Origin of the sequence: Saccharomonospora sp. NB11, assembly GCF_015910535.1 — a bacterium.
Classification (GTDB): Bacteria; Actinomycetota; Actinomycetes; order Mycobacteriales; family Pseudonocardiaceae; genus Saccharomonospora.
Genome location: NZ_JACBJG010000007.1, coordinates 1 through 114773 on the forward strand (window position 1 = coordinate 1; position 114773 = coordinate 114773).

The 114773-nt window shown below is 69.6% G+C and carries 105 protein-coding genes, 2 tRNA genes, 1 rRNA gene and 1 other RNA gene (1 of these 109 running past the window's edge); 62 read left to right on the forward strand and 47 right to left on the reverse strand.

Annotated elements, in window-relative coordinates; translation table 11 throughout:
• Positions 1-9: 9 nt before the first annotated feature.
• From rrf to JAV51_RS12000, 4 genes are all read left to right on the forward strand, one after another.
• Positions 10-126, forward strand: a 5S ribosomal RNA gene (gene rrf, locus JAV51_RS11985).
• Positions 127-394: 268 nt separating this feature from the next.
• On the forward strand, positions 395-1156 hold the full coding sequence (locus JAV51_RS11990; RefSeq protein WP_197320781.1) for a type 1 glutamine amidotransferase: 762 nt from the start codon (positions 395-397) through the stop codon (positions 1154-1156).
• Positions 1149-4118 carry a bifunctional [glutamine synthetase] adenylyltransferase/[glutamine synthetase]-adenylyl-L-tyrosine phosphorylase gene (locus JAV51_RS11995; RefSeq protein ID WP_197320782.1) on the forward strand — a complete coding sequence of 990 codons (2970 nt, stop codon included), beginning with the start codon at positions 1149-1151 and terminating at the stop codon, positions 4116-4118. Before JAV51_RS11990 ends, JAV51_RS11995 begins: the two co-directional genes overlap by 8 nt.
• 49 nt (positions 4119-4167) lie before the next feature.
• Positions 4168-4602, forward strand: coding sequence for a thioesterase family protein (locus tag JAV51_RS12000; protein WP_197320783.1), 435 nt, complete (start codon positions 4168-4170; stop codon positions 4600-4602).
• 10 nt (positions 4603-4612) lie between these two features.
• On the opposite strand, the gene JAV51_RS12005 is transcribed toward JAV51_RS12000, so the two are convergent.
• Positions 4613-5053 carry a DoxX family membrane protein gene (locus tag JAV51_RS12005; protein ID WP_197320784.1) on the reverse strand — a complete coding sequence of 147 codons (441 nt, stop codon included), beginning with the start codon at positions 5051-5053 and terminating at the stop codon, positions 4613-4615.
• An 88-nt stretch (positions 5054-5141) separates the two neighbouring features.
• On the opposite strand from JAV51_RS12005, the gene JAV51_RS12010 reads away from it, so the two are divergent.
• Entirely contained in the window at positions 5142-5723 is a 582-nt protein-coding gene (locus JAV51_RS12010) for a TetR/AcrR family transcriptional regulator (RefSeq protein WP_197320785.1), read from the forward strand.
• A 105-nt stretch (positions 5724-5828) separates the two neighbouring features.
• On the opposite strand, the gene glnA is transcribed toward JAV51_RS12010, so the two are convergent.
• A complete protein-coding gene (gene glnA, locus JAV51_RS12015) occupies positions 5829-7253 on the reverse strand; it encodes a type I glutamate--ammonia ligase (protein WP_197320786.1) in 1425 nt (474 codons plus the stop codon).
• Positions 7254-7461: 208 nt separating this feature from the next.
• Between glnA and JAV51_RS12020 the strand changes: the two genes are divergently transcribed.
• A complete protein-coding gene (locus JAV51_RS12020) occupies positions 7462-7947 on the forward strand; it encodes an RDD family protein (RefSeq protein ID WP_197320787.1) in 486 nt (161 codons plus the stop codon).
• A gap of 39 nt (positions 7948-7986) precedes the next feature.
• On the opposite strand, the gene JAV51_RS12025 is transcribed toward JAV51_RS12020, so the two are convergent.
• A complete protein-coding gene (locus tag JAV51_RS12025) occupies positions 7987-8715 on the reverse strand; it encodes a DUF4191 domain-containing protein (protein WP_197320788.1) in 729 nt (242 codons plus the stop codon).
• Between the two features lie 66 nt (positions 8716-8781).
• Between JAV51_RS12025 and JAV51_RS12030 the strand changes: the two genes are divergently transcribed.
• The 4 genes from JAV51_RS12030 (at position 8782) to JAV51_RS12045 (ending at position 13044) form a co-directional block, all read left to right on the forward strand.
• Positions 8782-10908 carry an ATP-dependent DNA helicase UvrD2 gene (locus JAV51_RS12030; RefSeq protein WP_197320789.1) on the forward strand — a complete coding sequence of 709 codons (2127 nt, stop codon included), beginning with the start codon at positions 8782-8784 and terminating at the stop codon, positions 10906-10908.
• A 177-nt stretch (positions 10909-11085) separates the two neighbouring features.
• Positions 11086-11343: a hypothetical protein gene (locus tag JAV51_RS12035; RefSeq protein ID WP_197320790.1), complete on the forward strand. Its 258-nt coding sequence runs from the start codon at positions 11086-11088 to the stop codon at positions 11341-11343.
• Positions 11344-11470: 127 nt separating this feature from the next.
• Entirely contained in the window at positions 11471-11863 is a 393-nt protein-coding gene (locus JAV51_RS12040; RefSeq protein ID WP_197320791.1) for a WhiB family transcriptional regulator, read from the forward strand.
• Positions 11864-12168: 305 nt separating this feature from the next.
• The gene (locus JAV51_RS12045; protein ID WP_197320792.1) at positions 12169-13044 is read left to right on the forward strand and encodes a class I SAM-dependent methyltransferase; all 876 of its coding nucleotides are present in this window, start codon (positions 12169-12171) and stop codon (positions 13042-13044) included.
• Between the two features lie 8 nt (positions 13045-13052).
• Here JAV51_RS12045 and JAV51_RS12050 read toward each other — a convergent pair whose 3' ends face one another.
• From JAV51_RS12050 to JAV51_RS12060, 3 genes are all read right to left on the reverse strand, one after another.
• Entirely contained in the window at positions 13053-14015 is a 963-nt protein-coding gene (locus JAV51_RS12050) for a hypothetical protein (RefSeq protein WP_197321030.1), read from the reverse strand.
• Between the two features lie 197 nt (positions 14016-14212).
• Positions 14213-15559 carry an AarF/ABC1/UbiB kinase family protein gene (locus JAV51_RS12055; RefSeq protein ID WP_197320793.1) on the reverse strand — a complete coding sequence of 449 codons (1347 nt, stop codon included), beginning with the start codon at positions 15557-15559 and terminating at the stop codon, positions 14213-14215.
• Positions 15560-15620: 61 nt separating this feature from the next.
• A complete protein-coding gene (locus JAV51_RS12060; RefSeq protein WP_197320794.1) occupies positions 15621-16661 on the reverse strand; it encodes a TOMM precursor leader peptide-binding protein in 1041 nt (346 codons plus the stop codon).
• 203 nt (positions 16662-16864) lie between these two features.
• Between JAV51_RS12060 and JAV51_RS12065 the strand changes: the two genes are divergently transcribed.
• Positions 16865-17383: a M48 family metallopeptidase gene (locus JAV51_RS12065; RefSeq protein WP_231642043.1), complete on the forward strand. Its 519-nt coding sequence runs from the start codon at positions 16865-16867 to the stop codon at positions 17381-17383.
• Positions 17384-18243: 860 nt separating this feature from the next.
• On the opposite strand, the gene JAV51_RS12070 is transcribed toward JAV51_RS12065, so the two are convergent.
• Positions 18244-19725, reverse strand: a complete 1482-nt coding sequence (locus JAV51_RS12070) for a zinc-dependent metalloprotease (protein WP_231642044.1) — start codon at positions 19723-19725, stop codon at positions 18244-18246.
• A gap of 92 nt (positions 19726-19817) precedes the next feature.
• Here JAV51_RS12070 and JAV51_RS12075 point away from each other — a divergent pair, with 92 nt between their 5' ends.
• Positions 19818-20978: a PDZ domain-containing protein gene (locus JAV51_RS12075; protein WP_307845868.1), complete on the forward strand. Its 1161-nt coding sequence runs from the start codon at positions 19818-19820 to the stop codon at positions 20976-20978.
• 71 nt (positions 20979-21049) lie between these two features.
• Here JAV51_RS12075 and JAV51_RS12080 read toward each other — a convergent pair whose 3' ends face one another.
• Entirely contained in the window at positions 21050-21628 is a 579-nt protein-coding gene (locus JAV51_RS12080) for a PPA1309 family protein (RefSeq protein WP_197320795.1), read from the reverse strand.
• Positions 21629-21782: 154 nt separating this feature from the next.
• Between JAV51_RS12080 and JAV51_RS12085 the strand changes: the two genes are divergently transcribed.
• The 8 genes from JAV51_RS12085 (at position 21783) to JAV51_RS12120 (ending at position 30000) form a co-directional block, all read left to right on the forward strand.
• The gene (locus tag JAV51_RS12085) at positions 21783-24740 is read left to right on the forward strand and encodes a UPF0182 family protein (protein ID WP_197320796.1); all 2958 of its coding nucleotides are present in this window, start codon (positions 21783-21785) and stop codon (positions 24738-24740) included.
• A gap of 152 nt (positions 24741-24892) precedes the next feature.
• Positions 24893-24969: transfer RNA gene (locus JAV51_RS12090), tRNA-Met, on the forward strand.
• Positions 24970-25108: 139 nt separating this feature from the next.
• Entirely contained in the window at positions 25109-25609 is a 501-nt protein-coding gene (locus JAV51_RS12095; RefSeq protein ID WP_197320797.1) for a PadR family transcriptional regulator, read from the forward strand.
• 106 nt (positions 25610-25715) lie between these two features.
• The gene (gene prfB / locus JAV51_RS12100; protein ID WP_197320798.1) at positions 25716-26822 is read left to right on the forward strand and encodes a peptide chain release factor 2; all 1107 of its coding nucleotides are present in this window, start codon (positions 25716-25718) and stop codon (positions 26820-26822) included.
• A gap of 75 nt (positions 26823-26897) precedes the next feature.
• Positions 26898-27587 (forward strand): cell division ATP-binding protein FtsE, encoded by a 690-nt coding sequence (ftsE, locus tag JAV51_RS12105; protein ID WP_197320799.1) that lies wholly within the window; start codon positions 26898-26900, stop codon positions 27585-27587.
• 69 nt (positions 27588-27656) lie between these two features.
• Positions 27657-28556 carry a permease-like cell division protein FtsX gene (gene ftsX, locus JAV51_RS12110; protein ID WP_197320800.1) on the forward strand — a complete coding sequence of 300 codons (900 nt, stop codon included), beginning with the start codon at positions 27657-27659 and terminating at the stop codon, positions 28554-28556.
• Positions 28557-28597: 41 nt separating this feature from the next.
• Positions 28598-29080, forward strand: coding sequence for an SsrA-binding protein SmpB (smpB, locus tag JAV51_RS12115; RefSeq protein WP_197320801.1), 483 nt, complete (start codon positions 28598-28600; stop codon positions 29078-29080).
• Positions 29077-30000, forward strand: coding sequence for an amidohydrolase family protein (locus JAV51_RS12120; RefSeq protein WP_197320802.1), 924 nt, complete (start codon positions 29077-29079; stop codon positions 29998-30000). Before smpB ends, JAV51_RS12120 begins: the two co-directional genes overlap by 4 nt.
• On the opposite strand, the gene JAV51_RS12125 is transcribed toward JAV51_RS12120, so the two are convergent.
• The 4 genes from JAV51_RS12125 to JAV51_RS12140 form a co-directional block, all read right to left on the reverse strand.
• On the reverse strand, positions 29987-31261 hold the full coding sequence (locus JAV51_RS12125) for an acyltransferase (protein WP_197320803.1): 1275 nt from the start codon (positions 31259-31261) through the stop codon (positions 29987-29989). The two genes, JAV51_RS12120 and JAV51_RS12125, sit on opposite strands and share 14 nt — an antisense overlap.
• 163 nt (positions 31262-31424) lie before the next feature.
• Positions 31425-32066 (reverse strand): response regulator transcription factor, encoded by a 642-nt coding sequence (locus JAV51_RS12130; protein ID WP_197320804.1) that lies wholly within the window; start codon positions 32064-32066, stop codon positions 31425-31427.
• A gap of 28 nt (positions 32067-32094) precedes the next feature.
• Positions 32095-33240 carry a sensor histidine kinase gene (locus tag JAV51_RS12135; RefSeq protein WP_374059032.1) on the reverse strand — a complete coding sequence of 382 codons (1146 nt, stop codon included), beginning with the start codon at positions 33238-33240 and terminating at the stop codon, positions 32095-32097.
• A 17-nt stretch (positions 33241-33257) separates the two neighbouring features.
• Positions 33258-33956, reverse strand: a complete 699-nt coding sequence (locus JAV51_RS12140; protein WP_197320806.1) for a sensor domain-containing protein — start codon at positions 33954-33956, stop codon at positions 33258-33260.
• A gap of 184 nt (positions 33957-34140) precedes the next feature.
• Between JAV51_RS12140 and ssrA the strand changes: the two genes are divergently transcribed.
• The 3 genes from ssrA to JAV51_RS12155 all read left to right on the forward strand — a co-directional run bounded on the left by ssrA (position 34141) and on the right by JAV51_RS12155 (position 35696).
• Positions 34141-34513: a transfer-messenger RNA gene (ssrA, locus tag JAV51_RS12145) on the forward strand.
• 155 nt (positions 34514-34668) lie between these two features.
• Positions 34669-34893 (forward strand): hypothetical protein, encoded by a 225-nt coding sequence (locus tag JAV51_RS12150; protein WP_197320807.1) that lies wholly within the window; start codon positions 34669-34671, stop codon positions 34891-34893.
• Positions 34894-34949: 56 nt separating this feature from the next.
• Complete coding sequence (locus JAV51_RS12155; RefSeq protein WP_231642047.1) at positions 34950-35696, forward strand: ion transporter; 747 nt, start codon at positions 34950-34952, stop codon at positions 35694-35696.
• An 88-nt stretch (positions 35697-35784) separates the two neighbouring features.
• Here JAV51_RS12155 and hrpB read toward each other — a convergent pair whose 3' ends face one another.
• The gene (hrpB, locus tag JAV51_RS12160; protein WP_197320808.1) at positions 35785-38256 is read right to left on the reverse strand and encodes an ATP-dependent helicase HrpB; all 2472 of its coding nucleotides are present in this window, start codon (positions 38254-38256) and stop codon (positions 35785-35787) included.
• The gene (locus JAV51_RS12165; protein WP_197320809.1) at positions 38253-39083 is read right to left on the reverse strand and encodes a glutamate ABC transporter substrate-binding protein; all 831 of its coding nucleotides are present in this window, start codon (positions 39081-39083) and stop codon (positions 38253-38255) included. The genes hrpB and JAV51_RS12165 overlap by 4 nt, the downstream gene beginning before the upstream one ends.
• A gap of 50 nt (positions 39084-39133) precedes the next feature.
• Between JAV51_RS12165 and JAV51_RS12170 the strand changes: the two genes are divergently transcribed.
• The 7 genes from JAV51_RS12170 to JAV51_RS12200 all read left to right on the forward strand — a co-directional run bounded on the left by JAV51_RS12170 (position 39134) and on the right by JAV51_RS12200 (position 43209).
• Complete coding sequence (locus JAV51_RS12170) at positions 39134-39739, forward strand: MauE/DoxX family redox-associated membrane protein (protein ID WP_197320810.1); 606 nt, start codon at positions 39134-39136, stop codon at positions 39737-39739.
• A complete protein-coding gene (locus JAV51_RS12175) occupies positions 39675-40487 on the forward strand; it encodes a thioredoxin domain-containing protein (protein WP_197320811.1) in 813 nt (270 codons plus the stop codon). The genes JAV51_RS12170 and JAV51_RS12175 overlap by 65 nt, the downstream gene beginning before the upstream one ends.
• A 107-nt stretch (positions 40488-40594) precedes the next feature.
• Positions 40595-40936, forward strand: coding sequence for a hypothetical protein (locus JAV51_RS12180; RefSeq protein WP_197320812.1), 342 nt, complete (start codon positions 40595-40597; stop codon positions 40934-40936).
• The gene (locus tag JAV51_RS12185; protein WP_197320813.1) at positions 40933-42063 is read left to right on the forward strand and encodes a C40 family peptidase; all 1131 of its coding nucleotides are present in this window, start codon (positions 40933-40935) and stop codon (positions 42061-42063) included. The genes JAV51_RS12180 and JAV51_RS12185 overlap by 4 nt, the downstream gene beginning before the upstream one ends.
• 59 nt (positions 42064-42122) lie before the next feature.
• Complete coding sequence (locus JAV51_RS12190) at positions 42123-42527, forward strand: YbaB/EbfC family nucleoid-associated protein (RefSeq protein WP_197320814.1); 405 nt, start codon at positions 42123-42125, stop codon at positions 42525-42527.
• A 4-nt stretch (positions 42528-42531) separates the two neighbouring features.
• Positions 42532-43077, forward strand: a complete 546-nt coding sequence (locus tag JAV51_RS12195) for a YbaB/EbfC family nucleoid-associated protein (protein WP_197320815.1) — start codon at positions 42532-42534, stop codon at positions 43075-43077.
• Between the two features lie 59 nt (positions 43078-43136).
• Positions 43137-43209, forward strand: a tRNA-Ala gene (locus JAV51_RS12200).
• Positions 43210-43414: 205 nt separating this feature from the next.
• Here JAV51_RS12200 and JAV51_RS12205 read toward each other — a convergent pair.
• From JAV51_RS12205 to JAV51_RS12245, 9 genes are all read right to left on the reverse strand, one after another.
• Entirely contained in the window at positions 43415-44251 is an 837-nt protein-coding gene (locus tag JAV51_RS12205; RefSeq protein ID WP_197320816.1) for an ABC transporter permease, read from the reverse strand.
• On the reverse strand, positions 44248-45249 hold the full coding sequence (locus JAV51_RS12210) for an ATP-binding cassette domain-containing protein (RefSeq protein ID WP_197320817.1): 1002 nt from the start codon (positions 45247-45249) through the stop codon (positions 44248-44250). The genes JAV51_RS12205 and JAV51_RS12210 overlap by 4 nt, the downstream gene beginning before the upstream one ends.
• A gap of 39 nt (positions 45250-45288) precedes the next feature.
• Complete coding sequence (locus JAV51_RS12215; RefSeq protein WP_307845876.1) at positions 45289-45954, reverse strand: GAP family protein; 666 nt, start codon at positions 45952-45954, stop codon at positions 45289-45291.
• A gap of 164 nt (positions 45955-46118) precedes the next feature.
• Positions 46119-46367, reverse strand: a complete 249-nt coding sequence (locus JAV51_RS12220; protein ID WP_197320819.1) for an acyl carrier protein — start codon at positions 46365-46367, stop codon at positions 46119-46121.
• 16 nt (positions 46368-46383) lie between these two features.
• Positions 46384-48090 (reverse strand): fatty acyl-AMP ligase, encoded by a 1707-nt coding sequence (locus JAV51_RS12225; RefSeq protein WP_197320820.1) that lies wholly within the window; start codon positions 48088-48090, stop codon positions 46384-46386.
• A complete protein-coding gene (locus tag JAV51_RS12230; protein WP_197320821.1) occupies positions 48087-49766 on the reverse strand; it encodes a thiamine pyrophosphate-binding protein in 1680 nt (559 codons plus the stop codon). Before JAV51_RS12230 ends, JAV51_RS12225 begins: the two co-directional genes overlap by 4 nt.
• Positions 49766-51004 carry an aldehyde dehydrogenase family protein gene (locus JAV51_RS12235; protein WP_197320822.1) on the reverse strand — a complete coding sequence of 413 codons (1239 nt, stop codon included), beginning with the start codon at positions 51002-51004 and terminating at the stop codon, positions 49766-49768. Before JAV51_RS12235 ends, JAV51_RS12230 begins: the two co-directional genes overlap by 1 nt.
• Positions 51005-51081: 77 nt before the next feature.
• On the reverse strand, positions 51082-52347 hold the full coding sequence (gene fabF, locus JAV51_RS12240; RefSeq protein WP_197320823.1) for a beta-ketoacyl-ACP synthase II: 1266 nt from the start codon (positions 52345-52347) through the stop codon (positions 51082-51084).
• Positions 52348-52349: 2 nt separating this feature from the next.
• Complete coding sequence (locus JAV51_RS12245; protein WP_307845877.1) at positions 52350-53819, reverse strand: class I adenylate-forming enzyme family protein; 1470 nt, start codon at positions 53817-53819, stop codon at positions 52350-52352.
• A gap of 698 nt (positions 53820-54517) precedes the next feature.
• Here JAV51_RS12245 and JAV51_RS12250 point away from each other — a divergent pair.
• From JAV51_RS12250 to JAV51_RS12285, 9 genes are all read left to right on the forward strand, one after another.
• The gene (locus JAV51_RS12250; protein ID WP_197320825.1) at positions 54518-55096 is read left to right on the forward strand and encodes a GNAT family N-acetyltransferase; all 579 of its coding nucleotides are present in this window, start codon (positions 54518-54520) and stop codon (positions 55094-55096) included.
• 37 nt (positions 55097-55133) lie between these two features.
• Positions 55134-60590: a type I polyketide synthase gene (locus JAV51_RS12255; RefSeq protein WP_231642074.1), complete on the forward strand. Its 5457-nt coding sequence runs from the start codon at positions 55134-55136 to the stop codon at positions 60588-60590.
• A complete protein-coding gene (locus JAV51_RS12260) occupies positions 60587-61165 on the forward strand; it encodes a MaoC family dehydratase (RefSeq protein ID WP_197320827.1) in 579 nt (192 codons plus the stop codon). Before JAV51_RS12255 ends, JAV51_RS12260 begins: the two co-directional genes overlap by 4 nt.
• A gap of 1 nt (position 61166) precedes the next feature.
• Positions 61167-63770: a class III lanthionine synthetase LanKC gene (lanKC, locus tag JAV51_RS12265; RefSeq protein ID WP_197320828.1), complete on the forward strand. Its 2604-nt coding sequence runs from the start codon at positions 61167-61169 to the stop codon at positions 63768-63770.
• Positions 63771-64127: 357 nt separating this feature from the next.
• Positions 64128-64211, forward strand: coding sequence for a class III lanthipeptide (locus tag JAV51_RS20540; RefSeq protein WP_374059039.1), 84 nt, complete (start codon positions 64128-64130; stop codon positions 64209-64211).
• A gap of 55 nt (positions 64212-64266) precedes the next feature.
• On the forward strand, positions 64267-64350 hold the full coding sequence (locus tag JAV51_RS20545; RefSeq protein WP_197321034.1) for a SapB/AmfS family lanthipeptide: 84 nt from the start codon (positions 64267-64269) through the stop codon (positions 64348-64350).
• Between the two features lie 104 nt (positions 64351-64454).
• Positions 64455-65783 (forward strand): glycosyltransferase, encoded by a 1329-nt coding sequence (locus JAV51_RS12275; RefSeq protein ID WP_197320829.1) that lies wholly within the window; start codon positions 64455-64457, stop codon positions 65781-65783.
• An 84-nt stretch (positions 65784-65867) separates the two neighbouring features.
• Positions 65868-66761, forward strand: a complete 894-nt coding sequence (locus tag JAV51_RS12280; RefSeq protein WP_197320830.1) for an alpha/beta fold hydrolase — start codon at positions 65868-65870, stop codon at positions 66759-66761.
• Between the two features lie 62 nt (positions 66762-66823).
• Entirely contained in the window at positions 66824-67429 is a 606-nt protein-coding gene (locus tag JAV51_RS12285; protein ID WP_197320831.1) for a GNAT family N-acetyltransferase, read from the forward strand.
• Between the two features lie 9 nt (positions 67430-67438).
• Here the strand turns inward: JAV51_RS12285 and JAV51_RS12290 are convergent, their stop codons facing one another.
• On the reverse strand, positions 67439-68026 hold the full coding sequence (locus tag JAV51_RS12290; RefSeq protein WP_197320832.1) for a TetR/AcrR family transcriptional regulator: 588 nt from the start codon (positions 68024-68026) through the stop codon (positions 67439-67441).
• A gap of 105 nt (positions 68027-68131) precedes the next feature.
• On the opposite strand from JAV51_RS12290, the gene JAV51_RS12295 reads away from it, so the two are divergent.
• Both JAV51_RS12295 and hypF read left to right on the forward strand, forming a co-directional pair.
• Entirely contained in the window at positions 68132-68509 is a 378-nt protein-coding gene (locus JAV51_RS12295) for a DUF4267 domain-containing protein (RefSeq protein WP_197320833.1), read from the forward strand.
• An 84-nt stretch (positions 68510-68593) separates the two neighbouring features.
• On the forward strand, positions 68594-70897 hold the full coding sequence (gene hypF, locus JAV51_RS12300) for a carbamoyltransferase HypF (protein WP_197320834.1): 2304 nt from the start codon (positions 68594-68596) through the stop codon (positions 70895-70897).
• A gap of 156 nt (positions 70898-71053) precedes the next feature.
• Here the strand turns inward: hypF and hypB are convergent, their stop codons facing one another.
• The 10 genes from hypB to JAV51_RS12350 are packed head-to-tail and all read right to left on the reverse strand — an operon-like array spanning position 71054 to position 77897.
• Positions 71054-71848 carry a hydrogenase nickel incorporation protein HypB gene (gene hypB / locus JAV51_RS12305; protein ID WP_197320835.1) on the reverse strand — a complete coding sequence of 265 codons (795 nt, stop codon included), beginning with the start codon at positions 71846-71848 and terminating at the stop codon, positions 71054-71056.
• Positions 71826-72179: a hydrogenase maturation nickel metallochaperone HypA gene (locus tag JAV51_RS12310; RefSeq protein ID WP_197320836.1), complete on the reverse strand. Its 354-nt coding sequence runs from the start codon at positions 72177-72179 to the stop codon at positions 71826-71828. The genes hypB and JAV51_RS12310 overlap by 23 nt, the downstream gene beginning before the upstream one ends.
• 2 nt (positions 72180-72181) lie before the next feature.
• Positions 72182-73258: a hydrogenase expression/formation protein HypE gene (gene hypE / locus JAV51_RS12315; RefSeq protein ID WP_197320837.1), complete on the reverse strand. Its 1077-nt coding sequence runs from the start codon at positions 73256-73258 to the stop codon at positions 72182-72184.
• A complete protein-coding gene (hypD, locus tag JAV51_RS12320; RefSeq protein ID WP_197320838.1) occupies positions 73255-74382 on the reverse strand; it encodes a hydrogenase formation protein HypD in 1128 nt (375 codons plus the stop codon). The genes hypE and hypD overlap by 4 nt, the downstream gene beginning before the upstream one ends.
• Positions 74383-74393: 11 nt before the next feature.
• The gene (locus tag JAV51_RS12325; RefSeq protein ID WP_197320839.1) at positions 74394-74666 is read right to left on the reverse strand and encodes a HypC/HybG/HupF family hydrogenase formation chaperone; all 273 of its coding nucleotides are present in this window, start codon (positions 74664-74666) and stop codon (positions 74394-74396) included.
• Positions 74644-75156, reverse strand: a complete 513-nt coding sequence (locus JAV51_RS12330; protein ID WP_197320840.1) for a hydrogenase maturation protease — start codon at positions 75154-75156, stop codon at positions 74644-74646. Before JAV51_RS12330 ends, JAV51_RS12325 begins: the two co-directional genes overlap by 23 nt.
• Positions 75153-76418: a hypothetical protein gene (locus JAV51_RS12335; RefSeq protein ID WP_197320841.1), complete on the reverse strand. Its 1266-nt coding sequence runs from the start codon at positions 76416-76418 to the stop codon at positions 75153-75155. Before JAV51_RS12335 ends, JAV51_RS12330 begins: the two co-directional genes overlap by 4 nt.
• Positions 76415-77065 carry an SIS domain-containing protein gene (locus JAV51_RS12340; protein ID WP_197320842.1) on the reverse strand — a complete coding sequence of 217 codons (651 nt, stop codon included), beginning with the start codon at positions 77063-77065 and terminating at the stop codon, positions 76415-76417. Before JAV51_RS12340 ends, JAV51_RS12335 begins: the two co-directional genes overlap by 4 nt.
• Positions 77062-77280: a hydrogenase assembly protein HupF gene (locus JAV51_RS12345; RefSeq protein WP_197320843.1), complete on the reverse strand. Its 219-nt coding sequence runs from the start codon at positions 77278-77280 to the stop codon at positions 77062-77064. Before JAV51_RS12345 ends, JAV51_RS12340 begins: the two co-directional genes overlap by 4 nt.
• Complete coding sequence (locus tag JAV51_RS12350) at positions 77277-77897, reverse strand: SIS domain-containing protein (protein WP_197320844.1); 621 nt, start codon at positions 77895-77897, stop codon at positions 77277-77279. Before JAV51_RS12350 ends, JAV51_RS12345 begins: the two co-directional genes overlap by 4 nt.
• Before the next feature lie 238 nt (positions 77898-78135).
• Between JAV51_RS12350 and JAV51_RS12355 the strand changes: the two genes are divergently transcribed.
• The 7 genes from JAV51_RS12355 to JAV51_RS12385 are packed head-to-tail and all read left to right on the forward strand — an operon-like array spanning position 78136 to position 83174.
• Positions 78136-79188, forward strand: a complete 1053-nt coding sequence (locus tag JAV51_RS12355; RefSeq protein ID WP_197320845.1) for a hydrogenase expression protein HypE — start codon at positions 78136-78138, stop codon at positions 79186-79188.
• A gap of 21 nt (positions 79189-79209) precedes the next feature.
• Positions 79210-81012 carry a nickel-dependent hydrogenase large subunit gene (locus JAV51_RS12360; RefSeq protein WP_197320846.1) on the forward strand — a complete coding sequence of 601 codons (1803 nt, stop codon included), beginning with the start codon at positions 79210-79212 and terminating at the stop codon, positions 81010-81012.
• A 6-nt stretch (positions 81013-81018) separates the two neighbouring features.
• The gene (locus JAV51_RS12365; protein ID WP_197320847.1) at positions 81019-81516 is read left to right on the forward strand and encodes a hypothetical protein; all 498 of its coding nucleotides are present in this window, start codon (positions 81019-81021) and stop codon (positions 81514-81516) included.
• Positions 81513-82175: a DUF5947 family protein gene (locus JAV51_RS12370; RefSeq protein WP_197320848.1), complete on the forward strand. Its 663-nt coding sequence runs from the start codon at positions 81513-81515 to the stop codon at positions 82173-82175. The genes JAV51_RS12365 and JAV51_RS12370 overlap by 4 nt, the downstream gene beginning before the upstream one ends.
• A 17-nt stretch (positions 82176-82192) precedes the next feature.
• Positions 82193-82372 (forward strand): hypothetical protein, encoded by a 180-nt coding sequence (locus tag JAV51_RS12375; RefSeq protein WP_231642183.1) that lies wholly within the window; start codon positions 82193-82195, stop codon positions 82370-82372.
• Positions 82369-83019, forward strand: coding sequence for a DUF6084 family protein (locus JAV51_RS12380; protein WP_197320850.1), 651 nt, complete (start codon positions 82369-82371; stop codon positions 83017-83019). The genes JAV51_RS12375 and JAV51_RS12380 overlap by 4 nt, the downstream gene beginning before the upstream one ends.
• Entirely contained in the window at positions 83019-83174 is a 156-nt protein-coding gene (locus tag JAV51_RS12385; protein WP_197320851.1) for a hypothetical protein, read from the forward strand. Before JAV51_RS12380 ends, JAV51_RS12385 begins: the two co-directional genes overlap by 1 nt.
• A gap of 388 nt (positions 83175-83562) precedes the next feature.
• Here the strand turns inward: JAV51_RS12385 and JAV51_RS12390 are convergent, their stop codons facing one another.
• The 3 genes from JAV51_RS12390 to JAV51_RS12400 form a co-directional block, all read right to left on the reverse strand.
• Complete coding sequence (locus JAV51_RS12390; protein ID WP_197321035.1) at positions 83563-84282, reverse strand: bifunctional 2-polyprenyl-6-hydroxyphenol methylase/3-demethylubiquinol 3-O-methyltransferase UbiG; 720 nt, start codon at positions 84280-84282, stop codon at positions 83563-83565.
• A gap of 442 nt (positions 84283-84724) precedes the next feature.
• Complete coding sequence (locus JAV51_RS12395; protein WP_197321036.1) at positions 84725-84994, reverse strand: WhiB family transcriptional regulator; 270 nt, start codon at positions 84992-84994, stop codon at positions 84725-84727.
• Between the two features lie 73 nt (positions 84995-85067).
• Positions 85068-85988 (reverse strand): ribonuclease Z, encoded by a 921-nt coding sequence (locus JAV51_RS12400; RefSeq protein WP_197320852.1) that lies wholly within the window; start codon positions 85986-85988, stop codon positions 85068-85070.
• 461 nt (positions 85989-86449) lie between these two features.
• Between JAV51_RS12400 and JAV51_RS12405 the strand changes: the two genes are divergently transcribed.
• The 4 genes from JAV51_RS12405 to JAV51_RS12420 all read left to right on the forward strand — a co-directional run bounded on the left by JAV51_RS12405 (position 86450) and on the right by JAV51_RS12420 (position 93859).
• Positions 86450-87502, forward strand: a complete 1053-nt coding sequence (locus tag JAV51_RS12405) for a DNA polymerase IV (protein WP_197320853.1) — start codon at positions 86450-86452, stop codon at positions 87500-87502.
• Positions 87503-87647: 145 nt separating this feature from the next.
• Complete coding sequence (locus JAV51_RS12410) at positions 87648-89705, forward strand: type IIA DNA topoisomerase subunit B (protein ID WP_197320854.1); 2058 nt, start codon at positions 87648-87650, stop codon at positions 89703-89705.
• Positions 89706-89730: 25 nt separating this feature from the next.
• The gene (locus tag JAV51_RS12415; protein ID WP_197320855.1) at positions 89731-92214 is read left to right on the forward strand and encodes a DNA topoisomerase (ATP-hydrolyzing) subunit A; all 2484 of its coding nucleotides are present in this window, start codon (positions 89731-89733) and stop codon (positions 92212-92214) included.
• 703 nt (positions 92215-92917) lie between these two features.
• Positions 92918-93859 (forward strand): pseudouridine synthase, encoded by a 942-nt coding sequence (locus tag JAV51_RS12420; RefSeq protein WP_197320856.1) that lies wholly within the window; start codon positions 92918-92920, stop codon positions 93857-93859.
• A gap of 869 nt (positions 93860-94728) precedes the next feature.
• Here the strand turns inward: JAV51_RS12420 and JAV51_RS12425 are convergent.
• A complete protein-coding gene (locus tag JAV51_RS12425) occupies positions 94729-95712 on the reverse strand; it encodes a sugar-binding transcriptional regulator (protein ID WP_197320857.1) in 984 nt (327 codons plus the stop codon).
• A 129-nt stretch (positions 95713-95841) separates the two neighbouring features.
• On the opposite strand from JAV51_RS12425, the gene JAV51_RS12430 reads away from it, so the two are divergent.
• From JAV51_RS12430 to JAV51_RS12455, 6 genes are all read left to right on the forward strand, one after another.
• Complete coding sequence (locus JAV51_RS12430) at positions 95842-96840, forward strand: zinc-dependent alcohol dehydrogenase family protein (protein WP_197320858.1); 999 nt, start codon at positions 95842-95844, stop codon at positions 96838-96840.
• A 4-nt stretch (positions 96841-96844) separates the two neighbouring features.
• Complete coding sequence (locus JAV51_RS12435; RefSeq protein ID WP_197320859.1) at positions 96845-98206, forward strand: sugar ABC transporter substrate-binding protein; 1362 nt, start codon at positions 96845-96847, stop codon at positions 98204-98206.
• A complete protein-coding gene (locus JAV51_RS12440; RefSeq protein WP_197320860.1) occupies positions 98203-99129 on the forward strand; it encodes a carbohydrate ABC transporter permease in 927 nt (308 codons plus the stop codon). Before JAV51_RS12435 ends, JAV51_RS12440 begins: the two co-directional genes overlap by 4 nt.
• The gene (locus tag JAV51_RS12445; RefSeq protein ID WP_197320861.1) at positions 99126-99935 is read left to right on the forward strand and encodes a carbohydrate ABC transporter permease; all 810 of its coding nucleotides are present in this window, start codon (positions 99126-99128) and stop codon (positions 99933-99935) included. The genes JAV51_RS12440 and JAV51_RS12445 overlap by 4 nt, the downstream gene beginning before the upstream one ends.
• Positions 99936-100036: 101 nt before the next feature.
• Positions 100037-100414, forward strand: a complete 378-nt coding sequence (locus tag JAV51_RS12450) for a hypothetical protein (RefSeq protein ID WP_197320862.1) — start codon at positions 100037-100039, stop codon at positions 100412-100414.
• A gap of 28 nt (positions 100415-100442) precedes the next feature.
• Complete coding sequence (locus JAV51_RS12455; RefSeq protein ID WP_197320863.1) at positions 100443-101360, forward strand: universal stress protein; 918 nt, start codon at positions 100443-100445, stop codon at positions 101358-101360.
• Positions 101361-101435: 75 nt separating this feature from the next.
• On the opposite strand, the gene JAV51_RS12460 is transcribed toward JAV51_RS12455, so the two are convergent.
• Positions 101436-102572, reverse strand: a complete 1137-nt coding sequence (locus JAV51_RS12460) for an AI-2E family transporter (RefSeq protein ID WP_197320864.1) — start codon at positions 102570-102572, stop codon at positions 101436-101438.
• A gap of 274 nt (positions 102573-102846) precedes the next feature.
• Between JAV51_RS12460 and JAV51_RS20235 the strand changes: the two genes are divergently transcribed.
• Positions 102847-103005: a DUF1360 domain-containing protein gene (locus JAV51_RS20235; RefSeq protein WP_307845878.1), complete on the forward strand. Its 159-nt coding sequence runs from the start codon at positions 102847-102849 to the stop codon at positions 103003-103005.
• Positions 103006-103025: 20 nt separating this feature from the next.
• Positions 103026-103316: a DUF3040 domain-containing protein gene (locus tag JAV51_RS12470; protein WP_197320866.1), complete on the forward strand. Its 291-nt coding sequence runs from the start codon at positions 103026-103028 to the stop codon at positions 103314-103316.
• 4 nt (positions 103317-103320) lie between these two features.
• Here the strand turns inward: JAV51_RS12470 and JAV51_RS12475 are convergent, their stop codons facing one another.
• Positions 103321-104163 (reverse strand): phosphoribosylaminoimidazolesuccinocarboxamide synthase, encoded by an 843-nt coding sequence (locus JAV51_RS12475; protein ID WP_197320867.1) that lies wholly within the window; start codon positions 104161-104163, stop codon positions 103321-103323.
• A gap of 301 nt (positions 104164-104464) precedes the next feature.
• Here JAV51_RS12475 and JAV51_RS12480 point away from each other — a divergent pair, with 301 nt between their 5' ends.
• Positions 104465-105286, forward strand: coding sequence for an SAM-dependent methyltransferase (locus tag JAV51_RS12480; RefSeq protein ID WP_374059033.1), 822 nt, complete (start codon positions 104465-104467; stop codon positions 105284-105286).
• A gap of 3 nt (positions 105287-105289) precedes the next feature.
• On the opposite strand, the gene JAV51_RS12485 is transcribed toward JAV51_RS12480, so the two are convergent.
• The 7 genes from JAV51_RS12485 to JAV51_RS12515 form a co-directional block, all read right to left on the reverse strand.
• On the reverse strand, positions 105290-106195 hold the full coding sequence (locus JAV51_RS12485; RefSeq protein WP_197320868.1) for a UbiA family prenyltransferase: 906 nt from the start codon (positions 106193-106195) through the stop codon (positions 105290-105292).
• Positions 106183-107439 carry a cytochrome P450 gene (locus JAV51_RS12490; protein ID WP_197320869.1) on the reverse strand — a complete coding sequence of 419 codons (1257 nt, stop codon included), beginning with the start codon at positions 107437-107439 and terminating at the stop codon, positions 106183-106185. The genes JAV51_RS12485 and JAV51_RS12490 overlap by 13 nt, the downstream gene beginning before the upstream one ends.
• Positions 107436-109046 (reverse strand): prenyltransferase/squalene oxidase repeat-containing protein, encoded by a 1611-nt coding sequence (locus JAV51_RS12495; RefSeq protein WP_197320870.1) that lies wholly within the window; start codon positions 109044-109046, stop codon positions 107436-107438. The genes JAV51_RS12490 and JAV51_RS12495 overlap by 4 nt, the downstream gene beginning before the upstream one ends.
• 149 nt (positions 109047-109195) lie before the next feature.
• On the reverse strand, positions 109196-111232 hold the full coding sequence (locus tag JAV51_RS12500) for a neutral/alkaline ceramidase (RefSeq protein WP_197320871.1): 2037 nt from the start codon (positions 111230-111232) through the stop codon (positions 109196-109198).
• Between the two features lie 91 nt (positions 111233-111323).
• Positions 111324-112661 (reverse strand): cyclopropane-fatty-acyl-phospholipid synthase family protein, encoded by a 1338-nt coding sequence (locus JAV51_RS12505; protein ID WP_197320872.1) that lies wholly within the window; start codon positions 112659-112661, stop codon positions 111324-111326.
• Between the two features lie 37 nt (positions 112662-112698).
• Entirely contained in the window at positions 112699-114111 is a 1413-nt protein-coding gene (locus tag JAV51_RS12510; RefSeq protein WP_197320873.1) for an FAD-binding oxidoreductase, read from the reverse strand.
• Positions 114112-114163: 52 nt separating this feature from the next.
• On the reverse strand, positions 114164-114514 hold the full coding sequence (locus JAV51_RS12515) for a MerR family transcriptional regulator (protein ID WP_197320874.1): 351 nt from the start codon (positions 114512-114514) through the stop codon (positions 114164-114166).
• 151 nt (positions 114515-114665) lie between these two features.
• On the opposite strand from JAV51_RS12515, the gene JAV51_RS12520 reads away from it, so the two are divergent.
• Positions 114666-114773, forward strand: partial view of a hypothetical protein gene (locus JAV51_RS12520; protein WP_307845869.1) — the start only. The gene runs 312 nt beyond the window's last position; 108 of the gene's 420 nt are visible here — the first part of the coding sequence; the start codon lies at positions 114666-114668; its stop codon lies off the right edge, out of view.

Genomic DNA, 114773 nt, shown 5'->3' on the forward strand with positions numbered 1-114773 from the left:
TCGTAGTGTTTCGGTGGTTATAGCGGTGGGGAAACGCCCGGTCCCATTCCGAACCCGGAAGCTAAGCCTGCCAGCGCCGATGGTACTGCACTCGAAGGGGTGTGGGAGAGTAGGACACCGCCGAACTTAACTTCATACAGTGATGGAGGGGAAGGCCCCGCCGGATCGAGACAGGTTGAGACACCTTGTGTTTCCCGTCGATTCGCGGGCCTTCCCCTCCAACACGTTTCGGGCCTCCAACACGTTTTAGGACGGTGTTGTTGGGGCTGGACGTTGCACACTGCAGCACCCACTTTGCGCGGAGGCCAATGAGCCTCCGCTTTTTGTGTTTCAGAGGCGTGACCGACGGTGACAATGCCGCTTCAGGTGAGTGCGGGGTCGTAAGCTGGGCCGCGTGAGCTCCCCTCGAATCCTTGCCATCCAGCCCGACCGGTTCGACCCGTTGGGGCCGCTCGGAGAGTGGCTCACCGAAGCCGGTGCGTCAATCGATCTACGCCTGATGCCCGACGACGGCCTTCCGGATTCCCTGGCGGGATATGACGGGCTCGTCGTGCTCGGGGGAGGCATGAACGCCGAACAGGACGACGAGCACCCGTGGCTGGCGTCCGTTCGAGCGTTGTTGGCGTCCGCGGTGTCGGAGGACCTCACGACTCTGTGCGTGTGCCTCGGCGCGCAGCTGCTTGCGGTGGCTGCCGGAGGTCGTGTGACGGAGGGGCCCGACGGGCCTGAACTCGGACCCTCGATCGTCTTCAAGAAGGACGCGGCGTGGGTGGACCCGCTGTTCGCGGACCTCCCACTCATGCAGGACGTGTTGCAGTTCCACTCCGACGCCATCACACACCTTCCGCCGAACGCAGTGCTGTTGGCATCGTCCGCGCGCTACGCCAACCAGGCCTTCCGGCTGAACCGTCGCGTCTACGGCGTCCAGTTCCACATCGAGACGACTCCGGACGTCGTGCTGCAGTGGGCGGAGAATTCGCGTTCGAAGGCCGAAGCCCTGCGGACCGTGCGGCTGGACCGCGAAACCCTCGGCCAGGCCCACGACGACATCGCCGAGGCGTGGCGTCCCTTCGCTCACCGCTTCGTCGAGCTCGCCGCGGGCACGAGGGAGCCCGCCCAGCTCACTCCGCCGTCGCTGCCGATCCTCGATGGCTGAGCGGAGTCGCCCAGCGGCGTCGGCGGCCCGATACGGGTTCACCGACCGTGCCGCGCAGGAGACGTTGACCGCGGTCGGCTGGTGGACCGACGAGGGACCCGACCCGGCCGTTCGCGAGGTGCTCCACGCGATCGCCCGGACGCCCGACCCCGACCTCGCTCTGCTCGCCCTCGACCGCATGCGTACAGCCGACGAGGCGGCGTGGCCCGACGTCGACAGGTTGTTGCGCAACGACAGGCGATTCCGAGGACGGCTCTTGGCTGTGCTCGGCTGCTCGACGGTGCTCGGCGACCTCCTCGTGAGCGAGCCGGATCAGTGGCACCGCCTCACCAGGTCCCGCACGCCGGTGCCGGACTACGACGCTCGCCTTCTCGACGCCGTCACCGACGGGCAGGAGGTCATGACCGGGCCGTCGGCCGTTCAGGCCTTGAGAAGCGGGTATCGCGGGCTGCTGCTCGAGATCGCGGCAGCCGACCTCGCGGCCGTGGTCGAACCCGAGGCCGAGCCGATGAGCCTCAACGACGTCACCTGGTCGCTCACCGCACTCGCCGAGGCGGCGTTGCGCACCGGGCTCTTCGTCGCGGAGCGCGAAGTCGGACACGAGGCCGCCGGAACGCTGGCGGTCATCGCCATGGGCAAGTGTGGGGCGCGCGAGCTGAACTACGTCAGCGACGTCGACGTCGTCTTCGTCGGGGCGGGTGACATCGCGGTGGCGACCCGGTTGGCGGCTTCACTCATGCGCATCGTGGGTCAGGCGTGCTTCGAGGTCGACGCGGCACTGCGGCCCGAGGGCAAGGCGGGGGCACTCGTGCGCTCGCTCGACAGCCACGAGAACTACTACACGAGGTGGGCGCGAACCTGGGAGTTCCAGGCGCTGTTGAAGGCCCGGCCGGTGGCCGGCGATCGTGCGCTGGGACGGGACTACGCGGAACTCGTCGCCCCCATGGTGTGGGCGGCGGCGGAGCGGGAGGACTTCGTCTCCGACGTGCAGCGGATGCGTCGACGGGTGGAACGACACGTGCCCGCCGAACTTGCGGACCGGGAGCTCAAGCTCGGCCGCGGCGGCCTGAGGGACGTCGAGTTCGCCGTGCAGCTCTTGCAGCTCGTGCACGGGCGGTCCGACACCACACTGCGCTCACCGTCCACGGTGGACGCACTCGAAGCGCTCGGCGCCGGGGGATACGTGGGCCGCGCCGACGCGGCGGAGCTGCGCGAGTCGTACGAGTTCCTGCGGACGGTGGAACATCGCCTGCAGCTACGGGGACTGCGCCGCACCCACTTGTTCCCGAAACTCGACGACGTCGACGAACTGCGGTGGCTGGCCCGCGCGAGCGGGGTGCGACCGTCGCGAGGGCGGCCGGAGACCGAGGTGCTCACCGCCGAGTTCCGCCGGCACGCGCGTCGGGTGCGGCGACTGCACGAGAAGCTGTTCTACCGGCCGTTGCTGGAGGCGGTGTCGAAGGTGCCCACGGCCGCCCTGCGGTTGACGACGCAGCAGGCGGCGAACAGGTTGGCGGCCCTCGGCTACCTCGCCCCGGACGGCGCGCTGCGGCACATCGACGCGTTGACCGCAGGCGTGTCGCGGCGGGCGGCGATCCAGGAGACCCTGTTGCCGGTGTTGCTCGACCTGCTGGCGGACACTCCGGACCCGGACGGCGGTCTGCTGGCGTACCGGCGAGTGTCGGAGGCGTTGGCCGACACGCCGTGGTATCTCCGGGTGCTGCGCGACGAGGCTGCGGTGGTCGAGCGCCTCGCCTTCCTGCTCGGGACGTCGAAGTTGGTGCCCGATCTGTTGGTGCGTGCTCCCGAAGTGCTGCAACGGCTCGGGGACACCGAGGCGTTGACGGGTCGGTCGCCGGACGAGGTGGCCCGGTCGCTACGCGCGGCGGCGGGCAGGCAACCCGGCATGGAGGCCACCGTCGTGGCGGCGCGCTCGTTGCGTCGGCACGAGTTGCTGCGGGTCGCCTGCGCGGACCTGCTCGGTCTGCTCGACGTCAGCTCGGTGTGCGTTGCGTTGTCCTCGGTGTGGACGGCCGTGCTGCAGGCCGCGCTGGAGGCGGCGATACGCACCCGGGCGAAGGAGATCGGCGGCGAGCGGGCGCGCATCGTGGTGATCGGCATGGGCCGGCTGGGCGGGGAGGAACTCGGCTACGGTTCGGACGCCGACGTGCTGTTCGTGTGCGAGCCGGTGGAGGGGGCGAGCGACGGCGAGGCCGTCCGGTTCGCCACGGCGGTGGCGGAGTCGGTGCGGTCGGCGCTCGCCGCGCCGAGCCAGGACCCGGCGTTGTCGGTGGACGCCGATCTCCGGCCGGAGGGGCGCAGCGGGCCGTTGGTGCGCACCTTGGAGTCCTATCGCGCGTACTACGCCCGGTGGGGCGAGGTGTGGGAGTCGCAGGCTCTGCTGCGGGCTCGGGTCGCGGCCGGGGACGCGGACCTCGGTGAGCGGTTCCTGGACATGGTGAACCCGCTGCGCTACCCGGAGGGTGGGCTGGACGCGGCCAAGGTGCGGGAGATCCGACGTATCAAGGCGCGCGTCGAGACGGAACGGCTGCCGCGGGGTGCGGACCCGACCACGCACACCAAACTGGGCCGAGGCGGACTCGCCGACGTGGAGTGGACCGCTCAACTCATGCAACTGCGTTACGCCGCTGAGCTACCCGGTCTGCGCACCACCTCGACACCCGCGGCGTTGCGTGCTCTGGTCGAGGCCGGCCTCGCGGACGCGGAGGACGTCGACTCGCTCGTCCAGGCGTGGGAGCTGGCGACGCGGGCGCGCAACGTGACCATGCTGGTGAAGGGCAAGCCGTCGGACCAATTGCCTGCCTCGGGGCGGGAGCTGGCGGCCGTCGCACGGGTCTTCGGCCAGTCCGACGACGACGATCCGGGCGAGTTCCTCGACACCTACCGTCGCGTGACCCGCCGCGCCCACTCGGTGATGCAACGACTCTTCTACGAGTCGTGATGGTCACCGACGCGGGACGGCCGGAGGGGGCGCGGCCTATGGTGAGCGCGTGAGTGAGCAGGAGCCGTTCCGAGTCCGCGTCAAGGTGCGTCACTACGAGCTCGACAGCCTTGGGCACGTCAACCACGCCGTCTATCACCAGTACGGCGAGATCGCGCGACTCGAACTGTTCGAGAAGGCCGGGGGCATCGAGGGGGAACTCCGTGCGCTGGGCATGGCGCCTGTGCTGTTGGAGTCCCACATCGTCTACCGCCGGGAGCTGCGCTCGGGGGACGAGGTCGACGTGAGCTGCCGTGCGGAGTTCGGCGACGGCAAGGTGTTCTGGATGACCAACGACATCGTCAAGGTCGACGGCACTCTCTCGGCCCAGATCCGCTGCACGCTGGGCCTCATGGACCTGACCAAGCGCAAGCTGGTCGCCGAGCCCCGGCAGCGGTTCGTCGACGCGGGGCTCGACCTCGACCTGCTCAGCGGCGGCGCGTAGTACCCGCCTCTCACACGGCGGCGGCCACGGCGGCGCCGACGAAGACGATCTGCATCACCGTCCGCTGTGGCAGCGGAGTGACGGGCTTGCCGCCGAGGCTGAGACCGCGTCGAGCCGCCGACACGTTGGCGGGGAACATCGCGAGCATGAGCAGCGCCAGGCCCGCCGCAGCCCAGCGCGCCACCGGTGGGACGAGCAGTGCGACGGCGCCACCGAGTTCGAGGACACCGGTGACGGCCACCAGCATGCGCGGACGCGGAAGCCTCGGCGGAATCATGGCCGCCATGTCGTCGCGCCACCCCGGCAGGAAATGCGGAATGCCGGTGAACACGAGCATCAGGGCGAGCGCGGCTCGGAGAGCGGACTGCCATCCGTCGAGGACGTCCACGCCCACCAGCCCGATGAGCCGGAACACGACGAACCCGCCTGCGAGAGCGAAGAACGGTACCAACGTGGACTCCCTCCACCATGATCTTGACGCTGACAAGATGGCACCGATGCGGTAACTTGTCAACGCAAAGATCGCGGCGGAGCGGGGAGTGAGGACAATCGGCGGTTCGGGCTACCACCACGGGAACCTGCGACGCGTGCTCTTGGACGCGGCGCTCGACGCCATCGCTGAAGCCGGTCCGGCCGGCTGGAGTCTCCGCGAACTCGCGCGGCGGGCGGAGGTGTCGCATGCCGCGCCCACGCACCACTTCGGGGACAAGACGGGAGTGCTCACCGCGTTGGCAGCGGAGGGCTACGAGGCGTTCGCCGATGCCCTCGAACGCGAGGTCGGCGACTTCCGTCGAGTCGGCGTGGCCTACGTGCGGTTCGCGATCGACCACCCTGCCTACTTCACCGTGATGTTCCGGCCCGATCTCTATCGCGTCGACGACCCGGCCGTGGCCGCCGGGCGGGAGCGGGCGCGCACGATCCTCGTCGACGGCGCCCGCAGTCTTTCCCCGGCCACCGAACTCGACCGTGCCGTCACGCTGGCAGCGTGGTCCTGCGCTCACGGGTTCGCTCATTTGTGGTCGAGCGGTGCGCTGTCGGAGAGCGTGAGCGGAGACCCGGAGCAGACGGCGCGCGCGGTCTTCGACGCCATGTTCGGCGAGGTGAACGCCGACGGTCGGTGAGTTGCCGACCGCAGAACAGAAAAGTCGCGGCTGCCGACGCGCCGGTGAGGCGTGGGTCGACAGCCGCGACTTTCTCGACGTTTTTACCGGTTCAGCTCACATGGCTCACACGTCGTAGTAGAGCGCGAACTCATACGGGTGCGGGCGGAGTCGCATCGGCTCGATCTCCTCCTGCCGCTTGTACGAGATCCACGTCTCGATGACGTCCGGAGTGAACACGCCGCCCTCGAGGAGGAAGTCGTGGTCGGCCTCCAGGGTGTCGAGCACCGTGCCCAGGTCGCTGGGGACGAGCTTGACGTCCTTGGCCTCCTCCGGCGGCAGCTCGTAGAGGTCCTTGTCGATGGGCTCCGGCGGCTCGATCTTGTTCTTGATGCCGTCGAGACCGGCCATCACCATGGCGGAGAACGCCAGGTACGGGTTACCGGACGAGTCGGGGCAGCGGAACTCGATGCGCTTGGCCTTCGCGTTGCTCCCCGTGATCGGGATACGCACGCAGGCCGACCGGTTGCGCTGCGAGTAGACCAGGCTCACCGGAGCCTCGTAGCCCGGCACGAGCCGGTGGTACGAGTTGATGGTCGGGTTCGTGAACGCCAGCAGGCTGGGCGCGTGCGCGAGGATGCCGCCGATGTAGTGGCGGGCCATGTCGGACAGCCCGGCGTAACCGGACTCGTCGTAGAAGAGCGGCTCGCCGTCCTTCCAGAGCGACTGGTGGCAGTGCATGCCCGAGCCGTTGTCGTTGAACAGCGGCTTCGGCATGAACGTCACCGTCTTGCCCGCGGCGAACGCCGTGTTCTTGACGATGTACTTGAACAACTGCAGGTCGTCGGCCGCGTGCAGCAGCGTGTTGAACTTGTAGTTGATCTCGGTCTGGCCCGCGGTGCCCACCTCGTGGTGCGCGCGCTCCAGTTCGAACCCGGAGGCGGTCAGCCGCTGCGCCATCTCGTCACGCAGGTCGGCGTAGTGGTCGACCGGCGGGACGGGGAAGTAGCCGCCCTTGAACTTCGTCTTGTAGCCGAGGTTGCCGCCTTCTTCCTCGCGGCCGGTGTTCCACCAACCCTCGATCGAGTCGATCTCGTGGAAGGTCGAGTGCTCCGACGAGGAGTAGCGCACGGAGTCGAAGATGTAGAACTCCGCCTCGGGGCCGAAGAACGCCGTGTCGGCGACACCGGACTCACGGATGTACTGCTCGGCCTTGCGCGCGATGTTACGAGGGTCGCGGCTGTAGGCCTCGCGCGTGAACGGGTCGTGCACGAAGAAGTTCAGCGACAGGGTCTTGTGCTTACGGAACGGGTCGATACGCGCCGTCGCGGGGTCCGGCAGCAGCAGCATGTCGGACTCGTGGATGGACTGGAAGCCGCGAACCGACGAACCGTCGAACGCGAGGCCTTCTTCGAAGGTCTTCGTGTCGAACGCGGAGGCGGGGATGGTGAAGTGCTGCATCACGCCCGGCAGGTCACAGAACCGCACGTCGACGAACTGCACGTCTTCGTCCGCGATCAGACGCAGGACCTCGTCTGGATTGGTGGACACCCTCGGTGGCTCCTTCGTGGTCGGTGCCGGCGGCAGTGCGCCTGTTGCCCTCACGCTAAGGCCTGGGTGTTGCCCAACCGTCACCTCGGTGTTTCGCGCACGTTAACCAGGCCCCGTAACTCGGGGCGTCGCGGCAGGGCCGCGTTGCCCGACACACCTGAGTTGACCAGGTCGGACATTTGTTACGCACGACGAATACCCTGAACGGGTGGCACGATGGACCGGCGAATGGCTGCAGACGGTGTCTTCCGGCGGAACGACCACGCCGGAGGAAGCTCCCCGATGGCCGGGTGAGCGGTTGGGGCTGCCTGAGAGCGGACCGCTCTCGGTGGCGGGGTCCGGGCGGCGTTTCGCCGCGCTGTTGGTGGACCTGGTCGCCGCGTCTTTGCTGACGGCGATCTTCACGCGACCGGACTACTCGGATCTGGCCGCGATGCAGAACCACAACCTGTGGGCGCTCGTGACCTGGGCAGTCATCACCGTGCTGCCCGTGACTCTCTTCGGGTTCACCCCCGGGATGGCGGCGACGGGGATTCGCGTGGCCAGGCTCGACGGCAAGGCGGTCGTCGGCCTCTGGAGAGCGGCCGTCCGGTGCCTGCTGACGTTCTTCATCATCCCCGCTGCCGTGCGCAACGCCGACAACCGTGGCTGGCACGACCGCCTCACCAACACCGTCGTCGTGACGTTGCGGTAGGTCGGCGGCGCGCCGCCACGGTTGGGAGCGCGGGCGGTGTCAGCGACGACGGATGGTGCGCTGCAGGTTGCGCATCTTGGCGCCCTGCGGCATCGGGCCCTTGGGCAGGGCGGCGCCTCGATTGCCGAGCGCGGTCAGCTTGGTCTCGAGGGCGTCGATCTCACGGGGCCGCAGGTTGCGGGGCAGCTTCATGAGGTGGCTCTGCAGCTTGCGCAGCGGCACCTGGCCCTCGTCGGTCCCGACGATGACGTCGTAGATCGGCGTCTCGCCGACGATCCGCGCGATGCGCTTCTTCTCCTGGCGCATCAGCGTCTTGACCCGGTGCGGAGCACCCTCCGCGACGAGGATGATGCCCGGCCCGCCCAGCACCCGGTGGACGGCGTCGAGCTGAGTGGTCGCGGCGACCGTCTGCGTCACCCGCCAGCGACCCCGCAGGTTGTCCAGCGCCCAGGCGGCGGCTCCCGGCTGGCCCTCGGCCTTCGTGTAAACGGTCTTCTGCACCCGGCGACCGAACACGATCATGGCGGCGAGCAGGCCCAGCATGATGCCGATGGGCAGTAGCCACCACTGGATGCCCATGAGCCAGCCAAGACCGAAGACAAGCCCGGCCACGACCAGGAAAGATCCCAGCATCCAGGGGATGAGGGCCTTGTCCTCCTTGCGCTGCATCGAAAACGCTTGGAAGATCTGCGCTCGCCTGGCCTTGCTCGCCGCGCGCTTCTCCCGCTTGGCCTGCTTGGCAGCTTCCTTGTCCTGCTTTCCCGCCATAATTCCCCAGGATACGGGTGCCCGGGTGGGCGTCGGTCCGTCGGTTCCCTCTGCGAGGATGCGGGGGTGGGCAGCGCACAACGCTCGACCGGATTGCGGGACCCGCTCGACGGGCTCGACCCGGAGCAGCGCACGGCCGCGAGCGCGCCTCGCGGTCCGGTGTGTGTGCTCGCCGGGGCCGGCACGGGGAAGACCCGCACGATCACCCGCCGAATCGCCTACCTGGTACGACACGGACACGTCGCCCCCACGCAGGTACTCGCGGTCACCTTCACCGCCCGAGCCGCGGGAGAACTTCGGGCGAGGTTGCGGCAGCTCGGAGTCGACGGCGCTCAGGCGCGCACCTTCCACGCCGCCGCGTTGCGGCAACTGCGGTACTTCTGGCCCCGGGTCGTGGGTGACGCGCAATGGGACCTTCTCGACGGCCACAAGTTGAGGCTCGTGGGTCATGCCGCCAACAAGCTCAAGCTGCCGACCGAGACCGAGGTACTGCGTGACCTCGCGGGCGAGATCGAGTGGGCCAAGGCGTCTCTCGTCGGGCCCGACGAGTACCCCGACGTCGCGCGTGCCCGTCGCCGGGACATCGGGCAGCCGGTGGAGCGGGTGGCCGACGTGTACCGGACCTACGAGACCCTCAAGAACGATCGGCGACTGCTCGACTTCGACGACCTGCTGCTGCACACCACGGCGGCCCTCGAAGAACACCGAGGCGTGGCGGAGGAGTTCCGCGACCGCTACCGGTGCTTCGTGGTGGACGAGTACCAGGACATCACCCCCGCACAGCAACGCTTGTTGGACGCCTGGCTCGGCGGTCGGGACGACGTGACGGTCGTAGGGGACGTCAACCAGACGATCTACTCCTTCGGCGGTGCCTCGCCGCGGCCGCTGTTGAACTTCACCCGGCGGTATCCCGGTGCCACGGTGGTGCGGCTCGAACGTGACTACCGCTCCACCCCGCAGGTGGTGGAGTTTGCCAACCGCGTCATCAGCGGAGCACGCGGACGTCCGGCGGGCACCCGACTGCGCCTCGTGGGGCAGCGTCCCGACGGGCCGCGTCCGACTTTCGCCGAGTACGACGATGAACCGGCCGAGGCCGCCGCGGTGGCGCGACAGGTGCGTGCGCTCGTGGACAGCGGTGTGCCGGCCCGTGAGATCGCGGTGCTGTTCCGCGTCAACGCGCAGTCGGAGACCTACGAGCGGGCGCTCGCCGACGCGGGTGTGCCCTACCAGGTACGAGGCGGTGAGCGCTTCTTCCAACGGCCCGAGGTCCGGCAGGCGGTGAGTGCGTTGCGCACGGCCGCTGTGGAACACAGGGGCACTGAGGGAGCGGAAGCTCCCGAGCTGCCCGCGATGGTGGGCAAGGTGCTCGCGACCGTCGGATGGACCCCGCGGCAGCCGTCGGGCGGTGCCGCCCGTGAACGGTGGAGCGGGTTGCAGGGCCTGTACGAGCTGGCCGAGGATCTGACGGCCGAGGTCACGGCGGTCACTCCAGGCGAGCAGCCGACGCTGTCGCGTTACGTCGCGGAGTTGGAGCAGCGGGCGGCGGCACAGCACCCACCCACCGTGGACGGCGTGACGTTGGCGTCCCTGCACGCGGCCAAGGGACTGGAGTGGGACGCGGTCTTCCTCGTCGGCCTCGCCGACGGCACGGTGCCCATCCAGCACGCCACCACCGACGAGGCCATCGAGGAGGAACGTCGGCTGTTCTACGTCGGCGTCACCCGTGCGCGGGAGCATCTCGCTCTCAGTTGGTCGCTCGCGCGCTCGCCGGGCGGACGCCCGCACCGCAGGCGGAGCCGCTTCCTCCACGGCCTCGTTCCCGAGACCGAGATCCCGGGACGTGCGCGTCGGCCATCGCGACGGCGGCCCGGCACCACCCCGGTCTGCCGGGTGTGTGGGCGCGAACTGCAATCGACGTTGGAGATCAAGGTCGGCCGCTGTGTCGACTGCCCGTCCGATCTCGACGAGAACCTGCTCGAACGTCTGCGCGACTGGCGGAAGGCGAAGGCGAAGGAACTGGGAGTTCCTACGTTCGTCGTGTTCACCGACGCGACGCTCGTCGCCATCGCGGAGCAGCGTCCCCGAGACGTGCGTGGCCTCGTCTCGATCTCCGGAATCGGGGCGACCAAGGCCCACCGTTTCGGTGAGGACGTCCTCGCGGTCGTCGACGAGGTGGCCCACGGGGGCCAGTGATCCCGAGCTGGCGAAGTCGCTGGTCAGAAGCATATTTCGCCGTCTCGGCGGGAAGTTGGAAAAATAAGTTGCTGCGCTGCTCGGAGCGCAATAACCTGCATGCACTGGGTGGATACTGTGTGATTCCGGCCGCCGCGACCGCGGTGGGCCGCCGGACGGAGAGAGGAGGTGCCAGCGATGCGGATCTACTGGGAGAACGGCATTGCCGGCACGCCGCTGTCCGGGTTCGGCCACGCCATTCGTCGGCGTGGTGACCTCATGGTGTCGCGGGATGCGCAGCAGTACGAGGAGACGCGTGCACGCGTCGATGTTGTTCCCGTTTCTTCTGCTGTCGCCGGCGTTGTCGAGGGCGGTAAAGCGGCTGTTCGTCGCCTGACCGTCGATCTTCCACAGCAGTACTGGGTTCCGTTGTGCCCACAGGAGAGTGTGCCCTGACCTAGGTGTCAGTGGACCAGGCTCACGAAGGCCGCGGAACCGTAATCCGGATCCGCGGCCTTTGTCGTGCGCGGATTCGGGTTCCGGGTGAATCGAGTAGCGCACAACAACACGAGGGAGAACATCAATGCCATCGGCGACCGCCTTCGCGTCAGAGAAGGCGTCGGAGAAGGTACTGACTGACAACGCAGGCGCAGCGGGTGTGGCCGGAATGCTGGACACCGTTGCTGCGCCGGGGATCGACCTGCCGTGCCGTGCCGGTGACGCGGACCTGTGGTTCGCCGAGGCCCCGGCGGACCTGGAACGCGCGAAGCACCTGTGCGGTGACTGCCCCGTCAGGAATTCCTGCCTGGCCGGTGCCTTGGCCCGACGGGAACCGTGGGGCGTCTGGGGCGGGGAGATCTTCGAACGAGGAGTGATCGTGGCGCGCAAGAGGCCGCGCGGTCGTCCTCGTAAGCACCCGGTCGTGACGTCGGCCGACGCGGTGACCACGCGCGACGCGCAGCGGAGCGCGGCATGAACACGCTGCTCGTCCCCGCGCTTGCAACGCCGTGCCCGACCACTGTCCACCGTGAACGCAGTGACGTTCACCGAAAGCTGAAGGGATTCGCCGTCATGTTGCTTCATGAAGAACTCGCCAGAGAACGAATACGGGACATGCTCCAAGCCGCGTCCGACCGGCGTGAGGCCCGTTCTGCGAAGCAGTCCAGGAAAAGGGCACGTGCGGCAGGCACGAGGTACGGCCGGGCGTAGTGCCAACCACTATGTGCGGGGGCAGCGAGGTGCGTCGCTGCCCCCGCACCATGCGTATCGAAGGGGAAGACAATGTCGCAGGTGACGCACGACGACATCGACTGGGCGTCGAAGCTCGCGGACATGCGGAGGTTCGACGCGATCGAGAGCTCCGCCGTGCGCGAGGTCGCCACGAAGCTCGTCGAGCAGGCGCCGCCCGGCGCGGTCGTCGTGGACGCGGGGTGCGGCGCCGGTGGAATGAGTGCGGCTCTGGCCTCCGCGTTGCGGGGAAAGGGCGGTGGCACGCTCGTGCTCGTGGACGCCGTGGACGAGCTGCTTCGGGCAGCCCAGGACGCCGCGATCGCCGCTGGCCGTGACTCCGTCTCGGTCACCACCGTGACCGCGGACGTCGCCACCGAGCCGCTCGCGTCCCGCGTGCCGGAGGCCGATCTCGTCTGGGCATCGGCCATGGTGCATCACCTCCCGAACCAACAAGCAGGCGTCGTGACGCTGGCCTCGATGCTCGGGCCGGGAGGAATGTTGGCGCTCGCCGAGGGCGGCAGCCCGCAACAGTTCCTTCCGTGGGACACCGGAGTCGGCCGTCCTGGCCTGGAAGCGCGGCTCAACGCGGCTCGTGACGAGTGGTTCGGGGAGATGCGCGCGGGCATCCACGGTGCGGTCCCGATGCCGTACGGCTGGACCACGGCCCTGACTCGGGCGGGGCTCGCGGACGCGACGTCCTTCAGCTATCTCGTCGATCACCCGGCGCCTGCGAGCGAGGCCGTACGACAGCACGCCGTCGCACGATTCACCTGGCTCGCTGACACTGTCGGTGATCGGTTGAGCCCCGGTGATCGGGAGGCTGTGGCCGCGTTGATCGACCCGGACGACCCGCGGTTCCTCGGCAGCCGCGACGACGTCTTCCTGCTCTACGCCCGGACGGTGCACACCGGGCGCCGACCTCGCTGACGCCGTTCTCATCGCCAGCTCGCGGGGCGGGCTTCGGACAGTACCGGGGGACGAGGACGTCGGGCGGCGTGGCGGAACGCACGGACCAACTCGGCGACGACGAGGTCACCGTGGTGACGCAGCATCGACGACGGCGTGCGCACCAATACGACACCCGCGGCGCTCAGGGCGAGCCCGGCACGGTCGTTTCGAGGTCGCAGTCGGTCTGGGCTGGTCGGGGAGAGAACCGACCAGCCCAGACCGACGTCGTCCCACCAGGCGTCCACCGTGCCCAGGAGGCGGCGACCGCGAGTGAGCACGTCGGTGTCCCAGCGTGGGGGCGGAAGCGGACAGCGTCGGGCCAGCTCACGTGCGGTTCGGCGCAGAGCGCATGTGTCGGTGTAGGTCAGCGCGCGTAATTGCATGCGGACGACGGCCGAACCGCGTTGGGAACCCTGGTCGAGTTCCGTGCGCAGGTCGTCGAGGCTGCACAGACCTTCCTCGATGGCGACTGTGAGCAGCCGACGAATCCGGTCGGGGTCAGTCTCACGGCGGGCGGCGTCGATCACCGCGCGTGCCGGCGGAGCGTAGGGGAGCCCGTCGACGATCAGGGGGTGCGGTAGACGCGCAGTGCGCTCGACGGCCAGGAACGCGGGCGGGGTCAGTCGACGACCCGCGGCGACCAGGGTCTGCACCTGTGGCGGCGGGGAGAGGCGTACTCCGTTCGCTCGGAGCGCGTCGACACCGGTGATGACCCCTTCGGGGCCGAGGTAGGCGACAGCGGCACGGAGGAGCTGACGCCGGGTCGGCTCACCGGAGTCCAACAGGACGACCCCTGTGGCGAGCCGTCGCCACGGGCCGCCGGGTCTGCATCGTTTCGTGATGGTGCTCGGGTGCACGCCGAGTGAGCGCAACTGTGCCACCGACAGTACGAGCGCCTCCGGGTCGGCCGGGCGAGCGGGAGTGCTCGCCGTCGAGAACACCGACGTCAGAGTGGGGTCGAGGACGCGAGGAGAGGACTGCGGGCTGAGGGTCGCTACCGATGTCGTCGAGGTCATGCCACGAGCCTGCTCCGGAACGCGCCCTCATGGCGCCGCCTTCGCCACGCTGTGGACAACTCACCGGCACCAACGGTGCCGTTCGGTCATCGCGGACCCCGCCTGTGGACAACTACTCCCGGTCTGTCGACTCAGGCGGCGAAGCCCGGCTGCCACTGCTCGACGATCGAGCGCACGGGCAGCTCGGCGTCGAGTTGGCACAGGATGCCGATCGCCCCGGCGGTCACGCGGTGGATCAAGAGCCACTGAGGCGGCAGGTTGAGCGAGCGGCCGATGTGGAAGTCCTTGTTCCGCGCGTCGCCCATGCGCATCGCCTGCTTCTGAGCCCATTCGCGCGTGAAATGGAAGGTCTCATCGGTGAGGGGAGCGACGAGGGGCAGCAGCCAGGCGTAGACGTCGTCGGCGTCCAGCCCGATCTCAGGACGCACGAAGCCCTCCGCCCTGAGCACTTCGAAGAGGTCCTGTGACCGTCCTTCCAGAGCCAGGCGCATCATCACGCCGAGGGCCCGTGGCGCCCCGTCGGGGAGGTTCGCCACGGCCCCGAAGTCGATGACGCACAACCGGCCGTCGTCGAGCAGCATGAAGTTGCCCGGGTGGGGGTCCGAGTGGAGCAGGCGGGCCCTGGCGGGCGATGAGTAGTGGAACTCGGCGAGAAGTCGGCCGGCCTCGTTGCGTTCGTCCGAGGAACCACCAGCGATGATCTTCGAGTAAGGAGTGCCGGTGACCCACTCGGAGACGATGACCTTCGGAGCACTCGCCACGACGCGGGGCACGAAGACGTTCTCGTCACCCTGGAACGCCTTCGCGAACCGGCGTTGATTGTCCGCCTCGCTCCGGTAGTCGAGCTCCTCGTTCATGCGCTCGGCGAGCTCGTTGAGCAGCGGTTTCACCTCCGCGCCGGGCAGCAGCGCCTGGAACAGCCTGCTGAAGCGCTGGAGTTGGCGGAGATCGCTACGGAGAGCTTCGTCCGCGCCCGGGTACTGCACCTTCACGGCGACCTCGCGGCCGTCGTGCCAGACGGCGCGGTGTACCTGCCCGATGCTCGCCGCCGCGGCGGGCTCGTCGTCGAACTCGGCGAATCGGCGTTCCCACGACCGGCCCAGTTGCTCGGCGAGCACACGGCGGGTCTGCCGGGTGGGCATGGGAGGCGCCGCCGCCTGCAGTCGAGTGAGTGCGTCGCGGTACGGGGCGGCGAACTCCTCGGGCACCGCTGCCTCGAACACACTGAGTGCCTGCCCGAACTTCATCGCGCCGCCCTTGAGCGTGCCGAGCACCTCGAAGAGCTGCTCCGCCGCCTTGGCCGACAGCGTGGCGTTGACCTCCTCGGCGCTCTGACCGGTGAGCCGTCGTCCCCACCCACCCACGGCGCGACCGGCGATGCCGAGCGGCAGGCTCGCGAGCTTCGCCGTGCGTGCCACTGTTCGCCGGGGCAGGGGCGCGTCAGCCTGGTCGCCGAGGGAGTCGTGGGAGTCCGTCACGACAGCGATTCTGCCTTCCGGATCACCACTTCCGCACTGATTTCTGGGTGTGAAGAGCAAGTCAATGGGCAGATCGCCGACGCGGAGCGCCGCACGGGCAGCGGGGATGAGGTGGCCATTCGCGTCGGGTCACGACTCCCGTGACGCAGTCCAGTTCGAGTGTTGCGTTCCAGGTCGGCGGCGGTGTCGCGCGCAATGCGACGGGTGCTGCGGCGAGCGCCCGGAAGGCCTGGGCGACGGCCAGAGCGGCCGTGCCGTGAGTGCTGGTGACGTCTGCTTCCTGGTAACGGCCCGCCAGTTGTCCGGCGATCCGGGGCCAACACGGATCACGGCCCGTGCGGTGCAGATCCGCGCATCGAAGGCAGCTCGTCCGGCCGGGCACGACGAGCGGCCCGACGATGCCGATGCCGTCGCGTACTCGTGCGACGAGATGCGGCACACCCCCGGCGACCAGGTCCATCACCACTTCCGGAGCAGGGACCACGGCGTCGGTGAGGATCACGAGCTGCGTCGCCGTGGCGTCGGGTCGCAGGCGCGCGAGGCGTACCTGGGGGTCGAGGCGTCTGGCGAGGTCGGCGAGGGCGTCCGCGCGCCTCCGTCCGACGTCCTCGGGACGAAGGCCCGACCCCACGTCGCTCCGCGAGACCACGCCGTCGGCGGCGAGCCGCAGTCGCACGACGCCCGTCCCGACGAGGAGCGAGGTGACGGCGGCAGCCAATCGACCCCCACCGTGGACGCCGATCGTGTGCCTGGCCGAGGCGATCACCCCGAGCGGACTCCGGACACGCCCGGCCTTCGTGGCCGTGGCGTCGACGTCTTCGACCAGGCCGCGTGCGGTGAGATCCTGCAGGACCGCGCGCAGGCGTCCGGCGTGCTCGGGGTGAACGAGCGAGAGCAGGGTCTCCGTGCTGCGTCGACCGTCGAGCCCGCGCAGGACGTCCATGAGAATCGGCGGTAGGTCGGTCGCGACGACGGCGTGGCGTGGGTCGAGGCCGATCTGGATCTCGTTGGCGCGACGTTCGAGCACGGGTAGTCCCGCGCGGAGCCGCGGTCGCCTCGGCACCGGTACGCCGGAGACGACCTCCGTGAGCGGTCGGGTCATGCGCTCACTGTGACCAGAGAGGTCACCGTCCGCACAACCCTCGCCCGAGTTGTCCACAGGTCGGAACGCTTGTGGACAACTCCGGGTGATCCGCGTCCGTGATCACCACGATGTCGGTGGTTGGCCTTACCTTTGTTCCCGTGGCCGATGTACGGGTTCCCTCGCTGAGGAATCGGAACAACACCCAGCGCGATGTCGCAGGGATGACGGAGAACGTGGAGGTACGGCGTAGTGCCCGACGTCGTCGGACGGTCACCGCGTACCGGGACGGCGACACGCTCGTGGTCCTGATCCCCGCCACGATGACGAAGGCGGAGGAGAAGCATTGGGTCGCGGAGATGCAGCGCAAGCTTCAGCGCTCGGAGAGTCGCCGCGCCAATCCCGCCCGGGCGTCGGACGAGGCCCTGCTGCTGCGCTGCACCCAGCTTTCGCAGCGCTACCTCGACGGCACGGCGCAGCCCGCGAGCGTGCGGTGGGTCCCGCCGATGCGGACACGCTGGGCGTCGTGCACACCTGCCGACCGCACGATCCGAGTCAGTGAACGGCTCCGTGACGTGCCGTCCTGGGTGCTCGATTACGTGCTCGTGCACGAGCTGGCGCATCTGCGGGTGGCCGAGCACAACCGTTCGTTCTGGAACTTGGTGAAGCGGTATCCCAAGACCGAGCGGGCGATCGGCTACCTGGAAGGGCTTTCGGCGGCGGAGCGGATGGCCCACGCGTGAGGCGTGAGCAGCAGTGCGGCGAGCGGGTACGCGCTCGGTGAAATCGCGCGGGTGGATCGTCGCGTTCGCAAGGGGGAGTGAGGTTCAGGTGATCGACGGGAGTGCCAAGCCCGCAGGTGGGGAGGTGAGTGGGTTCCACGCTGGCTGACCGTGGGCGGGGTGCAGTGCCGGCGAGTGAGTGGTGCGGTTTCTGGTGATCGATGGGCGGGTCGCCGTGTCTGTCGGCGGGCCCTGAAGTTCGTGGGCGGGCTACGGAGCTGACGCGGCAGGTGGGCCACGTTCAAGGCTGGCCGGTCGACGCGGTCGGGCCGGTCGGCTGTTGCCGGTCGGCTGTTGGAGGGCACGGTCCCGGTGCGTGGCCTACCCACGACGTGGCCTGACCACGATGGGAGTCCGGTTTCGAAACACGTCGGCTGTGCGCCTGGAAACGGGCGACTAGGTGCCCGGGCACGCGGCTACACACCGACACGGGTGGCCACATGCGTTGACGCGTGCCTGCGCATGGGCGGCCACACACAATCGGTGCTCGGCTGCGTGGCCGGACAGGCTTTCGGCCTGAGACTGGGCGCCGGTCTGGTGCTGCCTTAAGGCAGCGCTGACCCTGTCCGGGGGCTCTGACCTGTCCGGCTGCGCTCTTGCCTGGCTGCGCTCTTGCCTGGCTGCGCTCCTGCCTGGGTGCGCTCCTGCCTGGGTGCGCTCCTGCCTGGGCGCGCCGCGGACCGCGTGGTGTTGTCCGGGGCCGGGCCCGGACGCTGCTGCCGCCGGACCGCTCTGCCGCTGCTCGGTGGTGAGGTGACGGATCGCGCCCGTGCTGGAGACCGCGCCCGTGCCTGGGGCGACGCAGCCCCAGGCCGGTTGCCTCAGTTGTCGCCGCGCGGGCGCTCGTCCCGGTCGTCCTCGCCGTTCGCGGTGCCGTCTTCGGGGCGGCCGTGCTGGGACGAGTCGGATTCCGTGCTCCCCGACTCGGTGTCCTTGGCGCCGGTGGTGTTCTCGGCGTGGTCGGTGTCCTGGGTGTCCTGGGTGTCCTGGGTGTCCTTGGCGCGCTCGGCCTTGGCGGCGCGTTCGAGTTCCTCGATGGGGTCGACCCCTCCACTGAGGGCGCCGGTGTCGCCGAGACGTTCGGCGAACTCCATCGGGTCGTCGAGATCGTCGGCCGTCGGCATGAGGTCCGGGTGGCTCCAGAGGTTGTCCCTGGCCTGCATCCCGTGCCGATCGCCCACCAGCTTCCACAGCGCCGATGCCGCTCGCATCCGCCGCGGCCGCAGTTCGAGACCCACCAGCGTGGCGAACGTCTGTTCGGCGGGACCGCCGGTGGCGCGACGGCGGCGCATCGTCTCCCGCAGGGCGTCCGCGCCGGGGAGTCGATCACCGACCGCATCGGCCACGACGACGTCGACCCACCCCTCCACGAGCGCGAGCAACGTCTCCAACCTGCCGAGCGCGGCTTGCTGCTCCGGCGTGGTCCGAGGCTCCAGGAGACCGGAGGACATCATCTCTTCGATGCTGGCGGGGTTCGTCGGGTCGACGCGCCCGGCGAGCTGTTCGAGCGACTCGGTGTCCACCGTGATGCCCGACGCGAACTCCTCGACCGTCGCCAACAGCCGCTGCCGCAGCCACGGGACGTGGGCGAAGAGCCGCTGGTGTGCCGCTTCCCGCGCCGCGATGAAGACGAGGACCTCGCTCTTGGGGCGTTCCAGCCCCTCGGTGAACGTCTCGATGTTCTTCGGCAGGAGCGCGGACGTGTTCTCCGGGCCGAGGGGAAGGCCCACGTCCGTGGACGTCAACACCTCGGACGCGAGTCCCGCCAGCGCGTTGCCGAGCTGCGAGCCGAACGCCATCCCGCCCATCTGGCTGACCATGGAGAGCAGCGGCCCGGCCGCCTGCTTCGCCTCCTCGGGCAGTGCCTGCATCCACGCGCCCGAGACCTGCTTGGCGACCGGATCGCACAGTCGCTGCCACGTGGGCAGTGTCTTGTCGATCCAGTCCCGCGCCGTCCACGCCTTCGTCGTGGTGGCCCCTGCGGGCAGGATCGTGGCCTCGTCGAGCCACAGTTCCGCGAGGTGAGCGGAGTCGCGCACAGCCGTCTCGTTCGAGCTGTCGCCCGCGGAGAAGCCCATCTGGCCCTCGGACCCGAGGCGCTGGAGGGCGATCTGCTTGGCCAGGTCGTAATTCACCGGCCCCGAGGAGCTGCCGGCCTGGCTGAGCATCTGACCGAGCTGGCTGAGCATCTGCCCCAGCTGCTGGAAGGCGTCGGCGCCTGAGCCGGACTGCCCTCCCGACGAGTCGTTGTCGCGACCTTTGTCGGGATCGGGCAGGCCGAAGCCGAACGGTGGGTTGCTCATATACACCACCGTACGCGGATCGGGGCACGCGCGGAGAAACGGACCGTGACGCCCGTGACGTGCACATGTGGGCCGGTCCGTAGGCTGGTCGCGTGAGTGACTCCCCGGACAAGGCAGCGCGCACCGAGCCCACCGAGGACTCCGCCCGACCGGCCGTCGGCACGCTCGGGCACAGCGGGGGAACAGAAGCCACGTCGGAGCGGGCACGGCGGAATCGGCGCCGGCTCAGCAGACGCGGCTGGACCATGCTGGCCAGCGGTGTCCTCGTGATCACGTTCGCGCTGGTGGGGGCCTTCGTGCGGGTTCCCTACGTCGCTCTGGGGCCGGGGCCGACGTACGACACGCTCGGGGCGGTCGACGGCACCGAGGTCATCCGGATCGACGGCGAGCGGACGTATCCCACCGGCGGTGAGCTGCGGATGACCACGGTCGCGCTCAACGACAACATGACGTTGTTCGGTGCGTTGGGCATGTGGTTGAGCGGACGGTACGCGCTCGCGCCTCGGGAGGAGTACTTCCGGCCCGGCCAGTCCGAGGAGGAAGTGCGTCAGGAGAACCTCCGTCAGTTCCAGGACTCGCAGAGCAACGCCGAGGTGGCGGCCCTGCGCAAGCTCGGTCACCCCGTGGAGGTCGTGGTCGACCAGGTGGTGGAGGACAGCCCCGCCGCCGACGTCCTCGAACCCGGCGACCGGATCGTCGAGGTCGACGGCACCGAGGTGGCCGACTCGGACGCGGTGCGGGAGGTGCTGGGCAAGACCCGCCCCGGACAGACGGTGTCGGTGACCTTCCAACGCGGTGATGACGTCGAGCGCACGGAGAAGGTGACGCTGGCTCAGCACCCCGAGGCGTCGTTCGGGTTTCTGGGAATCCAGCCCACCGACAACGTCGACGTCCCGTTCGACGTGGAGATCGCGCTGGAGGACGTCGGTGGGCCCTCCGCAGGCCTGATGTTCACGCTCGCGATCGTGGACGAGCTCACGCCGGGCCAGTTGACCGGAGGCAAGCACATCGCGGGGACGGGAACGATCGACGCGAAGGGCAACGTCGGCCCGATCGGAGGCATCCCGTTCAAGCTCGTGGCCGCGCACGAGGCCGGGGCGACCGTCTTCCTCGTGCCCGAGGACAACTGCGGTGAGGCTGTGGCCGCCGCCCCGGAGGGCCTCACTCTCGTGCGGGTCGCCACGTTGGACGACGCGATCGAGGCGTTGGAGGCGCTGGCCGACGACCGGCCGGTCACCACGTGCGGGCAGTGAGCGGCCACCAGGCGCGCGGTCCGGCCGCCGACCGTTCGTCGACCTGCCGACGGACCGCGCGCCCGTGATCGTCAGGGCTGCAGTGTCGCTCGCAGTGCCTCGATGAGGTTGGGTGCGAGGTCGGGGCTTTCGACGAGCTCGTCGGGAGCGTCGGGATCGTCGCTGCCGGGCGCTCCGCCGCGCAGTCGCATCACGCAGGAGGCCGTGCCCTCGCGGAGGACGGCGGCCACGATTCGGGCCTCCGTGCGACGCGGGTGATCGGCCGCTGCCTGACGGAGGCGGTCGAGGTCCTCGGTGCTGACGTCGCCCTCGGCGCCCGCGAGGTCGGGCAGCTCCGACTCCGCGTCGGGCGGGAGCACGATGATCTCCTGGGCGAGTGCGCAGCCGTGCACGGCCTCGGGCCAGGCGATCCGGCCGAGCGCCTCCGCGAGGTCGCCGTCGGGCAACGCGTCCTGTGCGACCGGGGTGAACTCGCTGTCCTGGTCGAGCTGGTCGGCGAGTTCGGGCTGTTCGCGCAGGATGTCCGCCGTCGGCACCAGGGCGAACAGCTGCGGCTGTTGGTCCCAGCCTCCGCTCGCGACGAACTCCTCGACCTCACGGGCCAACGCGGCTACTCTTCCGGGACCTGCCGGGTTCTCGCTCTCCGTCATGGAGCCATCCTGGCAGGTCGCGGGCGGGCTCCTGCGCGGCGCCCGATTTGGGGGGCTTCGGGAACTCAGGTCGCGGTCCGTACAGTTACATAAAAGGGACGCTCGCAGGTCCGCGCCCTGACAACGACAGTCTTGACCACGGGGAGTGTGCGTAGTGGCCACCCGGCCCCCAGCCAGCCTGCCGAAACTCTCTCGGCGAGCCCGCGTGCTGCTGATCATCGCGGCCGTCATCGTTCTTCTGCTCCTGCTCGGTGCCCGCTTGCTGGACACGTACGTGGACTGGCTGTGGTACGGCGAGGTGGAGGCGCGCAACGTCTTCACCACGGTGCTGCTCACGCGCGTGGCGTTGTTCTTCGGCACGGGCATCCTGGTGGGCGGTCTGCTCGGGCTGAGCCTGTGGTTGGCGTACCGCACGCGTCCGGTGTTCGTGCCGGTGTCGAGCACCGACGACCCGCTGGCGCGGTACCGGACCGTCATCGCGGCGCGCACGAAGCTCTTCGGCATCGGCATCCCGGTCGCCACCGGCCTCATCGCGGGCGTGAGCGGCCAGAGCAACTGGGAAGTCGTGCAGATGTGGCTGAACGGCACCGAGTTCAACAGGACGGACCCGGTGTTCGGCAAGGACGCGAGCTTCTACACGTTCGACCTGCCGTTCTACGGCTGGTTGCTCGGCTGGGTCTTCGTGGCCCTGGTCGTGTCGTTCTTCGGTGCCGCCATCACGCACTACCTGTTCGGTGGCATCCGGCTCGCCGGTCGTGGTGGTCAGGTGTCGAGCGCGGCGCGCGTGCACCTGCTCGTGCTCGTCGGTGTGTTCGTGCTGTTCAAGGCCCTGGAGTACTTCCTCGACCGGTACCAGCTCCTGCAGTCCGGGCGTAACGACCTCTTCACCGGTGCCGCCTACACCGACCTGCACGCGGCCATGCCGGCGAAGCTGATCCTGCTGTGCATTTCGGTGCTGTGTGCCATCGCGTTCTTCGCGGGTGCGTTCCTGCGCAACATCCAGCTCCCGGCCATCGCGCTCGTGCTGCTGTTGCTGTCCGGGTTGATCCTGGGTGTCGCGTGGCCCGCGGTGCTGGAGCAGTTCTCCGTGCGGCCGAACGCGAACGAGAAGGAAGCCCAGTCGATCGAGTACAACATGGAGGCGACGAAGTTCGCCTACCAGCTCGACCCGGACCACGTGGACCTGCGGGAGGACTACACCGGCAACACGTCCGCGTCGCCTGAGGAGATCCGGTCGGACTCGGGCACGATCCCGAACATCCGCCTGCTCGACCCCAACGTGTTGAGCTCGACCTTCACCCAGCGCGTCGGTCGGGAGAACTTCTACGGGTTCCCCAAGAAGCTCGACATCGACCGCTACACGGTGAACGGCGAGGAACAGGCCTACATCGTGGCGGCGAAGGAGATCAACACCAACGGTCTGGCGGAGAACCAGCAGACCTGGATCAACCGCCACCTGGTGTACACCCACGGCAACGGCTTCGTCGCCGCTCCGGGCAACACGATCGACCGCGCTCTCGAGGACGCCAACAGCGACGGCGGTTACCCGCTCGCCCGCACGAGCGACACCCAGAACCCCGAGGGCGCCGGTATCCGCGTCGACGAGCCGCGCATCTACTACGGCGAACTGGCCCTGGACTACGCGATCGTGGGCGGCACGCCGGGGCAGGCGCCGGGTGAGTACGACACGGCCACCGACCGGAGCTACCTGTACAAGGGCAAGGGCGGCGTGCCGATCGACAACCTGTTCAACAGGTTGGTCTTCGCCGCGCAGTACGGCGAGCGCAACATCCTGTTCTCCGACCAGATCAGCGACGGCGCGAAGATCATGTACCACCGCGACCCCAGGGAGCGGGTGGAGAAGGTCGCGCCGTGGTTGACCGTCGACGGCGACCCGTATCCGGCCGTGATCGACGGGCGCATCCAGTGGATCGTCGACGGCTACACGACGCTGAACAACTTCCCGTACTCCCAGCAGACGTCGCTGGGTGGCGCCACGGAGGACTCGCTGACCGGCGTGGCTCGGCAGCAGGACAACCGGATCAACTACATCCGCAACTCCGTCAAGGCCACCGTCGACGCGTTCGACGGCACGGTGACCCTGTACGAGATGGACGAGAACGACCCGGTTCTCAAGACGTGGATGAAGACGTTCCCGGGGCTGGTCGAGCCGAACGAGAAGATCAGCGACGAGCTGCGGGCGCACCTGCGATACCCGGAGGACATGTTCAAGGTCCAGCGCGAGCTGTTGACGAAGTACCACGTCAAGAACGCGCAGGAGTTCTACTCGACCCAGACCTTCTGGAACGTCCCGCAGGACCCGACCAAGGAAGGCGGGCTCGACCCGAACTCCGACACGGCCAACCAGCCGCCGTACTACATCTACGCGCAGTCGCCGGGACAAGACAAGCCGACGTTCCAGATCACCAGCGCGTTGACGCCGCTGGCACGTCAGTACCTGGCGGCGTGGGTGACGGTGTCCTCCGATCCGCAGGACTACGGCAAGATGACGGTGCTCAAGCTGCCCACGGGCGGTGGGCAGCAGTTGGAAGGCCCGGTGCAGGTCCAGAACGCCTTCCAGAGCAACCCGAAGTTCACCCAGGACCGGACACTGCTGGGCAACCAGAGCGTCGACATCATCTACGGCAACCTGCTGACGTTGCCGGTCGCGGGTGGCTTCCTCTACGTCGAGCCGGTCTACATCCAACAGCGGAACGCGCAGAGCTATCCGCAGCTCGCGCGAGTGCTGGTGTCGTACGGGGGCCGCATCGGTGTCGCTTCGACGCTGAACGAGGCGTTGGACGAGGTGTTCGGTGAGGGCACCGGCGAGGCTGCCACCGGGCCGGCCGAGGACAGTGAGGGCGACGGCGCGCCCGATGACACCGAGCAACAGCAACCGCCGAACCAGGACGGCAACGAGCAGTCGACGCCGCCGCCGAGCGGTGGCACCGGCGACGCCGATGTCGATCAGGCCGTGGCGGACATCCAGGCCGCGCTGGAGAAGTTGAGGAAGGCGCAGCGCTCGGGCGACTTCGCCGCCCAGGGTGAGGCGTTGAAGGAACTCGACGACGCCGCTGCCCGCTACGAGAAGCTCACGGGGTCGGGGAACTGATCCTTGTGATCTAGGGGACACCCACTTTGCGTCGGGCCTCGCGTCTGGCGTAGAGTCGGTGTCACCGACAAGGTGAGAGCCACGGCAAACACCTTCCCGGGACCCCCCGAAAACGGGGGAAACGGGATGTGATAGAGTGGTAATCACAACGACGCGGGGTGGAGCAGCTCGGTAGCTCGCTGGGCTCATAACCCAGAGGTCGCAGGTTCGAATCCTGTCCCCGCTACCACCACACGAAGGCCCGGATCAATGATCCGGGCCTTCGTCGTGTGTTCACCCTGGTGCGCAGGGTGAACCACGTGTTCCATTGTGGACGGGTTCCTTGACCACTGTGGACAGATCCTGATTTTCGTGGCACGGTAGAGAGCGTGTCCGATTTGAACGCAACTGCCGCAGCACTGCTTGGTTTGCTCCACGACGGTCCGGCTACCGGTGGCGAACTCGTCGCGGCGGCTGAGGAACGATTCGGCACGTTCTTCAGCGTCACGAGGAGCCAGGTCTACCGGGAGCTCCCCGCCCTGCACAAGGAGGGCTACGTCCGGCTCGGCAAGCAAGGACCACGCTCGAGCCAGCAGTACGTCCTCACGGCCGCGGGCAAGAAGGCCTTCAAGGCCTGGCTGACGACGACGTCCGCACCCGATCACCTACGGAGTCCGTTGATCCTCCGCCTGGTGAACTCCGGTGTGCTGACGCCGAAGCAGCGCGCCAACCTCTTCGAGTCGGCTCGCGAGACCTACAAGGCCGAACTCGACGAGGCGAGGGCCGCGGTCAAGGCCGCCGCCGACCCGGTCGAGAAGGCGGTCGCCGAGTTCGGGCAGGCGCACGCGCGGGCGGCTCTGAAGCTGCTCGACGCCGTGTCCTCCGCTTGATACCTCGGCGCGCTCGGCGCAGCAGCACGCCGAGCGAACACGGGTACGGCGAGTCGAAGCGACCGCCCGGGAAGCGGTCGCTCGATTTGCCGTAACCTTGTGTTTTGTGAGTGTCGACTTCGAAGCTGCGCTGAACGACCTCGGCGGCAAGCTGGCCCAGATCGAGGCCGTGATGGATCTGGACTCGCTCCGCAAGGAGGTCGCCGAGCTGGAGGAGGAAGCCGCCCGACCCGATCTCTGGAACGATCCGGAGGTCGCGCAGAAGGTGACGAGCCAGCTCTCCCACAAGCAGGCGTCCTTGCGCAAGGTCAGTGAACTGCGTCAGCGCGTCGACGACCTCGCCGTGCTGTTCGAGCTGGCGGAGGCGGAGGGCGACACGGCCAGTCGCTCCGAGGCGGAGTCCGACCTCGCGACGCTGTCCCGGGAGATCGACGCACTCGAGGTGCGCACTCTGCTGTCGGGCGAGTACGACGAGCGCAACGCCGTCGTGACCATCCGGTCGGAGGCCGGCGGGGTGGACGCGGCCGACTGGGCGGAGATGCTGCTCCGGATGTACCTGCGGTGGGCCGAGCGTCACGACTACCCGACGCAGGTCTACGACATCTCCTACGCCGAGGAAGCCGGCATCCGGTCCGCGACGTTCAAGGTCAGCGGGCCGTACCTCTACGGAACGCTCTCCGTCGAACAGGGCACCCATCGGCTCGTCCGGATCTCGCCGTTCGACAACCAGAGCCGACGGCAGACGTCGTTCGCCCACGTCGAGGTGCTGCCCGAGGTGGAGGAGGTCGACCACGTCGAGATTCCCGAGAAGGACATCCGCGTGGACGTCTACCGCTCGTCCGGCCCCGGCGGACAGAGCGTGAACACCACCGACTCGGCCGTGCGCATCACGCACCTGCCGACCGGCATCGTCGTGTCCTGTCAGAACGAGAAGTCGCAGCTCCAGAACAAGGCGTCGGCCATGAAGGTGCTGCAGGCGAAGCTGCTCCAGCGCAAGAAGGAAGAGGAGCGCAAGGAACTCGACGCGCTCCGCGACAGTGGTTCGAGCTGGGGCAACCAGATGCGTTCGTACGTGCTGCACCCGTACCAGCTCGTGAAGGATCTGCGGACCGAGCACGAGGTGGGCAACCCGGCGGCCGTCCTGGACGGCGATCTGGACGGCTTCCTGGAGGCCGGAATCCGGTGGCGTAAGCAGCAGGCCGAGGCCGCGTAGTCAGGCCGCCCGATGTCGTGGACGGGCCGGTGGTCAACCGAGGCTTAACCGGCCCCGACGGTAGGATTGCCGACCGTGATCCGGCTTGAGAGTGTCTCCAAGGTCTACAAGACCTCGTCGCGTCCCGCGCTCGCGGACGTCTCGGTCGACGTGGACAAAGGTGAATTCGTCTTCCTTATCGGGCCCTCCGGTTCCGGGAAGTCGACGTTCCTGCGGCTGCTGCTGCGGGAGGAGGTGCCCACCCGAGGCCGGGTGATGGTGTCGAACTTCGACGTGGCCAAGCTGCCCCGGCGCCGGGTGCCCCGACTGCGGCAGACGATCGGCTGCGTCTTCCAGGACTTCCGGCTGCTCACCAACAAGACCGTCGCGGGCAACGTCGCGTTCGCGCTCGAGGTGATCGGCAAGCCGAAGAAGACCATCGACAGGGTCGTCCCCGAGGTCCTGGAGCTGGTCGGCCTGGACGGCAAGTCGGACCGGATGCCGTACGAGCTGTCCGGCGGTGAGCAGCAGCGGGTCGCGATCGCGCGGGCGTTCGTGAACCGTCCCCTCGTACTGCTCGCCGACGAGCCCACCGGGAACCTGGACCCCGACACGAGCCAGGACATCATGCTCCTGTTGGAGCGCATCAACCGCACCGGAACGACGGTGCTGATGGCCACGCACGACCACTCGATCGTCGACTCCATGCGTCGTCGGGTCGTCGAACTGGACCACGGCCAGGTGGTTCGCGACGACCGTCGCGGCGTGTACGGCGTCGGTCGCTGACGCGTCCGGCCATTCTGGCTCCTAAGCACCCCCGCCCCGCTTCCCCCGACCCAAGGACAACCCCTACCGATGCGTGCCAGCTTCGTCTTCAGCGAAGTCATCACCGGCCTCCGCCGGAACGTCACGATGACGATCGCGATGATCCTCACCACCGCCATCTCGCTCGGGATGTTCGGTGGTGGTCTGCTGTTCGTCCGCACCATCGACAAGATGAAGGCGAACTACCTCGACGACGTCCAGGTGACGATCTACCTGAACGAGGAGGTCAGCGCGAGCGACGACACGTGCTCCGGGCAGACCTGCACCACGCTGAGGCAGTCGCTGGAGACGAACCCCGGCGTCGAGTCGGTGGTGTTCGAGAACCGCGACCAGGCGTACGAGCGGTTCCAGAAGATCTTCGAGGGACAGCCGGAGCTCGTCGAGCTCGCGAGGCCGGAGTCGCTGCCGTCGTCGCTGCACGTGAAGCTCGTCAACCCCGAGCGGAGTGACGTGCTCGTGCAGGAGTACTCGGCGATGGAGGGCGTCGACCACGTCGACGACCAGAACAAGTTCCTCGAACGGTTCTTCGACATCCTCAACGCCGGTCGCAACGGGACGTTCATCATCGCGTTGATCGCGGCCCTCGCGGCCGTGCTGCTGATCGCCAACACCATCCAGGTGTCGGCGTTCACCCGCCGCACCGAGGTGGGCATCATGCGGCTCGTGGGTGCCACGCGCTGGTACACGCAGCTCCCGTTCCTCCTGGAAGCGGTGGTCGCCGGTGTGCTCGGTGCCATCATCGGGACGTCCGGCCTCATCGCGCTGAAGTACCTGGTGCTCGACTCGATCATCGAGTCGACCGGGGGCGTGATTCCGCAGTTGATGCTGGCCGACATCCTCGTGTACGCCGCGCCGATCCTGCTCGGCACGTCGGTGCTGATCTCGGCGGTGACGGGCTACACGACGTTGCGCCTGTACGTGCGGCACTAATTCGGTCGGGAACATTGTCGGCGGGAAGATACAGTCGAGGTATGGCGAAGGAAGTCGGTCAGAAGGTGATCGCGTCGAACCGGCGTGCCCGGCACGACTACACGATCATCGACACCTACGAGGCCGGAGTGGCGCTCGTGGGTACGGAGGTGAAGAGCCTGCGTGCGGGCAAGGCGTCCCTGGCCGACTCGTTCGCGACCGTGGACGACGGCGAGGTGTTCCTGCGGGGCCTGCACATTCCCGAGTACTCGCACGGCACGTGGACCAACCACGAGCCGCGGCGGACGCGCAAGCTGCTGCTGCACCGCAAGGAGATCGAGAAGCTCATCGGCAAGACCAAGGAGTCGGGCCTGAGCCTGGTGCCGCTGTCGCTGTACTTCAAGAACGGCAAGGTCAAGGTCGAGCTGGCGCTGGCGAAGGGCCGCAAGGCCCACGACAAGCGGCAGGCCATCGCCAAGCGCGACGCGCAGCGTGAGATGGCACGCGCGATGGGGCGGGCGGCGAAGGGCAAGTATCGCCGTTGAGTGCCGACGTCGATCACCACGGACCCGGTCCGCGGTCCGACGCGGACGTGGCGGACTGGGTCCGCGGACTCGGCCTCGACGGCATCGTCGACCTTCACGTGCACTTCCTGCCCGAGCGGGTGCTGCACAAGGTGTGGGCGTACTTCGACGCCGCCGAGCGGCACTACGGGATGGCCTGGCCCATCCGGTACCGCCTGCCGCAGCCGGACCGCGTGGAACTGCTGCGGTCGTTCGGGGTGCGGACGTTCGCGCCGCTGGTGTACCCGCACAAGCCGGACATGGCCGAGTGGTTGAACGCGTGGGCGCTGCGGTTCGCGGCGGACGTGCCGGAGGCGGTTCCCACCGCGACGCTCTTCCCCGAACCGGCCGTGGCGCGGTACACGGAGGACGCGCTCGCCGCAGGGGCGCGGTGTTTCAAGGCTCACGTGCAGGTGGGCGCCTACGACCCCCGGGACGGGGCGCTCGACGAGGCCTGGGGCGTGATCGCCGACGCCGGGGTTCCCGTGGTGGTGCACTGCGGCCACGGCCCGCTGCGGGGTGAGCACACCGGCATCGGGGTCTTCGAGCAGGTGTTGCGACGGCATCCCCGGCTGGTGACGGTGCTCGCGCACGCGGGGATGCCCGAGTACGACGACGCGTTCGCGCTGGTGCAGCGGTATCCGAACGTCCACCTCGACACGACGATGGTCGGCGTGCCGTTCACCGAGGACGTCATGCCGCTGCCTCGGGACTGGCCGAGTCGGCTCGTCGACGTCGCCGACCGCGTCGTGTTGGGGACGGACTTCCCGAACATCCCGTACTCGTACGCCACCCAGTTGCAGGCCGTCGCCGGTTGGGCGGAGGCCGATTCCCGGCTGGGCACCGTGTTCCTGCGAGCTGTGCTGCACGACACCCCCTCGCGGCTGCTCACGCCGAGGTGACCGCGCGGGCCGGGACCCGGGTGAGGGCGTAGGCGCCGCAGAGCAGGGCGATCCAGGGCCATGGAGCGGCGGCGAATCCCGTGGCGGCGAGGGCGAGAGTGCCCGTGGCGCCGCACAGTGCCGCGACACAGAGTCGGGCCGAGGACGGCGGAGACACGGCGGGGGAGGGGACCGGTCGCATTTCGAACCGGGCGAACGCCCGCAGCAGCAGCGTGAGGATCGCGCCTGCCGAGAGCAGCCAGCCCGGGACGGTGGCGAGCCACATGACCGTGCCGGGAGCCGGTGTCGCGTAGCCGAGCCCGACCACGGTCACTCCGCTGAGGACGATGAGGGCGGGCATGTGCCACAGGTAGACGCTCATGAAGCGCGGGCCGAGCCAGCCGAGTGCCGCGGCGACGGTGGGTCGTTCGGACCACGCGATCAACGCGTCACGCGCGGCGAGGACGAGACCGACCTGACCGAGCGCGAGGGTGACGAGCACGGCCGCCGGAGGGCTCATGTTGGACATCGGTGCTCCGGGCATGCCGATCATGCTCTCCGCGTACGGGCCGAATCCGACGAGCAGTGCGGTGGCGGTGAACCCGGCCGCCGACAGTGCCAACGCGCCGCGTCGGGAGAGCCGCCGCAACGTCCCGTCCGCGTAGAAGAACCCGAGCTGGTGCACGGCGAACCACACGAACACCGCGTTGACGTAGCCGACATAGTCGACGCCGCTGAAGCGGGCGAGGTCCACCAGCACGGCGAGGCCCGCGAGCCCGAGCGGCACGGCCCAGCGCAGTCGCCGGTGCGCGGCGGCGAGCAGCGGAGTGGCGAGCACGGTGAGCAGGTAGACGCCGAGGAACCACAACAACTGCGCCGACAGCGCTCCGGCCAGCTCCACGGGTTGTTCGGGCAGGCCCAGCGTGCGCAGGAGGGGCGGAGCGGCGACTCCGACGGCGAGCAGCGGCAGCACCGGCAGCAGGAGTCGGGTCAGGCGCGCCGAGAGCCACGCCTTCGCGTCGCCGCCGCGGGTCAGCGAGAGGTAGTTCGCGCCTCCGCCCGCGAAGAACACGAGCGGCATCACCTGCGACAGCCAGGTCACCACCCACCAGCCGGGGGTGGCCAGCGCGTTGCCCGTCGTCAGGCGGCCGTCGGTGTACGCGAGCACCGGCATGGTCCAGTGCTGGGCGACCACGGCCACGATCGCCAGTGAGCGCACGACGTCGAGGAAACGGTCTCGGGTGCGGGCGGAAGTCGTCGGTCTCGGCAGGCTCAGCGTCATGACTCGATCGTCGTGTTCGATCGGTCGTGACACAGCGGTGCGAGCTGGTGTCTTCGTGGTGGGGGCAGCCCCACCGGCGTGGTGGGGCAGACCCGTGTCGGTCCGATAGGGACAGATCAGTGTGGACGCCGAGAGGTGGCGGGAACGGCGACGTCGCGAGGATTCAGCGCCCGAGGTAGGTCAACACGGCTCGCACACGACGGTGCTCGGTCTCGCCCGCTTCGAGACCGAGCTTGGCGAAGATGTTGCCGATGTGCTTCTCGACGGCGCCGTGCGACACGACGAGCCTGCCGGCGATGGCGCTGTTCGTGAGTCCCTGCGCCATGAGGCCGAGAACCTCGGACTCGCGTGGGGTCAACGAGCGCAACGGGTCGGCTCGCTTGCGGGCCATGAGCTGGCTGATCACCTCGGGGTCGATCGCCGTGCCCCCGGCAGCCACCCGGCGCACGGCGTCGAGGAATTCCGCCACGTCGGCCACCCGTTCCTTCAACAGGTAACCCACGCCGCCCGCGCCCCCGGAGAGCAGTTCGACCGCGTACGTCTCCTCGACGTACTGCGAGAGCACGAGGACGGGCAGGCCCGGGACGTGTCGACGAGCGTCCAGTGCCGCGCGGAGTCCCTCGTCGGTGAAGGTCGGCGGCATGCGCACGTCCACGATCGCGAGGTCGGGACGGTGCTCCTTGGCGGCGGTGACGAGGTCGTCCCCGTTGTCCACGGCGGCCACCGTCTCGACGCCGTCGTCGGCGAGCAGCCGCTGCACCCCCTCCCGCAACAGGACGGCGTCCTCCGCGATGACCACTCGCATGCCCACTCCCCAGTCGTCCGGCTCCCCCTCACCACGTGCACGGCAGCACCGCTCGGACGACGGTCGGGCCACCCGACGGGCTGACGACGGTGACGGTGCCGTCTATGGTCGCAGCCCGGTCGGCCAGTCCGGAGAGGCCACCTCCCGGGCGGAGCTCGGCGCCACCGCGTCCGTCGTCGGTGACCTCCACGACCACGGTGTCGTCCTCGCGGTGAACCCGCACCCAGGCCTGGTCGGCGCCGGAGTGCTTGGCGACGTTGGTGAGCGACTCGCCCACGATGAAGTACGCCGTCGTCTCCACCGCCGCGGGTGGTCGGGGATCGACGTCGACCGACACCTCCACCGGAACGGGTGACTTGGCGGCCTGCGCGGACAGTGCCGCGTCGAGGCCGCGGTCGGCGAGCACGGCGGGGTAGATGCCGCGGGCGAGGTCACGCAGTTCCGACACGGCGAGCTTCGCGTCGGTGTGGGCCTCCTCGATCAGCTCCCGCAAGGCGGCGCTGTCGGTGCCGTCGTCGACGCGCGCCTTGGCTCGTCCCAGCGTCATGGCCACCGAGACCAGACGTTGTTGCGCGCCGTCGTGGAGATCGCGTTCGATGCGGCGACGTTCGGCCTCGGCCGCGTCGACACCGCGGGCCCGCGACGCCTGGAGCTGTTGTGCGCGAGCCTCCGCCCTCCGGGCCTTCGGCGGTCCCAGGAGTGTCTTCGCGAGTTGCGCGTGCAGCCACCCCAGTGCGGGAACGACCCAGATCGTCACCGGAACGAGGACGACGGCGACGAGCCCGACCGCGAACTCCACCACGCTGATCGGGAACGACAACAGCAGATACGCCGTGTCGCGCCACATCGTCGGGTCGGTCGCGCGCGTCCGCCACCGGCTGGCCCAGTTGCCGGAGCTGCTCGCCCGTTGCGCGTCCGGCACATCGACGTCCAGCGTCCACCGCACCCAGGTGCGTTCCAGGTCGCCGAAGGCGCGGGCGAGCCACATCGTCGCCGCGAGGATCGGCAGACCGACCCAGATCACGACCGTGGCGATCCCGACCAGTGCCCCGCAGATCAGGAGCACGAACTGCACGATCCGCAGGGGGAAGCTCGCGACCAGGAAGAGCTCGATGCGCAGGACACGGGCCCAGCCCGGACGCTCGGGGTGACGCGCGGACTCTTCGTTCGCCATGCGCATATTCTCCGACGTCATCCGTGCACCGGAAGGGCCGTGGTGGCCTCGTCGAGCTCGCGCATCCTCGCGCGAGTCGGACCGAGCATCACCTGCACGAACCGGCCGTGGGCCGCTCCCAACCCGCGGGTCAGCGCCGCCGTGCCCACCAGGAACAGCAGTCCGAGGAGCGACCACGGCAGTGCCGTCCACACGGAGTCCACCGTCAGCAGCTCGCCCTCGGGGAAGGGGAAGTGCCACACACCGCCCGGGAGCCGGTGGTAGTAGATCGGCAACGCCAGCAGGGCAAGCGAGACGCTCCAGGTCGCCACCATGAGCACGAACTCGACGGTCCCCACCGGGAGCAGCAGGAGCAGGTAGGCGTACTCGCGCCAGGTCGCCGAATCGGCGAGCCGAGTCCGCCACCGCTGTTCCAGGTCGACGTCGCCCAGCGGGCGGGTCGCCTTCGGGACGTAGGTGCGAAGGAGCGCGTAGGTGCGGGCGCGTTCCAGCGTCGCGGTGGCCCGGGTCAGCAGCACCACGATCGCGAGAATCGGCAGACCGACCCAGACGATCGCCGTGCCGACCCCGGCGACCGTCAGCGGCACCAGCACCACGAAGGCGGCGAGCCCCAGGGGGAAGCTCAGCATCAGGTAGGCGAGCGCTCCCGCCACCGACGGACGTGGCCGCACGCCTCCGTCGTCGCCGAACTGCTCGTGTGGCGCTACGCCAGCCATGACACCGTCCTTTCCTCGACTGTGCCCAGCATCGACGAGCGGCATCCGCTCGACCATCAGGCCAACCGGCTTCGTCGGGGTAGGGCTGTCCCCACCCCGGTCCGGGTGCCGGGGCTGCCCGTGGGAATTAACGGCTTGCGGGTCGCGTTATCCTGGGTGCAGCGATCGATGATCGACCCGACGAGGGGGTGAACGGTTTCGACTCTGGACGTTGATTCAGGGGAAGCGTGTCGGTGCAGGCAACGACCACCGCAAGCGTCGTCGCAACTAAATCAAGCGCCAAGACGAACAGTCAGCGCGACTTCGCCCTCGCCGCCTGAGCGACGGTGAAGTCTGTCGGCCCGGGGGCGCCTCCGCCCCGGTTTGCCGGCATCAGCTAGGAGGCTCACCGCCGGTTCCGGCCACGGGAACCGGTTGGGAAGCAAACAGTGGCTGGGCCCGTCACACCGGCTTGTTCGCGTGACCGGTGGGGCCGAGTAGAGGCACAGCGAACTGCGCACGGAGAAGCCCTGGAGAGGCGACAGAGGACCCGGGTTCGATTCCCGGCACCTCCACCGAGACCGGATGGGCCACCCACATGGGTGGCCCATCGTCGTTTCCGGGGTACGTCGCCCCGCGGCCTGCTCATCGAGCGGCGGACGGCGTCGGGAGGTCGACCGTTTCGGCTCGTACCAGGACGGCAAGCCTGCGACTGGTTGCGAAGGAGGCACGGATGACCGCTCACCCGTCGGGCCGGGTCAAGGACGAGAACGACAACCTGATCAGCGTGCTCCAGGCGTCGCTGGAGTACGCCTGGCAGATGGAGACCTACATCGCCGACGCCGAGCGTGAGGGTGACACCGAACTGGCCTCGTACTTCCGCCGCGTCCGGGAGAACACTTTGGCGGTCGGGGAGGAGGGCAAGCAACTCCTCGCGCACCGGCTGAGTCGCGACTGAGTGCGTCACGGGACCTCACCGGCGGAAGGACCGGCCTGCTCGGCACAATGCCGCGCATGGACTCGGTCGGCCTGCGCACCCGTGCTTCCGCCACCTGGGCCGTGGACGTCGCGATGCTGGCGCTCGCGCTGGTCTCGGTGGGGCTGCTCACGTACGTGACGTTCTTCGACGTCGACGAGGAGGCCGCGACGGTCGTCTTCGTGGTCGACGCGGTGGTGTGCGGCGTGTTCGCCGTGGAGTTCCTGTGGCGGTGGCGTGCGGCGGGCTGGACCGGTCGGTTCCCGCTCCGGCACTGGTACGAGGTCCTCGGCATGATCCCCCTCGCGCATCCGGCGTTGCGAGGGTTCCGGCTGCTGCGCGTCGTCGCCGTGATCTCCCGGCTCGCGCGCACCACCGACCGCGTCCTCGGGGAGCGGGCGACCCAGCGGCTCGTCGAGCGCTTCTCGCGGCCCATCGTCGCGGCCATCAAGAAGCCCGTGACCGTGGCCGTGCTGGACGAGGTGGCGAAGGTGCTGGAGACCGGGCGGTACCCGCACAACATCGCGCGGTCGGTCGACGAGCATCGTGAGCTCCTCCGCGATCTGGTGACGGAGAAGGTGAAGAACGACCCGCAGGCGGGCAAGCTCTCGCGACTGCCGTTCGGTGAGGACGTGCTCCGGTCCGTCGTGGACACGACCATCCGGGTGATCCTCGACGTATTGACCGATCCGCGCGCGGACGTGTTCTTCACCCACGCGGTGCGGGAGAACCAGAGGCAGATCCGGAGCGCCGTGGCCTCGGGCCTGCACGAGCGTGATGCCTGACTCCCGGGCGTGTCCGCGAGCTGCGCACGCGTCTTCGCGTCGCACGTTGCGGGCATGCGTGCCTGCGTCGCGGGCATGCGTGCGGGGGTCAGCGGCGGCGGGTCGTGCGACGGGTCGGTTCGGCCGTGAGGGGGTCGGCGGGCCAGGGGTGTTTCGGATAGCGGCCACGGAGTTCCGCGCGGACGGAGGCGTAGCCGTTGTGCCAGAACGACTCCAGATCGGACGTCACGGCAGCCGGTCGCCCGGCGGGCGACAGCAGGTGCAGCACCACGGGCACGGTGCCGTCGACGATCCTCGGGGTGGCGCGCCACCCGAACGTCTCCTGCAGCTTCACCGCGAGCACGGGTTCGGCGCCGGAGTAGTCGACCCGAATGCGTGAGCCCGAGGGCACGTCGAGGCGCTCCGGGGCGAGTTCGTCGAGTCGGGCCGCCTCCGGCCACGGCAGCATCCGTCGGAGCGCTGCCACGGTGTCGACGGTCGCGAGGTCGGCTCTGCGGCGAGCGGTGTCGAGTTCCGGGGCGAGCCAGAAGTCGACGTCGGCGAGCAGCGCCTCGTCCGACACGGCGGGCCAGGGCGCGCCCCGGCGTTCGTGGAGGAACGCCAGACGGTGCCGCAGGCGTACGGCCTCGTCGGGCCAGGGAAGCAGCCGCAGCCCTTCCTTCCTCAGCCCGTCGGTCAGCGCCGCCCGCACGGCCCTCGGATCGGGGTCGGGAAGAGGCCGTTCGGACAGGGTCACGGCACCGAGCCGCCGCACCCGCCGCGCGACGACGTCACCGTCCGACCACACGACCTCGTCGGTCTCGTCGACCAACGTCGCGCCCGCCCGTAGGGCGAGGTCCTCGTCGGCGGGCGTGGCCAGCCGGACGATGCCGTGGGCGCGTCCCGGTTCCCGCGTCGCCTCCGCCACCGCCAACCACTCGCTGTTCGCGAGCCCGCTGCGCGGCGGAACCTCCACGGCCGTTCCACCGGCCATCAGGTACACGGGCGCGGCACCGGGTCGGCGGCGGGCGAGCCGCTCCGGGTAGGCGAGCGCGACCACCGCGGCGGGATCGGGACGCGAGTCGGACGCGGTCGTGGCGGTGTCACCGTCGCGGAGCAGCGCGGTGAGGCGGGACACCTCGCGTCGCCACCGCCTCGCGGCGGCGTCCTGTGCGCGACGAAGGTGGGCGAGTTCGGCGGTCAGGTCGGTCTGTCGGGCACCGGCGTCGAGCAGCGCCACGACCTCCGCCGCCACCCGGGGACCCGTCTCGGCGGCCCCGTCGAGCAGGGCGCGCGCGAGTCGCGGGTGCAGGCCGACCGAGGTCATTCGCCGCCCGCGTGCGGTGGGTCGCCCGTCGGGCTCCACCGCTCCCAGCGTCTCCAGCAGGGTCCGGCCTGCGCCGAGGGCGCCGTCCGGAGGCGGGTCCCACCACGAGAGTCCACTTCCGTCCGGGGTGGACCAACAGGCGAGTTCGAGGGCGAGCCGCGACAGGTCGGCCGTGCGGATCTCGGGCTCGGGGTACGAGGGCAGGCTCGCGTGGTTGGCCTGCGACCAGCAGCGGTACGCCACACCGGGTGCCTCGCGGCCTGCTCGCCCGGCACGCTGCTCGGCCACCGCGCGGGACACGCGCACGGTGGCGAGCCCCGGAAGCCCCCGCCGGTGGTCGACGCGCGGCACCCTGGCCAGACCCGAGTCGACCACGATCCGCACCCCCGGCACGGTGAGACTCGACTCGGCCACCGCCGTCGACAACACGACGCGCCGGCGCGGCCCCGGGGTCAACGCCGTGTCCTGCCGTTGCGGGGACAGGCGCCCGTGCAGGGGCAGGACGTCGGCGTCGAGGCCGTCGAGTCGTTCGGCGACGCGGTCGATCTCCGCGACGCCCGGGAGGAAGACGAGGACGTCGCCGTCGTGCTTCCTCAGTGCTGTGTGGACGGTCCTGGCGACGCACGTCTCGACGCGCTCACCCCGGTCGGGAGGTCGGTGCACCACCTCGACTGGGTGCAGCGGGGCCTCGGCCGTGATCACGGGGGCGTCGTCGAGAAGCGTGGCGAGTCGCTCCGCCGCCACGGTCGCCGATGTGGTGAGCAGTCGCAGGTCGTCGCGCAGGCCCGCGCGCACGTCGAGCAGCAGTGCCAACAACAGGTCGGCGTCGAGGTGGCGTTCGTGGCACTCGTCGAGCACCACCACCGCGGTGTCGGACAGCTCGGGGTCGTTCTGCAGCCGCCGCACCAGCAGGCCGGAGGTCACCACCTCGACCCGGGTGCGGGCGGAGACCTTGCGATCGCCGCGCACCGAGTAACCCACCGTCTCCCCGACGGGTTCGCCGAGCAGCGCGGCCATGCGGGAGGCGGCGGCGCGCGCGGCGAGCCTGCGAGGCTCGGCCACGACGACGCGGCGTGGTGCCGTCGACCGCCCACCGAGCCGTCTGGCGAGGTCGAGCGGGACGAGCGTGGTCTTGCCGGTGCCCGGGGGTGCCACGAGCACCGCGCTGCCGTGGGTGTCCAGCGCGGCACCCACGTCGTCCAGCACGGTGCGGACGGGGAGGTCCGGCAGCACCGCCGTGTCGAGGTTGCTCACGGGCCCTCGACCTCCGGAGGCCGCGTCACCTCGACGCCGGAGGACGCCAGGTGCCGTTCCAGCGACGCCCGCCACGAGCCCGAGTCGATCATCTTGCGGATCGCGGCGTTCACGGCCGCCCGCCCCGCGTGGTCGCCCTTCGGCAGACCGATGCCGTAGCGCTCGGTCGACCACTGCTCGCCGACGAGGCGGACGAGTTCGGGATTCCGGGCGACGTACCCGGCGAGGATGGCGGCGTCGGTGGTCACCGCGTCCACCTGGTCGGCGAGCAACGCGGTGACGCACTCGGACACCCGCGGGTACTCCTCCAGCCGCACGCTGTCGCCGAAGCGGTCCTCGACGTGTCGCGCCGAGGTCGATCCCGTGGAAGCGCACACGGTGCGGCCGGTGAGCGACTCGGGGCCGGTGATGTCGGTCGAAGTGCGGCGGATGAGCAGGTCCTGCCCCGTCTCGAAGTACGGACCCGCGAACGTCACGCGCGCGCTGCGTTCGTCGGTGATGGAGTAGGCGGCCACGACGAGATCGACGGCTCCCGTGGCGAGGGCCTCCTCGCGTTCGGCCGCGACCGTCTCCCGCCACGTGATGGCGTCCTCCGCCACCCCGAGTTCCGCCGCGACGAACCGCGCGACGTCGGCGTCGAAGCCGACGACGTCGCCGTCGACGAGGCGCTCCGACAGACCCGGTTGGTCGAAGCGGACCCCGATGGTCAACGATCCGGTGTCACTCGCCCGGGCGGTGATGGAGCCGGATGTCGCGTCGGTGGTGGCGCAGGCGGTGAGCAGAATCGTCGCCACAGCCGCGTTGACCAGGCATCCGAGCCGTCGCATCGCCGTCGCCCCTCACGATTCTCACAGGTGCGCTGGCTAGCCTAGAGGCTGTGTTCCCCTCCCGTGGACGGCTGTCGTCAGGCATCGGACTGCTCGCCAGGCTCGGACTGGCCGCTGTCTGGCTGATCTCGGGTGCGATCAAGGTCGCCGACCCGGGGCAGACGTACCTGGCCGTGCAGGCCTACGACGTGCTGCCCGACTCGCTCGTCGGCGTGGTGGCGACCGCGATGCCGCTGGCGGAACTCGTGTTCGGGGTGCTGTTGCTGCTCGGGGCGGCGACCCGGATCACCGCGGTGGCCTCCGCCGCGCTCCTGGTGGCGTTCATCGCCGCGGTGGCGCAGTCGTGGGCGCGTGGCCTCACGATCGACTGCGGGTGCTTCGGAGGCGGGGGAGAGGTGGCGCCGGGTGAGACGGCTTACCCGGAGGAGATCGCGAGGGACATCGGGTTCCTCGCATTGGCCGTGTGGTTGTCGGTGCGTCCCACCACACCGCTGTCGATCGACGGGTGGCTGCGGCGCGGGCGCGAGGCGACCGCCGCGGTGACGTCGGACGACGAGGCCGCGCGGAAGAACGAATCGAGGAAGGACTCCAGTGGGCGGAGCGGAGCGGACGGCGAGGAAACGGCGTCAACAGCAGTGGGCGGCCGGCAGGACTGACGGCGGCGCGGCCGTGGCCGCCGCGCGGCGTGGCGGTGACGGCAAGCGCATCGCCGCGATCATCGGTGTCGTCGTGGTGGTGCTCGCCGTCGTGATCGGCGGGATCGTGTGGACGAACGCCTCCAAGAACGCCACGGAGGGGCTGACGATCCAGCCGCAGACCACGCAGGCCGAGATCGCCGAGCGCCGGGACGGCGCCGTCGTCGTGCTCGGGGACGAGAACGCCCCCGTCACCATCGACGTCTACGCGGACTTCCTCTGCCCGGTGTGTGCGAACTTCGAGCAGCAGTACGGACAGCAGCTCAAGGACAAGCTGGCGGCGGGACAGGTCCAGGTGCGTCAGCACATGCTGCCGATGCTGGTGGAGCAGTCGGACCCGCCCGGGTACTCGCTGGACTCCGCCAACGCGGCGCTGCTCGCGGCGGAGGCGGGCAAGTTCCTGGAGTTCCACGACAGCCTGTTCGCCCAGCAGCCCGAGGAGGGCAAGCGGGGCTACGACAAGCAGCAGCTCATCCAGCTCGGCCGCGACCTCGGTATCACGGACCCGGCGTTCGCCGAGGGGGTTCGCAGCGGCAAGTACGACGACCTGCTGCAGCAGGAGATGAAGCGCGTCAGCGAGGACACGAGCCTGCACCGGGACTTCGGCGGCGGCAACGTCGGCTTCGGTACGCCCACCGTGGTGGTGGACGGTGAGATCGTCGACCTGTCCGACACCGGGTGGCTCGACAAGGTGGTCGCCGCCTCCTGACGGCCCCTTCGCGTGCACGCGGAGTGTCGTTACCTTTTCACTCAGGGTGCACGCTGGGGGAACCGGAGTGAGCCGGCCGCGTCGCACTCGCGCGAAGGAGGGTGAGCGTGGACGGCACACCACACGCGGGGTTCCGGGTCGAGGAAGGCACCTACGACCACTACGCCCGCAGCATCGATCCCGTGAGCGACGACGTGCGGCAGGCGGCCGACCGGCACGTGTCGCCGAACGTCGAACTCAGTGGTGACGGATTCTCCGTCATGGGCGAGGAGTCCGGGTTCTCCGACGCCTACGTCGCGCGGATGCGCGACATCCAACAGCGCCTGAGTCGTCTCGGTGGCAACTGGCAGGCGATGAGCGACGCCGCTCGTCGCACCAGTGCCAACTACGAGGCCGTCGAGTCGGAACAGCAGGGCACCATCGAGCGGCTCGGCAAGGAGCTGGCGTGACCGCGATCGCGGAGGTGACGAGGGCGGCGCTGGACCTGCTCGACGAGTTCGCGCGGCGGCTGCGCACCGACGACGCCGCGATCGACGCCGCCGCTGCGGGGCAATCGGGTCTGCGGACTGCGCTCGACGGTGTGCGGGCAACCGCCGCGTCGCAGCGGGCGATGTTGGCGGAGCGGTCGTCGGGGGTGGCCACCGACAACGCGCTGAGAACCGCGGAGAGCCTGGAGAACGAGGTCCAGGCGCTGCTCGACGAGAGCGTCGAGATCGAGAACGCCGTCGCGGAGGCGGCGGAGGTGTTGAAGGTGGGCCAGGTCGACAACGACCGGGTCCGCGAACAGATCATCCGCGAGATCGCCACGATGATGGCGGCGGTCGAGGCGGTGAAGCAGACTCCACCGGTACCGACCGGAGGCCAGGCGGCCGTACGGCAGCTCATGGTCGCGTTGCAGCGCCGGATCGCCGAGCTCATCGGCGAGTCCGCCGACATCAGCGAGCGCACGTTGTCCGCGCTGACGGGTATCGCGGGCGCGTTGGGTGCGGACAGTTCCACCACGGCGAGCAGCGCCACGACCGAGGTCTCGTCGTCGTTCAATGCGCAGGGCTCCGGCGGCGGGGGCGGCGGTGGTGGCTCCAGCGGCTCCGGTGGCTCCGGCGGGGGAAGCAGCGACAGTGGTGGAGGCACCGCCACCAAGCCGCGTCTTCCCGCGGCCGACCCGCCGCAGGCCGGCACCGGAGTGACGATCGAACTGCCGAACGGGAAGACGGTGGAGGCGCCCAACGAGACCGCGGCGAAGGCCGTGCGCGCGGCGCTCTCCCAGGTCGGAGTCCCGTACGTCACGGGTGGCACACAGCGCGGCGTGGGGCTGGACTGCAGCGGGCTGACCATGACCTCCTACGGCGAGGCCGGGCTCGAAATCCCCCGGCGTGCGCAGGACCAGACCGTGGGTGCGGAGGTGCCGTCGCAGGACCAGCTCCTGCCGGGCGACCTCGTGGTGTGGTCGGGTCACGTCGCGATGGTGATCGGGGACGGACTGATGATCGAGGCCGGTGACCCGGTGGACATCAACCCGATCCGCACCACGAACGAGGGGCAGCAGTTCATCGGCTTCTACCGGCCGACCGGGTAGGAGCGGTCGATGACGTCGCGGGACAGCACGGCGGCGGGGCCGTCGCAGGGCGAGGGGGAGTGAGGGAGTTGGACGCGCAGCACGAGGCGCAGCGCATCGAGGACCAGGTGCGGCGGACCTCGCAGCAGGCCGCCGATCGGTTCGCCCGGATGGGCACGGTGGCCGGCAAGGCCAAGTCGGGTGACGGCGCGATCGAGGTGGAGGTCGCGCCTGGCGGGCTGCTCACGGGAGTGCGGCTCACCCCCGCTGCGTTCCGGTCGGGTACCGACGCGCTGGCGGAGCAGATCGTGGCCCTGGCCCACACCGCGACCCGGCGCGCGGGGGACCGCATGTACCGGGCGTTGGCGCCGGTGCTCGGGCCCGACGGCGACGCCGCGTTGGCGTCGCTGGGCTACGAACCGCTGCCGGAGGACGAGGACGACGGCGGGGACGACGGCGGCTACAGCGTGCGGGGGAGAAGGTGAGCGTATGAGCATCGAGCACGTGCCGGTGGGTGGCGGCAGCACGCGGGACCTCATCGCGCGGGCGCGCGCCCGACAGGACGCGGTGGCGTCGGTGGAGGCGCTCATGGCCCAGGCCACGGGTACCGCACACGACGCCGACAACACCGTCGAGCTGATGGTGGACGCCCGGGGCAAGCTGCTGCGGTTGCGGCTGGCTCCGGCGGCGGCGAACTGGGGGCCGGACCGGCTGGGCTCCCTGCTCGTGGAGGTGGCGCAGGCGGCGATGCGGGAGGCCGTGCAGGCGAGCTACGACGCCGTGGCGTTGCGGCTCGGCGAGGACGTGACCTACCTCATCGAGCAGCTCTCCGGCATGCCCGCGCCTGCGCGCGACCCCGAGGCCGACCCCGGGATCACGGTGGAGGAGTTCCAGCGCCGCCGTGAGGAACGGCTGCGCGAGGCCCGGCACACGGGCGGAACCGCTGGACCGGACCGTCCCGCGCTCGCGGTCGAGGACGACGACCTCGACGACCTCGACGACTTCGACCCCGCCACCCTCCGGTCGGACAGATAGGGGACCCCCCTGCTCGGTGCCTCGCGCGGCCCTGTATAGTCAGTGCATCAACAGAACACGGGGCTATGGCGCAGCTGGTAGCGCACCTCACTGGCAGTGAGGGGGTCAGGGGTTCGAGTCCCCTTAGCTCCACGTCTGAAGGACTCTGGGCGGGTGTTCCACCACAGTGTGGAGTACCCGCCCAGAGTCTTTTTCGTCTGCGGAGTCTCCGGAGGCTACTCCGTCGTTCGGGACGCCGTCGGAGTGCGTGGTGTCGAACGGTCGATCGTCGTGGACGGCGCCGGTGAGCAGGCGGGTCGCCCCTGCTCACCGGCGCCAGCACAGAGCGTGTGAGGACTCAGCCCACACGGCGTCGGTAGGCCCACATCGCCAGCGGGAAGAAGACGGCCACGATTCCGGCCAGCCAGAGGACCACCCCGGTGATCGAGGCGGGAAGCTCGTTGCGGAGCAGCAGCCCGCGCATGACGTCGGCGATCAGGCTCACCGGGTTGAACTCCGACCAGGTCGCCAGCCAGCCGGGCATGGTGTCGGTGGGAACGAAGACGTTGCTGCCGAAGGTCAGCGGGATGACGAACATGGTCATCAACCCCTGCGCCGACGCGGTCGTGCGCACCAGCATGCCGACGAACACCGACATCCAGCAGAAGCACAGTCCGACCACGACGATGACCACCAGCGCGGTGAGGAACGCCGGCACCGACGTGTTCATGGTGAAGCCGAGCGGGAACGCGGTGAGCAGCAGCACGGTGAGCGCCACGAAGTAGCGCACCACGTCGGCGAGTACGGCGCCGACGAGCGGGGCCGACCGAGGGATCGGCAGGCTGCGGAAGCGGTCGAAGATCCCTTTGTTGATGTCGGTGTTCAGGTACACGCCCGCGGCGAAGCTCGCCATGATCGTGTTCTGCACCGCGAGACCGGGCACCAACTGCTGGAGGTAGTCGTCGGTGCTTCCCGCCACCGCGCCTCCGAAGAGGAACGAGAACAACAGCAGGAACAGCAGCGGCTGCAACGTGACGTCGAGCAACTGGTCCGGTGCCTTGCGAATCCGCAGCGCACCACGCCACACGAGGGCGGCGACGTGACGCAGGCTCTCGACGGTGGAGACCCGACCGGGGCGGCTCGTCCTGGTGTCCGGGTCCGTTCCGGTGAACAACGAACTGGGTGCTGTGGTCATCGAACCGGCTCCGATCGCTTTCCTGCCGACGTCTCCGACGTGCTGCGCTCGTCGGTACCGGTGCTGCCAGCCTGTCCGGTGAGGCCGAGGAACACCTCGTCGAGGCTGGGCAGTCGAAGTGCGAGTTCCTCGACCGTGATCTGGGCCGAGTCGAGGCGGCGGACCACTGCGGACAGCAGGCCGGGGTCGTGCACGCTCACCTTGAACGTGCGGGTCTCCGGCTGGTAGTCGGGGCGGCTGCCGGTCAACTCGGTGAGGATGCGGGTGACGGTCTCATCGCCTGGTCCGGGAGCGATGCGCACCTGGAGGGTCTGGGAACCGATGCGTTGCTTGAGTTCGTGCGGTTTGCCCTCGGCGATCACCCGCCCGCCGTCGAGAACGGTGATCCGGTCGGCGAGCTCGTCGGCCTCTTCGAGGTACTGCGTGGTCAACAGCACGCTCATGCCGTCGTCGACCATCTGCCTGATGATCGTCCACATGTCGTTGCGGACCCGGGGATCGAGCCCCGTCGTCGGCTCGTCGAGGAACAGCACCCGAGGGCGACCGACGATGCTCGCGGCGAGGTCGATCCGCCGACGCATGCCTCCCGAGTAGGTCCGCACCGGTCGGTGCGCGGCGTGGACGATGTCGAACGCGTCGAGGAGTTCCTCGGCACGACGCCGAGCCACCGCGCGATTGAAGTTCAGCAGCCGCCCCACGAGGACGAGGTTCTCCATGCCCGACAAGTCCTCGTCCAACGACGCGTACTGCCCGGTCAGGCCGATCAGCCTGCGCACCCGAACGGGATCACGCACGACGTCGTGCCCGTAGACCAGGGCCCGGCCCGCGTCCGGCCGGGTCAAGGTGGCGAGGATTCGCACTGCCGTGGTCTTCCCCGCGCCGTTGGGTCCGAGCAGGCCGACGACACGTCCAGGGGGGATCACGATGTCGAAATCGCTCAGCGCCGTCGTCTCGCCGAAAGTCTTCGCCAGTCCCTCGGCTTCGACCGCGTACCGCATCGTGTTCGTTCCTCCAGAGTTCGCCGGCCGTGCCGGTCGTCAGTTCTTGGCGCCCTCGGGGACGTCGACGAGCCCGAAGTACTCCAGGCGGAACAGCGCGTCGCTCGTGATGTAGAGACCCGCCACCACACAGAGAACCAACAGGCCGGTGCGCGAGGTGCTCTTCTTCTCCCGCTTCTTCTGCACCCAGGCGTCGATCTTGGCCTTGAACTTCGTCTTCGACCGCGAGTAGATCAGCGCCACCAGCAGGCACGGGCTGATCGCGATCAAGTTGTAGGCGACGAGAATCAGGCCGACGGCCGGGACGGGCAGCTCCGCCTTGGTGACGATGGCGATGGCACCGAAGTAGGGCAGCGCCGTGGCCACCTCGACGGCGGAGGCGGTCAGTCCGAGGCCGATCGCTCCGATCACCGAGGTCTTGCCGTTGGACCCGAAGTCGCGGTTCTTCTTCTCCCTCGGCGCGATCAAGCCGTAGAGCAGAAGTGCCACGCCGACCCCGAGCTGGATGTAGTCGATAACGGTTTCATCGAGTTCGAGGGAACGCGCACCGAAGGCCAACAGACCGCCGGCGACCACATAGATCGTGAAAAAGACACCGACGAACGCGAGAACGCGAGACATCGGTCTGCTGTTGGAGACGACCAGGTAGATGGTTCCCAATATGAGGGAAAAGTTCGTCGAGTCGACAATGGCTAGGCCGGCCACCGCCAGAATGTCCTGAGTCCCCAAGGGTTCCTCCGTCGAGTCGCATGCTCGCGACCGGTCTTGCGTGTACGGGGGGTAGTCGATCTTGTCGCGAGCGTGGCGGAGATCGTAGCAGCCGGATCAACCTTCTCGCTGGTCACCCGCTCTTCCTCGATCGACTCGCGTCAGCTCGCGGCGATCCGCTCCGTCACGAAGGTCGCCAGATCGCCGACGGTCTTGAGGTCGGCGAGTTTGTCGTCGGGAATGGCGACGCCGAATTCGTCCTCGATGGTGGCGCCAATTTCGACCATCGACAGAGAATCGATGTCGAGGTCGTCGACGAAGTATTTTTCCGGGGTCACTTCCTCGGTCGGAAGGTCGCCGATGTCGGCGATGACGGCGATCAGTCGGGCGGTGGTCTCGTCCGTCTTCATCGAATTCTCCTTATGGTCAGACGGTGTCCAGGACCTTCAGTTCGGAATCGAGCAGCATGCGCTTGCACTCGTTACGCCGAACCTTCCGGCTGCTGGTCTTCGGAATGGCGCCACGGGGCACCAGGACGATGGTGTGGAAGTCGATTCCGTGAGCTCGGTGGACGGCCTTGCGCAGGCTGCGGCCCAGCTCCGCGCGGGCCGTCTCGTCGGCGACGTCGACCCGGCGCACCTCAGCGACGAGCACGACCCGTTCGGTCCGTCCGTCGTCGACCGACAGCACCGCCGAGCATTCGACACCCGGCGCGGCAGCCTCGACCGACGCCTCGATGTCGGCGGGGTCGTGGTTCTTGCCGTCGAGCACGACCAGGTCCTTGCGCCTGCCCGACACGAACAGCAGCCCGTCGTGGAAGAACCCGAGGTCGCCGGTGCGCAGCCAGTGTCCGGGGAGGCCGTCGCAGACGGCACCGAAGACCTCGGCGGACCGCTCCGGCTGACGCCAGTACCCGTCGGCGACGTTGGGGCCCTGGACCCAGATCTCGCCGACCTGGTTCTCGGGCAGTTCGACGTGGGTCTCGGGGTCGACGATGCGGACGTCGGCGTCCTTCACGGCGGTGCCGCACGGGGCCATCGGGCGGCCGGTCGGTGAGTCGGGGTCCACTCGACGGGCAACGTTGCGGGCGAGCAGATCGCGGTCGAAGACGAACTCGGTGCGGCGGAACTCGTCGTCCCACGACGTGACGCACAGGGTGGCCTCGGCGAGGCCGTAGGACCCCGCGTCGATGTCGGGCGAGATGCCGCAGGAGGCGAACGCCTCGAAGAACGCCCGTTGGCTGTCGGGGCGCACCATCTCCCCGCCGCTGATCAGGCCGCGCACGCAGGAGAGGTCCAGCTCGGCCTTCAGCTCGTCCTTCACCCGGCGGACACACAGGTCGTAGGAGAAGTTGGGGCCGACCATCCAGCACGAGCGGTAGTCGGACACCGCCTTGAGCCATCGGGAGGGCACCTGCACGAACGCGGTCGGGCTCAACTGCACGACGTGCGTGCCTGCCGACAGAGGCACGACGAGGCCGGTGATGAGGCCGAGGTCGTGGAAGTAGGGCACCCAGCTCACCGTCGTGGCATCGGGGCCCACGAAGGGGGCGAACCCGAGGATCTGTTCGGTGTTGGCCCGCATGTTGCCGTGGGTGATGCGCACGCCGGACGGAGTGCCCGTCGATCCGGACGTGTACTGGAGGTAGGCGAGGTCGGACGGCTCGGGCGTGGCCGGTGTCCAGTCACCTGCCTCCACGGACGTCAGCTCCTCGACGGAGACGACCTTCGGGGTCGATCCGGCGGCGTGCAGGATCTCCGTGAGCTGCTCCACGGTGGACTCGGTGGTCAGCACGACTTCCGGCTCGGCGTCCCCGATCGCCGACACGAGCCGGTCGTTCGGTCGGTACGACTCGACGTGGGGCAGGGGGACGGCGATCCGTCCCGCGTAGAGGGAGCCCACGAACGCCACCACGTAGCGGTAGTCCTGCGGGCAGACGATCGCCACGCGCGCGCCCGGCGAGGTGATCCCGACGAGCCGCGACCCCACGGACCGGGCGTCGCCGTCCAGCTCCGCGTAGCTGTGGGTGGTGGCCGAGGCGTCGGTCCCGGTGCGGTACTTCAACTCGGTGAACGCGGGTCGATCTCCGCGCTCCCGGGCCGAGGCGCGCACCGCGTCGACGAATCCGATCATGACTTCTCGCCCGTACCTTCGCTGTCGTCGAGGTGTGTGATGCCTGCGGGAACGTCGCTGTCGGGGACCGGCACGCGGATCAGTGAGAAGGTTCCCCGTGCGGCGTTCTGCGCGGCGGTGGTCAGTGCCTCCGCCAGGTCGTGCTCGTCGGTGACGTCGCAGCCCCAGCCACCGAAGGCGCCTGCGAGCGCCGCGACGTCGAACCGGGCCCGACGTTCGGTGAGAGAGGCGTCGACCTCCTCCGCGTGGCGCAGATGGCGTGGCCAGCCGTAGCCCCCGTTGTCGAGGATGAGCACGACGACGCCGAGGCGGTGTTCGCGGAACGTGGCCAGCACGTTGAGGCTGAGCAGGAACGCGCTGTCGCCGGTGATCGCCAGGACCGCGCCGGTGCGCCCTGCGACTGCCGCGCCGACCGACGCGGCGAGGCCGAAGCCCATCATGGTCTGCTCGCCGGGACACACGACGCGTGTGTCGGCGCCCAGCGCGGTGACGGGGAAGTGGTACGACCAGATGTCGTGCAGCCCGTTCTCCTGTGCGAGCACGGAGATCGGGTTCAGGTGCCGTTGCGCGAGTCCGATCGCGGCGCGAGCGGGGGAGTCGGCGAAGGAGACGTCGGCGAGTGCCTTCTGCTCCAAGCGGACCCGCTGCCGCAGTTCCGTCCACTTCGTACGGTCGGGGTGGGGGCGACGGGACAGCACGTCGAGCAACTTCGGTACCGCGAGCGCGGCATCTGCGAGCACCGGAACCGTGGGTTCGACACCCTCGCCGAACGCCGTGTCGTCGACGTCGATGTGGACGACGGGAACCCGCCGCCAGCTCGACCACCCCATGCGGGCGGTCTCCTCGAAGCGACTCCCCACGACGACGAGCAGGTCGGCCTCCTCCAGCAGTTCGACGGCCGGTGGGGTCGTGTAGAGGCCGACGAGCCCCACGAAGTGCTCGGACTCCTCGGGCATCACACCACGTCCCGCCGCGGTGCAGAAGACGGGCGCCGCGCACACCTCTGCCAGCGCCTCCAACCGGAACGACTCGACCCGCCGGGCACCGCCGCCGATCACCAGCACCGGGCGTTCGGCACCGACGACGAGGTCGGCTGCCCGGGCGAGGACGTCGCACGCGGGGGCCGGTCGTGGTCGGGGCACCGGTCGCGGCAGTGGCTCGTCGCCGATCTCGGCCCTGGTGACCTCGTCGGTGATCTCGACGAGCGTGATGCCGCCCCGCCCGCTCGACGCGAGCTGAACGGCGCGGCCCATCGCCCAGGCGAGGTTTGAGGGATCGTCGACGACGTAGCGCCACGTGGCGAGGTCGGCCAGCATGCCCTGCTGATCGAGGTACTGGAAGGCGCCGCGGCCGATGTTCTCGGCGGGCACCCTGGTGGTCACCACCACCACGGGCACCGACAGGGACGCGCACTCCAGCAGCCCGGGCAGGGCGTTGGCGAAGCTCGGTCCGGAGTTCACCGCGAGGACGGCCGGACGCCGTGCCGCCATGGCGTACCCGGCCGCGGCGCACGCGGCGACCCGCTGGTCGCCGACGACCCGGACGTCGAACTCGGTGCGGTTCGCCGCCGCGTCGAGCAGACCGGGCTCGTCGGAGGGGAGCCCGAACACGGTCGTGCACCCGTACTCCGACAGCACGTCGGTGACGACCTCCCAACACGGGCGCGAGGTCGCCATCAACGGCTCCGGGGCGTGGTCGGCTCGTAGGCGGCGAGCTCGGCGGACAACAGCAGGGGACGTGCGGTCACCGTGCCGCCGTGGCGGACGTGCCCGCCCTCGAAACCGAACCCACCGAGTGGCTCGTTGCCGTTCTCGGCGTCGAGCGTGGCCTGTTCGCGCAGGACGACGCTGGTGCCCACGACGTCACCGGTGATGCCGGGCTCGCCGTAGACGGACACGTACATCCCGCGTTCCCGTTCGGCCGGGCTGTTCAGCCACGCGGTGATGTCGGCCGCGTCGCGGTAGCGCATCAGGCACAGCACGGGACCGAAGAACTCCGGCGGATGGAAGGACGGGTCCCAGTCAAGCTCGACGACGGTCGGCCGGACGAATCCCGTCTCCGGATCGACCTCACCACCGGCCGTGATCGCGTGACCGTGCTCGCGGACGAACTCGTGGATGCCCTCGACCGCGTCCGGGTACACCAGCGGCGCGACGTCGGTCTCCGGGTCGTGCGTCGGGCCGAGCCGCAGTTCGGCCACGGCCTTGTGCAGGTGCCGAGTCACCTCGTCGGCCACGGACTCGTGGACGAAGACGATGTCCGGCGCGAGACAGTCCTGGCCGGAGTTGTAGAAGCGGCAGCGGATGATGTCGTCGACCACCGAGAGACCGGAGAGTTCCGGCCCGATGACGACCGGGTTCGGTCCGGAGCCGAAGCACAACATGAGCTGTCGAGGCAACTGTTCGGACACCGACACCGCGTTCGTGGGTTGTCCCGTGAACACCACGACGTCGGCTTCCTGACAGCGCCGTACGAAGGCACGCTGGGACGTCGGCGCGATCTCGATGGGGAAGTGACCGAACGGTTCCAGCTCGCTGCGCAGGATGTCGTGCAACTTGATCGACACGTCCCGCACCCTCGCCGAGGGCCGGATGACGACGTGGTCGGCGTACCCGGCGGGAATCAGTCCGAACAGGACGTACGAGTACAGGATGTTGTTGGACGGCAGGAAGACCGCCAGCTCGGAGACGCGCTTCGGCTTGCGCCGTTCGATCTCCCACGGCCCGCCCGCCAGCGTGGCGACCGAGCGTCGCAGCTCATCGACGGCCGCCGAGTGGGTGGCGACCTCCGTGAGCGTCGCGAGCAGGTCGTCCCAGCGATCGAGGATCACCCTCATCGCCGCGAGCGTGAGGCCCTCACCGCCGTGGCGTTCCCAGGTGTCGCGTCGCCCCGGGGAGGGAATGGTCGCTGTCATGTCGATGTCGGTGCCCGGCACACCCATCCCTTCTCCGATCCGCGCGACGGTCGTGCTCGACTGCCTTGCCGGACTGTTCACGGACACCACTCCCGAACGAGCAGCACGACGTTGTGCCCTCCGAAGCCGAACGAGTTGCTCATGGCGCTCCTCACGGCGTGTTCCTGCGGCCGGTGAGGAACGAAGTTCATCTCAGGGTCTTCCGGGTCGTCGCAGTTGATGGTCGGTGGCACGATCCCGGACCGGATCGTCTCCAGCGCGGTGATCAGCTCGACCGCACCCGCGCCGCCGAGCATGTGACCGGTCATGCTCTTGACGGAGCTGACCGGGATCTTCGGGGCTCGGTCGCCGAAGACCTTGCGGATCGCCAGCACCTCGGTGGTGTCGTTGAGCTTGGTCGAGGTGCCGTGCGCGTTGATGTAGTCGACGTCGTCGGTCGTGGCACCGGCCTGTGCGAGTGCCATCCGCATGGCCCGGACCGCGGCCTTGCCCTCCGGGTGCGGCGCGGTGATGTGGTGGGCGTCCGTGGTCGAGCCGCTGCCCGCCAGTTCCCCGATGACGGTCGCGTGCCGTGCCTGGGCGTGCTCGGCGCTCTCCAGGACGACGACACCCGCACCGGCGCTCATGACGAACCCGTCCCTGGCCTTGTCGAACGGCCGGCAGACGCGTTGCGGGTCGGCGTCGCTGCGGGAGAGCGCCCGGGAGATCGCGGCGGAGGTCAGCTCGACACGGGTGAGCGTGTCGTCGGTGCCGCCGGCGATGACCACGTCGGCCTCCCCGGTCTGGATCATGCGGCTCGCCTCGGCGATGGCCGTGGCGCCCGTCGCGCACGCGGTGGAGACGCAGTAGGCGTTGCCCTGGGCACCCATCAGGAGGGCGATCTCGCTGGCGGCGCTGTCGACGCTGCTGCCGGAGAAGCAGAACGCGCTGATGCCACGGGGCCCGACGGTGTCCAGTTTCGTGCGGGCGGTCGCGGTCATGTGCACGGGGCCGCTCGCCGAGCCGACCACCACGCCGACTCGCTCGGCGAGTTCCTCGTCGATCTCCAGCTTGGCCTCGTCCAAGGCCATCACGGTCGCCGCGAGTGCCATGTGCACGGACCGGTCGGTCCGCCGGATCACCTTCCGCGACAGGAACTGTTCCGGGTCGAAGTCCTTGACCTCGCCGCCGATCCGCACGGGCAGGTCGTCGCACTCGATGTTGGTCAGGGGAGCGATCCCGCTGACCCCTCGCAGCATGTTCGCCCAGGTGTCGGACCAACTGTTGCCGATCGGCGTGACCGCGCCCATGCCGGTGACGACGACCCTCCGCAGTGGTGGGCGAGCGTGAGTCGGGGAACTCATGGTCATCTTCCTTCTGTCGGGATGCCGGCGACGGCGACGGTCTTGTTGGACTCCGTGTCACGGAACGCGCGATAGTCGGCGGCCTCGGCGGCCGCGGTGACCCGCACGGTGTCGGTCTTGCCGTTGCCCAGTCGGGGGAATTCCGGCAGGACCAGGACACGGTCCGGGGCTTCGTAGCGGGCGAGCAGCGTTTCGAGTCGGGCCCGCCAGGCGCGGTTGTCCGCGCCGGACGGGTCCTCCACGACGAACACGAGGCGGACGTTGCCGTTGCGGCCAGGGGTTGGCACGACGTAGACCTCGGTGCCGAGCTGGGCGCACTTCCTGGCCAGCTCGTCCGGGTAGATCGTGTAGCCGTGTCGGTGCACCGCTCCGCGCCTGCCGATCACGTGCAGGCCACCGAACTCGTCGAAGTAGCCGAAGTCGCCGGTGCGGAACCACCCTCGGGGCGCCGGGCGCAGGCCGTCGTCGTGCACGAGGCCACTCATGAGGTCGGGCGAGTCGACCCAGATCTCTCCGGTCTCCCGCAGGTCGCAGGGCAGCCCGTCGGGTCGCGTGATCTTGACGTGGACGCCGTCGAGCGGCGACATGACCTGCGGGGCGTCGGGACCGGCGAGGGCGATGTTGCCGAGTTCGGTCGAGCCGTAGCCGTCGAGCAGCGGCTTGCCGAGCACCGACGCGAAGTTCTCCGCGATGGCCTGCGGCAGCGGAGCTCCACCGACGCACCACATGCGCACGCCGCCGAGTCGTTGCCGCAGCGTGTCGCGGTGACGCAGGAAGTGCGCGATGCTGCGCAGCGTCGACGGGGTGCCGTCGACGACCGTGGCGCCGTGGTCGGCGAGCGCGGTCAGGGTGTGGTTGATCCTCGTGTACGGGGTGACGAGCAAAGGCAACGCGTTGACGCGGGCGAGCAGAACGAGCGACATCCCGTACTGGTGGGTGAACGGGATGAGCGGAGCGAGAACGTCGGTGTCCTGATAGGACATTCGCTTCGACGTCCGTCGCATGTTGTCCACGACCGCCTGGCCGGAACGTGCGATGAGTTTGGGGGCTCCGGTGGAGCCGGAGGACACGGTGACGAGCCCGTCCGGTCGCTTCAGCCAGCTCGCCGTGTCGTCGGGCGGCTCCGTGGCGGACCGGGAGGCGTTCTCCACCAGGTCGGCCAGGTGCAGGACGGTGAGCCGATCGTCGCGGTCGAGGGCCCGGCCGGGCGGAAGGTCGCTGATCAGCCAGCTCACGCCGGCACGGCGGAGATGGCGGCTCAGGTCGTCCTCGGGGATCGCCGGGTCGAGAAGGACGACACCACACCCGAGCCGGACGAGTGCGTGCAGAGTCCACACGAATCCGGGGGAATTGGCCGCCGACACGGCGACGCGATCGGCGTTTCCGATTCCACGTCGACGGAGGTCGGCCGCTATGCCGACTGCCTTCGACAACACTTCACTCGGACCCAGTAAAGCCACCGGACTCGACACTATTACCGCCTCCAAGTGACGATCGTAGGCACGTTTACCCCGTGCGCCGAGAAACAGTTGCGGTCGAACAAAGGCTGCACATTACTTCTCGCCGCGACGCTTTCCGGAAGGTGGCGCAGTTGTTCTGTGACACATTTCGGTGCTCTTCCGTGACCCTGCGATCCGGTGGGGATTCACAGGGTCCTCCGTCTCCGAGCGTGGTTGCGCAGAGTGTTCGAGACCTCCGTAGATAACCCGGTCAGAGTAGTTCGATCTAGCAAGAAGTAACAACCAGTAGATCTTGGAGTCAAGTCGTATCGAAATCTTTGGAGAGAGTGAGGGGATGTGCCGGAAGGTGGTGGACGATCACCCCCAGGAGGTGAGAAACAGCGTTCTGCTGCGGTTCCTGACGGCGTGCGGCGGCTTGTCGAGGTCTGTGGGTAGCCCCGTTGGGTCGTCGTGGTATGTGTGATTCCTCGGATTTCCCAGAGGTTCGTCGTTGCGTTCCCCGGGATGTCTGAGGTAACAGTTGACGCTGTTTTCGGAGTCCGGTTCGGCAAGGTGTGACCGCGGACTCAGGAATCACTCGCAGACGTTGTTTCCCGTACCCGAGCTTGCCCACGGTGTCCGAGTCAGCCGGAGAACCGGCCGTCGGACCCACAATCTGAAGGAGCGTGCGACACGCGATGAAGGGGCAGTTGGTTTCGCTCGATCCTTCGATGTCTGCCGACGACTGGGACCTGCTCGCCCAGTGGTCGTCGTCGGAGGTGTCGGTCTTCTCCTCGGGCGGGCGGTACGCCGTCACCGGGGAGCAGCTTCGGTCACAGACCAGCGGTGGGATGACGTACCTGATGGTCGTCGACAAGGCCGGGAAGCGGGTCGGCGCCGTGAACTGGCGGCAGCTCACCTACGACGGCCACTACGAGGTCGGCAACGCCATCGGCGTGCCCGAGCTGTGGGACCTCGGCTACGGTGTCGAGTCCGTCATGCTGCTGATCGACTTCCTGTTCCACCAGCGCAACGCCCACCGGATCCACCTCAAGACCGGGTCCTTCAACCGTCGCATGGTGCAGATCTTCACGTCCGGTCACATCCGCATCGAGGGGGTGCTCCGGGACTACTTCTTCCTCGACGGCGAGTACCACGACGCGATCGTCGGCTCGATCCTGCGCCACGAGTACTACCGCCTCGCGGAACTGGAGGGCGGTCCGTCCATGGACGTGATCCCCGCGGAGGAGAAGGCCGAGGCCAAGCGGCGGCTGCGCGAGTACCTCCGGGAGAACCCGATCACGTTCTGACGGGATCGAGGTGACAGGACAGAAGCGAGGGAACGTGATGAAGGTAGTCGGGCCCACGGACCAGCAGTTGGAGATTCGCGGCCGCATCCTCGACTGGGTCAGCGAGCGGGCCGACATCGCGCGGGGTTCGGTCAGCCTCACGATGCCGTTGTACGAGGTGGGTCTCAGCTCCGCCGACATCGTCGAACTCACCGGGGAACTGGGTGAGCACTACGACCTGGACCTCCCGCCGGACACGGTGTTCGAGTTCCCGAGCATCGCTCTGTTGGCGAAGCACATCGCGAGTCGACTCGCCCCGGAGGACGGTGTGGACTCCCGCACCGCGAGCCAGAACGAGACGACCTCGGACGAGCCGATCGCGGTGATCGGCCTCGGCTGTCGCTTCCCGGCCGGGGTGAACGGGCCGGACGCGCTGTGGTCGCTGCTCGTGGACGGTCGGGACGTGATCGGCAGGGTGCCGAGCGGTCGTTGGGACCACGAGACCGGCTCGCCCGAGGTGGCGGAGCTGGTCGCGGGGACGGCCGGAGTCGGCGGCTTCCTCGACGACATCGCGGCCTTCGATCCCGCGTTCTTCGGCATCGCGCCCAACGAGGCGAAGGTCATGGACCCACAGCAGCGGATCGCGCTGGAAGTGGCCGTGGAATGTCTGGACCACGCCGGGATCGCGCGGGAGACGCTGGGCCGGGGGACGACCGGCGTGTTCATGGGCGCGACGTCCGCGGACTACCTGCCGGACGACCTCGCGGGGATGGACGGCTGGTCGACGGCGGGAGCGTCGCTGGGTGTCGTCGCCAACCGCATCTCCTACGCCCTCGGCACACGCGGCCCCACGATGACCGTCGACACCGCGTGCTCCAGCTCTCTCGTGGCCGTCCACCTCGCGGTGCAGAGTTTGCGGGCGGGTGACTGCGACCTCGCGCTCGCCGGTGGGGTGAACGCCCTGCTGTCCCCGGCGGTCTCCATCGCGTTCACCCGCGCCGGGGTGCTGGCGGGCGACGGTCGGTGCAAGACGTTCGACGCCGCCGCCGACGGGTACACGCGCAGCGAAGGCTGCGGCATGGTGGCGCTGAAGCGGCTGAGTGACGCCGTTCGCGACGGCGACCGGGTGCTCGCGGTGGTGCGCGGCAGCGCGGTCGGGTCGAACGGCCACTCCAACGGGCTGATGGCCCCGCATCCCGTTGCGCAGGAGGAACTGCTGCGCAACGCCTACCGCGACGCGCGCGTCGATCCGGGCGAGGTCGACTTCGTCGAGGCCCACGGCACGGGAACGGCCCTCGGTGACGCGGTCGAGCTGACGGCGCTCCAGGCGGTGATGACGGAAGGGCGTTCGGCGGACCGGCCGCTGCGGCTCGGGGCGGTGAAGACGAACCTGGGTCACCTGGAGGCCGCGGCCGGGATCGCGGGCTTGATCAAGACGGTGCTCGCGCTGTGGCACGAGAGCCTGCCCCGCAACCTCCACTACGCCGAGCCGAACCCCAAGCTCCGCGAGTCGGCCGGGGCGTTGGAGGTCGTACGTGAGCAGGTCGCTTGGCCTCGCGGGTCGCGTCCCCGCACGGCAGGGGTGAGCTCCTTCGGCTTCGGTGGCACGAACGCACACGTCGTCGTGGAGGAAGCTCCCCGGACGTCCCCGCCACGGAGCGGGCGCACCCGACACGGTCTTCCGCCGGTGGTGATGGTGTCGGCGAGTTCCACCGATGCCGTCCGGCGCGAGGCGGCGACGATGCTCGACGTCCTCGACCGGTCTGCCGCGCCGCACGTCGACGACCTCGCGCACACCGTCACGCTGCGCCGGACCCACGGACCAGTTCGCGCGGCCGTCGCGGCGGAGGGCGACACCGAGCTGCGGGAGGCGCTGGAGGCGGTGGCGGCCGGGAAGGCCCACGCCGCCGTGGTCACCGACCACGTCCACGACGACCCCGCCCCGGTGTTCGTGTTCTCGGGGCAGGGCTCCCAGCACGTCGGGATGGCCAGGGAGCTGCTCGACGAACCGGTCTTCGCCGACGTCCTGGACGAGCTCGAACCGGTGATCGCGGAGGAGAGCGGGTTCAGCCTGCTCGACGTCCTGAACTCCGGGGACGAGCACGCGCTCGACCCGATCGACGTGGTGCAGCCGACCTTGTTCGCGGTCCAGGTCGCTCTCGCCGAGACCTGGCGGGCGTACGGGGTCACGCCTGCGGCCGTGATCGGTCACTCCATGGGCGAGGTCGCCGCGGCGGTGGTCGCCGGTGCGGTGAGTCCGACCGACGGCGCGCGCATCACGTGTCGCCGTTCCCGGGCGCTGGCGGGAATCTCCGGTCGTGGCGCCATGGCGATGGTGGCCGCCGACAGCGCGTCGACGACCGCGCTGATCGCCGAGGAAGGACTGGGCGAGGAGGTCACGATCGGCGTGGTCCCGAGTCCGGTGTCGACGGTGGTCTCCGGGTCTGTCACGGGAGTCGAGCGGCTGATCAAGGTCTGCGCCGGTCGGGGAGTCGACGCCGTCCGGGTGCAGGTCGACGTCGCGTCGCACTCGTCGCAGGTGGACGAGATCCTCGACGGCATTCGAGCCGCTCTCGCCGACATCGAGGTCGGAGAGCCCATCGTGCCGCTGTACTCGACGGTGACGGGCGGCCGACACCGGGCGTCGATGACCGCCGACTACTGGGTGGACAACCTGCGGCAGCCGGTGCTGTTGGCGAACGCGGTCGGTGCCGCCGTCGACGACGGCCGATCGGTGTTCGTCGAGATCAGCCCGCACCCCGTCCTCGTGCGCCCGCTCACCGACACTCTCGCGGGTCGTGGCGGCCGGGCCTTCGGCACCCTGCATCGTGAGCGGCGGGCGGACGTGGCGTTCGCGGCGGCGTTGGCCCGACTGCACTGCCTGGGCGCCGACGTCCGGTGGCCGTCCACCATGACGGAGGGCCGGCTGGTGTCGTTGCCGCCTCGCGCGTGGCACCACCGTCGTTACTGGCGTGAGCGGCGGTCGAGCGTGCCGACGCTCGCGCGCGACGGGCATCCGCTGCTCGGCACCGTGACGGTCCCCGCCGACGCGCCCGGCACGCGCATCTGGTCGACCACCCTGGACCCTGGCACGAACGGTCGACTCGCCGCGCACCGCGTGGGCGGGCGGGACGTGCTCACGGCCTCGTACGTGTTGACCCTGCTCACGGCCGCCGCCACGGAGTACGGCCACGAGCGGCCTTCCGCGCGGGCCGTGACCTTCCACAGCCCCGTCGCCGTCGACGGCCCGGTCGACCTCCAGGTGCTCTGCCGCCGGGACGCGTCGTCGGACGTGGTGGACGCACGCGTCTTCCACCGGCCGTCCGGTGGCTCCGACTGGACGGTGGCGGCGTCGGCCAGGTTGGAGCCGGGCCGCAGCGAGATCGACCCGCCGTCGTTCGACGCCACCGGCGAGGAACTGACCGGCTCGGCCCTGTACGACGCGCTGGCGGCGTGCGGCGTCGAGTACCAGGGCGAACTCCGGTGTGTCGACGTCGTCCGCCTCGGTGGGCGGACCGCCGTCGCCGCGCTGTCACAGGTCCGCGACGGTGACGGCGGGCCGAACCCGGTGGCGGTGGACGGTGCCGTGCAGGTGGCGGGCACGGTCCTGCTCGACAGCTCCGGGACCGCCGTCGTCGCGGCGGTGGACGCCTGGACGATTCTGCGGCCCGACGCCGGACCCGTTCGCCACGTGCACGCGGTGCGACGTGACGTGGAGCCGACCGTCGTCGACGTCGTCCTGAGCGACGACACCGGGCCGGTCGCACTGGGGGCGGGCGTGCGCTTCGCCACCTCGGGCCCTGCCGGTGAGTCGCGGGTGTCCGATCTTCGAGGGCTGACCTACCGCCTGGACTGGCAACCGGCCACCGCCGCCCCCACGCGGCCCGAGCAGGAGACGTGGTTGCTGCTCGGAGCCGACAACGGGCTGCTGGACACGCTGCGCCAGCAGGGAGTCCGCTGCTCCCGGTTGCGTGGGGAACCCTCGGCCGAGGAGGTGGCCGAGGAACTGCGCTCGGCCGGGCCCTTCGACCGAGTGGTGTCGCTCGTGCCGCTGCCGGTCCAGGGTGCGGAGCCACAGGATGCGTTGCGGCTCGTGCGCGACGCCGCGGCGGTGCTGCGCGCGGTGTGCGAGGCAGGCGGCAGGACCCGGCTGCACTACGTGACCCACCACGCCGTTCGGACGGACCCGGACGACCCGGAGACCGTGCACGCGGCACAGGCCGCGGTGTGGGGCTTCGGTCGCAGCGCGGCGCTGGAACACCCCGACCACTGGGGCGGCACGCTGGACGTGGCCGACACCGACACAGCCGTCGTCGCGCAGGCGTTGCTGCGCGGACTCGTGGGCTCGTCGTCGGTGACGCAGCTCGCCCACCGCGAAGGCGAGCATCTCCAGCCTCGCCTGGTCCGGACCGTGGTGCGGCCGTCGGAGGCGGCCACGGACGGTGGGACGCACCTGGTCGTCGGCGGCACCGGGCGACTGGGGCCGACGGTGGTCCGCGAGCTGGCGGAGTCCGGAGCGGCCTGTGTGGTCGTGGCCTCCCGCCGCGGTGGGTTCGGTCTGCCCGAGGAAGAGGTCGAACACCTCCGTGCCCGGGGCACGCAGCTCGTGGCGGTGTCCCTGGACGTCTCCGACCCGGAGGCCGTCGCCGCGGTCTTCGACCGTTTCGGCGCCGACCTGCCCCCGCTGCGTCGGGTGTACCACTGCGCCTTCAGCGAGTCGGTCGTGGCGATCGACGAGCTGACCGACGCGCAGTGGCGGGCGATGTTCGCGGGCAAGGTGTTCGGGATCGACGCCCTGCGGCGGCGCCTCGCCGAGCATGCCGGAGCCGACGTCGTGTGCTTTTCCTCGACGACCGGTGTCCTCGGCTCCGTCGGGCTGGCTCACTACGCCGCGGCGAGCACCTACCTCGACGCCCTCGCCGGGCCCGGTGTGCGCGTCGTGGACCTCGGCCCCGTCGCCGACGGCTTCGCCGACGGCGAGTACACCGAGCAGGTGAGGGCGTCCGGTCTGGGGTTCCTCGACACGGCGACGATCCGAGCGGTCGTCCGGCACCTCGCCGGGCCGTGGCCGGAGCACCCCGTGGTCGTGGTCGACGCGGACTGGCGAGGGGTCGACACGTCCCTGCGCTGGGCGACGCGGTCACCGGTGACGGCGGACTTGGTGCGGCAGGGCGGCGAGACCGTGGCCTCGGCGACCGTCTCCACGGACGATCTCGTCGCCGAAGTGCGTTCGGCGAGCCCGGAGGACCGGGCGGACGCGCTGCTCCGCTACCTGCGGCACATCGTCGCCGAGGCCCTCGGCACTCCGGCCGAGGAGCTGCCCGACGAGCAGGACCTCTACCAGATCGGGATGGACTCGCTGATGACCGTCACCGTGATCCGCCGGATCGGCGGCAGCCTCGGCTACGACCTCCTGCCGACCGAGTTCCGCGACAACCCGACGCTGCGGGCACTGGGGAACCTGCTCGCGCGCAAACCCCTGCCGCAGCGAACCGGCACGGAGGGAGCGGCATGACCACAGCGACCATCGACGACATCGCGGCCTGGTACGACGCCCGCCGTGACGAGTCCCTCGGCCACGGGGAGTGGCACGAGGTGAGCCTGGAGGACGTCCGGGGCTTCGCCGCGGTGACGCGCGACGACCAATGGATCCACACCGATCCGGAGCGGGCGGCCGACGGGCCCTACGGCGGGCCGATCGCGCACGGCTTCCTGGTGCTGTCGCTCGTGCCGCACCTCTGCGACTCGCTGCTCGACTTCCGGTGGTCGGCGATGGCGGTCAACTACCGCATCGACAAGGTCCGGTTCCGGGCCCCGGTCCCGGTCGGCGCGAAGGTCCGGGCGTCGGCGAAGGTCCACCAGTGCCGGGTTCGGCCCCGCGGATACCTCGAACTCGCGTTGGCGGTGACCGTGGAACTCGCCGACAGCACCGCGCCCGCCTGCTCCCTCGTGTTCACGACCCTGCACCAGGTGCGTGACGACGCATCGCTGCCGGTCGCACTCGGTGCGTCCGCGCCCGCCACCCCCTCGTCGCGGTCGAGCGCCCCCGCGGGCGCCGACGGCACGGAGAGAAACGCCGAGGTCAACTGACATGTCCGTTACCGCGCGCGAGGTCTACACCTTCGCCGACCCGATCTTCTACGACTCGCCGGAGAACTGGCAGGGCACGGACACGGACTCGTTCGAGGTCTGCGAGCGAGCCGTGCCCCCGGGCTGGCTGCGGGACGCGCAGGCGTTCTGGACGTTCCTCCGCCCGGAGGGTGCGACCCTGCCCGAACAGGGCTGGAAGGTCCACGTCACCGCGGGGCCGGAGCACGTCGACAAGGCGTGCGCGCTCGTGTGGGACTACTGCGTCGACAAGGGCATCCCGTTCAAGCACCTGGCGAACCGACGCACCTACCTCGCGCTGAACTCGAAGTACGCACCCCGTGGTGCGAGCGGCAAACTCGTGACGATCTACCCGGCCGACGACGCCGAGCTGGAACGGGTCGTGCTCGACCTCGAAGACCTGCTCGCGGGCATCGAGGGCCCCGCGATCCTCAGCGACCGGAGGTGGCGCGACTCCCCGGTGTACGTCCGGTACGGCTCGTTCGTGCCGAAGACCGTGCTCGACCCGGACGGCAGCCTCGTCCCGGCGATGTCCGCCCCCGACGGCACGGCGGTGCCCGACCGGCGTGCCGCGCGGTTCTCCGTCCCGTCGTGGGTGACGCCGCCCGCCTTCCTCGACGACGCGGGCAAGCACGACGTCGTCGACCCGAAGGCCTTCCCGTACAAGGTCACCCGGGCACTGCACTTCTCGAACGCCGGTGGCGTCTACCTCGCGACCCGGCTCACCGACGACAAGACCGTGGTGCTGAAGGAGGCCCGTCCCGGCGCGGGTCTCGACCAGTCGTTCGCCGACGCGAGCAAGCGGCTGGAGCACGAGGCGCAAACCTTGCGCACGTTGGCGGACGTCGCGGCGGTGCCCGACATCTTCGACGTCGTCGAGGCCGGTGGCCACCGGTTCATCGTCATGGAGTACGTCGAGGGAACGAACCTGTGGACTTGGCTCGGCCAACGGCACCCCATGATCGTGCTCGACGAACCGACCGAGGCCGACTACCGGCGCTACGCCGACGAGGCCACCACCGTGCTGGCAGCGGTGGGCCGCGCGCTCGACGAGATCCACGAGCACGGCATCGGGTTCGGTGACATGAACTTCGGCAACGTCATCGTCCAGGACGACGGAGCCGTGCGTCTCGTCGATCTCGAAATGGCGTACGACCTCGCCGACGAGCACTACGAACCGGGCCTCGGCACGATCGGGTTCCTCCCCGGCAAGGGAGCGACCGGACTGGAGATCGACGACTACGCGCTGGCTGCGTTGAAGCTCTCGCTGTTCTTCCCGATGGAGAAGCTGCGCATCTTCGACCAGTCCAAGTTGGACCTTCACTTGTCGATCTTGTCCTCGCGGTTCGGCCTGCCGGACGACGAGGTCGAGGACATCCGGCGCACGCTGACCGCGCGTCCGCCCGCGGTACGCAGCGAGTTCGTCGGGGCTCCGCCGCAGCTCGACCTGACGGTGCCGGACGATCGTCGCGTCGCGGTCGAGTCGATGCAGGCCGCGATCCTCGCGTCGGCGACGCCGGAGCGGACCGACCGGCTGTTCCCCGGGGACTCCGCGGGCTTCTCCCCGGGCGGGGGCCTCAACCTGGCCCACGGTGCGGCGGGCATCCTGTGGGCCCTGCACCGGACGGGCGCGACGATCGATCCGACGCTCGAACGCTGGTTCGTCGACAGGGCGCGCGAGGGCAAACCGATGCCACCCGGCCTCTACACCGGGGCACACGGCGTCGCCTACGTCCTCGACCAGTTGGGTCACCGGGAGCTCGCGCTCGACGTGCTCGACCGACCCGACGCCCAGGAGGACGGTCTCGCCGCGATCGGGATGTACGGCGGGCTGGCGGGCGTGGGGCTGAACCTGCTGCACTTCACGGACGAGCCACGATTCGACGAACGGCGCGCGCGGGTGACCGAACGCCTCGTCGAGGCTCTCGACGGTCCCGCGCAGGACGGCGGGCCGGTGCGCTCCGACGGCGGGGACCGCGCGCCGTCGAAGACCGGGTTGCTGCACGGGTTCGCGGGTGTGGCGCTGTACTTCCTCGAACTGCACAGGCGCACCGGCGACGAGTCGGCGCTTAATCACGCCGTGACGGCGCTGCACCGGGATCTCGATCGGTGCGTGCGCACCGTCTCCGGGTCGTTGCAGGTGGAGGAGCCGGGACTCAGGACGAACTGCTACCTCTCGGTGGGCAGCGCCGGGATCGCCCTCGTGGCCGACGAGGTGCTCGACCATCGTCACGACGAGCGCATCGCGGACGCGGTGCCGTTGCTGTTGAAGGCCTGCTGCAGCGAGTTCGTGCTACAGCCCCAGCTGTTCGCGGGACGGGCTGGGCTGCTGGCCGCGGTGTCGCGACACCTGTCCCGGGCGCGAAGCCGTGACACCGAGCTCGACGGTGCGGCGGTCGTGCGGCGCCATCTTTCGAACCTGCGGTGGCATGCGTTGTCCTATCGGGGCGGTCTCACGTTCCCGGGGGAGTACTGCCTTCGCTTGTCGATGGATCTCGCGACGGGAACGGCGGGTGTGCTTCTCGCTCTCGCGGAAATGTCGGGTGAAGGAGTGTCGATCCTGCCGTTTCTCAGTTCGAAAATTTGATAACCCGCCGATCAACCGTAGGTCGGGGGCCGGTTGTCTGTTAGCTTTATTCCAGGAACGGAACGGGGAGGGAAGAATGGTGAACCCGGACTCGCGGGCTCTCGGACTTCCCGGAGAAGAAGTTGAGCTTTCTCGCTGATACGGACTTTCTCGCCGACGTATCGGTGTTGTGATTCGAATAATGGTAATCACGTGTTCCGGGAGGAGGTGCGCGGAAATGTCGATCCTGGACCTTCAGGTGCTCGAGGTTCCCGCGGCCGAGGCCGAGCTGCCCAACAGCACGGCTTCCGTCAACTGCGGCTGAACCACGTCGAAGCGTGTGATGACGACGAGTGTGTCGGAAGGAGGTGTTGAGTGATGTCGATCCTGGACCTGCAGACCCTCGAGGTGCCGGCGGTCGAGGCCGAGCTGCCCAACAGCACGGCTTCCTACAACTGCTGAGCGAGTGATCGAACAGCTCACTGAACTGCGACAACGTGGAAGGAGGTGTTGAGTGATGTCGATCCTGGACCTGCAGACCCTCGAGGTTCCGGCGGTTGAGGCCGAGCTGCCCAACAGCACGGCGTCGTGGAACTGCTGAGCCACTGCTCGGTAGCTGAGGGGCGGTGGAGGTGTGTCTCGGGTACGCCTCCACCGCCACCTCCTCGTGGTCGGCGGAAACGAATCCGAGGAAAGGCGCGGTCGATGAAGACGTTGCTCTACGCGTACGGATCGCGTGGTGACGTGCAGCCTTATCTCGCGTTGGCGTACGCGATGACGGAGGCGGGGCACGAGGTCATGCTCGCCGGGCCCGAGAGTTTTCGACCGCTGGCCGCGCGTTACGGGATTCCGTATTTTCCGCGTGACGAAGAACTGCTGAATTTCTATTACAACGACCCGGACGTCGCGGATTGGCTCCGTAATCAGGGGCACGATTACCGCGCGACCGCGAAGATTCGGAACCGCGCGCTCGCCAAACTGGGTGAGTTCATGGCGCCGCGGTTTCCGGCGATGTTGCGGGAATTGTCGGACGCGGCCGAGCAGTTCGGCCCCGACCTGATCGTCCAGTCGTACGAGATGTGGCCGTGGGAACAGGCTCACCACGTCGCCGAGCAGCGGCGGGTGCCGTACGCGGTCGCCACGTTGTTCCCCAACATGGTGCCGAACTTCTCGTACGCGGCGAAGTTCGTGCCGCCGCAGTGGCGCATGCCCGGGCTGCTCAAGAGGGCGACCTACGAACTCCCGAAGCTCGTCCGTCCCATCGGTCATCGGGACATCATGGAATGGCGGCGTCAGACGCTGGGCTTGCCGGATCGCAAGGGCGTCGATCCGTTGCGCACCGTCGACGGGCGGCCCGCTCCCGTGGTGCACGGATTCAGCTCCAGCCTCGTGCCGTCGGCGAAGGGGCTTCCGGCGAACGCCGTCACCACCGGGTTCTGGTACCTGCCCACGCCGACGTCGTTCGAGCCCGCGCGGGATCTCGTGGACTTCCTCGACACGGGGTCCACGCCGGTGTGCGTCACCCTCGGCACGGTGCGGGGCACCGACCCGTACCGAGCGGGCGAGTTGGTCGTGGAGGCGCTGCGCCGCGCGGGCAGGCGAGCCGTGGTCATCAAGTCGAGGGGCAGCATCGAGATCCCGGACCCGCCGGAGGACGTGTTCGTCACCGACGACGTTCCCTATCCGTGGCTGCTGCCTCGGGTCGCCGCCGTCGTGCACGCGGCCGGTGTCGGCACCGTCAACGAGGCGCTGCGTGCGGGTGTGCCCCAGGTGGCGTGCCCGGTCCACAATGAACAGGCGTCCTGGGCGATGCGTGCCCACGCGATCGGTGTGGCTCCCAAACCGATCCGCAACCGCGACCTGACGCCGGACAACCTCGCGGCGGCGATCCGGCTCGCGACGACCGACCCGGGTATGGCCGCCAGGGCCGCCGAGCACGGTGAGGCCGTGCGGAAGGAGACCGGGGCGGCGACCGCTGCGGCCGTTCTGGCGCGTGTCCACGACCAGGCGACGACCGCGCCCCTGCGCCACTGATCACCGCGTGACGTCCTCGGTGCACCCGGCTCACGGGTTCGGGCAGACTGGAGGCTCGATCGGCCGCCGGACGCTGGGGGAGCGATGCCCGCGATCTTCGACACCCACACCGACCTGACCGTGGCCGGGGGCCCGGTGCGGCTGTATCGGGACGGGGCCGGGCCACCGCTGTTGCTCCTGCACGGAGCGATGCTCGACACCGCGGCCGGGGTGTGGCGCGACGTCGCCCCGGCGCTGGCGACGGAGTACGACGTGCACCTGGTCGATCTGCCTCGGCACGGCGGATCGCGACCCTGGTCGGGGACGCTCGACGACGCGTTCTTCCGTCGCTTCCTCGATCAGTTGCTCGACGTCCTCGACCTGCCTCGGGTCGCGTTGGTCGGGCTGTCGATGGGTGCCGGGATCGCCACCGGGTACGCCCTCGACCACCCGGAGCGGGTCAGCGCGCTCGTCGCCGTCGGTCCCGGTGGACTGGGGGCGAAGCGGACGGCGCAGTTCCTCACATGGCTTACCCTGCGCACTCCGGGAGCAATGCGGCTGACCACCTGGGCGTTGGCGCGCTTTCCTCGGGCCGTCCGGGCGTCGATGGTGCGCAACCTGGTGGCGGGTGCGGACACGCCGGGTTTCGACGCGATCGTCGGCGCCGTCGTCGAGGAGGCTTACGCCAAGCACGCGCACGGCGAACGGGCTCTCGACGACTGGCAGATCGAGTCGTACGGGCCGTTCGCGATGCGCCTGGATCTGTTGCCGGAGCTGCCGAGGCTGGCCGTCCCGACGTTGTGGGTGCGTGGTGACCGAGACCCGTTGGTCGGCCACGCCGAGATGGCCGCCGCCGCCGAAGCGGCTCCGAACTCCCGCCTCGTCACGATGGCCGACGCCGGGCACATCGTGACCTACGACCGGCCGACCGAATTCACGGCGTTGACCCGCGACTTCCTTCGAGCCACGCTCGGCGACGCCCGCCCCGACGGCCTTTGAGCAGCGCCATCCGGTGCGCAAATCCGTTGTCGAACGCGCCGTGCGGTGGGAAGGATCGGGGGATGTACGCGTACCACTACCCGGCTCCCGCCCTCCGTCCCCAGCGAGCACTGCCGACGCTGCGCACCGATCGGTTGACCCTGCGTCCCGTGCGCGTCGCGGATCTCGACGCGATCCACGGCTACCTCTCCCGCGAGGACGTGTGCCGGTACCTGCTGCACGAGCCGCTGTCGCGGGACGAGGTGAAAGCCAAGCTCGTCGCCTGCGAACAGCGGACGACGCTGGAACAGCAGGGCGACTTCCTCCGGCTGGCGGTGGTGCCCGACGAGGTCGGTGCCGTGGTGGGGGACGTCGTTCTCGACACCCGGTCGGTCGAGAACGCCACGGTCGAGCTCGGGTGGGTGTTCTCCCCGGACGTGGCGGGCCGAGGCTATGCCACGGAGGCGGCCGTGGCGCTGCGTGACTACGCCTTCGAGACGCTCGACGCCCACCGCATCGTGGCGCACCTGCACCCGGACAACACGGCGTCGTCGCGCCTGTGCGAGCGGCTGGGCATGCGCCACGAGGCGCTGCATCACGCCGACATGTGGCTCAAGGGGCATTGGGAGGACAGCAGCGTCTACGCGATCCTGCGTCACGAGTGGGCGGCGTCGTCGGCCGCCGAGTGACCTCGACGGTCAGGGCGCAGTCGGTGGTGTCCCCGCGATACGAGTGACGAGGAAGTCGAGCCGTTCCTCCTGGGCATCCGGTGGGATCCGCCCGCTGTCGGCCAGGACGACCATGCCGTGCAACGCGCTCCAGGTGACTTCGGCGAACAGCTCGCGTCGCTGCTCGTCCGAGGGGAAGCAGTCGACGAACTCGGCGAACGCGGCACGCAGCGGGGGTGGCGTCTCGGCGTGGGCGAACTTCACGTCGGTCGGCAGGACGAACATGGCCTGGTAGAGGGCGGGGTGCTCGGCCGCGAACGCCAGGTAGGCGCGGCAGACGGCGCGCAGCGACTGCGGTGACTCGGGGGAGGCCAGCCGGGAACGGCGTAGGTAGGCCGCGAGTTCGTCGAAGCCCTCGACGGCCACGGCGCGCATGATGGCGTCCTTGCCGTCGAAGTGGCTGTAGAGCACGGGCTGGCTGTACTCGACGCGTTCGGCCAGCCGTCGCGTCGTCACCGCCTCCCAGCCTTCGGTCTCGGCCAGTTCGCGAGCGGCCGTGATGATCAGTTGATGGCGTCGGGCACGTTCCCGTTCGCGGCGTTCGGTGCGGGCGGACATGGCGTGATTCTAGCAGTGCTAGACATTCTGTCAGTGCTAGCACTACAGTGGCGCCATTCGCGCTGCGGACGTCACCGCGCGCACCGTCGAGAGGGGAAACAACCCATGCTCGTCACTGTCGCCACCGCGTTCGCCGGACTGATCGGCGTCGCGATCGTCGCCCTCGGAGTGATCGCCTTCAGGGCTCCTCAGGCCGCGGCGGGGTTCGGCATCCCCGACACTCCCACCGAGGACCGGACCTTCCAGGCCTGGCTGTCGGTCAAGGCCGTCCGTGACATCGCCTCGGGACTCTTCGTCTTCGTCCTGTTGCTCGCCGGGACACCCCGCTTGGTGGGCTGGTTCCTGCCGGCAGCCGCTCTCATTCCCCTCGGCGACGCGCTGATCGTGCGGCGCAGCGACGGGCCGAGGACGGCCGTCTACGGCGTTCACGGCGCCACCGCCGTGGTGATGGTGGTGATCGGGGTGCTCCTGCTCGTCGCGTGAGGCGCGTTTCGCAGCGTGCCGATGCGGGTACCGACGGTGGAGTGAACGTCAGAGTCGTCAGAGTGTCGACCGAGCCGGACCGCCGTGGGCACGCGTGAGCGGCTCGCGGACCCGGTCCGACGGGTGGGGGTTCGCGTCGAAGGCGTGGTGCAGGGGGTCGGCTTCCGGCCGTTCGTGCACGGGCTGGCGCAGCGGTTCGGGCTCACCGGACACGTGGGCAACGACACCGAGGGAGTGGTGATCGAGGCCGAGGGGGCGCGCGAGGCGGTGTCCGCGTTCCTCAAGGCACTGCGTGTCGAAGCTCCCGTGCTGGCGACGGTCGACCGGGTCGACGTGGTCGACCTCGCGTGTCGGGGCGGCGACGGGTTCGTCATCGCCGACAGCGACATTCACGGTCCACGTCGGACACTCGTGACCGCGGACTCGGCCACGTGCGAGGCGTGTCTGGCCGAGTTGTTCGACCCCCGCGGCCGGCGGTACCGCTACCCGTTCGTCAACTGCACCGACTGCGGGCCGCGTTACACGATCGTGCGCGACGTCCCCTACGACCGACCGAACACCACGATGGCCGCCTTCGACCTGTGTGCGGCGTGCGCGCGGGAGTACGACGACCCGACCGACCGCCGCTTCCACGCCCAACCGGTGTGCTGTCCCGAGTGCGGTCCGCGGTTGCGGCTCGTCGACGCCTCGGGACTCCCACTGGAGGGCGACCCGGTGTCACGGGTCGCGGAGTTGCTGCGTGCGGGCGCGGTGGTGGCCGTCAAGGGGCTCGGTGGTTACCACCTCGCGGTCGACGCGACGAACCCGTCGGCGGCGGCGACTCTGCGGGCGCGGAAACGCCGTGAGGACAAGGCGTTCGCCGTCATGGTCCCCACTCTCGACGACGCCCGCCGACTGTGTCATGTGGACGATATCGAGGCGCGAGTGCTCGCGGATCGCCGACGACCCATCGTGTTGCTCGACCGCCGTGCCTCCGGCGGCGTCGCCCCGGCGGTCGCACCCGGCACGCGCAGGCTCGGCCTCATGCTGCCGTACACGCCGCTGCATCACCTGCTGGTGCGGGAGGTCGGGACGCCACTCGTGCTCACCAGCGGCAACGTCTCCGACGAGCCCATCGCGTACACCGACGAGGACGCGGTGGCCCGCCTGGGCGGCATCGCCGACGCGTTCTGCGTGCACGACCGGCCGATCCACGTGCGCACCGACGACTCCGTGGTGAGCACGTGGCGCGGCACCGTCGTGATGGTCCGGCGTTCGCGCGGGTACGCGCCCGAGCCCGTCACCTGCGCGGCCGCGTTCCCGAGGCCCGTGCTCGCCTGCGGGGCCGAGCTGAAGAACACCGTGTGTCTGGCCTCGGGACGCAGGGCGGTGCTGTCGCACCACATCGGCGACCTGAAGAACGTCGAGACGCTGCGTGCGTTCACCGAGGCCATCGAGCATCTCGCGCGACTCTTCGACATCCGGCCCGCCGTGGTGGCCCACGATCTGCATCCCGACTACGCCTCCACGCGGTACGCGGTGGAGGAAAGCGGTCTCGACCCGGTCGGGGTGCAGCACCACCACGCCCACGTGGCGGCATGCCTGGCCGACAACGGCCGCGACGACAGCGACGAGCGCGTGATCGGCGTCGCCTTCGACGGCACCGGGTACGGCACCGACGGAACGGTGTGGGGTGGGGAGTTCCTGCTCGCCACGTGTGCCGAGTTCGAGCGGGTCGGACACCTCGCGGCGGTGCCGATGCCGGGTGGGGACGTGGCAGTGCGGCAGCCGTGGCGGATGGCGGCCTCGTACCTGCACGGCGTCGACGGAGCCGAGGCACTGCCCGTCGCGCGGCGGCAGGGCGCCCGCTGGGAGCAGGTGCGCCGGTTGCTCGACTCGCGACTGCCCGTGCCCCGCACGTCGAGTGCGGGGAGGCTCTTCGACGCCGTCGCGGCCGTGCTCGGCGTGCGCGACACCGTCACCTACGAGGGGCAGGCGGCGATCGGGCTGGAGCAACGAGCCGACCCGACATGTGCCGACGGCTACGAGGTGGGGATCGCCGACCGCGACGGCACGCTGATCGTCGACGGTCCCGGCCTCGTCCGGGCGGTGGTGGACGACCGGGGCCGGGGCAGTGAGCCCGCGGTGGTGGCGGCCCGGTTCCACAACGCTCTCGCCACCGCCGTGGGCCGGACCTGCCGGACGATCGCCGACCGCACCGGCGTGCGCACGGTGGCGTTGTCGGGTGGCGTGTTCGCCAATCGGCTGCTGCTCACGCGCACGGCCGACGTGCTGGAGCGCGACGGCTTCACCGTGCTGACCCATTCCCGGGTGCCGAGCAACGACGGTGGCATCAGTCTCGGGCAGGCCGTGGTGGTGGGTGCCCGCGACCGGGCGACACGCCGGTGAAACCGGTCGTCGGCATCGGGTGGGGTGCCTTCGTGTTCGGCGAGGAACTGCGTGGCGGCGGGTGGATCGCGGCGCAACTCGCAGGCTGCGCCGCGATCCACCCGCCGCCACGGTGTTGCTCGCCCGCTCACCGCCGCTTCAGGGCCCGGCGGGTGCTCACGAGGACGCCGACGGCACGGCCGACGACACCGACAGCGAGGACACGGTCGAGGACTCCGACGATGCCGAGGACTCGGGCACGCCCGTCGCCTCGGCCGGCTGCAACTGCCGACGCAACCAGGAGAACCACTGAGACATGCCCTCGCCCGACACCGCCGAGGTCACCAGCAGCTCGGCGGCAGGATTGATCCGCTTGAGGTGCCGGGCGAAGTGGTCGACCTCGAATGTCAGGTACGGGATGAGATCCGCCTTGGTGAGCACCACGAGGTCGGCCGCCCGGAACATGTGCGGGTACTTGAGCGGCTTGTCCTCGCCCTCGGTGGTGGAGGCCAGGACCACCCGTCGGCGCTCGCCCAGGTCGAACAGCGCCGGACACACCAGGTTGCCGACGTTCTCCACCACCACGAGCGACCGGTGCGGCGGGTCGAGTTCGCGCAGCGCCCTGGCCACCATGTCGGCGTCGAGGTGACATCCCGACCCCGTGTTGATCTGCACGACGCGGCAGCCCACCGCGCGCAGCCGGTCGGCGTCGAGCGAGCCCGCCTGATCACCCTCGACGGCACCGACGAAGGCGTCGACGGTCAACTCCCGCACCGTGCTCTCCAGCAGGGTCGTCTTGCCCGAGCCCGGCGCGCTCATCAGGTTGATCGCGAAGCACTCCCGGGAGGCGAGCCACGCCCGGTTCTTCTCGGCGAGTGCGTCGTTCTTCGCCAGCACGTCGCGTTCGACGGCCACCGTGTCGCGGTGCCCGGTGTCGATCTCGATGTCGTCACACCCGCAGGTCCCGCACATCGCGTTCCACCTCCACGTCCCGTATCCGCAGTTGTTGTCCCGATCTCACGTGTACGTCCATCGACCCGCACGAACAGGTGTCGAGGAACGACGACAGCTCCGACTCCGCCTCGCAGCGCGGACACCAGCCCCTGCCCGGCACGGTCTCGATCACCAGCTCGGCGCCTTCCACCGGGGTGCCGCGGGTGACGGCGTCGAAGCAGAAGCGCAGTGCGTCGGCCTCCACACCGGACAGTGCGCCGACCTCCAGCCGCACCGACAGCACGCGGGCGCCACCGGTGTGGTCGACGACCGCGTCCACGACGCTCTGCGTGATCGACAGCTCGTGCATGGTCAACAGATCCGGGGCAAGGGGTCGCCGACGAGCAGGTCGGCGATCCGGGTACCCCCGAACGCCGTGTTGAGCAGCACCGTGCCCGCGGGGTCGGGGCCGACCTTGCCGATCACGGCGGCCTGTGCGCCCTGGGGATGTCCGCGCAGCGCGGCGAGCGCCTCCTCGGCGTACGCGCCGTCGACCACCGCGACGAACCGGCCCTCGCACGCGACGTAGAGCGGGTCGATGCCCAGCAGCTCGCATGCACCCCGGACCTCGTCGCGCACCGGCACGGCGTCCTCGTCCACGACCACGGACACCTCGGCGGCGCGGGCGATCTCGTTCAGCACCGTCGCGACCCCGCCGCGCGTCGCGTCCCGCATGGCGCGCACCCCGGGCACGGCCAGCAGTCGAGCGCAGAGGTCGGCCAGCGGCGCGGTGTCGGACACGAGGTCCGACTCGATGTCGAGTTCACCGCGCGCGAGCATCACGGTGACGCCGTGATCGCCCACGGGGCCCGAGACCAGGACCGCGTCGCCGGGGCGAGCGGTGTGGATGCCCAGGGCCCGGTCGGTGGGCAGCAGGCCGATGCCCGTCGTGTTGACGTAGCAGCCGTCTCCGCTGCCGCGCCCGACGACCTTCGTGTCGCCGGTCACCAGCGTCACACCCACCGCGTCGGCGCACTCCCGCATCGAGGTCACGATGCGGCGCAAGTCGGTGATCGGGAAGCCTTCCTCCAGGATGAAGCCGCACGACAGATACGCGGGAGTGGCGCCCGCGACGGCCAGGTCGTTGACGGTGCCGTTCACGGCGAGGTCGCCGATGTTGCCGCCGGGGAAGAACAGCGGCGACACGACGTAGGAGTCGGTGGTCATGGCCAGCCGGGTGCCACCGAGCACGAGGTCGGCGGCGTCGCCGAGCGGTTCCAGCAGCGCGTTGCGGAACGCGTCGACGAACACCGCGTCGACCAGCGTCTGGGTCGCCTTGCCACCCGCGCCGTGTGCTGCCGTGACGCGCTCCTCCCGCACTCTCGGCTTGCGGCGGCGGGCCCGTTCGATGCGGTCGAGGACGTCCTCCTCGGTGCGCAGGGTGCTCATACGGTGGTCGCCTCCTTGACGCGCCGACGGGTGAGGCGGCCGAAGTTGTAGTAGGCGGCGCACGCACCCTCCGGCGAGACCATGCAGGTGCCGATGGGGGTCTCCGGGGTGCACGCGGTGCCGAAGACCTTGCACTCCCACGGCTTCAGCACGCCCTTGAGCACCTCGCCGCACTGACACGACTTCGGGTCGGCGACCCGCACCCCGGGCAGGTCGAAGCGCTTCTCCGCGTCGAAGTTCGCGTACTCGTCGCGCAACTGCAACGCCGAGTGGGAGATGAAGCCCAACCCGCGCCACTCGAAGTAGGGGCGCAGGCGCATGGTGCGGGCGATCGCGTCGAGCGCCACCGGGTTGCCCTGCCACGGCACCACGCGGGCGTACTGGTTCTCCACCTCGCAGCGGCCCTCGTGCAACTGCCGGAGCAGCCGGTGCACCGACTGGAGGATGTCCAGCGGCTCGAACCCGGCCACCACGAGCGGCTTGCCGTAGTCGCGGGGGATGAACTCGTACGGGCGGCAGCCGATGACCGTGGAGACGTGTCCGGGCCCGAGGAACCCGTCGAGGCGCAGGTCGGGGGAGTCCAGGATCGCCTTGATGCCCGGAATGATCGTGACGTGGTTGCAGAACACCGAGAAGTTCTCGATGCCTTCCCGCTCTGCGCGCAGCAGGGTCATGGCGGTGGACGGCGCGGTGGTCTCGAACCCGATCGCCATGAACACGACCTGCTTGTCGGGGTTCTGCTTGGCGATGCGCAGCGAGTCCAGCGGCGAGTACACCATGCGGATGTCGGTGCCCTCGGAGTTGGAGTCGAAGAACGTGCCGTTCGAGCCGGGCACCCGCATCATGTCCCCGAACGACGTCATGATGACGTCGGGCAGGCTCGCGATGTGGATGGCGTCGTCGACCCGGCCCATCGGGATCACGCACACCGGGCAGCCGGGCCCGTGCACCAGCGAGACTTCCTCCGGCAGGTAGTCGGCGATCCCGTGCTTGTAGATCGTGTGGGTGTGCCCGCCGCACACCTCCATGAACTTGTACTCGCGGCCCGGCTCGCACAGCTCGGCGATCCGGGCCGCCAGCACCCGGGCCGTGTCCGAGTCGCGGTACTCGTCGACAAAGCGCATCCTCGCCGCCTTCACTCGATCATCGATTGACTCAGTGCGTCCATCTCGTCGGTGTAGGCACTGCCGAGCTCCTCCAGGTAGCGCAGGACGGCCGCGGCTTCCTGTTCGTCGATCTTGGACAGTGCGAAACCGACGTGGATCAGGACCCAGTCGCCGGGGACGGGCGGGTCGTTCGACAGCAGACCGATATTGATCGCCCGGCGGACGCCACTGACGTGCACCCGCGCGAGGTCGGGTCGGTCGGGGAGGATCTCCACGACCTCACCGGGAATGCCGAGACACATCGACGCCACCCCTTTCCAGTGCGTCGTGGACGAGTTCCCGCACGCGCCGCGCCGCTTCGTCCACGGCGGCGGCCACGGGGTCGCTCAGGCCCATGCCCTCGTCGAGGGTCAGCGGTTCGCAGCCCACCACGTAGACGCGGCCGGGTGTCCCGCCGAGGCGCCGCAGCAGGGCCAGCACCGCCGCCGGGTGCATGCCGTGGGCGTCGAGCACCGGCCCCTCGGTGTGGGGGGTGCCGGTCGCGGGGTCCGCGTCGAGGACGTAGACCGTGCCGGGCGCCTCGCCGCGCTGCATCGCGTCGACGAAGATCGTGGTCTCGTACCCGCCGTCGAGCAGCTCGTAGGCCAGGTGGACGCCACGGATGCCGTAGTCGGCGACGACGGCTTCGGGCGGTAGGTCGCGGGTGGACAGTCGGGACACCACCTCGACGCCGAACCCGTCGTCGCCGTGGAACACGTTGCCGATGCCGGCGATGAGCACCCTGCTCGTCACGGCCGCACCTCCCCGGGATAGGGCTCGACCTCGGCGGTCGTGAAGTACCGGTACCGCCGCTGGGCGAGCTGCCACTCCTCGGCCGGATCACCGTCCACGGTGACGGCGAGGAAACACGTGCCGTCGACGTCCTCCAGCACACTGCGCACGGTGGCCACCCGGCCGTCGACGAACATGTCCTGGGCGTCGGTGATCCGCTGCGCGCTGGCGTGCGGGCGCAGCACCACCTTGCTGCCCGGGCCGATCTCGGTGTCGCCGACGCGCACCACGCGGACCCGGCCGTGCATCGACTCCCTCGGCTGGTGGGGGAGGTTCTCGACACGGTCGACGATCCGGCGGGCACGCTCGTCGGTGGCGCGCGCCTCGCGTTTCTCGGCGTCGGTGAGGGTGAGCGTGCGCAGGGTCAGCATCTCGTCGATCTCGCACGCGTCGAAGAAGTCGCCCTGACTCGCCGGGTCGACCTTCGGGTGGTCGTAGAGGATGATCGGCGAGGACAACATCACGTCGTCGCTGCCGACCGGACCCATCAGCACCGGCCAGGTGTGTTCGTTGACGCAGCCCTTCGCGTGCTCCTTCGCCCACTCCGGGGGGTCGAGCAGCGACAGGAACCGACCGCCCCGCACGGTGAGCATCGTGTGGGCCGCGATGAGCGAGTGTCGGAGTGCCTCGTCGCGGGTGTGGTGGGTGCAGTCGACGGTCACGGTGTTGGCCACCGTGATGTGCAGGCGCACGAGCCCGGGCAGTTGTTCGGCTCGGCACCGCAGCTCGGCGGTCAGGGGTTGCTTGCGCCGCACCACCCGTCCGCCGGCCACCCCGGTGATCGACTCGCCGCCCCGGACGACCACGGGCAGGTACTGTTCGGACTCCAGCAGGCGGGCGATCGGCAGCGTGACCTCGTGTTCGCGCTCAACCGCCTCGTCCCACGGCAGGATCTCGTCCTCACCGACGATCAGTGCGTCGACCTCCCGATACCCGCCGGGGGAGTCCTCTCGTTCGATCTCCACCGTGCGCCGCTGGGCCTGCAGGAACCGCAGCCGCAGGTGCAGTTCGGCGTCCGGTTCCACCTCGGCGAGGCACTCCGTGCGGCACGTCGAGTGCTCGCCCGTGCCCGTCGCCGCGTAGGACGGCGGCACGAGGACCCCGAACTGCCAGCGGGCGTGGTTCTTCTGCGCGCTCGCCCGGTACGGGTAGAGGACGTAGCCCTCGTAGAGCACCGCGTCCGCGACGGCCTTGACTCCCTCCAGCGCTGCTCCGTCGGTCATCGCGCACCGTCCGCCGCGAGTTCCGCCAGCAGGTGGTAGATCGTCGTCTGTGCCTCCTGCACGCGGTGCACCGACGCGGAAGGGACCTCGAAGAGGAAGTCGATCGAGTCCAGCTCCGCCATGCGGCCCCCACCCTGGCCCGTGATGCCGACCGTGAGCATGCCGATCCGGCTCGCCTCGTCGAACGCGGCGAGCAGGTTCGCCGAGTTGCCGCTCGTGGACAGGCCCACCGCCACGTCGTCGGGGCGGCCGAACGCGGCGAGCTGTCGCGAGAAGACCAGGTCGAATCCCACGTCGTTGCTCAGGGCGGTGACGACGGCCGCCTCGGCGGTGAGCGCGAAGGCGGGCAACGGCGGCGTGCCGGGCGGCGGATCGAGGAACTGGGTGGTGAGGTCGGCCGCGTCGGTGGAGCTTCCGCCGTTGCCGAAGGCGAACAGCCGGCCGCCACGGGCGAACCGCGCGGCCATGGCGGCACCGCAGGTCGCGAGCCGATCGCCCTGCTCGCGGTGCACCCGCTGCCGCAGCTCCATGATCTCCCGCGCCTTGTCCTCGGTCGAGCGACGGACCTCGGCGAGCACCGCGTCGACCGACGTCGTCGCGGGGTCGTCGTAGAGGAACGGGTACAGCGAACTCATCGCATCGGTCATCGGGGCACCCCGATCGCTTCCTTGGCGTGCACCAGCAGTTCGGCTCCCGGGCGCAGGCACGCGGGGTCCACGAGCGCGACGCTGACCTCCTCGTGGCCCGACCCCGTGTCCACGAGGGCGAGATCGTCGCCGAGCAGCCGCAGGACGCGGACCGTCACGGCGCTGTCGGAGCAGGTCAGGCACACCTCGTCGGTGCAGTGGTCGTCGCGGGTCATGACGCGGCCTTCTCGGTCAGCGCGCCCGGGTGTTCGAGGAACACGTGCACGAGTTCCCACAGGACGTGGTAGATCGTCACGTGCACCTCCTTGACGACCCTGGGGTCGTCGGAGTCGGCGCGGAGCACGTGGTCGACCGCCGCGCTGCGCGCCACCGCGCCACCGTCACCGCCCACGAGGGCGACGGTGAGCATGCCGAGGTCCCGCGCCCGCTCGAACCCACGGACCACGTTGGGGCAGTGGCCGTCCACGGACAGCCCGAGCGCGATGTCGTCGGGACCCGCGAGGTGGCGCAACTGGTGGGCGAACACCTCGTCGAAACCCGCCCTGGCGGCGATGCCCGTCATGGTCGCCACGTCGGCGGTCAGCGACAGCGCAGGCAGCGCGCGTTTGCCGACGATCACGGGATGAACGAACTCCACCGAGATGTGTTGCGCGTCGGTCGAGCCGCCTCCGTTTCCGAAGACGACGAGGGTGCCGCCGCGGTGGAACCGCGCGGCCATCGCGTGACAGGCCCGGGCCACCGGCTCGGCGTCGTCGAGCAACGTCTCCAGGGGGCGGCGACGGCGTGCGAACGCGGCGTCGACCCGGGCGGCGAGTGGATGACGGTCGGTCAATGGTCGTCCCGACTTTCGGTGTCGATCACTGTGGACGGTCCGGGTGTGTCCGCCGGACCGGGATGACCTGACGTTACGATTCGCGTACTGCTGGCACAACTCGATGTTCGGGCAGCAAAGTCGTTGCCACACAAGGCAAAACTCGGGTTTCTACCCCGCCGGTTCGCGGCCCAAACATGTCCACTCCGGACGTGAGCTCGGCCGTGCGATCTCGAACGCTCGCGCGCACTGTGGACCCATGACCACTCAGGCCAGCACCACCGGCGTCGACGAGGTGCACATCCTGTGGACGTCCGAAGGTATGAGCTGTGACGGCGACACCGTGTCCGTGACCGCCGCGTCGTTGCCGAGCATCGAGGACGTGGTCCTGCAGGCCGTGCCCGGCATCCCCAAGGTGCACCTGCACAATAAGGTGCTCGCCTACGAGACCGGCGACGACTTCCTCCGACCGTTCTTCCAGGCCGCCAACGGAGAGCTCGACGCGCCGTTCATCCTCGTGGTGGAAGGGTCCATCCCCAACGAGAACATCCACGCCGAGGACGGCTTCTGGACCGCGATGGGCAACGACCCCGAGACCGGGCAGCCCAAGACGCTCAACCGGTGGCTCGACGAACTGGCCCCGAAAGCGTGGGCCGTCGTCGCAATTGGGACCTGCGCCACCTACGGCGGTATTCACGCGATGGCGGGAAACCCGACCGGCTGCATGGGACTTGTCGACTACCTCGGTGAGGACTTCCGGTCGGCGGGCGGCCTCCCCGTGATCAACGTCCCCGGCTGTCCGGTGCAGCCGGACAACTTCATGGAGACCCTGCTCTGGGTGCTCCACCAGGCGGCGGGCCTCGCCCCGACCATCCCGCTGGACGATCAGCTCCGCCCGCAGTGGCTGTTCGGCAAGACGGTGCACGAGGGGTGCGACCGGGCGGCCTACTACGAGCAGGCCGACTTCGCCCACGACTACAACTCGCCGAAGTGCCAGGTCAAGATCGGTTGCTGGGGACCGGTGGTCAACTGCAACGTCACCAAACGCGGCTGGATGGACGGCGTCGGCGGCTGCCCCAACGTCGGCGGTGTGTGCATCGGCTGCACCATGCCCGGGTTCCCCGACAAGTTCATGCCGTTCATGGACGAACCGCCCGGGGGCTCGCTGTCCTCCGCGATGCTGCGCGTGTACGGGCCGCTCGTGCGCACGCTGCGCAGCATCACCAACGCGACCGTCAACACCGAGCCGAAGTGGCGGCATCCCGGCGACAAGCTCACCACCGGCTACCAGCCCCGTTACCCCCGAGCCTGACCGAGCAGGAGCGACTCACTCATGTCCCAGACCCAGCGCGAGGTGCACGCCACGACCCAGCGGGAGCTGGTCGAGGTCAACTTCGACCCGATCACGCGGATCATCGGCAACCTCGGCATCTACACGAAGGTGGACTTCACCAACAACGAGGTCGTCGAGTGTCGGAGCACCTCGTCGCTGTTCCGCGGCTACAGCGTGTTCATGAAGGGCAAGGACCCGCGCGACTCGCACTTCATCACGAGCCGCATCTGCGGCATCTGCGGCGACAACCACGCCGTGTGCTCGATCTACGCGCAGAACATGGCCTACGGCGTGAAGCCGCCGCCGCTGGCGGACCTCATCATCAACCTCGGCGAGGCCGCCGAGTTCATGTTCGACCACACGATCTTCCAGGACAACATGGTCTTCGTCGACTTCTGCGAACGCATGGTCGCCGAGACCAACCCGGGACTGCTCCGGCGAGCGGAGACCACCGACGCACCCCGCGGCTCGGTGCACGGCTACCGCACCATCGCCGACATCATGCGCGCGTTCAACCCGTTCGAGGGCGAGGTCTACAAGCGCGCACTGGAGATCAGCCGGATCACCCGGGAGATGTGCTGCCTGATGGAGGGTCGGCACGTGCACCCGTCCACGCTGTACCCCGGCGGGGTGGGCACCGTGGCGACCCCGCAGGTGTTCACCGACTACCTCTCGCGGCTGCTGCGGTGCCTCGACTTCATCAAGCAGGCCGTGGCCATGAACGACGACGTCTTCGACTTCTTCTACGACGCTCTCCCCGGCTACGAGGAGGTGGGACGTCGGCGCATCATGCTCGGCTGCTGGGGCAGCTTCCAGAACCCGTACTCGGTGGACTACCGCTACGAGAACATGGCGAGCTGGGGCCGCGACATGTACGTCTCGCCCGGCATCGTGGTGGACGGCGAACTGCTCACCAACAACCTCGTCGACATCAACCTGGGCATGCGCATCCTGCTCGGCAGCTCCTACTACGACGACTGGGTGAACGAGCAGACGTTCGTGACCCGTGACCCGCTCGGCAACCCGGTCGACCAGCGGCACCCGTGGAACCAGACCACGCTGCCCGTGCCTCAGGCCCGTGACCTGGAGAACGGCAACTACAGCTGGGTGATGAGCCCGCGTTGGTTCGACCCGGGCAGCCGGGAACACCTCGCACTCGACACGGGTGGCGGCCCGCTCGCCCGCCTGTGGTCGACGGCGTTGAACGGCCTGGTCGACACCCCGTACGTGAAGGCGACCGGCGGGGCCGTGCGCATCGACCTGCCCGCCACGCCCCAGACCCCCGAAGTGCGCCTGGAGTGGCGGCCCCCGAAGTACGCCAACACGCTCGAACGCAACCGGGCGCGGATGTACTTCGTCGCCTACGCCGCGGGCATGGCACTGCACTTCGTCGAGCAGGCGCTCGACGAGGTCCGTTCCGGCAACACCAAGGTCTTCGAGAACTTCGACGTGCCCGACGAGGCGATCGGGGTGGGCTTCCACGAGGCTGTGCGCGGCGTGCTGTCGCATCACCTCGTCATCCGCGACGGCAAGATCGCGAACTACCACCCCTACCCGCCGACGCCGTGGAACGCGAGTCCCCGCGACGTCTACGGCACACCGGGGCCGTACGAGGACGCCGTGCAGGGCACCCCGATCTTCGAGGAGAACGGGCGGGAGAACTTCAAGGGCATCGACATCATGCGCACGGTGCGCAGCTTCGACCCGTGCCTGCCGTGCGGCGTGCACATGTACCTCGGTGAGGGGCAGGTGCTGAAGAAGGTCGCCTCGCCCACCTTCGGTGCCGCGCACCCGGGGCAGTGATCGACGATGACCGCGACGTGGGACGTCGAGCGGGTGCGCCACGCACTCACCGAACTCGACGCGGGCCTGGCCGAGTTGGAGACCCGGGAGGACACGGGCGCGCTGCACGTCGTGCGCGCACTCGTCGAGGTGTACGGGGAGGCACTGAACCGCGTCCTGGCGCTCGCGGCCGAGGCCGCACCGGCACTGCCCGACGCGCTGGCGGAGGACGAGCTCGTCGGACACCTGTTGCTGGTGCACGACCTGCACCCGCACGATCCCGAGACCCGCATCCGGCGGGCGCTGGCCGAGCTGGCGCCGCACCTCTCCGCCGAGCTCACCGACTACGCCGACGGCACGGTCACGGTGTCGATCACGGGCCCGCCCCGGGGACTGAGCGCGGGGGAGAGCGTCGAGATCGTCCAGGGCACGGTGTACGCCGCCGCTCCTGAGGTGGCGGACGTGGTGGTGCGGCAGCGCAGCGAGCCCGCGTTCGTCCCGCTCACGTCGGTGCGGACGCGATGACCGGGTCGCTCACCGAGATGGTGACCGAGAGGCCGACCGGGGCACCTCCGACCACACGGCTGCGGGCGCTCGCGAGGACGCCCGCACCGCGGCAGCCCACGCGGCCGGTTCATCGCTGCGAGCTGTGCGGCGAGGTGCTGCCGGAGAGCCACCGGCACCTCGTGGAGCTGCCCGCCCGGCAACTGGCCTGCGCTTGCCGCGCGTGCGCGTTGCTGTTCGACCGGGACACCGCGGGCGAGTCTCCGCGGCGCTACCGCACGGTGCCGGACCAGCGGCAGCGGATCGCCGAACCGCTCGACGACGTGGCGTGGTCGGCGCTCGGGGTCCCGGTGCGGCTGGTGTTCGTGGTGCGGCACGAGGACGCCGGGGTGGCCGCCTACCACCCGAGCCCGCTCGGTGTCGTGGGCACGCCGGTGGAACCCGAGGCGTGGGAGCTGCTCACCCGACGAGTGCCCGAGGCGCGGAGCCTGCGTCCCGAGGTGACGGCCCTGCTCGTGTACCGCGACCGGGGCGAACAGTGGCTCGTCGGCATCGACGAGTGCTATCGGCTCACCGCGCGGGTACGTCAGAGCTGGACCGGGATGACAGGAGGTGACGAGGTATGGCGCGAGATCGATCGCTTCTTCGCCGAGTTGCGGGGCGACGCCGCTCCGGCCTGAGACTCGGCAGACCCGACGTGAGCGTCGACCTGCCGTCGCACACCCGCGGCGTGCGGCAGGGCAACAGCAAGGGCAACTACGCCAGACAACCCGGGCACCTGCCGGACGGGCGATCGACCGCCGCGCGCTCCACCGGCATCCGCGCGGCCTCGCGGGAGCCCCTCCTGCCCGGCATGCCGAACCTCTCGCCGCCGTGACCGACACGCTGGCGCCGACCCCGGTGCTGTCGTGGGCCGTCACCGGGGTCGACACCGCGCCCGTGGCCGCTGTGCCCACGGTGCGCCTGCGGCTGCGCATCACCTGTGACCGGCCGGTGCGGTCACTGACGCTCGCGGCCTCGGTGCGCATCGCGTCGACGTTGCGCGACTACACCGCCGACGAACGGACCCGGCTTCGAGGCGTTTTCGGCACCCCGGAGCAGTGGGCGGACGGGGTGCGGGAGCTGGTGTGGGCTCAGCCCGTGCTGCACGTCGCCGGGTTCACCGGGCACACCGAGGTGGACGTCCCACTGCCCTGCGGACAGGACGTGGAGCTGGCGTCGGTGAGCTACCTGTCCGCGCTCGCGGGCGGTGACGTGCCGCTTCGTCTCCAGTTCAGCGGCACCGTGTTCACCGACCACGCGGGGCGGCTCGCCGTCGCGCGGCTGCCCTGGGACAGCGAGGTGACGTACCGGTTGCCGCTCGCGCACTGGGAGCAGGCGCGGAGCACGTACTTCGGGCGGCACCGGTGGGTGCGGGTCGACGAGTCGGTGTATCGACGGTTGCACGACTACCGCGTGCGCCGTGCGTTCCGCTCGCCGCGGGACGCGATCGAAGCATTGCTGGACGAGTCCGGGAGGGTGTGATGGTGGTCGAGAAGGTGACGAAGCGGCGGTCGGGTCCTCGCCTGCGGCAGGTGGTCGTGCGCGCGGCGGCGGGACTGGCCGGAGCCGTGGTGCTGGGCGTCCTCGCGAGGGAAACCCCAGCCCTGGTCCGCTACGCGAAAATCCGCGCGATGTAGTGACCCAACCCTCGCGCGTGTCCGCGCCTCTCGCACGCGTGTCCGCCGCTCAGGAACGGGTGTCGGCATTTCCCGTCCGGGTCTCCGCACCTCAGGTACCCGTGTCCGCACTCCCCGTACGGATGTCGGCTCTTCGAGTACGGGCATCGGCTTTTCGCGTATCAGCCTCGGCACGTCCGGGACGACCGGCGGACCGAGGCGACGTCAGCTCGGTCCGCCGGCGGGCAAGCGTCCCGAGACGGCAGACAGGCATGCATGAGGTGCGGACACGTGTGCGCAACTGGCGGACACCTGTTCGTGGGTGGCGGACACGCGTCCACGAGGTGCGGACACGCGCGCACGAACTGCGGACACGCGTGCGCAGGCGGCGGACACGCCGGGCTCGGCTTCAGCCCGGCTTGCGGGCCACGCAGAGCACCGACTGGCCGAACGGCACCGGGACCACCTTCTCGATCGCCCTGGTGACGGGGACAACGAACCGGTCGTAGATCGAGACGAGCCGCGGGTTCGGCGCCGTGGTCCCGCCCCTGCGCACGGCGGCCCACCAGGCGAAGGCGCCCAGGAAGTTCACCGGCCGGGACGTCTCCACGACCAGCCCTGCCTCACGCGCGGTGGCGGCCACCGTCGTGGGCGTGTACCGGCGGAAGTGACCCACCTTCCGGTCGAACTCGCCGTACAACTGCTGGTAGCCGGGAACGAACAGCACGATGTTGCCGCGCGGGGTCAACGACTCGGAGAGCCGCCGCAGCGCGCCGATGTCGTCCTCGATGTGCTCCAGTACGTTGATCGCCACGAGCGTCTCGACCGGCTGGGCGAGCCTGGTGCCACCGTCGATGTCGTACTGCTGGACCTCCACCTCGGGCCGGTCCGCGAAGCGCTGCTTGAGTTTCTGCACCGCACCCGAATCGACGTCGGTGACGACGTAACGCTCGAAGCCGGTGAACTCGGACGCGAACTCGCCGAGCCCTGCACCCACCTCCAGCACGGTGCGTCCGCAGTGCGGGCGGATGAGTTCCCGTTGGTAGGCGAGGTATCGCGGTTTGCCGCTGTCGGTTTCGAGGTCACGCCCCGTCGCCGCTTCGAAAGCCGACGTCGTGGGGTCGGGCACCGAGTCGAGGGGGGTGCCCTCGCGGCGGGGGCTGTCGTCAGGGTGGCGGGACTGGTCTGTCGGCACGTGCCCTCCCGTGCTCCGGTCGAGTTGGTCCGTGATCCGGCTGTGTCCCGACCGTAATGTACTCGGCCGACGGCGGCTCAGCGGCACACGGTGTGCGACCGGTGACGCACGACGCTCCCGCGTGACGGCGGGGCGGCGGAAAGAAGGAGTCAGAAGACGGACACGCCCCCACCCGAAGGCAGGGGCGTGTCCGAAGGAGAAAACGCCGGCACGCATGCGTCGCCTCTCGGCGAATGGCGCGACGCGGTTCCAGCCGAACGGTATTCCGCGAAGGCGAATAGTGATGGGGCCCGGGGACTGCCCATGCGTACCGACATCTGGTTCAACAGAGGCGGCTGCGTCGTTGTTCCGGCGAACGAATGGCGTGACTCACAGGTCACGCGGCTTCGTCGTCGACCTGGTCGGCATTGTGATCCCGCCGCACGAGATCACGTCGTTCGTCTTCGGTGAATCCACCGAAGACTCCGTGGTCAAGGCCGTTGTCCACCGCGTACCGCAAGCACTGCTCACGAACGGGGCACCGGGCGCACACTGCCTTGGCCTTGGCTGTCTGCGCGGCACCCGGACCCATGTTCGACACGGGGAAGAACAATTCGGGATCTTCGTCGCGGCAGGCGGCACTGTGCCACCATTCCTCATTCGCCACGGTGCGCCGCCTCCTTTCGTCTTTGGCTGCTCTCGTCGGCAAACCCTGGAGACAACGCGCCGTGTCGAACGGGCTATTCCGGACGTGGTCTCCGTGGGACAGGAATGCGACTCAGGTCATGTGCGACGACGATCTCGCCGTCGAACTCCTGCGCCGCTTGGTCGTGAAATGTGGTCATCGTCGAATAGCGTTGTGAGAAGTGCGTCAGAACGAGCGTGTGGACGCCGCTCTCCCGCGCGACGCGCCCGGCCTGGCGCGCCGTGAGGTGTCCGTAGCGGTGTGCCAGATCGGCCTCCTCGTCGAGGAACGTCGCTTCGATCACGAGCAGGTCCGCGTCCTGTGCCAGGGCGAACACGTTGTCGCACAACCGGGTGTCCATCACGAACGCGAACCGCTGCCCGATGCGCGGCACGCTCACGTCCTCGACGGTCACGGTGCGTCCACCCACCGGCAGCGAGCCGGTCCGCAGCAGCTCCCCGACGGCCGGACCGCGGATTCCGTGCTGCTCCAGCAGGTGCGGCACCATGGTGCGTCCGTCCGGTTCGACGAGCCGATACCCGAACGCCTCGACGGGATGGTCGAGTCGCAGGGCGGACAGCTCGCCGAAGTCGCCGGAGGCCACGACTCCGTCGTCGGTCACGGGTTCCGCCACGAGATCGGTCGTCTCGTGGAACACACTCGCGTGCCGCAACCGGTCGAAGTAGTCCTGTCCCGACGCTGGGTAGTGCGCGTGCACGCGGGCGACGCCGTCCAACGACAGGCGTTGGACGACGCCCGGCAGGCCGAGGCAGTGGTCACCGTGGAAGTGCGTCAGGCAGATCCGGGTGATCGCACTCGCCGGGACCCCGGCGAAGATGAGCTGCCGTTGCGTTCCCTCGCCCGGGTCGAACAGCAGGCCCAGGGAGTCCCACCGCAGCAGGTATCCGTTGTGGTTGCGAGCCCGGGACGGCACCTGGCTCCCGGTTCCCAGGGCGATCAGTTCGCGGTTCGACACGCGACGACGGTAAGGGCAGCGGCACGCCGCGCGCACGCGAATTCAGCGCCCGCAGCCCCGCCGACGTCGTGTCTCGGCCGGGCCGAGAACATCGCCGAAAAGTTGCCCGAGGACGGGTCACACCCTCGTGGTGGCCGAGAACACCCGGCCGCACTTCCCGTACCGCGTGGGGTCGCCCTTCGCCTCGCCGTCGTCAGGACGCGCGGTGACCGGTCGGTGGCCGCACCCACTTTCTGCGGGCGGCGTCGCGCACGGATGCGTCGCGGGTCGGGGCCACGGGCTGAGGCGTCGTCAGCGCTGGGACCAGCGGTGCCATGTGTCTCCTTCCTCTGGTCATGCGGTACGGCCGGTGGCCGGCTGTCGTGGTCACCCGGTCGGGTAACCGGTGGGCGCGAGTTCTACTCCTCCTTGTTTTCTGCACGACGTGGCCGACCGGGCGCGTGAGGCGCATACTGCTGAGCGTGTCCACTCCGGACTGGGTGCTGCACGTGGACCTCGACCAGTTCATCGCGGCGGTCGAGATCGCGCGGCATCCCGAGCTGCGGGGCAAGCCCGTCGTCGTCGGAGGTTCCGGCGACCCGACCCAGCGTGGTGTCGTGGCCACTGCGTCCTACGAGGCCAGGGAGTACGGAGTGCACTCGGGGATGCCGCTGCGCACCGCAGCTCGTCGCTGCCCCGACGCGGTGTTCGTCGCCTCCGACCCGCCCGCGTACGAGGAGGTGTCGGAACGGGTCATGGCGGTGCTGCGCGAGTTTCCCGTGGTGGTCGAGGTCGCGGGCTGGGACGAGGCGTTCCTCGGTGTCTCGGGCCCGGTCGCCGACGATCCCGAAGCGCTCGCCCACGCCGTCCGGGGTGCGGTGGCCGAGCGAACCGGACTGTCGTGCGCGGTGGGGATCGGCGACAACAAGCACACCGCCAAGCTGGCCACGGGCTTCGCCAAACCGGGCGGTGTCTTCCGGCTGACCAGGCGGAACTGGGACGAGGTGATGGCGCACCGCCCTACCGACGCCCTCTGGGGAGTGGGGTCGAAGACCCGGCGCAGGCTCGCCGAGCTGGGGTACTCGACGGTGGCCGAGCTGGCCGCTGCCGACCCCGACCGGCTGGCGGCGGAACTCGGTCCCACGCTCGGGCCGTACTTCCGTGCCCTCGCCCACGGGCTGGGCGATCGCGAGGTCACCGCGACGCCGTACGTGCCGAAGTCCCGCAGTCGCGAGACGACGTTCCAGCGCAACATCGACGATCCACAGGAGTTGCGGGAGCAGCTCCGACTGCTGGTGCGCCGCGTGGCCGACGACGTCGTGGAGGACGGACGGCCCGCCGCGCGTGTCGCCGTGAAGGTGCGCTTCGCGCCGTTCGTCACCCGCACACGCAGCGTCACGCTGCCTCGGCCCACGAGCGACGTCTCGGTGCTGGCGCGCGCGGCCGACGACGTGTTCGGACGCTTCACGATGGACCGTCCGGTGCGGCTGCTCGGAGTGCGTGCGGAGTTCGTCCGTGACCCCGAACCGGAATGACGCCGGACACACCGGCGTTGCACCACACGCGCGTCACCGCTGTCGTTACGCTGCACTACGCTGATGCGGCACTCGAACAGTTGACCGAAACCGTTCGACGCGCCCGTCACGATTTCCGCGTATCACGACCTGGGAGAGCGACCACGTGACTGCCTCTGCTGAGAACCTCTACGGGGCCGACGACCTGACGCACCTCGAAGGTCTCGAAGCGGTGCGCAAGCGGCCCGGCATGTACATCGGGTCCACCGACAGTCGCGGGGTCAATCACCTCTTCAACGAGATCGTCGACAACTCCACCGACGAGGGCGTCGCGGGTCACGCCACCAAGATCGTGGTCACGCTGCACGCCGACGGCAGCGTCGAGGTCGCCGACGACGGGCGCGGCATCCCCACCGGCACCCACGGCAAGTCCGGGTTGAGCGGGGTCGAGCTGGTGCTCACCCGGCTGCACGCGGGCGGCAAGTTCGGCGGGTCCGGGTACAAGGCCTCCGGTGGTCTGCACGGGGTGGGCGCCTCGGCGGTCAACGCGCTGTCGTTGCGGTTCGACGTCCTGGTGAAGCGTGACGGCAAGGTGCACGAGATGTCGTTCGCGCGCGGTGTCCCGGGCGTGTTCGACGGGCCGGGTCCCAAGGCGAAGTTCACGCCGCAGTCGGGGCTGCGGCTCGTGCGGAAGATGAAGCGTGGCGAGGCCACGGGCACCACCATCCGCTACTGGTACGACGCCCGGTACTTCGAGAAGGGCGCGGCGCTCGACGTGGAGCTGGTGCGCGCGAAGCTGCGGCACACCGCCTTCCTCGTGCCCGGCGTCACGTACGTGCTGCGCACCGCCACCGACTCGGCGATCAACGAGGAGACCTACCACTACCCCGACGGGTTGGTCGACATGGTCGAGTTTCTCGCGCCGGCGGGCGATCGCGCCGTCAGCGGCACCCAGCTCATCACCGGTGAGGGCACCTACAAGGAGAACGCGGCCGACGCCAACGGCGTCATGCAGTCCAATGTGGAACGGCGGGCCGAGGTCGAGGTCGCGCTGCGGTGGGGAACCGGGTACGAGCGCACCGTCGAGTGCTTCACCAACACCATCCGCAACGTCCACGGTGGAACACACCGGAAGGGCTTCGAACGCGGCCTGGTGCGCGCGGTGCACGACGCGATCTCACGGACCCGCGGCCTGCTGAAGGCCAAGGAGGAACCGCCGATCCTCGACGACGTCTGCGAGGGCCTCACCGCCGTCGTACACGTGCGCATCCCGGAGCCGCAGTTCACGTCGCAGACCAAGGACGAGCTGTCCACGGCCGGGATCACCAAGGTCGTCCAGGGACTCGTCGAGAAGCACATCAAGGCGTGGGCCGACGACCGCAAGACCCGCAGCGAGGCCAAGACGGTCCTGCAGAAGATCGTCGACGCCTCGCGCGTGCGACTGACGCAGAAGCAGCAGAAGGACGCCGCCCGCCGCAAGACCGCGCTCGAAGGCGCCGCGATGCCGCCCAAGCTGGTGGACTGCCGCAGCACCGGCGTCTCGCGCAGCGAGCTGTTCCTCGTGGAGGGTGACAGCGCGCTCGGCTCGGCCCGGATGGCGCGCGTGTCGGAGTACCAGGCGCTGCTGCCGCTGCGCGGCAAGATCCTCAACGTGCAGAAGGCCAACCTCGGCGAAGCGCTCAAGAACGCCGAGATCGCCTCGATCGTGCAGGTGCTGGGCGCGGGCACGGGGCGCACCTTCGACGTCTCCGCCATGCGCTACGGCCGCGTGATCCTCATGGCCGACGCCGACGTCGACGGCTCGCACATCCGGACGCTGCTCATCACGCTCTTCGCGCGCTACATGCGCCCGGTGATCGCCGAGGGCAGGTTGTACGCGGCGATGCCGCCCCTGCACAAGATCGTCACCAAGGGGCGGAAGCCGGAGACCTTCTACACCTACACCGAGCGGGAGATGGAAGCGAAGGTCGCCGAGCTGGAGCAGGCGGGCAAGCAGGTCGTGAAGCCGGTGCCGCGCTTCAAGGGCCTCGGTGAGATGGACGCCGAGGAACTGTGGGAGACCACGATGAACCCGGCCACACGCTCGGTGCGCCGCATCACGCTCGACGACGCCGACGCCGCCGAGGCCGCGCTGGAACTGCTCATGGGCGAGAAGGTCGAACCCCGCCGCAAGTGGCTCATCACCTCGGCCGAGCGGGTCAACCAGGCCGCGATCGACATCTGACGAGGACAGGAAGCGACGACTAGTCATGGCACGGCGCAAGAACCCGACCACCCGCGTCGATCCCTCCGCCTTCGACCAGGCGGGCGCGCGGGTCTTCGACAACCCGGTGAAGACCGAGATCGAGGACTCGTACCTGGAGTACGCGTACTCGGTCATCCACTCCAGGGCGTTGCCGGACGCGCGTGACGGCCTCAAGCCGGTGCACCGCCGCATCCTCTACTCGATGCACGAGAACGGCTACCGCCCGAACCACGCCTACGTGAAGTCGTCCCGCGTGGTCGGTGACGTGATGGGCCGCTACCACCCGCACGGTGACACGGCGATCTACGACGCCATGGTGCGGCTGGCGCAGGACTTCTCCATGAACGTGCCGCTGGTGGACGGGCACGGCAACTTCGGAAGCCCCGACGACGGGCCTGCCGCCTCGCGATACACCGAGGCGCGCATGTCGCCCGAAGCGATGCTGCTCGTCGGCGAGCTGGGTGAGGAGACCGTCGACTTCCGCCCGAACTACGACGGCTCGCTCGCCGAGCCGTCGGTGTTGCCCGCGGCCTTCCCGAACCTGCTGGTCAACGGCACGTCCGGCATCGCGGTGGGCATGGCCACCAACATGATCCCGCACAACCTCGGCGAGGTCGTCGCCGCGGCCCGGTGGCTCATCAACCACCCGAACGCCTCGCTCGACAAGCTCATGGAGTTCGTCCCGGGTCCCGACCTCCCGACCGGCGGCCAGCTCTTGGGGCTCGACCAGGTGCGCAAGGCGTACGAGACCGGCCGTGGCGTCGTCCGGATGCGCGCGAAGGTCACCACCGGACCGATCGAGGGCAGCCGCAGGCAGGGCATCACCGTCACCGAACTGCCCTACGGCGTCGGCCCCGAGAAGGTGATCGAGCGCATCACCGACGAGGTCAACAAGACCAAGCGGCTCACCGGCATCGCCGACGTCAAGGACCTCACCGACCGCGAAAACGGCACGAAGCTCGTCATCGAGTGCAAGGTCGGGGTCAACCCGCAGGCGCTGCTCGCCGACCTCTACCGGCTCACGCCGCTGGAGCAGTCGTTCGGCATCAACAACCTGGTGCTGGTCGACGGGCAGCCGCGCACCCTCGGTCTGAAGGAACTGCTGGAGGTCTTCCTCAAGCACCGCTACGAGGTCGTCACCCGACGCACCCGGTACCGGCGGCGCAAGCGCGAGGAGCGGCTGCACCTCGTCGAGGGTTTGCTGATCGCGCTGCTCGATATCGACAAGGTGATCAAGCTGATCCGGGGCAGCGAGAACGCGCAGGCCGCCAAGGAAGGCCTGATGAAGCGGTTCAAGCTGTCCGAGACCCAGGCCGCCTACATCCTCGACACGCCGCTGCGCAGGCTCACCAAGTACGACAAGATCGAGCTGGAGGCCGAGCAGGACCGGCTCCGTGAGGAGATCGCCGAACTGTCGGCCATCCTCGACGACGAGAAGGTGCTGAAGAAGGTCGTCTCCAAGGAGCTGGCGGCCGTGGCCAAGGAGTTCGCCGCCCCACGCCGGACGTCCCTCATCGACGGCGACCTCAAGGAGGTTCTGGAGGCGTCGAAGCCGGCCGGGCCGCTGGAGGTCGCCGACGACCCGTGCCAGGTCATCCTGTCCGCCACCGGGCTGGTGGCGAGGACGGCCGCCGAGTCGGAGGAGGCCGTGGAGGGGCGCAGGCGCAGCGGCCGGGCCCGCCACGACGCGATCGCCGCGATGGTGCACACCACCGCGCGAGGTCAGGTGCTGCTCGTGACCAACCGCGGGCGCGCGTTCAAGACCGACGTGCTGCCCCTGCCGGTGCTGCCGCAGTCGTCGGGCACGGTGTCGCTGCGCGGCGGGATGACCGTGCAGGAACTCGTGCCGCTGGAGAAGGGTGAACGCGTCGTCGGCCTCGCGCCGCTCGGTGAGCAGGCCGAGGGCTCGCCCGGCCTGGCGTTGGGCACGCGCGCGGGTGTCGTGAAGGTGTGCGCCCCCGACTGGCCGGTGCGCGCCGACGAGTTCGACGTCATCACGCTCAAGGACGGCGACGAGATCGTCGGGGCGACGTGGCTCACCGACGGCACCGAGACCCTGGTGTTCGTGACGTCGCAGGCGTCCCTGCTGCGGTACGAGGCCTCGCTCGTGCGGCCGCAGGGCCTTCGAGGTGGCGGCATCGCGGGAATCAGCCTGAGCAAGGACGCCGAGGTGGTCTTCTTCGGCGCCGTGCGTACCGACGACGACCAGCACGGCGAACCGCTGGTCGTCACCGCCACCGGGGAGACCGTCAAGGTCACGCCGTTCTCGGAGTACCCGGCGAAGGGCCGGGCGACCGCGGGTGTGCGTGCCCACCGGTTCCTCAAGGGTGAGTCGCGGCTCACGCTGGCCTGGGTCGGTCCGAGGCCCATCGCGTCGTCGAAGCGTGGTGAGTCCGCCGAACTGCCCGAACCGGACCCGCGCCGCGACGGCTCGGGAACCGCGCACCCGACCCCGGACGTGATCGGCCACCACATCGAACGCCCCTGACGCCGGCCCCGCCCGCCGGGCGGGTCCTGGCGGGTAGGGCCTGGCGGCGGGGCGCGGCGTGTCCGCGCCCCGTGACGTCGTGTCCTCAGGTTGTGACGTCGTGTCCTCACTCTGGGAACGCGTGTCCGCACCCCATGGCGTCGTGTCCGCGCTTCGGCAACGTGTGTTCGCACCCCTCGACACTGTGTCCCGAGTACATGGATGCGTGTCCGCGGTTTGTGGCGTCGCGTCTGGTCGTCGGGGACGCTTGTCCGCACTGCATGAACACGTTTTCGACGCGCCACGTCTGCCGGAGCCGCGTGTGGAAGACGCCGTGTCCACCGGAGCCCCACGAATCTCGAAGCGTTGCTTCCCGCTCAACCGGCTCACTCCCCAGCCTCTGCTGAGTTCGTTGCGGCGAGGGCCTTGTTGGTGATTTCGATGTGGCCACCACGCTGCCGGCCACATCGCTGCTGCCCGCCCGCCACGGTCCTGCCTCGACTCGCTCGCTTCGCCGCCGCGCCATTCCCCAGACATGCTGTCGCGGCGCGAGGACACGCGATCGGGAGCTCGGCCACACGGCGCTGAATCGAGAACTTTCGACCCCGCCGCGCGGACGCGATGTCCCAGAGCGCGGACTTGTGCCTTCGGTGCGCGGACACGGTCTCGCAGACTGCGGACACGGTGTCGGGGACTGCGGACACGCCCGGCTACAGTGCGGGGCATGAGACGTGTGCGGCGACCGCCTTCACCGCTGCCGCAACGCGACGGCCTCGACGCCGCCCGCATCCGCCTTCCCGCCCGCGGGCCGTGGCCGACGGTGCGCGACTACCTCGTTGTCAAGCTCGACCGCCTCCCGCCCGAACGTATCGACGCGATGCTGCGGGACTCCTGCTTCGTCACGCAGGACGGGCCGATCACGCCGGACACCGAGTTCCTGCCGAACACGCACATCTGGTTCCATCGCGAGCTGCCCGACGAACCAGCGGTTCCGTTCGAGCTCGACGTCGTGCACGCGGACGACGACCTGGTCGTCGCCGACAAACCACACTTCCTCGCCACCACGCCGCGCGGCAGCCACGTGCGCGAGACAGCCCTGGTACGCCTCCGCCGCGATTTGGGAATCCGCGACCTCGCGCCCGTGCACCGGCTCGACCGCGTCACCGCCGGACTGCTGCTGTTCGTGACTCGCCGCGAGCTGCGCGCGCCCTACCAGCAGCTCTTCCAGAACCGGTTGGTGCGCAAGGAGTACGAGGCGGTGGCCCCGTATGACTCGGAGCTGGAGCTGCCCCGGACGGTCCGCAGTCGGATCGTGAAGAAGCGTGGCGTGTGGACGGCAAAGGAGGTACCGGGGTCGCCGAACGCCGAGACACGTGTGGAGCTGCTCGACCACGCCGACGGACTCGGCCGGTACCGTCTGCTCCCCGTCACGGGCCGCACCCACCAGCTGCGCGTGCACTTGACCAGCCTCGGCATCCCGATTCTCGGCGACACGCTCTACCCCGAGGTGCGCGAGACGGCACCCGATGACTTCTCCCGACCCCTGCAACTGCTCGCCAAGGTTTTGGAGTTCGACGACCCCCTCACCGGCGAGCGCCGTCGGTTCGAGAGTCGCCGCACACTCCTGGCATGGCAGGACCACGACGCCTGGCTGGCCTCGCCCTGAACCGTCCTGCCTATGCGTCGACGCTGCCCTCAGCACAGACGGCTCCGTTTCACATCGCTGGAGCTACGAACGGCTCCGTCAAGCACCCCAGGCGAAGCACGACCGGCTCCGCGCAAGCGGTCGAACGGTCTGGCGGTCAGACGAAACAGAGTGCGAACGGCTCCGCTAGATGCCGCTCGGATCACGAATGGCTCCGTCGAGTCCAGCTCGAACTGCGAATGGTGCCGCTGCACCTAGGACTGCGGACGGCCCGGACACGGCTCGGACTGCGAACGGCGGCTTCGGAGAACGAACGGCCTCGCTGATCGGCGGCTTCGGAGAACGAACGGCTCCGCTGATCGCGGCCCGGAGCGCGACGGGCTCCGCAGAAGGCCGTGAACAGCATGCGAGCGGCTCCACTGAGCACTGCTGAGGCGCGAAGGGCTCCGCAGACGCCACAGACCAAGCGCGAACGGCTCCGCAGACGCCACAGACCAAGCGCGAACGGATCCGCTGAACGCCGCGGAAGCCTGAACGGCTCCGTTGAGCGCGGCTGCTCAGGTAACGAACGGTGCCGTCCACCGCGCTCGGCGACGTCCGTGCTGCACATTCAGCTGGCACCGAATCAGCGAGTGCAGACACGCGTCCGCCAGGCGCGGGCATGCGTACAGAAGGTGCGGGCACGGGTGCAGAAGACGCGGGCACGGGTGCGGGAAGTGCGGACACGGGTGCGGGAAGTGCGGGCACGCGAGCGTGAGCCGCGGGCATGCGTACCCCGACCGGGGACACGAGTGCGGGAAGTGCGGACACGCGCGCACGCTGCAGACACACGCGCACGCTGTAGGCACACGCACGCCGCCGGCACCTCCGCCGGGGTGCCGACACACGCTTCAGGGGGTTGGGGGGCGTTGCTCCGCCAGCGTGATGACTCGGCGGGCCGTGTCGTGGTCGGTGACGAGGGTCGTCACCGTGCCCGAGCGCAGCACGGCGTCGATCGCCTCCGCCTTGGGCGTGGTGTAGCCGAGGGCGATCACGTCCGGGACCCGGCCGAGTTCGGCGTGGCTGATGGCGAGCACGTGGTGGGACAGGCCCGTGTCGAGAGCGTTGCCGTCCGCGTCGAACAGTCGGGCTGCCACTTCGGCCTTCGCGCCACGACGTGCGATGTTCTCGCGCTCGGCCACCGACAGCGCGTCGTACACAGTGGACTCACCTGCCTCCCAGGCCCCGATGCTCACGACCGCCTTGGTGAGGTCGCGGAAGCGGCGGAACGTCTCCACGATGCCCGGCTGTCGGCGCAGGATGTCCGTGGTGCGACGGTCGGGCAGCACGAGCGGCGCGTAGATCGGGTACGCCTCGCCGCCCGACACCCCGGCGAGCCGGGACACGGTCTCCACGGAGCGGTCGCGGCGGTCCAACCCGGCCTGTACGCCGCACAGTTGCACGATGGGGCAGCGGGGCAGCGTGCGGATGTGTTCGGTCATGACGTTCACGGACCGAGCCCACGACAGGCCGATGACGTCGTCGGCGGTGGCGATCTCCGACAGCACCCGAGCGGCGAGCGCGCCGATGCGTTGGCGCAGTTCCGGCTTGGTCTCCGGCTTCACCGCTCGTTCGAGCACGAAGGCGCGGTCGAGGCCGTAGGCGGCGCGCAGTTCCTCGGACAGGGTCGCCTCGACGGGTTCGGGCAGCGTGAACTCGATGCGGACCAGTCCGGTCTGTCGTGCCTTGTCGAGAAGTCGGGCGACTTTGAACCGGCTCATGCCGATGTCGTTCGCGATGTCCGACTTCGATTCGCCGAGGACGTAGAAGCGGTGGGCGATGGCGGCCACCTCGACGGCGTCGAACAGCGACCAGGAACGATTCCGCGCGCTCATATGAGCACTCTAGCGCGATTTCCGCTCCGAGCTGTTGACGGATCAATACGAAGAGTCGTTCAATGCCTGCACATCTGAGAGTAATTCTGTCGTACGCGCTCGTTTGAGCGCAAGAAAGGTGGGCCGCCCATGCGTGCCGCAGTCGTGGACCAGCCCGGAACGGTCCGGGTCGCTGACGTTCCGGACCCCGAACCCGGGCCCGCCGACGTCGTGGTGAAGGTCGGCGCGTGCGGCATCTGCGGCACCGACGTGCACATCGCCGACGGCCACTTCCCACCCACGCCGTACCCGATCGTCCCGGGACACGAGTTCGCGGGCGAGATCGTCGAAGTGGGTCCCGAGGCTCCCGGCGGCTGGGCGGTCGGCGACCGGGTGGCGGTCGACCCGTCGCTGTTCTGCGGGCACTGCGGCCCCTGCCGGGCCGGGCACGGGAACCTGTGCGCCAACTGGGCTGCGACGGGTGACACCGTGGACGGAGCGTTCGCCGAGTACGTCGCCGTGCCCGCCGCCACCTGCTACCGCATGCCCGACGACATGACGTACGCGCAGGGCGCGCTCGTGGAGCCGGTGTCGTGTGCGGTGCACGGAGTCCGTCGCGTCGGTGTCGAGGCGGGGGAGCGGTTCCTCGTCATGGGCGCGGGCACGATGGGGCTGATTCTGCAGCAACTGCTTCAGCGGGCGGGCGCCCACGTCACCGTGGTGGACCGCAACGCCGATCGCCTGCCGAGGGCGACGTCGCTCGGCGCCGCCGCGGTCGCCACGGACGCGGCCGAGCTGGACGGTGAGACCTTCGACGTGGCGGTGGACTGCACGGGCGCGGCTCCCGCGATCGAGGCCGCGTTCGACAAGCTGCGCCGGGGCGGGCGATTCCTCGTCTTCGGGGTCGCGCCGGAACAGGACCGCGTGGCGTTGTCGCCGTTCCGCATCTACAACGACGAGATCACGATCGTAGGATCGATGGCGGTGCTGCACAGCTTCGGCGCCGCGCTCGACCTGGTCGCCGGTGGGGCCGTCGACACCGACGCGCTCGTGACGCACTCGTTGCCGCTGGAGCGGTTCCCCGACGCGCTCGACCTCATGCGCGGCGGCACGGGACTCAAGATTCAGGTCGTTCCTGAAGGGAAGTGAGCGCATGCTGCGAGCACCGCGTGGACATCGGCGTCACCGCGTGCCGTTGCTGCTGGTCGCCGTCCTGCTCGCTCTCACGGGGTGTGCGGGCGCGGGAGCGGTCGGCACGGGTGGCCGCTCACTCGTCGTCGCGATCGTGGCCAATCCGCAGATGAACGACGCGATCGCGTTGTCCGACCGGTTCGAGCGGGAACACGGGGTCGAGCTGACGTTCGTGTCGTTGCCGGAGAACCAGGCGCGAGCGAAGATCACGGCCTCGACCGCCACCCAGGGCGGCGAGTTCGACATCGTCATGATCAGCAACTACGAGACCCCGCAATGGGCGGCGAACGGGTGGCTGACCGATCTGGGCCCGTACCTGGCGGCCGACCCCGACTACGACGTCGACGACTTCATCCCCAGCATCCGCGAGTCCTTGTCGTACGAGGGATCGATGTACGCGGTGCCGTTCTACGGCGAGTCGTCGTTCCTCGCCTACCGCAAGGACCTCTTCGCCGAGGCGGGCCTGGCGATGCCCGAACGGCCGACGTGGCAACAGATCGCGGAGTTCGCCGCCGTGCTGGACGACGACGAGGCGGGGATCGCCGGGATCTGCCTGCGCGGCAAGCCCGGTTGGGGTGAGAGCCTCGCGCCGTTGACGACGGTCGTGAACACCTTCGGCGGCCGGTGGTTCGACGAGAATTGGAACGCGCAGCTCACCTCGCCCGAGTTCCGGGAGGCGACGCAGTTCTACGTCGACCTGGTGCGCGAGCACGGCGAGGTGGGCGCGTCGAGTGCGGGCTTCTCCGAGTGCGGCACGCGGTACACGCAGGGCCAGGCCGCCATGTGGTACGACGCGACCGTCATGGCGGGCACCAACGAGGATCCGGCGTCCAGCAAGGTGGTCGGCAAGTCCGGCTACGCGCCCGCGCCGGTGGTCGACACGGAGGCCAGCGGCTGGCTCTACACGTGGTCGCTGGCGATTCCGGCGAGCGCGGAGAACCCCGACCTGGCGTGGGAGTTCATGAGCTGGATGACCGACAAGGACTACGTGCGCCTGGTCGGTGAGGAACTGGGCTGGAACCGGGTGCCGCCGGGCTGTCGACAGTCCACCTACGACATTCCCGAGTACCGCGAGGCCGCGAGCGCGTACGCCGACGCGACGCTCGACGGCATCCGCCACGCGAACCAAGCCGAGACCATGACCCGGCCGGTGCCGTACGACGGCATCCAGTTCGTCGGCATACCCGAGTTCCAGGACCTCGGCACTCGGGTGAGCCAGCAGATCTCCGCGGCCATCGCAGGGCAGCAGACCGTGGAGGAGGCGCTGGAGCAGTCCCAGTCCTACGCCGACACCGTGGGCGAGTCGTACCGGGAGAGTCGATGACGACAGTTCTGGCCGAGGAGGCGACCACGCGGCAGGTGCAGCCCCGCCCGCGTCGTCGGGAGAATCCGTGGAAACGGCGGGCGCCGTTGCTGCCCGCGCTCGTCTTCACCATCGCCGTCACGCAGGTGCCGTTCCTGCTGACGGTGGTCTACTCGTTCCAGTCGTGGAACCTGGTGCGGCCGGGGTCGCAGCACTTCGTCGGGTTCGACAACTACGTCGACGTGCTCACCGACAGCCAGTTCCGCGGCGCCATGCTCAACACGGTGCTGTTGACCGTGGTGTGCGTGTTCGTGTCGATGGCGCTGGGGCTGGGGTTGGCGTTGCTGCTCGACCGGGCGTTCCCCGGGCGCGCGGTGGTGCGGACGCTGATCATCACGCCGTTCCTCATCCTGCCCGCCGCAGGGGCGCTGCTGTGGAAGACCACGATGTTCGACCCCACCTACGGGCTCGTGAACTTCGTGTTCGGCGCGGACGTCGACTGGTTGTCGGAGTATCCGCTGGCGTCGGTGATGGCTCAGGTCGTGTGGCAGTGGACGCCGTTCATGACGCTGCTGATCCTCGCCGGGTTGCAGGCCCAGTCGAAGGAGGTGCTGGAGGCGGCGCAGATGGACGGCGCGGGCCGGTGGCGCACGTTCGCGTCGGTGACGTTGCCGCAGCTCGCCCGGTACCTGCAGTTGGCCGCGCTGCTCGGCGCGATCTACATCGTCAACTCGTTCGACGCGATCTATCTGATGACCCAGGGCGGGCCCGGCACGGCCAGCACCAACCTGCCGTTCTACATCTACCAGCGGGCCTTCGAGGGTTTCGACGTCGGTCAGTCGTCGGCGATGGGGGTCATCGTGGTGGTGTTGACGCTGCTGGTGGCCACGTTCGCGCTGCGCCTGATGTTCCGGTCGTTCGACGTGAGCGGAGGCGTGAAGTGAAGCTGGGGCGGGCGTCGTTGACCGCGTTCACCTGGGTGGTCGCGGTGTTGTTCGTGTTCCCGGTCGTGTGGATGGTGGTGACGGCGTTCAAGCGCGAGGCCGACGCCTACACCGATCCGCCGTCGGTGGTCTTCACCCCGACCTGGGAGCAGTTCGCCGGCGTGGTCGAGCGGGGTTTCCTTCCCTACCTCGCCAACTCGGCGTTCGTCACGGTGACCTCGACGGTGTTCGTGCTGTTGTTGGGCATCCCCGCGGCGTACGCGCTGTCGCTGGCGCCGATCAAGCGCACCGAGAACGCGTTGGGCTTCTTCCTGTCGACGAAGATGCTGCCGATCGTCGCGGCGATCATCCCGCTCTACGTGATCTCGCAGAACGTGCGGCTGCTCGACCACGTGTGGGCGCTGGTCGTCCTCTACACCGCGATGAACCTGCCGTTGGCGGTGTGGATGATGCGGTCGTTCCTGCTGGAAGTGCCCAAGGAGATGATCGAGGCGGCGCGGATCGACGGGGCGTCGTTGCCGATGCTGCTGCGTCGCGTGGTGCTGCCGGTGGTGGCTCCCGGTATCGCGGCCACGGCGTTGATCTGCGTGATCTTCTCGTGGACGGAGTTCTTCTACGCGATCAACCTGACGGCGGCGCGTGCGGGGACGGTGCCGGTGTTCTTGTCCGGCTTCATCACGAGCGAGGGCCTCTACTGGGCGCAACTGTCGGCCGCCGCGCTGCTCGCGTCGCTGCCGGTGATGATCATCGGCTGGATCGCGCAGAAACACCTCGTGCGTGGCCTGTCCATGGGCGCGGTGAAGTAGGCCGCCGACCGCGCCACCGCGGGCGGAGGGTTGATCACGCCGAGTCCGGGAATCCGGAGGGCGTCACCGTCGTCGCGGTGTGCAGCGGGAGGTGAGCGGTCGTGCGTGGGCTGGTCGTGGGGGTGGTCGTCGGCGTCGCCGCGGTGACGGGTCTGCTCACGGGGTGTGGCGGGGGCGACGCCCCCTCGGAGCCGGTGTCACCGCCTCCCACGACGTCCCTGGGGCCGACGGAGTCGACGACTCCCCGGCCCGTCGAGGTGACCGCACGCGGCACCGTGGAGCGCGGGGTCGAGCCGAACTGCCTCGTGTTGGCCGCCGACGACCGGGAGTACCTCCTGTTGGAGGCCGGGCCCGAGATGCGTCCGGGCGTGGAGGTCACGGTGCGGGGCACGACACGACCGGACCTGCCCACCACCTGCATGCAGGGAACGCCCCTCGTCGTCGACCGCGTCGAATCGGTCGAGGGAGGTCCCTCGTGACGCGGAAGTACTCGGCCGGGGAGCGGCCATGAGCAGGCAGTGGTCGACGGACTGGTCGCCGACGGACGCGCGAGGCTCGGTGCTCGCGTGCTTCGACGGGTCCGACGGCGGGCGACGTGCGGTGTGGTGGGCCGCAGGAGAAGCTGCGTCACGCCGGTGCCCGCTGGTGATCGTGTGGTCGTTGGAGTGGGACACCCCGGGCGCACGGGGTGAGCGACTCGAAGCCGGGGACGCCGTCGAGGGCACGCGGGGAATCCTGCGGCAGCTCGCCGACGACTGTCGTGCGTTGCATCCGGAACTCACGGTGCTGACCACGCTGCCCGACGGCGCGCCCGAGGTCACGGTCACCGAGCTCACCGAGGACGTCGAGCCCGTGATGGTGGTGGCGGGTGCCTCGGGCCGCGGCGCGCTGTCGCGCATGCTGCTCGGGTCGACGGTGGCGTACTTCGCTCGGTTCCTGCCGCAACCCCTGGTTGTCGTGCGCGGCGCACCCGCGCCACTGCAGGCGCCCGTCGTCGTGGGGATCGACGGGTCGGGCACCAGCGTGCGGGCCGTCGAGTTCGCACTCACCTTCGCCGAACGGCACGGTGTCCCGGTGCGGGCCGTGCATTCGTGGACGGACTGGCCGTTGGACGTCTACGCCACCGCGCCGCCTGGCCAGGCGGGGCTCTACCACGTGGACGACGCCGTCCAGGAGATCGCGCGGGAACAGCTCACCCGGGCGGCCGAACGGCACCCGAACGTCACGGTGCAGTGGGACGCGGTCACCGAACGGCCGACCCACGCGTTGCTCGACCGCAGCGAGGGCGCCCGGCTGCTCGTGGTCGGCAGTCACGGCCGAGGCCGGATGACCCGAGCCCTGCTCGGCTCGGTGAGTCACGCGGTGCTCTACCACGCCCCGTGTCCGGTGGCGGTGCTCCGCCGCCACGAGGACGAGGACGACTAGGAGCCTCCAGCCGGTCCAGTCGTTGACCCGGACGGTGGTTCTCCGCGGGGGCGGCGACGAAAGGCCCCATACCGATCACCGTGGCTCGTCGTCCTTCACGCCGTCCTCCGGTGGTTCGCGGGGTGGTTCCTCCGACTCCGCCGCCTCCTCCGCCTCGATCTTGCTGCGGGCCGCGGTGTGTTCGGCGACAGCCAGGACCACGCCGCGGACGGCGGCCACGACGGGTACCGCGAACAGTGCACCCGCGATGCCGCCTTCTGCGCCACCGATCACCAGCGCGACCAGCACCACGGCGGGGTGCAGGTTGCTGAAGTTGCCCTGCAGCAGAGGATGCAGCACCTGCCCTTCGAGCTGCTGCACGGCCAGCACGACGCCCAGGATGATGAGCGCGGCGACGAAGCCGTTGCTGACCAGTGTCACGGCGACCGCGAGGAAGCCGGAGACCACCGCGCCCACGTACGGGATGAAACCGCCGACGAACGTCAGCGCGGCGAGAGGAACGGCCAGGGGGACACCCACCACGGCGAGGCCGATGCCGATGCCGAGCGCGTCGATGAGCGCCACGAGTGCCGTCACCCGCACGTAGAGCACGACCCCGCGGTAGGCGCGGCGTCCGGCATCGTCGACGACGGCGCGGGTGGTGGGTCGCCAGGGGACCAGGGTCGCCGCCCACAGTCGTGGCCCCGCGTACAGGAACATGATGAACAGCACGAGCGCGATCACCAGGCCCACCAGGAACGCGCCGACGGTGCTGAACGCGGTGACGGCCTGGCCGAGCACCTCGCCCTGGTTGCTGCCGAGCCAGTCCTGCACCCGGCTGAGGAGGTCCGTGCTGAAGGGCAGTGAGCTGTCGGCGAGCCAGGTTTCGAGCCGTTCGATGCTCTCGATCACGCGGAGTCGGAGCTCGTCGTAGGAGTCGATGATCGAGAAGACCACGACCGCCAGCAGACCGCCGACGACGACGAGCCCGAGGACGAGCGCGGCGAGGACCGCGAGCGAGCGCGGCCAGCGACGGCGGACGAGCCAGCCGACGACGGGTTCGAGCATCGCGGTGAGCAACAGCGCCACGAACAGCGGGATGAGCACGTAGCTCAGTTGCTTGACGATGTTGCGCAACGCCCACAGCGCGCCGAACACCAGGAGGAACTGCGCGGAGAAGAGGGCTGCGCGACGGAGCGTGCCGGCGGTGAACCTCACGGCCGGCTCGGACATGGCACCTCCAGCGACGCCTACGCGATCTGTGAGCGCGGATTGCCACGCGGTGAGGAGGTGAAACGCGAGCCAGCCGACCGAGCGTTACCGCACCGTGCCCGGTGACCGTTTGTCACCGCAAGGGGAGGGGTAGTCCCCCGACATGGGCGTGGTGACGGACACAGTGCAGCGAGCGCGCGACACGCGGCGTTGCCACGAGGGTTCGGCGTCCCGGTCGGGCTGTCACGTCGGGGCGACGGCGGCGTACCCGATGGTGAGCGCGGGCGACACCGTGGTGACCGCCGAGGCGAGTCGACCGCTCGCGCAGGACTCCGTCACGAGTCCGTTGCGAGCTCCGTTCACCCGGTACGCCGAGGCCGCGGGCGAGGCAAACCTGACCGAGTCGGGGCGAAGACACCTGCACGTAGCCGACTCACGGACCAACGACGATTGAACGGGCTTCGGGAGTGCGCGATGTTGAGCCACCACGAACGGCGGGAGTTGGAACGGATACAGGAGTGGTTCGAGTACGACGACCCGCACCTCGCCAAGGCACTCGGGCAGGTCGGAACGCCCGGTGGTTGGGCCCGCTCCCGCACGCTCCGCTATGCGGTCGACGCGCTCGCCATCGCCCTCATCGTGCTGGGCGTGGTGACGCTCAACTTCGGGTTGATCTTCTTCGGTGCGGTGTGCCTGGCGGCGGCGGCCTGCCTGCACGTCACCCGTTGGAACAACGCTCCGGTGCGGCACCGGCGCCTGGAGTGACGCGTCAGGACTGCCAGGTGCGCCCGGTGAGTCGCTCGTACACGTCGATGTAGCGGCTGCGGGTCACTTCCACCACGTCGGGCGGCACGGCGGGACCGGGGGGTGTCTTGTCCCAGCCCGTGGAGGTGGCCCAGTCGCGGACGAGCTGCTTGTCGAAGGAGTCCTGCGGGCGGCCCGGCTCCCAGCTGTGGGCGGGCCAGAACCGGGACGAGTCGGAGGTGAGGACTTCGTCTCCGAGAGTGAGGGTGCCGTCGGAGTCCCAGCCGAACTCCAGCTTGGTGTCGGCCACGATGATGCCGCGTTCGAATGCGTACTCGGCGCCCTCGCGGTAGATGCGCAAGGTCAACTCGCGCAGTCGTTCGGCGGTCTCACGGCCCTCCTGCGCGACGACGTCGTCGAACGTGATCGGCAGGTCGTGGCCCGCGTCGGCCTTCGTCGTGGGGGTGAAGATCGGTTCGGGCAGCTTGCTGCCCTCCTCCAGGCCGGGTGGGAGGGGAACGCCGCACACGCTGGAGGTGCGCCGGTACTCCGCCAGTGCCGAACCTGTGAGGTAGCCGCGGGCCACGCATTCCACCTTGATCATGGTGAGGGGGCGGCAGCGGATGGCCCGCCCCGCGAACTCGGCGGGCACGTCGGTGGCCGAGATCAGGTGGTTGGGCACGATGTCGCGGAAACGCTCGAACCACCACACCGAGAGTTGGGTGAGCAACGCGCCTTTGTCGGGAATGGGCGTGGGCAGTGGCACGTCGTACACCGACACGCGGTCGGACGCGACGAGCAGGAGGTCGCCTCGGTCCTCGTACAGATCGCGGACCTTGCCCGCATGCAGGTGCTTCACGCGCGTCATCGTAGTTGGCCCTCGACTGCCGTCGACCGGGCCCACGGGCGGGGGAGACGCCGGTTGTGGCTCACATCACGCACTGGCCACAGTGGACTGACGCGGGGCAGCGCGGCGCGACGCGGCGCGGGTCGTGGTGGCGTAATTTCCGGCCCCCCTACAGGGATTCTGTGCGTTTTCCATGATCGTGACAGACTGCGCTCGGCTCGTTACATCGGAAGTTCCCGGTCAGTAGGATCGCCGTCGTCGGGAAACCGAATTCCCTTCGGTGCGCGTGGCGCCGGCGGATCTTGAGGAGGCGTGCTCGACAGTGGCGATGCCCCGAGGAGCACTGAACCCGGACGGGCCCAGTGGCGCCGTCCTGCCCAACATTGCCCGTATCCGGAACTTCTGGCTGGGCGGTGCGAACCACGGTGAGGCAGACCGGGAGATGGCCGACCAGATCGGAGTCTGCGCGCCGTACATCCCCTACCTCGTCCGCAAACAGCGCGAGCTCGTCCGTCGGCAGGTGCGGTTCCTCGTCGAGGAAGGAGTGACCCAGTTCCTCGACCTCGGTTCGGGGTTGCCCGACGAGGGCTACGTGCATCACGTGGCCCAGGCGGCCGATCCCGAGTGCCGGGTGGCGTATGTGGACGCCGACCCGTCGATCGCCGGTGACAGCAAGGAGTTGTTGGAGGGATCGGTCGGCACGCGGTTCGTGGTGGCGGACTGCCGCGACGTCGAGGGCGTGTTGTCCCACGACGACGTCCGAGCCGTGCTCGATCCGACCCGGCCGTTCGTCGTGCTCATGACCGAGCTGCTGTTGCACATCCCCGATTCCGAGGGCGCCGACGAGTTCGTCGCCTCGTGGGTGGACGCGCTGCCCAGCGGCGGCTACCTCGCGATCTCCCACTTCGGTGAGGACGAACAGGTCCTCGAAGGACTGCGGCTCTTCGAGAACCTCAGGTTCGGTCGGTTCCCCGAGGTGAGTCTGCGCTCGCGGGAGCGGGTCGCGCAGTTCTTCGCGGGACTCGACCTGGTCGAGCCCGGCGTGGTGCCCGCGCCGTTGTGGCGGCCCGACCCCGGCGACGACGAGGACCTGCGCAACCCCGACGAGGTGCGGATGTTCGCCGGGATCGGGCGCAAGAGCTGACCGTCACACGGCCAGCGCGACGCCCACGACGGCGACGTCCGCGGCGAGCACCACGGGCATGACGGTGCGGCGCAGCCAGGTGGAACTCACCGGCGCGCCGACCGACACCCGGTGGGTGAGCAGGACGGCCGAGCCCGTGAACAGCGCGTGTCCCGTGGCCACCACCAGCGTCGCGACGAGACCGCCGAGCCACCACGATCCCCACACCAGGACGGCGAGGCCACCGAGCAGCAGCAGGCAGGCCAGCCGCAACGCCCCGACGGGACCACGCCGCACACTCGTGGTTCGCATGCCCGCCGCGGCGTCGGCGGCGGCGTCGGGCACCGACCACCACACGACTCGCGCCGCCGCGAGCACGGTGAGCCCGGCGAGCACCAACGCGGTCGGGGGCGGCAGGTCGGGTTGCAGGGCGGCGTGGGTGAGCAGGCTCGGCAACATCACGACACCGCAGGCGAACACCAACGCCCCCACCAGTCCTCGCGACTTCAGCCGCACCGGCTCGACGTTGTAGAACACGTGGGCGAGCAGCACGCCCGCGGCGGCGAGCACCACCGCGATGTGTCCGGTGTGGAGGGACACGACGAGTGCCAGCACCAGGCCCGCCATGGCCTCTCCGAGCACGAGTGCGTAGCCTCGGCGGGCACCGAGGCGCGCGGCGGCCGACGAGAGCGTCGACCGCTCGGGATGTCGGGCGTCGCTGTCGAGGTCGACGACCGTGTTGAGCACCAGACCCGCTTCCACGAGCAGCACCGCCGACACCACGGAGGCCAGTGCGGGCCAACTCAGCACGTCCGCCGGTGTCGCCGCGGCGAAGCACGCGCCCCACAACGCCTGACACACCGTGTTCAGCCAGAACGGGAACTCCAGCCGGTGGACGGCGGCGAGTTCCCTCGCGGTCAGTCGCGACATGCGGTCACCCGCACGCGGAGCCGGGAGGACGGGGCCATCGCGTGGCCGCGCAGTTGCAGCCTGCCTGCGGCAGGGTTGAGACACCGCCACTCTCTGCGCCGCAGCACGGACGCGGTGATCAGGCGCAGCTCCAGCATCGCGAGCTGGCTGCCCAGGCACCGCCGCGCGCCGCCGCCGAACGGGAGGTAGACCGACGGCGGGTGCTTGCGGCCGAGGAACCGGGACGGGTCGAAGCGCAACGGCTGCGGGAACGCGTCGTCCTGGCGGTGGGCGAGGTAGATGCTCGTGGTCAGCGTCGTGCCCGCCGGGAACGTGCGGCCGAGAAGCCGGGCCGGGCAGCGGAGTCGCCGGTTCTCCGCCACCGTCACCGGAGGCGCGAGCCGCAGCGACTCGGAGATGACCGCGGTGAGCAGCGGGGCCGCCGACGCCGTCGGCACGTCGTCGCTCGTGGCGTCGAGTTCGTCGAGCACGTCGTGCCGCAGTGACTCGTCGACCGCGAGCCGGTACAGCGTCCACGCCGCCGCCGACGCGGTGGTCTCGTGACCGGCGAACAGCAGGGACACGAGCTGGTCGCGCAGCTCGGCGTCGTTGTCGCGGAGATCGGCCAGGGGGCCGTCGGCGTTCAGCAGCAACGACGCCAGCGTCGCGGGCTCGCGCGTGCTCCCGGAGCGGGCCCAGTCCACGAGTCGGCCGTCGAGGTCGGCACTCGACCGGGGCAGGCCACCGCGCAGGAACCGGTGTGCGAGGGTGCGGGGCCGCGAGCCGAGGGCGTCGTCGATCCAGGACGTGAAGTCGTCGAGTACCGCCTCGGTCCGCCGATCCGTGTCGCCGAGCACCAGCCGCGCGATGATCCGGAGCGCGACCTGGCGGGTCCAGTCGGCCAACACGACGGTCTGCCCCACGGTCAACGCGTCGACGGCGTCGTGGACGGTCTCCGCGATCAGCGGTGCGTAGGTGGTCAGCCGACGACCTCGCAGCGGCGGCCCGAGCACCTTGCGGTACGCGGTGTGGCGCGGGCCGTCGACCCAGAGCAGCGAGTGTTCGCCGAACAGCGGCCGGAGGCTGCGACTGCCCGGGTGGTCCAGCTCGCTGTCCGAGGCGAACAACCACTCGATCGTCTCGGGGTCCCACAACAGCAGTTTCGGTGGATCGTCGGCGAGGCGGACGTGCCGTTCGGCAACGGTGCGGTGCGCGTCCAGGAACGGCAGCGTCCGCAACGCCATGCGTAGTTCGGTGCGGTTCATCCCACTCCGGTTCCCACGGGGAGGGTGGCGTCGGCGAGCAGTGGTGCGGTGCGCGGGTCGGTGTGTGCCGCGTACAACGCGGCCAGCATCTCGACCCGGATGATGCGGGTCGGCGTGTAGACGTCCTTGTCGTGCCACAACGGCGGGTGCGGGCGCTCGTCAGTCCAGTGCCGCAGCAGTGTGCGGGCGCCGCGTTCGGCTGCCGGGGCGATGCGTTCGTCGGTGACCTCGCTCGCCCGTAGCAGCAGCCGGACCGCGTACGCGGTCTCCTCCCGGGTCGGCTCCCACGTGCCCCAGCGCCCACCGTCCTGTTCGGTCGCGAGCACCCAGTCCACGGCGCGGCGCACGGCGTCGGCTGCCGCGGGGCCGCCGTGCCGGGCCAACGCGACGGCACAGCAGACGGTGGCGTAGTAGGGCGAGGCGTGCCACTTGTCGGTCCAACTGCCGTCCGGATGTTGCTGGTCGACGAGCCAGCCCACGACCGTCTCCAGACGTTCGGCGCACCAGCGGCGCTGGGTGTCGTCGAGCACCGTGCTGGAGGCCGGGAGGGCGAGGGTGCTGCCCAGCGCCTGCACGGTGTGGGCGTTCGCCGTGGTCGACGGGGTGCGTTCCTCCGGGAAGCAGAAGAAGTGGTCGCCGCGGTCGAATCCGCGCAGCACGTCGGGGGAGCGAGGGCTGCCGAGCAGGGCGAGGGCGAGCAGCCCGGTGGCGGTGTCGTCGACGTCGACGGGCAGACCGTCCCCGCCCGCGGCGCCGTCGTCCCCGAACGCGGCGTGGAGGCTGCTGACGAGTTCGTCCAACACGGGACGCGGCGCCGTGAGCGGCACGCCCGTGTCGAGCAGTGTGGACAGTACCCACGAGCGTTCGAACAGCATCAGCGGCGCGGCGACGGGCACACCGCCGTTCGTGTGCTGCACCGACAGCAGGTAGGCGACACCCGGGTGGCTTCCCTCCCGTAGCACGTCGTCGCCGAGCCACGCGGCGGTGGCAGCGGGCGAGCAGCCGACGAGCCGATCGTCCACAGGACGCACGGACCGTGCGCCTCGGACGGACGGACCGAACAGTTCGAGCGAGTGCCAGAGCTTCTCCGGGACGGGATGGCCTTGCGCGAGCGCGTCGCGGATCGCCTCCAGCAGCTCGGGTCGGGTCCCGGGTGGCTCGGGCAGTGTCGGGCGGCCGAGCCGCGCGAGGTGGGCGTTCACCTCGGACAGCAGCGCGGGCACCATGATCTCCACCGCCACGGTGTCCGGCAGCGCGTCCAGGTCGGCGAGGCGGCGGGACAACGCCTCGACACCGCGGTCGGCCGCCGACGCCACTGCGGGGTCGGCGTCGGCGCGGTTCCGTTCGGTCAACAGCGCCTCGGTGGCGCTCAGGGTGGTGACGAGGTCGTACTCGGCCGGGCCGCCCCACGCGCCGTCGCCGCGTTGCTCGCGGAGCAGGAACGCGACCCGTTGTCGGTGGTGTGGCAGCGACGGCGCCAGCGCGACGAGCCGCGCGGTCTCGTAGACACACGGCTCGAACTGCCCGTTCGGGTCGGCGGCCATGTCGGTGAGCAGGGTTCGAACTGTCTCGGCCGTACGGTCCAGCCAGGACACTCGCGGTGTCATGTGTGACACTCCTCGGCAGCCACGTCGGGATGAAATTTGTCCGCGATCGGGTAGTCGATCGGCCACCGAACGTAGCATCGTTGCCCGCGGTGCGACATGATCTTGATCCGAACGGAGCAGTGGTCCTTCGTCGAGGAGAAGGCCCGTCCTCACTGCTCGGACGTGGTGACGCGGAACTCCGCACTCGTGCCCGTGAACTCCCGCACCGTCGACGACAGATCCTTCGCGTCCCCGTGGTAGCGGATGCGATAGGTGCCCGCGGGTGCGTCGGCCGGGACCGTCCACGTGGCGGTCACCTTGGACGCGGAGATGCCGTGCCGCTTCCACGTCAGCGTGGTCGAGGCGTCACCGTCGTCGGCGATCCGTCGCCACTCGCCGTCCTCCCACCGCTGCACCTCCAGGTACGTGCTGCCACGGTGCAGGTCGTTGCCGGGATGGGCGCCGGAGAACACGACGCTCGCCGTCTCTCCCGGCAGGTACACCGACCTGGGCTGCGTGAGCACGTCCCCGAATCGGGTGCCGAGGACGGGAGTGTCGAGAACGACGCCGGGCTGCAGCACGAGCTGGCGCGACGACAGGTCCGGCGGCGCGGTGCCGACGGGCAGCGTGGTGCCGTCGCGCAGGGCGGTGGCGAGATCGTGCGCGGTCTGTCGGAACGCGTCCAGCTCCCATCGGCCGAACAACGTCGACCCGCCCTCGTAGTGCTGGGCGTCGTACTCCTCGGGGGTCGTCACGTAGTGGGCGTAGCCGTTGCTGTACCCGGCGACGAGCACGTCCCGGACGTCGGCGCCCACCACGTCGGCGACGGTCCGACGCAGTCGCAGCCCGGCGGAGATCGTCACCTCGCCGGGGATCGCGACGAGGTACAGGGACCCGATGCGCACGAGCTGCACCGGGACGCGCTCCGTCACCCACGGGTAGAGGTCGTTCATGGCCCCGATGGGCACGGCCACGGCCTTCGGTGCCTGGCAGTCGCGCAGTTCGGGCGACACCTCGTAGAGGATCTTGTCGGACACCAGGTCGAGCACGGGATTGTCGCCCTCGGCGAACAGCGGGAACGCGGGGCCGTCCTCCGTGCTGCCCGCGGCCATCGCCGCTCCCACGGCCGGATCACACGTGCGGTGTTCGCGCCCGTCGCCGGTGAATTCCGGCCGGACAGTGACGTCGGAGAGGTCGATGTAGACGGTCGCGGCGTCGAGGCCACCGCTCACCGGCGTGGTGGGCCGGTCGAGCTGCGCCGCCGCGGCGCGGTACTGCCGCAGTCCGATCTCGGCGGTTCGGTGCCGGTCCTCGGGGGTGGGCGACGGGGCGAGATCCAGGTTGGGGGACATGTCGCCCGCGTTGGTCTGGGCGAACGCGGCCACGAAGTCCGGGGAGGCGTCGTCGAGGTAGTCGACGCCCTCGACCTGACGTTCCCAGTGGTAGGCGGCGTAGCCCTTGTTGTCGGCGCTGATCAGCCGATTGTCGCCCGACATGCTTGTGTTGTGCGTCGGGAACCAGTTGATCGCTCCGACGGGTTCGCCGTCGCGTTCGATGCGCAGCAGTGTCGTCTGCGGATCGATCGCGTCCGGGAAGAATGCGCGGTCGTCCTCGGGGTTGTGGTCGAACGCCTCGCGCGACCGGTTGGCGCTCGCGCCGGTCAGCTCACCGTGCGTGAGCCGCAGCGTCGAGGGAGCGAGGTCGTCGTGCGCGCGGTGGACGGAGTCGAGGATGCCGTCGGTGATCGCGTCGAACGTCTTCTGGTGGAAGCCCAGCGTGGTGAGGTTGTAGAGCAGGTGATGGGAGTAGCCGCCGGGGCCCGAGTGCGTGTGGGTGGCGGTGATCAGCACGTTCTGTTCGTCGTAGAGGTCGCCGTACTCGTCGGCGAGCCGGTCGAGCACTGCCTGGTGCACGCTGGAGAAGATCATCGGGGAGTCGACGACGACCAGCAGTACGCGCTCGTCCGTCGCCTGGTCGACGATGACGAACGACCGAGCATGCAGGCGCGTGTGCAGTCCTTCGGCCTGCTGGTCGAGTCGGCCGTAGCCCATCATGCCGACCTCGGCGATCTCGCCGGTGGCGTCGGCGATGCCGCGTCCGACGAGGTAGCCCTCGTCGGAGGGGGTGGCCTGTGCCGCGGGGGCGAGGGTGATCGCCAGTGCCGTCGCGGCGGACAGTGCGCCCAGCCGCCGAAGTCGCTTCCGCATCGCGCCTACCTACAACGTCGTAGATATGAATGAGATTCACGATTGTGCGCGAGCGGTGATCGGTGGCGCAAGAGGCAGACCCGCGAACGGCCTAGCCGCCCCAGTCCGGACGCAGCGGCATCGACGCCTCGCCGGACGGCGCCGGTTTCACGCCGAGCACCTGGTGCAACTCGATGCGACGCCGTTCGAACGACAGGCGCGACGCGGCCATGTAGAGCGCCCACACCCGCGCCCGACGCAGCCCCGCCTCCCGTACGGCCTCGTCCCAGTGCGCGTCGAGATTGGCGCACCAGGCCGCGAGCGTCCGCGCGTAGTGCTCGCGCAGGTTTTCCTCGTGCCGCACCTCGAAACCGTTGTCCTGCATGGCCGACACGATCGTGCCGACCCCTTCCAGCTCGCCGTCGGGGAACACATACCGGTCGATGAACGGCCCGGTGCGGTGCGACTCGTGGGTGGTCGGCCGGGTGATGCAATGGTTGAGCAGGCGTCCGCCCTCGCGCAGCCGCGCCGCCAGGAAGCGGAAGTACGCGGGCAGGTTGCGGGCGCCGACGTGTTCGGTGAGGCCGATGGAGGACACGGCGTCGAACCCGTGCTCGGTGACGTCGCGGTAGTCGCCGTGCCGTACCTCGGCGCGGTCGTCGAGACCCCGGCGTCGCAGCTTCCGCTGCGCCCACGACGCCTGTTCGCGCGACAGCGTGACTCCCACGGCGTGCACCCCGTAGTGCTCCGCGGCGTGCGCGACCATGCCTCCCCAGCCGCAGCCGACGTCGAGCAACCGCATGCCGGGCCGCAGTCCCAACTTGCGACACACGAGGTCGAACTTGTGGAACTGCGCCTGCTCCAGCGTCGCGTCGGGAGCCGGGTAGCACGCGCAGGTGTAGGCCATCGACGGCCCGAGCACCAGCTCGTAGAACCGGTTCGACACGTCGTAGTGCTGCGCGATCGCCCTGCTGTCGCGGCCCTTCGAGTGCCGGAGCCCGTCGAGGGTGCGACGCAGCCGACTCGGTGCTTCCTCCGGCGGGGGCGGGAGCAACCTCAGGTGCCGGGGGCCCAGGTCGCGCAGGATCGTCCACTTGGCCGCGGTGTCGAGTCCTTCCACCACGCCGCTCGTCGCCCGCAACACGGAGTACAGATCGCCCACGACGTCGAGCGCGCCCGTGACGTACGCCCTGGCGAGGCCGAGTTCACCGGGCGCGGACAGCAGATACGACAGTGCCGCGGGCGAGCGCACCTCGATGCGCAACGACGCGTCGCGCGCACCGGCGCTGCTGCCGTCGTACGCGGTGACCGCCACGGGAGCGTCGTCGCGCAGGAACCGCGCGAGCGTGGTGCAGACACCGGTTGCGGCTGCCTGCACCGGCTCCGGCGTGACGGGAGTCCGGATCGGCTCGTTCGCGTTCGTCCAGGTGTCGGGCGCTGCGTTGCCCATCGGGCTCACACTCCCTTCGGCACACCGCATCGCGGTGTCACTCGGCTCGGACGCACTTGTCGTAGAGGTTCAGCAGTCGGTCGTCGGGGTCGTAACGGCGCTTGACGCGGTCGTAGACCGCGCCGTTGTAGAGCTGCCAGAAGGTGCTCTCGTCGTAGAACGCCTCCGAGTACAGCGACTTGCGCCCACCGAGTTCGGTGACCTTCTCCTCGACCAGCCGGTTGTGCGCGTCGGGTCGGGTGCCCGGGCGGATGGGCACGGTTCCCCAGAATCCGAAGTTGACGTACAGCGTGTGCGGGTCGAGTTCGTACAGCGGCCACTGCCGGTCGGGGTGGCGTTGCCGGACCGGACAGAGCCACACCGGCCGCAGCGGCACCTCGGCCAGCAGGAAGTCGAGGAACTCACTCGCCCGGTCCACCGGCACCTCGACGTCCTGGATCACGGCCTCGCGTCGTGGCCGTCCCAGCAGTCGGTGGACGCGGTCGGACAACCGGTAGCGGCGGTCGAGCGACACGAGCTTCCAGTACCGTTCCGAGCGGAGTCGCTGCGGTCCGAGCAGCAGCCGCACCGGCCGGTACTGCGCGCCGAAGGCCCGCGAGCACCAGAACCAGTCGGTGTCCCACCGCCACAGGTAGTCCCGGACGGGCAGGTAGTCGATGTCGTGCTCGCGGATCGAGCGGTAGTAGATGTCGAGCCACGTGTAGTCGCTGACCCGGGGAGCCTCGTCGGTGAAGGTGCCCAGCGTCAGGTACAACTCGTCCTCGCCGAACACGGTGCCGTCGACGAAGTCGGCCCGACCCTCGGCGCAGATCGCGGCCAGTTCCGCGAACGCGGCCCGCGGGTCGCTGTACCGCACGTGGCGCAATCGCACGTACGGGCGGACGGGTTCCAGCTCCACCCGCAGCCGCAGCGCGTACCCGAGCGTCCCGTACGAGTTGGGGAAGGCGAAGAACAGGTCGGCGTGCTCGTTGTCCGGGCGCGCGAGCACCACCTCGCCGTCGCCGGTGAGGACGTCGAGTTCCAGCACCGACTCGTGCGGCATCCCGTTGCGGAACGACGACGACTCGATGCCGAGGCCCGTGACCGCGCCGCCCACGGTGATGGTCTTCAACTGCGGCACCACCATCGGCATCAGGCCGTGCGGCAGGGTGGCGTCGACCAACTGCTCGTAGGTGACCATGCCCTCGACGTCCGCGGTGCGTGCCACGGGGTCGACGTCGAGCACGTGGGTCAGCCCGGAGACGTCCAGGCCCGGAGTGTCACGGCGGCGTCGGGAACGGAAGAGGTTCGACGTCGACTTGGCGAGGCGGACGGGGGAGTCCGGCGGCTGCGCGACGAACTGGGCCCGCACCGACTCCACTCGTTCGGCGTAGCCGGGTGCGAGCGGCCGTGTCGCGGCCGACGGCGTGTCCGGCTCCCGAGATGACGCAGACCGATTGTCCAGCACCATGCGTTCCAGCATCGCCCCTGGTGGCGGGTGGTGCAGGACGAGCGGCGCCGGGTCACTCGGTGTTCTCGCCGGTTGGCTCGACCGGGCGGTCACCCTCCAGTTCGGCCAGGCGCTGCTTCAGGCGGGCGAGTTCGGTGTTCGCCGCGTCGAGTTCCCGTTCCAACTGCAGGATGCGGCGGGCCGACACGAGGTTGTGTCCCTCGTCGAACAGTTCTCGCAGTCGTCCGGCCAGGCCGAGCTGATGGCGGGAGTAGCGACGATGGCCACCGCTCGACCGCTGCGGCGTGACGACACCCGCGTTGTCGAGACTGCGCAGGAACGGTTGCTCCACCCCGAGCAGCTCGGCGGCCTGGCCTGTGCTGAAGGCGGGGTAGTGCTCGTCGTCGAGCTTCCGCAGGTCCATCGCGGCACTCCCGGTGCAAGGTCGTTCGACACCAGCGCGAGCATTTTACCTGTCTCGGTCGGTTGACCCAATCTTCAGTGCTCGCTATAAGTTTTATGCGATCAGTAGGCAGGTAAACCGGTAACACTCGATAGAAGTGGGTGACACTGTCGTGACTGTTCTGGATTCCCCGGTGCCCTCTCGGCCTTCGACGACCACGACGCTCGACGACGCGGGCGCCGCCGTGGACCGCGTCGGTCGGAGCGTGCGGCGGACCTGC

Coding starts and splice junctions, on each gene's coding strand:
- JAV51_RS11995 (WP_197320782.1), top strand. CDS start 1,149: ATGGCTGAGCGGAGTCGCCCAGCGGCGTCGGCGGCCCGATACGGGTTC.
- JAV51_RS12025 (WP_197320788.1), bottom strand. CDS start 8,715: ATGGCGGGAAAGCAGGACAAGGAAGCTGCCAAGCAGGCCAAGCGGGAG.
- JAV51_RS12035 (WP_197320790.1), top strand. CDS start 11,086: ATGCGGATCTACTGGGAGAACGGCATTGCCGGCACGCCGCTGTCCGGG.
- JAV51_RS12040 (WP_197320791.1), top strand. CDS start 11,471: ATGCCATCGGCGACCGCCTTCGCGTCAGAGAAGGCGTCGGAGAAGGTA.
- JAV51_RS12045 (WP_197320792.1), top strand. CDS start 12,169: ATGTCGCAGGTGACGCACGACGACATCGACTGGGCGTCGAAGCTCGCG.
- JAV51_RS12060 (WP_197320794.1), bottom strand. CDS start 16,661: ATGACCCGACCGCTCACGGAGGTCGTCTCCGGCGTACCGGTGCCGAGG.
- JAV51_RS12065 (WP_231642043.1), top strand. CDS start 16,865: ATGACGGAGAACGTGGAGGTACGGCGTAGTGCCCGACGTCGTCGGACG.
- JAV51_RS12070 (WP_231642044.1), bottom strand. CDS start 19,725: ATGAGCAACCCACCGTTCGGCTTCGGCCTGCCCGATCCCGACAAAGGT.
- JAV51_RS12080 (WP_197320795.1), bottom strand. CDS start 21,628: ATGACGGAGAGCGAGAACCCGGCAGGTCCCGGAAGAGTAGCCGCGTTG.
- ftsX (WP_197320800.1), top strand. CDS start 27,657: ATGCGTGCCAGCTTCGTCTTCAGCGAAGTCATCACCGGCCTCCGCCGG.
- smpB (WP_197320801.1), top strand. CDS start 28,598: ATGGCGAAGGAAGTCGGTCAGAAGGTGATCGCGTCGAACCGGCGTGCC.
- JAV51_RS12125 (WP_197320803.1), bottom strand. CDS start 31,261: ATGACGCTGAGCCTGCCGAGACCGACGACTTCCGCCCGCACCCGAGAC.
- JAV51_RS12130 (WP_197320804.1), bottom strand. CDS start 32,066: ATGCGAGTGGTCATCGCGGAGGACGCCGTCCTGTTGCGGGAGGGGGTG.
- JAV51_RS12135 (WP_374059032.1), bottom strand. CDS start 33,240: ATGGCGAACGAAGAGTCCGCGCGTCACCCCGAGCGTCCGGGCTGGGCC.
- JAV51_RS12140 (WP_197320806.1), bottom strand. CDS start 33,956: ATGGCTGGCGTAGCGCCACACGAGCAGTTCGGCGACGACGGAGGCGTG.
- JAV51_RS12150 (WP_197320807.1), top strand. CDS start 34,669: ATGACCGCTCACCCGTCGGGCCGGGTCAAGGACGAGAACGACAACCTG.
- JAV51_RS12155 (WP_231642047.1), top strand. CDS start 34,950: ATGGACTCGGTCGGCCTGCGCACCCGTGCTTCCGCCACCTGGGCCGTG.
- JAV51_RS12165 (WP_197320809.1), bottom strand. CDS start 39,083: ATGCGACGGCTCGGATGCCTGGTCAACGCGGCTGTGGCGACGATTCTG.
- JAV51_RS12195 (WP_197320815.1), top strand. CDS start 42,532: ATGAGCATCGAGCACGTGCCGGTGGGTGGCGGCAGCACGCGGGACCTC.
- JAV51_RS12205 (WP_197320816.1), bottom strand. CDS start 44,251: ATGACCACAGCACCCAGTTCGTTGTTCACCGGAACGGACCCGGACACC.
- JAV51_RS12210 (WP_197320817.1), bottom strand. CDS start 45,249: ATGCGGTACGCGGTCGAAGCCGAGGGACTGGCGAAGACTTTCGGCGAG.
- JAV51_RS12220 (WP_197320819.1), bottom strand. CDS start 46,367: ATGAAGACGGACGAGACCACCGCCCGACTGATCGCCGTCATCGCCGAC.
- JAV51_RS12225 (WP_197320820.1), bottom strand. CDS start 48,090: ATGATCGGATTCGTCGACGCGGTGCGCGCCTCGGCCCGGGAGCGCGGA.
- JAV51_RS12230 (WP_197320821.1), bottom strand. CDS start 49,766: ATGGCGACCTCGCGCCCGTGTTGGGAGGTCGTCACCGACGTGCTGTCG.
- JAV51_RS12235 (WP_197320822.1), bottom strand. CDS start 51,004: ATGACAGCGACCATTCCCTCCCCGGGGCGACGCGACACCTGGGAACGC.
- fabF (WP_197320823.1), bottom strand. CDS start 52,347: ATGAGTTCCCCGACTCACGCTCGCCCACCACTGCGGAGGGTCGTCGTC.
- JAV51_RS12250 (WP_197320825.1), top strand. CDS start 54,518: ATGTCTGCCGACGACTGGGACCTGCTCGCCCAGTGGTCGTCGTCGGAG.
- JAV51_RS12255 (WP_231642074.1), top strand. CDS start 55,134: ATGAAGGTAGTCGGGCCCACGGACCAGCAGTTGGAGATTCGCGGCCGC.
- JAV51_RS12260 (WP_197320827.1), top strand. CDS start 60,587: ATGACCACAGCGACCATCGACGACATCGCGGCCTGGTACGACGCCCGC.
- lanKC (WP_197320828.1), top strand. CDS start 61,167: ATGTCCGTTACCGCGCGCGAGGTCTACACCTTCGCCGACCCGATCTTC.
- JAV51_RS20540 (WP_374059039.1), top strand. CDS start 64,128: ATGTCGATCCTGGACCTGCAGACCCTCGAGGTGCCGGCGGTCGAGGCC.
- JAV51_RS20545 (WP_197321034.1), top strand. CDS start 64,267: ATGTCGATCCTGGACCTGCAGACCCTCGAGGTTCCGGCGGTTGAGGCC.
- JAV51_RS12275 (WP_197320829.1), top strand. CDS start 64,455: ATGAAGACGTTGCTCTACGCGTACGGATCGCGTGGTGACGTGCAGCCT.
- JAV51_RS12280 (WP_197320830.1), top strand. CDS start 65,868: ATGCCCGCGATCTTCGACACCCACACCGACCTGACCGTGGCCGGGGGC.
- JAV51_RS12285 (WP_197320831.1), top strand. CDS start 66,824: ATGTACGCGTACCACTACCCGGCTCCCGCCCTCCGTCCCCAGCGAGCA.
- JAV51_RS12290 (WP_197320832.1), bottom strand. CDS start 68,026: ATGTCCGCCCGCACCGAACGCCGCGAACGGGAACGTGCCCGACGCCAT.
- JAV51_RS12295 (WP_197320833.1), top strand. CDS start 68,132: ATGCTCGTCACTGTCGCCACCGCGTTCGCCGGACTGATCGGCGTCGCG.
- hypB (WP_197320835.1), bottom strand. CDS start 71,848: ATGTGCGGGACCTGCGGGTGTGACGACATCGAGATCGACACCGGGCAC.
- JAV51_RS12310 (WP_197320836.1), bottom strand. CDS start 72,179: ATGCACGAGCTGTCGATCACGCAGAGCGTCGTGGACGCGGTCGTCGAC.
- hypE (WP_197320837.1), bottom strand. CDS start 73,258: ATGAGCACCCTGCGCACCGAGGAGGACGTCCTCGACCGCATCGAACGG.
- hypD (WP_197320838.1), bottom strand. CDS start 74,382: ATGCGCTTTGTCGACGAGTACCGCGACTCGGACACGGCCCGGGTGCTG.
- JAV51_RS12325 (WP_197320839.1), bottom strand. CDS start 74,666: ATGTGTCTCGGCATTCCCGGTGAGGTCGTGGAGATCCTCCCCGACCGA.
- JAV51_RS12335 (WP_197320841.1), bottom strand. CDS start 76,418: ATGACCGACGGAGCAGCGCTGGAGGGAGTCAAGGCCGTCGCGGACGCG.
- JAV51_RS12340 (WP_197320842.1), bottom strand. CDS start 77,065: ATGACCGATGCGATGAGTTCGCTGTACCCGTTCCTCTACGACGACCCC.
- JAV51_RS12345 (WP_197320843.1), bottom strand. CDS start 77,280: ATGACCCGCGACGACCACTGCACCGACGAGGTGTGCCTGACCTGCTCC.
- JAV51_RS12355 (WP_197320845.1), top strand. CDS start 78,136: ATGACCACTCAGGCCAGCACCACCGGCGTCGACGAGGTGCACATCCTG.
- JAV51_RS12360 (WP_197320846.1), top strand. CDS start 79,210: ATGTCCCAGACCCAGCGCGAGGTGCACGCCACGACCCAGCGGGAGCTG.
- JAV51_RS12365 (WP_197320847.1), top strand. CDS start 81,019: ATGACCGCGACGTGGGACGTCGAGCGGGTGCGCCACGCACTCACCGAA.
- JAV51_RS12370 (WP_197320848.1), top strand. CDS start 81,513: ATGACCGGGTCGCTCACCGAGATGGTGACCGAGAGGCCGACCGGGGCA.
- JAV51_RS12385 (WP_197320851.1), top strand. CDS start 83,019: ATGGTGGTCGAGAAGGTGACGAAGCGGCGGTCGGGTCCTCGCCTGCGG.
- JAV51_RS12415 (WP_197320855.1), top strand. CDS start 89,731: ATGGCACGGCGCAAGAACCCGACCACCCGCGTCGATCCCTCCGCCTTC.
- JAV51_RS12420 (WP_197320856.1), top strand. CDS start 92,918: ATGAGACGTGTGCGGCGACCGCCTTCACCGCTGCCGCAACGCGACGGC.
- JAV51_RS12425 (WP_197320857.1), bottom strand. CDS start 95,712: ATGAGCGCGCGGAATCGTTCCTGGTCGCTGTTCGACGCCGTCGAGGTG.
- JAV51_RS12430 (WP_197320858.1), top strand. CDS start 95,842: ATGCGTGCCGCAGTCGTGGACCAGCCCGGAACGGTCCGGGTCGCTGAC.
- JAV51_RS12435 (WP_197320859.1), top strand. CDS start 96,845: ATGCTGCGAGCACCGCGTGGACATCGGCGTCACCGCGTGCCGTTGCTG.
- JAV51_RS12440 (WP_197320860.1), top strand. CDS start 98,203: ATGACGACAGTTCTGGCCGAGGAGGCGACCACGCGGCAGGTGCAGCCC.
- JAV51_RS12455 (WP_197320863.1), top strand. CDS start 100,443: ATGAGCAGGCAGTGGTCGACGGACTGGTCGCCGACGGACGCGCGAGGC.
- JAV51_RS12460 (WP_197320864.1), bottom strand. CDS start 102,572: ATGTCCGAGCCGGCCGTGAGGTTCACCGCCGGCACGCTCCGTCGCGCA.
- JAV51_RS12470 (WP_197320866.1), top strand. CDS start 103,026: ATGTTGAGCCACCACGAACGGCGGGAGTTGGAACGGATACAGGAGTGG.
- JAV51_RS12475 (WP_197320867.1), bottom strand. CDS start 104,163: ATGACGCGCGTGAAGCACCTGCATGCGGGCAAGGTCCGCGATCTGTAC.
- JAV51_RS12485 (WP_197320868.1), bottom strand. CDS start 106,195: ATGTCGCGACTGACCGCGAGGGAACTCGCCGCCGTCCACCGGCTGGAG.
- JAV51_RS12490 (WP_197320869.1), bottom strand. CDS start 107,439: ATGAACCGCACCGAACTACGCATGGCGTTGCGGACGCTGCCGTTCCTG.
- JAV51_RS12495 (WP_197320870.1), bottom strand. CDS start 109,046: ATGACACCGCGAGTGTCCTGGCTGGACCGTACGGCCGAGACAGTTCGA.
- JAV51_RS12500 (WP_197320871.1), bottom strand. CDS start 111,232: ATGCGGAAGCGACTTCGGCGGCTGGGCGCACTGTCCGCCGCGACGGCA.
- JAV51_RS12505 (WP_197320872.1), bottom strand. CDS start 112,661: ATGGGCAACGCAGCGCCCGACACCTGGACGAACGCGAACGAGCCGATC.
- JAV51_RS12510 (WP_197320873.1), bottom strand. CDS start 114,111: ATGGTGCTGGACAATCGGTCTGCGTCATCTCGGGAGCCGGACACGCCG.
- JAV51_RS12515 (WP_197320874.1), bottom strand. CDS start 114,514: ATGGACCTGCGGAAGCTCGACGACGAGCACTACCCCGCCTTCAGCACA.